67 protein-coding genes, 2 pseudogenes and 1 riboswitch are annotated in these 82,412 nt (G+C 39.7%); of the genes and pseudogenes, 48 read left to right on the plus strand and 21 right to left on the minus strand.

What is annotated here, in order from left to right; all coding sequences use genetic code 11:
- The 3 genes from EKM65_RS05850 to EKM65_RS05860 all read right to left on the minus strand — a co-directional run.
- A partial coding sequence (locus EKM65_RS05850; RefSeq protein WP_191987314.1) for a transposase occupies window positions 1-215 on the minus strand: 215 nt, incomplete at its 3' end.
- A gap of 56 nt (window positions 216-271) precedes the next feature.
- Complete coding sequence (tnpB, locus tag EKM65_RS05855) at window positions 272-622, minus strand: IS66 family insertion sequence element accessory protein TnpB (protein WP_125606710.1); 351 nt, start codon at window positions 620-622, stop codon at window positions 272-274.
- Window positions 612-794 (minus strand): hypothetical protein, encoded by a 183-nt coding sequence (locus EKM65_RS05860; protein WP_125606591.1) that lies wholly within the window; start codon window positions 792-794, stop codon window positions 612-614. Before EKM65_RS05860 ends, tnpB begins: the two co-directional genes overlap by 11 nt.
- Before the next feature lie 43 nt (window positions 795-837).
- Here EKM65_RS05860 and EKM65_RS11390 point away from each other — a divergent pair, with 43 nt between their 5' ends.
- The 17 genes from EKM65_RS11390 (at window position 838) to EKM65_RS05940 (ending at window position 26,609) form a co-directional block, all read left to right on the plus strand.
- Entirely contained in the window at window positions 838-1,551 is a 714-nt protein-coding gene (locus EKM65_RS11390) for a hypothetical protein (protein ID WP_191987315.1), read from the plus strand.
- 242 nt (window positions 1,552-1,793) lie between these two features.
- Window positions 1,794-2,687: a hypothetical protein gene (locus EKM65_RS11395; RefSeq protein WP_191987316.1), complete on the plus strand. Its 894-nt coding sequence runs from the start codon at window positions 1,794-1,796 to the stop codon at window positions 2,685-2,687.
- A 404-nt stretch (window positions 2,688-3,091) separates the two neighbouring features.
- Entirely contained in the window at window positions 3,092-6,496 is a 3,405-nt protein-coding gene (locus tag EKM65_RS05870) for a DEAD/DEAH box helicase (protein WP_225420418.1), read from the plus strand.
- Between the two features lie 1,037 nt (window positions 6,497-7,533).
- Complete coding sequence (abc-f, locus tag EKM65_RS05875) at window positions 7,534-9,042, plus strand: ribosomal protection-like ABC-F family protein (RefSeq protein ID WP_125606593.1); 1,509 nt, start codon at window positions 7,534-7,536, stop codon at window positions 9,040-9,042.
- Window positions 9,043-9,302: 260 nt separating this feature from the next.
- Window positions 9,303-11,327, plus strand: coding sequence for a penicillin-binding protein PBP4(5) (gene pbp4 / locus EKM65_RS05880; protein WP_125606595.1), 2,025 nt, complete (start codon window positions 9,303-9,305; stop codon window positions 11,325-11,327).
- A 237-nt stretch (window positions 11,328-11,564) separates the two neighbouring features.
- Window positions 11,565-12,794 (plus strand): glycosyl hydrolase family 28 protein, encoded by a 1,230-nt coding sequence (locus EKM65_RS05885; protein ID WP_125606597.1) that lies wholly within the window; start codon window positions 11,565-11,567, stop codon window positions 12,792-12,794.
- A gap of 184 nt (window positions 12,795-12,978) precedes the next feature.
- Window positions 12,979-14,250, plus strand: a complete 1,272-nt coding sequence (gene rpoN, locus EKM65_RS05890) for an RNA polymerase factor sigma-54 (RefSeq protein ID WP_125606599.1) — start codon at window positions 12,979-12,981, stop codon at window positions 14,248-14,250.
- 14 nt (window positions 14,251-14,264) lie between these two features.
- Window positions 14,265-16,883 (plus strand): sigma 54-interacting transcriptional regulator, encoded by a 2,619-nt coding sequence (locus EKM65_RS05895; RefSeq protein ID WP_125606601.1) that lies wholly within the window; start codon window positions 14,265-14,267, stop codon window positions 16,881-16,883.
- 203 nt (window positions 16,884-17,086) lie between these two features.
- Window positions 17,087-17,509, plus strand: a complete 423-nt coding sequence (locus tag EKM65_RS05900; RefSeq protein WP_125606603.1) for a PTS sugar transporter subunit IIA — start codon at window positions 17,087-17,089, stop codon at window positions 17,507-17,509.
- Between the two features lie 16 nt (window positions 17,510-17,525).
- Window positions 17,526-18,638 carry a glycoside hydrolase family 88 protein gene (locus tag EKM65_RS05905; protein ID WP_225420419.1) on the plus strand — a complete coding sequence of 371 codons (1,113 nt, stop codon included), beginning with the start codon at window positions 17,526-17,528 and terminating at the stop codon, window positions 18,636-18,638.
- 174 nt (window positions 18,639-18,812) lie between these two features.
- A complete protein-coding gene (locus EKM65_RS05910; protein ID WP_125606607.1) occupies window positions 18,813-19,307 on the plus strand; it encodes a PTS system mannose/fructose/N-acetylgalactosamine-transporter subunit IIB in 495 nt (164 codons plus the stop codon).
- On the plus strand, window positions 19,307-20,110 hold the full coding sequence (locus EKM65_RS05915; RefSeq protein ID WP_125606609.1) for a PTS mannose/fructose/sorbose/N-acetylgalactosamine transporter subunit IIC: 804 nt from the start codon (window positions 19,307-19,309) through the stop codon (window positions 20,108-20,110). The genes EKM65_RS05910 and EKM65_RS05915 overlap by 1 nt, the downstream gene beginning before the upstream one ends.
- Window positions 20,103-20,948: a PTS system mannose/fructose/sorbose family transporter subunit IID gene (locus tag EKM65_RS05920; RefSeq protein ID WP_164506842.1), complete on the plus strand. Its 846-nt coding sequence runs from the start codon at window positions 20,103-20,105 to the stop codon at window positions 20,946-20,948. Before EKM65_RS05915 ends, EKM65_RS05920 begins: the two co-directional genes overlap by 8 nt.
- Window positions 20,949-21,035: 87 nt before the next feature.
- Window positions 21,036-21,938, plus strand: a complete 903-nt coding sequence (locus EKM65_RS05925) for a glycoside hydrolase family 43 protein (RefSeq protein ID WP_125606613.1) — start codon at window positions 21,036-21,038, stop codon at window positions 21,936-21,938.
- Window positions 21,939-21,985: 47 nt separating this feature from the next.
- Complete coding sequence (locus tag EKM65_RS05930) at window positions 21,986-23,563, plus strand: glycoside hydrolase family 43 protein (protein WP_125606615.1); 1,578 nt, start codon at window positions 21,986-21,988, stop codon at window positions 23,561-23,563.
- A 44-nt stretch (window positions 23,564-23,607) separates the two neighbouring features.
- The gene (locus EKM65_RS05935) at window positions 23,608-25,686 is read left to right on the plus strand and encodes a glycoside hydrolase family 36 protein (protein WP_125606617.1); all 2,079 of its coding nucleotides are present in this window, start codon (window positions 23,608-23,610) and stop codon (window positions 25,684-25,686) included.
- Between the two features lie 41 nt (window positions 25,687-25,727).
- A complete protein-coding gene (locus tag EKM65_RS05940) occupies window positions 25,728-26,609 on the plus strand; it encodes a nucleoside hydrolase (protein WP_164506843.1) in 882 nt (293 codons plus the stop codon).
- 455 nt (window positions 26,610-27,064) lie between these two features.
- On the opposite strand, the gene EKM65_RS05945 is transcribed toward EKM65_RS05940, so the two are convergent.
- Window positions 27,065-28,225 (minus strand): helix-turn-helix transcriptional regulator, encoded by a 1,161-nt coding sequence (locus tag EKM65_RS05945; protein WP_125606621.1) that lies wholly within the window; start codon window positions 28,223-28,225, stop codon window positions 27,065-27,067.
- 106 nt (window positions 28,226-28,331) lie between these two features.
- Between EKM65_RS05945 and EKM65_RS05950 the strand changes: the two genes are divergently transcribed.
- The 11 genes from EKM65_RS05950 (at window position 28,332) to EKM65_RS06000 (ending at window position 40,576) form a co-directional block, all read left to right on the plus strand.
- Window positions 28,332-29,306: an NAD-dependent epimerase/dehydratase family protein gene (locus tag EKM65_RS05950; RefSeq protein WP_125606623.1), complete on the plus strand. Its 975-nt coding sequence runs from the start codon at window positions 28,332-28,334 to the stop codon at window positions 29,304-29,306.
- A 253-nt stretch (window positions 29,307-29,559) separates the two neighbouring features.
- Complete coding sequence (locus EKM65_RS05955) at window positions 29,560-30,777, plus strand: NAD(P)/FAD-dependent oxidoreductase (protein ID WP_164506844.1); 1,218 nt, start codon at window positions 29,560-29,562, stop codon at window positions 30,775-30,777.
- Between the two features lie 454 nt (window positions 30,778-31,231).
- Window positions 31,232-32,209 (plus strand): LacI family DNA-binding transcriptional regulator, encoded by a 978-nt coding sequence (locus EKM65_RS05960; RefSeq protein WP_125606627.1) that lies wholly within the window; start codon window positions 31,232-31,234, stop codon window positions 32,207-32,209.
- A 199-nt stretch (window positions 32,210-32,408) separates the two neighbouring features.
- Window positions 32,409-33,695: an ABC transporter substrate-binding protein gene (locus EKM65_RS05965; protein WP_125606629.1), complete on the plus strand. Its 1,287-nt coding sequence runs from the start codon at window positions 32,409-32,411 to the stop codon at window positions 33,693-33,695.
- 30 nt (window positions 33,696-33,725) lie between these two features.
- Window positions 33,726-34,610: a carbohydrate ABC transporter permease gene (locus tag EKM65_RS05970; protein WP_125606631.1), complete on the plus strand. Its 885-nt coding sequence runs from the start codon at window positions 33,726-33,728 to the stop codon at window positions 34,608-34,610.
- Window positions 34,610-35,461, plus strand: coding sequence for a carbohydrate ABC transporter permease (locus EKM65_RS05975; protein ID WP_125606633.1), 852 nt, complete (start codon window positions 34,610-34,612; stop codon window positions 35,459-35,461). Before EKM65_RS05970 ends, EKM65_RS05975 begins: the two co-directional genes overlap by 1 nt.
- Complete coding sequence (locus tag EKM65_RS05980; RefSeq protein ID WP_125606635.1) at window positions 35,461-36,873, plus strand: glycoside hydrolase family 32 protein; 1,413 nt, start codon at window positions 35,461-35,463, stop codon at window positions 36,871-36,873. Before EKM65_RS05975 ends, EKM65_RS05980 begins: the two co-directional genes overlap by 1 nt.
- A 26-nt stretch (window positions 36,874-36,899) precedes the next feature.
- On the plus strand, window positions 36,900-37,757 hold the full coding sequence (locus EKM65_RS05985) for an ROK family protein (RefSeq protein ID WP_125606637.1): 858 nt from the start codon (window positions 36,900-36,902) through the stop codon (window positions 37,755-37,757).
- Between the two features lie 414 nt (window positions 37,758-38,171).
- Window positions 38,172-39,287, plus strand: a complete 1,116-nt coding sequence (locus EKM65_RS05990) for a VanZ family protein (RefSeq protein WP_125606639.1) — start codon at window positions 38,172-38,174, stop codon at window positions 39,285-39,287.
- Window positions 39,288-39,897: 610 nt separating this feature from the next.
- Window positions 39,898-40,095, plus strand: a complete 198-nt coding sequence (locus EKM65_RS05995; protein WP_125606641.1) for a hypothetical protein — start codon at window positions 39,898-39,900, stop codon at window positions 40,093-40,095.
- Window positions 40,096-40,372: 277 nt separating this feature from the next.
- Window positions 40,373-40,576: a hypothetical protein gene (locus EKM65_RS06000; protein WP_125606643.1), complete on the plus strand. Its 204-nt coding sequence runs from the start codon at window positions 40,373-40,375 to the stop codon at window positions 40,574-40,576.
- 180 nt (window positions 40,577-40,756) lie between these two features.
- On the opposite strand, the gene EKM65_RS06005 is transcribed toward EKM65_RS06000, so the two are convergent.
- From EKM65_RS06005 to EKM65_RS06020, 4 genes are all read right to left on the minus strand, one after another.
- Window positions 40,757-42,043, minus strand: a complete 1,287-nt coding sequence (locus EKM65_RS06005) for an NADPH-dependent oxidoreductase (protein WP_125606645.1) — start codon at window positions 42,041-42,043, stop codon at window positions 40,757-40,759.
- Window positions 42,044-42,057: 14 nt separating this feature from the next.
- A complete protein-coding gene (locus EKM65_RS06010) occupies window positions 42,058-42,669 on the minus strand; it encodes an NADPH-dependent FMN reductase (RefSeq protein ID WP_125606647.1) in 612 nt (203 codons plus the stop codon).
- Between the two features lie 243 nt (window positions 42,670-42,912).
- Window positions 42,913-43,215 carry a hypothetical protein gene (locus tag EKM65_RS06015; RefSeq protein ID WP_125606649.1) on the minus strand — a complete coding sequence of 101 codons (303 nt, stop codon included), beginning with the start codon at window positions 43,213-43,215 and terminating at the stop codon, window positions 42,913-42,915.
- Window positions 43,216-43,234: 19 nt separating this feature from the next.
- Window positions 43,235-43,816, minus strand: a complete 582-nt coding sequence (locus tag EKM65_RS06020) for a hypothetical protein (RefSeq protein WP_125606651.1) — start codon at window positions 43,814-43,816, stop codon at window positions 43,235-43,237.
- 426 nt (window positions 43,817-44,242) lie between these two features.
- Here EKM65_RS06020 and EKM65_RS06025 point away from each other — a divergent pair, with 426 nt between their 5' ends.
- The 4 genes from EKM65_RS06025 (at window position 44,243) to EKM65_RS06040 (ending at window position 49,684) form a co-directional block, all read left to right on the plus strand.
- Window positions 44,243-44,695 carry a MarR family winged helix-turn-helix transcriptional regulator gene (locus EKM65_RS06025; protein ID WP_164506845.1) on the plus strand — a complete coding sequence of 151 codons (453 nt, stop codon included), beginning with the start codon at window positions 44,243-44,245 and terminating at the stop codon, window positions 44,693-44,695.
- 19 nt (window positions 44,696-44,714) lie between these two features.
- On the plus strand, window positions 44,715-46,430 hold the full coding sequence (locus tag EKM65_RS06030; RefSeq protein ID WP_125606655.1) for an ABC transporter ATP-binding protein: 1,716 nt from the start codon (window positions 44,715-44,717) through the stop codon (window positions 46,428-46,430).
- 2 nt (window positions 46,431-46,432) lie between these two features.
- Window positions 46,433-48,214 (plus strand): ABC transporter ATP-binding protein, encoded by a 1,782-nt coding sequence (locus EKM65_RS06035; protein ID WP_125606657.1) that lies wholly within the window; start codon window positions 46,433-46,435, stop codon window positions 48,212-48,214.
- 549 nt (window positions 48,215-48,763) lie between these two features.
- A complete protein-coding gene (locus EKM65_RS06040) occupies window positions 48,764-49,684 on the plus strand; it encodes an FAD:protein FMN transferase (RefSeq protein WP_125606659.1) in 921 nt (306 codons plus the stop codon).
- Window positions 49,685-49,727: 43 nt separating this feature from the next.
- On the opposite strand, the gene EKM65_RS06045 is transcribed toward EKM65_RS06040, so the two are convergent.
- A complete protein-coding gene (locus EKM65_RS06045) occupies window positions 49,728-50,612 on the minus strand; it encodes a LysR family transcriptional regulator (RefSeq protein WP_125606661.1) in 885 nt (294 codons plus the stop codon).
- A gap of 211 nt (window positions 50,613-50,823) precedes the next feature.
- On the opposite strand from EKM65_RS06045, the gene EKM65_RS06050 reads away from it, so the two are divergent.
- The 5 genes from EKM65_RS06050 to EKM65_RS06070 all read left to right on the plus strand — a co-directional run bounded on the left by EKM65_RS06050 (window position 50,824) and on the right by EKM65_RS06070 (window position 56,962).
- A complete protein-coding gene (locus EKM65_RS06050; protein WP_125606663.1) occupies window positions 50,824-51,447 on the plus strand; it encodes an NADPH-dependent FMN reductase in 624 nt (207 codons plus the stop codon).
- Complete coding sequence (locus EKM65_RS06055) at window positions 51,447-53,873, plus strand: flavocytochrome c (RefSeq protein WP_125606665.1); 2,427 nt, start codon at window positions 51,447-51,449, stop codon at window positions 53,871-53,873. The genes EKM65_RS06050 and EKM65_RS06055 overlap by 1 nt, the downstream gene beginning before the upstream one ends.
- An 84-nt stretch (window positions 53,874-53,957) precedes the next feature.
- Entirely contained in the window at window positions 53,958-55,184 is a 1,227-nt protein-coding gene (locus tag EKM65_RS06060) for an L-lactate MFS transporter (RefSeq protein WP_125606667.1), read from the plus strand.
- A 199-nt stretch (window positions 55,185-55,383) separates the two neighbouring features.
- Window positions 55,384-56,250: an NAD(P)H-dependent oxidoreductase gene (locus EKM65_RS06065; RefSeq protein ID WP_125606669.1), complete on the plus strand. Its 867-nt coding sequence runs from the start codon at window positions 55,384-55,386 to the stop codon at window positions 56,248-56,250.
- A 625-nt stretch (window positions 56,251-56,875) separates the two neighbouring features.
- The gene (locus EKM65_RS06070; RefSeq protein WP_125606714.1) at window positions 56,876-56,962 is read left to right on the plus strand and encodes a type I toxin-antitoxin system Fst family toxin; all 87 of its coding nucleotides are present in this window, start codon (window positions 56,876-56,878) and stop codon (window positions 56,960-56,962) included.
- 321 nt (window positions 56,963-57,283) lie between these two features.
- Here the strand turns inward: EKM65_RS06070 and EKM65_RS06075 are convergent, their stop codons facing one another.
- The 5 genes and pseudogenes from EKM65_RS06075 to EKM65_RS06090 form a co-directional block, all read right to left on the minus strand.
- The gene (locus EKM65_RS06075) at window positions 57,284-58,177 is read right to left on the minus strand and encodes an alpha/beta hydrolase (protein WP_125606671.1); all 894 of its coding nucleotides are present in this window, start codon (window positions 58,175-58,177) and stop codon (window positions 57,284-57,286) included.
- A 309-nt stretch (window positions 58,178-58,486) separates the two neighbouring features.
- Window positions 58,487-60,382, minus strand: coding sequence for a DUF2075 domain-containing protein (locus tag EKM65_RS06080; protein ID WP_125606674.1), 1,896 nt, complete (start codon window positions 60,380-60,382; stop codon window positions 58,487-58,489).
- Window positions 60,383-60,523: pseudogene (locus EKM65_RS11600) on the minus strand (MazG-like family protein); the annotation flags it as partial. It abuts the gene before it with no gap.
- 42 nt (window positions 60,524-60,565) lie between these two features.
- Entirely contained in the window at window positions 60,566-60,700 is a 135-nt protein-coding gene (locus tag EKM65_RS11550; protein WP_263853612.1) for a nucleoside triphosphate pyrophosphohydrolase family protein, read from the minus strand.
- Between the two features lie 118 nt (window positions 60,701-60,818).
- Window positions 60,819-61,268, minus strand: a complete 450-nt coding sequence (locus EKM65_RS06090; RefSeq protein ID WP_125606676.1) for a DUF1801 domain-containing protein — start codon at window positions 61,266-61,268, stop codon at window positions 60,819-60,821.
- 198 nt (window positions 61,269-61,466) lie between these two features.
- Here EKM65_RS06090 and EKM65_RS06095 point away from each other — a divergent pair, with 198 nt between their 5' ends.
- Entirely contained in the window at window positions 61,467-62,432 is a 966-nt protein-coding gene (locus EKM65_RS06095; RefSeq protein ID WP_164506846.1) for an ADP-ribosylglycohydrolase family protein, read from the plus strand.
- Window positions 62,433-62,586: 154 nt separating this feature from the next.
- Here the strand turns inward: EKM65_RS06095 and EKM65_RS06100 are convergent, their stop codons facing one another.
- Both EKM65_RS06100 and EKM65_RS06105 read right to left on the minus strand, forming a co-directional pair.
- Complete coding sequence (locus EKM65_RS06100; protein WP_225420420.1) at window positions 62,587-64,881, minus strand: HAD-IC family P-type ATPase; 2,295 nt, start codon at window positions 64,879-64,881, stop codon at window positions 62,587-62,589.
- Between the two features lie 50 nt (window positions 64,882-64,931).
- A riboswitch (Fluoride riboswitch) is annotated at window positions 64,932-64,996 on the minus strand.
- Between the two features lie 236 nt (window positions 64,997-65,232).
- A complete protein-coding gene (locus EKM65_RS06105) occupies window positions 65,233-66,633 on the minus strand; it encodes an aminotransferase-like domain-containing protein (RefSeq protein ID WP_125606680.1) in 1,401 nt (466 codons plus the stop codon).
- Between the two features lie 312 nt (window positions 66,634-66,945).
- Between EKM65_RS06105 and EKM65_RS06110 the strand changes: the two genes are divergently transcribed.
- The 3 genes and pseudogenes from EKM65_RS06110 (at window position 66,946) to EKM65_RS06120 (ending at window position 69,583) form a co-directional block, all read left to right on the plus strand.
- A complete protein-coding gene (locus EKM65_RS06110) occupies window positions 66,946-67,461 on the plus strand; it encodes a hypothetical protein (RefSeq protein ID WP_225420421.1) in 516 nt (171 codons plus the stop codon).
- Window positions 67,458-68,734: pseudogene (locus tag EKM65_RS06115) on the plus strand (glycosyltransferase). Before EKM65_RS06110 ends, EKM65_RS06115 begins: the two are co-directional and overlap by 4 nt.
- 195 nt (window positions 68,735-68,929) lie before the next feature.
- Window positions 68,930-69,583, plus strand: a complete 654-nt coding sequence (locus EKM65_RS06120; RefSeq protein WP_225420422.1) for a TerC family protein — start codon at window positions 68,930-68,932, stop codon at window positions 69,581-69,583.
- A gap of 294 nt (window positions 69,584-69,877) precedes the next feature.
- On the opposite strand, the gene EKM65_RS06125 is transcribed toward EKM65_RS06120, so the two are convergent.
- Together EKM65_RS06125 and EKM65_RS06130 are read right to left on the minus strand one after the other, a co-directional pair.
- Window positions 69,878-70,198, minus strand: a complete 321-nt coding sequence (locus tag EKM65_RS06125) for a DMT family transporter (protein WP_125606686.1) — start codon at window positions 70,196-70,198, stop codon at window positions 69,878-69,880.
- Window positions 70,199-70,394: 196 nt separating this feature from the next.
- Complete coding sequence (locus EKM65_RS06130; protein WP_191987317.1) at window positions 70,395-71,372, minus strand: aldo/keto reductase; 978 nt, start codon at window positions 71,370-71,372, stop codon at window positions 70,395-70,397.
- Between the two features lie 195 nt (window positions 71,373-71,567).
- Between EKM65_RS06130 and EKM65_RS06135 the strand changes: the two genes are divergently transcribed.
- Window positions 71,568-71,786 (plus strand): hypothetical protein, encoded by a 219-nt coding sequence (locus tag EKM65_RS06135; RefSeq protein WP_125606690.1) that lies wholly within the window; start codon window positions 71,568-71,570, stop codon window positions 71,784-71,786.
- 390 nt (window positions 71,787-72,176) lie between these two features.
- On the opposite strand, the gene EKM65_RS06140 is transcribed toward EKM65_RS06135, so the two are convergent.
- A complete protein-coding gene (locus tag EKM65_RS06140; RefSeq protein WP_125606692.1) occupies window positions 72,177-74,015 on the minus strand; it encodes a glucose PTS transporter subunit IIA in 1,839 nt (612 codons plus the stop codon).
- Between the two features lie 248 nt (window positions 74,016-74,263).
- Here EKM65_RS06140 and EKM65_RS06145 point away from each other — a divergent pair, with 248 nt between their 5' ends.
- From EKM65_RS06145 to EKM65_RS06165, 5 genes are all read left to right on the plus strand, one after another.
- On the plus strand, window positions 74,264-75,463 hold the full coding sequence (locus tag EKM65_RS06145; RefSeq protein WP_125606694.1) for an enolase C-terminal domain-like protein: 1,200 nt from the start codon (window positions 74,264-74,266) through the stop codon (window positions 75,461-75,463).
- Between the two features lie 35 nt (window positions 75,464-75,498).
- Window positions 75,499-76,233 carry a GntR family transcriptional regulator gene (locus EKM65_RS06150; protein ID WP_125606696.1) on the plus strand — a complete coding sequence of 245 codons (735 nt, stop codon included), beginning with the start codon at window positions 75,499-75,501 and terminating at the stop codon, window positions 76,231-76,233.
- A gap of 846 nt (window positions 76,234-77,079) precedes the next feature.
- Window positions 77,080-77,949, plus strand: coding sequence for a helix-turn-helix domain-containing protein (locus tag EKM65_RS06155; RefSeq protein WP_125606698.1), 870 nt, complete (start codon window positions 77,080-77,082; stop codon window positions 77,947-77,949).
- 121 nt (window positions 77,950-78,070) lie between these two features.
- Window positions 78,071-78,823 carry a Cof-type HAD-IIB family hydrolase gene (locus EKM65_RS06160; RefSeq protein ID WP_125606700.1) on the plus strand — a complete coding sequence of 251 codons (753 nt, stop codon included), beginning with the start codon at window positions 78,071-78,073 and terminating at the stop codon, window positions 78,821-78,823.
- Between the two features lie 160 nt (window positions 78,824-78,983).
- Window positions 78,984-79,181, plus strand: coding sequence for a hypothetical protein (locus EKM65_RS06165; RefSeq protein WP_125606702.1), 198 nt, complete (start codon window positions 78,984-78,986; stop codon window positions 79,179-79,181).
- A gap of 286 nt (window positions 79,182-79,467) precedes the next feature.
- Here EKM65_RS06165 and EKM65_RS06170 read toward each other — a convergent pair whose 3' ends face one another.
- Entirely contained in the window at window positions 79,468-80,130 is a 663-nt protein-coding gene (locus EKM65_RS06170) for an HAD family hydrolase (RefSeq protein ID WP_125606704.1), read from the minus strand.
- Window positions 80,131-80,312: 182 nt separating this feature from the next.
- Here EKM65_RS06170 and EKM65_RS06175 point away from each other — a divergent pair, with 182 nt between their 5' ends.
- Entirely contained in the window at window positions 80,313-81,119 is an 807-nt protein-coding gene (locus EKM65_RS06175; protein ID WP_125606706.1) for an HAD family hydrolase, read from the plus strand.
- 149 nt (window positions 81,120-81,268) lie between these two features.
- Here the strand turns inward: EKM65_RS06175 and EKM65_RS06180 are convergent, their stop codons facing one another.
- Window positions 81,269-82,288: a hypothetical protein gene (locus EKM65_RS06180; RefSeq protein ID WP_125606708.1), complete on the minus strand. Its 1,020-nt coding sequence runs from the start codon at window positions 82,286-82,288 to the stop codon at window positions 81,269-81,271.
- Between the last annotated feature and the right edge of the window lie 124 nt (window positions 82,289-82,412).

The raw sequence follows: 82,412 nt of genomic DNA on the forward strand, positions 1-82,412 counted from the left end.
TCTTCGCTTTGTTCCCCAGTTTGCTCTGGTTCCGTAAAAACGCTGTTGTCCTCCAAAAGAGATAGCTGATTAGGATCGACCATCTTTTCAGAATGAGAGCCATAGAGTTTTCGAGTTAGATAAGCGACCTGTTCACTAAGAATCTGAACTTGTTTGATTAGTTCAAGATTTTGAGCGAGAGCTTGTTTAAGCAGTTCATCGGTAGTTGCCATCAATATTGCCTTCATTCTGTTGTTATTGATATGAGTGTACCACTAATAAAACGCTTGCACTAGCCTTTTCTTGGAGGAATAGTTTGACGGACAGTAGATTCTAATCCCCAACCAGAAAGTAGGCGCTCAAGCTGTTTTACATGGAGCTTTTTAACCTCTTTTTGGTTAGTCGGCCATTGAAGACGACCGTCTTCAATCCGTTTATAAAGTAAGAGGAAACCATCTCCAGCCCAATATAAGGCTTTAAAACGATCCTTGCGTGTTCCACAGAATAGAAATAAGGAACGATTGTATGGATCAAGTTTGTACTCTTCTTTGATAACGGTGGCCAAACCATCGATGCCACGGCGTAAATCTGTTTTACCACAGATTAAGTAGATACCGCTGAGTTTGCGAACGTCAATGAGCATTGTCAAACACAGCTTTCATAAGTGCTTCAAGGACATAATTTTGAATTCGATTGTAGACAACAACTGTTTTATTGTCATCGATTCTCATTTGAAAAGCCTTTGTTGGTTGGTCTGAAAGCGAGTTGCGATCGCTGTCCAATTTAATTTGGACGATATCAGGTTTGTTTGCCATATAAAAAACACCTCACCATTTACTATGATGAGGTAATTTTACCTTGAATAAGTCGTGTTTCACAGCCGGTCGATTATTAACTGCTTACCTATTAAGTTTGAAAGAGTACGAACAAAGGCTAAAAATAATTATTACTGTTAGAGACTATGCGCTTTCAGGAATAGTTAATCAATTGAAGGCTTTTGAAACAAAAATAATAAAAACACCTTTAATGAACGATAAGCAGATTGAACTGTTGATCAAGAGCATAAATAAGATTTCTTCTAATAATCTTAGAGAAATAATAAAACTATCTCATAACAATCCACGAATAGCCGTAATTGCAGCTATTATGACGAAGGAACATGATTATGAATTTATTAATGATGGAAAAGAAGTATTAGGTAGTTACTATGATCAAATCATTAGGGAAAACACTCTTTCCGAAAATGAGAAGGTTAGTCTATTTATTTTAAGCTTTAAAAACAGATTGAATTTAACTGATCAGGAATCATTGAAAGAATTATTAAAATTTTTCAAAATTGATTTTGATAGTTTTTTACATTCGATAACCCAACTGCATGCTAAGGAATTATGTGATATTTTTCAGGATAAGGCAGCCAAAGTTAGCGATCAAAGCTTATCGGATTTTGTGATAATAGATTTTATTGTAAATAATAAAGTTTTTAAAGTAAGGGATTTTTTTATTGGCCTATTTCCTAAAAATGAAAAAGCAATTGTTGAAATGCTTGTGCGTATTAACGACTTTGAATCATAGATGCTTGGATAGATTACTTAACGAATGAGATAAAGTACGTTTATAATAAAATCATTGCTGACATTGATAAGGAACATTTTTTAATACAATATGGAACACTGATACCTATTGAAGCACTTGCCTATACGAATGAGAAGATACAATCTGCTAGTAATGTTGAGTATCAGATTTCACAGACAGAATTTGAAGAGAAAAAGAGAAACAGTCAAATCAATGATTCGATTATTAATATTCTTTGTTCATTGTCACACAGTGAAAAATTTAATAGTGCTGGTATCCTCCTTATTGAATACTTGAAAAAAAGACAGGATAAAATTTATGAAATTTTTTCAGCTATTAAATCTAACTTTGATATTGAAGATGGTTGGGGTTATTATTTAAAAAAAAGATTTAGTATTCTTGAAGTGTTTTCAAAACAAGAAAATATTAATAAGCTAATGGCTTTGCTAATTGTCAATATCCTTGATGAATTTCTAAAGTTTTCTGGAGAAAAAATTATTTCTAATGATCGGAATGTAGTAATTAACCATTATACATTAGCTGATGGTGATTATTTAATCGGACTTCACAGAAAAATATTTGACTTGCTTTTTAAGATTTACAATTTGAGATATGAAGAGGTTAATAATTGTATAGATAAACTATTATTTAATTATCCGGTTTATGAAGTAAAAAATGGTTTCACTAAAACTGTTAGTTCGGATCTGAAATGCATAGAAGAATTTTTTTTCAAGGACTCAAGTAAATTGAGTATTAGAGATGAAGTCATAATATTTGAATTGAGCTCAGAAGCAAAAAAACTAGAGTTACCGGCTTATTTATTTGCCAATTATAAGCTGTCAAAAAGTCAAGAAATTTATGTAACTTTTTCTTCTAACAGATTTTCTTATAACAAAAAAGAATTTAACTATGAAGAATATCAAAAACTAAGAATGAGAAAATTAATCGAAGTTTTTGATGAATACTCTGATGATTTATTGCAATTGTTCAATGTGTTTGCAAAATATCAAACAGATGCACTGTTAAATAAGCATAAAGTGGAGGAATCGTTATTATTTTTATATTCAAAATTATGTATTGACGATAAGGTAAAAATGTTGACGAGTTTGTTGAACAGTAAGTTTATGCTAAAATAAACAAAGTTAATCGTTGTCTAATAATATTGTAAAATATGAAAAGTATTTTTTTAATTTCAGAAATAAGTTTATTCGAATATTTATGGATTTATAGCATAATGATCCAGATAAGTTGCTCATCAAAAACGATGCGATTTGTCTGGGTTATTTTTATAAGGAAGGCTCTCACGAAATATTTAAATCTTTTTCATAAAGGAGTCGCGTTTGATTTGACAATTCAAAGTTAGGAAATATCATCTTATTATAATTGAATTTTATTTCAAAATAAAAACGACACACTTTGATTGATAATGCGTTAAGATTTACCGTCAACTAATTTAAGATTTAATAAACTAGTGTAAAATAAATACCAGTGAAACGCTGCTGGCCTAATGAAGAATATAAGGGATATGTGGAAGTAAACGATGGAAAAACGAGTAATGCCGATCAGAATCTGGAATCGGGGCGAGAAAATTGTCGATAACAATGCGGTTGAGATTCAGTATATTGACAATAATGAGCAGGAAGTTGACGCGATAGTTTATGGTACCGAAGCGTATGGCGTAACGGTTAACCAAAAAAACAGCCAACAGGATTTTTGTGAATGTCCGTATTTTCCTGATCGTGGTTATTGTAAACACATTGCTGCGGTGATCAAATTATTAAAGGCGCAAGGTCGACCAATTGATCGGCTGTTTGATCAGACAACTGATGATCTTGATTTTGCAACGGAATTTGGTAAAGATTATTTATTAATTTCGGAAAATTTTGAAGAAGCACTTCGTGAACATCCTAATCGCGCAAGAGAAGTTTATGCTAATAAAGAGCTGTATAATCAATTACGGACTGACCCCACTTCATGGGAGGCTTTTTTTGCTAAACAATCGGCTCAAGAAACAACATCTGAATTGCAGTCGCAGATGATGCAGGCTAGCCGTGAACGACAGCCACGAGCTAGCGGCGAATATTTTCTTAACCAGATTGATTTGCCTGAGCAGCATTATTTCAAATCATTAGCTGAGACAAATTCGGATACTGATGCGGCACTTTGTTTAGAAGTGACGCTGGTGATTAGTAAGGTTGTGGATACTTGGCACTATTTGACGGCCAAGCAGTTGTTTATTAAACTGCGAATTGCCGCTGCTGATGATCAAAAATTTTACGTTGTCAGTAATATTGATCAGTTCTTAGAAGCATATATTATCGGGGGCGTTTATCAGACCGGTGGGAAACGCACTTTTCGGCTGTCCGCTAATGCCTTTACACCAGCAGAACAGGCGTTACTTGATTTTTTAAAGGGGGCGGAACCGGATGTTCAAAACATCAAACATGGTGCTAATCCTCATAAATATTTTATGTTATCGCAATATGAGCTTGAGCACACGTTTGCTTTATTAACGGCCGTACCAAATTTTATTTTTCAACCAGATGAACAGTCGGAGGAGACTTACGCGACTGTCGAGCTAAAACCGTATACAGCTGAAGCTGGCCTGCTCACTGGTGAAATCGTTGCGAATAAGTTTGGTTATGATTTTACGCTTGAATCACATTATACAAATTTTATTGATACAAATTTATTATTTGTTCGCAACAACACCCTTTATCGGGCAACGGATAAACAATTTCAGCTAATTTCCCAAGTTATTAATAGTTATCATGATGTTGTGCGTGAATATTCAATTGATAACGTGCTGCATTTTCCGGTTGGTAGTGAGACGCAGCTCAGTACTTTTGCGAAGCTGTTTCAGCAAATCGGGCTACTTAAGTTTCCCGCACAACTAGCTAGTGTATCAATGATTCCGCATTTTGATCTTGATAAAAACAAGCAGACGTTAGAACTCAGCTTGGCTTTCGAGTATCATGGCGAGCTGGTCGATAGTAACGCAGTCGCTCAGATGTCGGCACAGACGCGTAATTTAGATATGGAAGAGCAAGCGTTCGACTACTTACGCAGCCTGGATTTTCATAGAGCTGGTCATTTATGGGTCAAAAAATTTGCACTGGCGGGGGATCTATACCGCTTCTTTATTCAAGAGTTGCCTAATTTACGGGACAACGGGGTCGTTACCATGTCACCGGAACTAGAAGGAATGTTGCGTGATTCAGCTGAATTAGCACCAGAGATTGCGGTCAGTGAAGCAGATGGTTTCTTGGCGATCAACTTCTCTTTTAACGGAATCGGCGAAAAAGAAGTCGATTATGTTTTGGCACAATTAGATGTAGAGCGACCATTTATTGAGCAACCCGATGGATCAATCGTCATTGTCGATGATGAGTTGAAAAAGGTTTCCGCTGCTTTGGCTAAAGTCAGGGCACAAGGTAAATTTAAAAATGGGCAAATGAAAGTCCATGCCTCACAAGCGCTAGCAATTCAGGCCGCTTTAGGTGACACGGCCAATTTTGATCAAAAATTTAAACAATTGACGACTGATTTAGCACACCCGGAAAAATTCAAAGTGGCGTTTAATCGACCAATCAATGCGCAACTACGTCCATATCAAAAAGTCGGAGTTAAGTGGCTGGAAATGCTGGATTCCTATAACTTCGGCGGTATTCTGGCAGATGAAATGGGCTTGGGTAAAACATTGCAGATGATTACGTTTTTAAATAATCATTTGGCCAGTGACAAGGTCAATCTGGTGGTTTCGCCGGCATCACTGATCTATAATTGGCGGGAAGAATTTGCTAAGTTTGCGCCGGAGATTGAAGTGGCCGTGGTTGATGGCAGCAAAGCCAATCGTTGTCAGCTGATTAAAACGAGTACGGCGGCGGTTCTAATCACGAGTTACAACAGCGCGCGGTTAGATGTCGATGATTATCAACAACGTGACTTGAACTATCTCGTGCTTGATGAAGCGCAGTACGTTAAGAACGGCAGCACTAAAACTAATCAGAATCTACGCAAATTAACGCCGAAAAATATTTTTGCATTATCGGGCACGCCGATTGAAAACCGTGCTGAAGAGCTATGGGCAATCTTTGCCTTAGTGATGCCGGGGTTGTTACCAAATAAGAAGGCGTTCAATAAGTTATCGGCTGATCAGATTGCGATCCGGGTCAAACCATTTATCTTACGACGTGAGAAAGCGACCGTGCTCAAGGATCTGCCGCCAAAGGTTGAATCTAATTTATCCAATGAAATGACGAAGGAACAAAAGACGGTTTATTTGGCACAACTGAAGCAAATGCAGATTAAGATCCAAGGGATGTCCAGCGAAAACTTTGTTAAAAATAAAATTGCTATTTTGGCTGGTTTGACGCGCTTGCGGCAAATTTGCGACACACCAGCCTTATATATGGAAGATTATCAAGATGGCTCCGGTAAGTTAGAGCAGTTGAACGAGATTTTGCGTCAGGCCCAAGATAATCAACATCGCGTGCTGATCTTTTCGCAGTTCACGAGCATGCTGAATATTATCGAGGCCGAGTTAGCCAAGCAAGACATCACCACATTTATGTTGCAAGGCAATACGAAGCCGAAAGAACGTCTGGCCATGGTTGATGCATTCAATGTCGGTGAAAAGTCTGTTTTCTTGATTTCGCTGAAGGCTGGCGGGACCGGTTTGAATTTAACCGGTGCCGACACGGTGATCTTAGTTGATCTCTGGTGGAATCCAGCGGTTGAAGATCAGGCTACAGCGCGGGCGCACCGAATCGGGCAAAAGAAAAAGGTAGAAGTCTATCGCCTGATTACTAAAGGTACGATTGAGGAGCAAATTTACAAGTTACAAGAAAAGAAACGTAACTTCGTCGATCAAGTGTTGAGTGGTACTGAGAATAAAGGCTCGTTGACCGAAGAAGAGGTTCGATTGATTTTGGGTATTGAATAAGTAAGAGTGGTGCTGGTCAAGCCGATCAGCACTATTTTTAACGTAATTTTGTTGGTAATAAATAATAATGGAAACCATCTCTCTATGTATAGCAAAATTTACGAAAGTGACCGAATTTTTAAAGTTCGGTTCTTTAAAATTTATGAGCTTATAAATACTTGCTAATTTAATCGTCTCATGATAATCTAATGGCATCATTTAAAATTATATTGAGAAAGAAGTGTTCCGGTTGCGCTTTTAATCTTGCAAATTAAGCATAGTTGAATAGATGTCTCTTTAAGGACGTGTTTTTGAGGCAAACTATGCACTTTTGACAAGATTAAATGTAGACTAGAACCCTTCTTTTTTGTATCTGAAATTATCTCCATAACAAAAGAAGGGCGTCTATACTTGGCGAAAGTGTGGACGCTATTTTTGTGTTTTGAAAAAAGTGCGAAACGCAACTGGGTGTCGTGTATTTAAGCGTGAATCTTGCTGCGTTGGCACGCAGTAATCTTTCCGTTTAAATACAAACACCCAACCCGTTGGCTTTCGCACTTGGATTTAAAATGTGCTACGAAGCAACTGGCGGAAGTGAATTTAAGCGTGAATCTCCTTGCGTTAACACGCAATGATCTTCCCGTTTAAATTCATACCGCCAATCCGTTGCTTCTTCGCACTCTGATTTGAAACGTGTTCAAGCCAACTGGGTGTCGTGTATTTAAGCGTGAATCTTGCTGCGTTGGCACGCATCAATCTTCCCGTTTAAATACAAACACCCAACCCGTTGGCTTTCGCACTCTGATTTGAAACGTGCTGCGAAAGTCTGACAACTCCGCTTAAGTCAGCAATAAATAAGTTCAAAATACGAACTTTTTCATTGCTTTCTTAATGCTCGTTGTCAACCCGACTTTCTTCGCACTCTGATTTTCGAAACGTGCTCAAGCCAACTGGGTGTCGTGTATTTAAGCGTGAATCTTGCTGCGTTGGCACGCATCAATCTTCCCGTTTAAATACAAACACCCAACCCGTTGGCTTTCGCACTTGGAGGTGATTTTATGGGTAGTATTAAAATTGTCAATCTTTCTTTTCGATATGATGACGCGGGTCTTAATATTTTTAATCACTTGAATTTAGATCTGGATTCTTCGTGGAAATTGGGATTGGTTGGTCGTAACGGTCGGGGCAAAACGACTTTTCTCAATTTACTAAGAAAAAGACTGCAAGGATTGGGTCAGATTCAAACACAGTTAAACTTTTCATATTTTCCTATTGAAATAAATAATTCGGAAAATATGACACTATATGAACTGCAAAGTCAGGTTAGTTTTGAGCAATGGGAGCTTGAACGGGAACTTAATTTACTGAACGTTGATGTGAATTTACTTTGGCAACCTTTCAAGACGTTAAGTGGTGGTGAACAAACCAAGGTTTTACTAGCTTTGTCTTTTATCGATCAGAATTCGTTTCCCTTGATCGATGAACCAACCAATCATTTGGATGTGAGTAGTCGTGATCAGATTGCCCAGTATTTAGCAAAGCACGATCGTGGTTATATTGTGGTTAGTCATGACCGCGACTTTCTAAATCAAGTGACCGATCATATCTTGGCGATTGAGAACACTGAAATTCATTTATACCAAGGGAATTATGCCGCCTATGAAGCAACGAAAAACAACCGTGACGCTTTTAATGCTGAAAAGAATCAAAAATTAAAAGGTCAGATTAAAAGTTTGCAACAAAAGAGCACTCAATTTCGTAATTGGTCCGACAATATTGAAGCGTCGAAATATGATGGCAAGAAAACACAAGCTATTATTAATCGACGCGCACAAATCAATAAGGCCGCGGTAGGTCATGCTGCGGAAAAAATGATGAGAAAAGCGCTAAACGTTGAACACCGTCTAGATCGACAGGTTGAAGCAAAAAAGGCGTTAATGACCAATATCGAAGCGATGCCCGATTTAACGATGAATTTTAAGCCTGACTACCATCATGTCTTACTTGAAACCAAACATTTTTCGCTGCAAATTCAGGATAAAAAATTATTTCATGATTTAAATTTGCAAATTAAAAATCACGCTATTGTGTCACTTGAAGGGAAAAATGGCTCGGGCAAGTCAACTTTTTTGAAAATGTTATTAGGTCAGTTTGATCACGTTAACTATCAGGGTAAATTTGAATTAGCCAATGGGGTACAAATTTCATATCTTCCTCAAAACTTTGTCGAATATACGGGTACGCTGAGTCAATTTGCAGAAAAGCAGCAAATTTCTTATGAGGCACTGCTTAATAATTTAAAGAAAATGGGTTTTCCCAGAGCTAGTTTCACGACCAAAATAGAGGAAATGAGTATGGGACAACAAAAACGTGTCGCGTTGGCAAAATCGTTAGTTGAACCTGCAGCCCTGTATTTGTGGGACGAACCGGCCAACTATCTCGATGTTTTTAACCAAGATCAATTGATTAAGTTGTTAAAAGAAATCCAACCGGCGATGTTGTTGATTGAACATGATCAATACTTTATTCAACAAGTTGCGAGTCAGAGAATTCAATTGCAGAGATAATATTAATGGTGTGGCGTTGATGCTATTTTTATGATATGAATTTGGTGTTTTTAAACCTGATTAAGCTCGTGAAGTAAGTGGGACAATAAATTAACTGCAGTGTGGGCGAGTGTTCATTAATCATAAATTTATCAATTAAACTTTTCAGATTGAAAGATAGGGTTCATAATGAAGCAAGCAATATTTGAGGGCGTTAGTTTGTTACCACGTCTTAGTACGGCGTTATGAACGATAAAAAAGAAGTTAGGAAGACTCTCATCATGGAAAGACATATCCGCACTAAAAAATCGCCGAAGAAACTACTCTTGATTATTATTGGCTTCATTATTTTATTAATCGCCGGATTTTTTGGCGTGCGTGCCTATCAGGCCAGTCAGCTTAAGCAGCTAGAACAAGCAACGGTCAAAAGTTTTGTCACCAGTTTACAAAAGGGGAAGTATCGCGAGGCTGCGCGCAATTTATCGGCTGGTTCGCTTAAGCAAAGTAACGTCTCCCAAAAACAAGTTGCGGAAAAATATCAAGCGATTTTTCCGTGGATTGGTGCTTCAGATATTAAAGTAACCGACTTAAAGGTTACAAAGAAAGATGGTAAAAATCATTTCTCGTATCAATTGTCTTTAACCACGGGGTTGGGTCGACTTAAGCCGCAGAAATATTCTGGGACGCTCTCTAACGATGGTCGAAAAATTAATTGGGCGCCTAATTTAATTTTTCCAGGCATGGTCAGCAAAGATAAAGTGACCTATTCTGTCACGTCAGCAACGCGTGGCGAAATCCTGGATCGTAATGGACAGGGTCTGGCAATTAATGGAACGGTTCATCAATTGGGAATCGTTCCGGGAAATTTGGGCACAGGCGCGGAACGCACGGCGAAGATTGCAGCAATTGCCAAAAGTTTGGCTCTAACTGTCAAAAGTGTTAAGAGCGCACTTGCCCAAACTTGGGTTCAAGATGACTTCTTCGTGCCATTAAAAACCACGGTCGACGCACCGACCACTGTACCAGATGGCTTGGTGGTGAAAGCAGTCACAGGAAGGACGTATCCGTTAAAAGAAGCCGCGGCACAATTAATTGGGTATGTTAGCAAAGTAACAGCCGATGATCTTAAGAAAAACACTGCGTTGACGAGCGATAGTATAATTGGTCGCAGCGGATTAGAAATGGCCTTAGATAAACGGTTGCGCGGTAAAGATGGCGGTTCGTTGATCATTGTTGATAATAAGGGGGCAGAGAAGAAGGTCCTGCAGAAAGTAGCTAAGAAAGACGGGGCGGATGTTAAATTAACCATCGATAGTCAAGCACAAAAAATTGCGTATGCAAGTCTAAAGAATTATCCCGGTGCTAGCGTGGTCATGGCTCCCAAGACTGGCGATTTGCTCGTCGCCGCAAGTTCGCCAAGTTTTGATCCGAATAAAATGACTAACGGCATCACTCAAGCCGACTATGATGCTTACAACAATGACAAGAATCAACCGTTCATTAGTCGTTTCGCCACTGGTTACGCACCCGGGTCAACTTTTAAAACTGTGACGGCAGCAATTGGGCTGGATGTCGGGACATTGAATTCTGACAAGGCACTCACCATCAATGGTCTGGAATGGCAGAAGAATAGTTCCTGGGGTTCTTACCATGTGACTAGACTAACTGATATTAGTTCGGTTAATCTAAAAACAGCTCTCGTTCATTCTGACAACATTTACATGGCTCAACAGACTTTAAAGATGGGTGAAAAAACCTTTAGGGCTGGCCTGAACAAATTTATTTTCGGGAAGAAACTTAATTTACCAATGACGATGAGTCGAGCACAAATTTCAAATAAAAGTAGTTTTAATTCAGAAATTTTGTTGGCTGATACTGGCTACGGACAGGGCGAGTTGCTGTTAAATCTGATTCAACAGATTACCACCTACTCAGTCTTTCCCAATAATGGCACGTTAGTCTATCCAAAATTATTGGCTGCTCAAAATTTGAAAACTAAAAAGGATGTTGTCAAAGCCGGTTCTGCTGAACAAATTACCAGTGACATGCAGTCAGTCGTTAGTGATGTAGGTGGAACGGCCCACAGTTTAGCCGCATTGAATATTCCGTTAGCCGCCAAAACAGGAACCGCTGAAATCAAACAAAAGCAAAACGAACAAGGCCAAGACAATAGCTTTTTGTACGCTTTTGACGCAGCAAAACGAAATTACTCACTCATTGAATTCCTCGAAAACAAACCTAAAAACACGTCTGCAACTAATCTCTCCCAAGACTTGTTGCGTTATTTACAACAGACCTATCAATAAAAAGCTGGCCGTTAGCTCGATAAAGGTGGGGTGTAAACTAGATTGGCATTGAACTCAATCTAGTTTGCACTCCACCTTTTTGTTTTAGTAAATTTGGCGCGACTTTTTTAAGCAGGTGTAAAGACCATAGATTAAAGTACTGGCATTGTTTTTGCTTCAATAAATGAGGGTGCGACCGGTGCGATAGAACGATGTGGGGCGCACTATTTTGAGGTGTATTTTGGAGGTTGCTAGAAAATGACGAATAGATTTAATGTTGGCGATTATGGCGCGGTTGCTAATTCTAATGCTATCCAAACAGAAGCGTTTCAGCACTGTATCAATGCTTGTCGCGATGCTGGTGGTGGCGAAGTTATCGTTCCAACTGGCGCTTATATTATTGGGAGTATTCAGTTGTTTTCCAATATTTCACTTATTCTCCAGAAAAGTGTCCATTTAATTGCAAGCTTAGATTTGAAAGATTACAGTGATTTTGGTCTTAAATCAACAATTGCCTATTATGACGATCCCGATTATGTCAAACTTTGGCATTTACCGCGACACTATTTTCAGGCGTTGATTGTCGCCCATCATGCTGAAAACATTCAGATCATTGGCGCTAACGATGCTTTAATTGATGGTCGTAATTTGCAGAATCCTGAAGGTGAGGAGGGATTTCGTGGACCAATGACAATTGTCATGTCACAAGTCAAGCGGCTAACTTTATCGGGGTATCGCGTCAAAAATGCCGCGAATTGGTCGCATTGTTTGGATGATTGTCAAGATCTTAATATTTCACGAATTGCAATTATTGCTGGCCATGATGGTTTTAATTTACATCACTCCCAAGCAATTAGAATTTCTGAATGCAAGTTTGCGACTGGTGATGATTGCTTGGCCGGTTATGATATTCATGATTTATTGGTGGACCATTGTTATTTCAATACGGCTTGCAATGTGACCCGCATTGGCGGAACCAATCTTAAAATTGAACATTCGCAAATTACTGGCCCCGGAGAATATCCGCACCTTTCTAAAGGGACGTTTACCACACACGCCTTGTTTAAATACTATGCCATCAACGCGGACGCTAGGCAAGATATCAGTGATCAAATTGAGTTTAATGATTGCGAAATTTCACAATTGAATCGTTTATTAGACTATCAATATCAAGCAACCATAATGCAATCCGGACCAGAATTAAAGTTACTGCGTTTTGTCGACAGTCGTATTCGCGACATTCAACAAACCTCTTTGTTCAAGAGCCAGGGTGTAAAAACAACCTTATATTTTGCCAGGACAACCTTCGATGTTGATTTACCAATTTTACTGGCCATTGATGCAGGCGTCACAGTTATCTTTGACCAGTGTCAATTTGTCAAAGCAACCCAGATTCAATTGGCCGACGGTACAAAGTATAAATTAGCAGGTCGAGTTACAAAAAAATTTAAAAATAATTTTGTCAGCAATGAGTCTTCACAATTCTAGTGTTTAAAAAATAGACTGTTATTTAATCAAGTCTAAAGCAGGACCTAAAAACAAAAGGGTGCATTAGTGTTTAATACCATAAACACTAATGCACCCTTTTTGACTAAACACTAGCTTGATATTTTTAAAAGTCATGCTAAATTAGTAGTGGTAGAGCGTTTTCATTAAAGCGGAGGTAAACAAAATGTTAGGTCAGGGACTTGTCCAGTCGCAAACACAACGACTAAATTTGACACAATCATTACAGCAATCAATTCAGCTACTGCAATTCGATGTGGAAGAGCTGGATAAATATTTGGATGAGGCGGCTTTAAATAATCCCTTTTTAGTTGTCCATCAAAAGACTCGACCATTGGCCACACAAGTCGATTTCTTTGAGCAATTACCCGCGCCGAAAAAGTATTCTTTAGTCGATTACGTTCAAGAACAACTCACGATGAATTGGCATGATACACGGTTGCGCAAAATGCTCTGGACGTTATCTGAATCGCTAACTGAGAAGGGTTATTTAATTGCACAACCAGCAGAATTGTTAAAAGAGTATCAGCCAACTCAATTAGAAATTGCTGATTGTTTGACTTTATTTAGTCAACTTGATCCGCCGGGATTAGGAGCAAGAAATTTGCAGGAGTCCTTAACTTTACAATTGGCGCGTTGCCCTGACAAAAAGATCGCCTTGCAATTAGTTCAACATTATTATGATAATTTTATTTGTCATCGCTGGTCCAAAATTGTGGCGCGCACACAATTATCAGAAAGTGATATTCAAACCGCTTTTGATCAACTTAAAACGTTATCGCCGTATCCTGCTTATGGATTCTCTGATAGCACAATTACTTATGTACGGCCGAGCTTGATTGTTTATGAAGAACAAGGGTGTTTGAAATTAACATTAGGTTCTGGTGAACAAGACGGTGTTGGCTTTGCCCAATCAGATTATGACCAATATCAATGTGCTGCAACGAAAGAAGTTGAGACTTATTTGCATATGCAACTAGCCGATTTTCATTTCTTGGCCAATAGTTTAGCTCACCGGCGCAGGACAATTTTACGAATTGGTCAGGTAATTTTGCAGCGGCAAACCAATTTTTTTGAAACGCAAGGGCGGGCCCAAATCAAGCCTTTGTTATTACAAGAGGTGGCGCAACAATTGAATGTTCATCCTTCAACGATTAGTCGGGCGATTCGGGGTAAATATTTACAAACGTCATTCGGTAATTATGCGCTCAAACAGTTTTTCGGTCGGTCGTTGCCGCAGCAACAAGAAATCTCAACCAATGATGTTAAAAAGGTGTTAGCTCGATTGATTCAAGAGGAAGATGCCAAGAATCCATATACGGATCGACAACTTGTTGAGTTATTGAAGGATAAGGGCTTTGTAATCGCCAGAAGAACCGTCGCCAAATATCGCGAACAATTAGGATTTCTAAAAGCAAAACAACGACAACGAATTTAATCCGGAGGTAAAAAATGTCAGATAAATTAAATTCTGTAGAAAAAGTTTACGTAGCCTTACAAGAATTAGCTAAGACACAATCGAGTATCTCGACGAGTGATCTAGCAGAAGTCTTGCAGTTAAGCCGTTCGGTTACCAGCCATTACCTCGCGCAGTTACTGAAAGAAAAAAAGGTCAGTAAAACAGATGGTCGTCCGGTGAAGTGGTATTTAAGTGCAGATTCAATTGTTCGTCAACAACCCCTGCGTTCTTTGCATGCGTTTACTAATTTAATTGGTGTGAATGGCAGTCAGCGTTCAGTGGTGGAGAAATGTATTGCTGCAGTCAAATATCCTGGTAATGGTTTAAATGTTGTTATTACCGGCAATAGTGGTGTTGGCAAGAGTTTTTTGGCCCAACTAATTGCCCAGTATGCTCGTGATACTAAAGTGATTGCTAGCGATGCGCCGTTTGAAGTTCTTAATTGTGCCGACTACGCCAACAATCCGGAATTACTGTCCTCAATTCTTTTTGGATACGTCAAAGGTGCTTTTACTGGTGCTAATAAAGATCATCTCGGTCTATTAACGCGTGCCGATGGTGGCTATTTATTTTTAGATGAAATTCATCGACTATCTGGAGAAAATCAGGAAAAGTTATTTACCTTTATGGATAGCGGGAAGTTTCGCGCGATTGGTGACAATCAACACGATCAAACGGCTAAAGTCCGGATGATCTTCGCGACAACTGAGGATCCCCAAGTATCGCTGTTAGATACGTTTAATCGCCGTGTTCCGATTACGATTCACTTACAAGATTATGCTAAGCGCCCATTGGATGAACGACTTGAGTTTATCAAGGTTTTGTTTATGCAAGAGGCCAAAAAATTAACCAGTGCTATCCAAGTTGATGCAGAAGCCGTCTCCTATTTAGTGCAGTTAGATCCGGTCGGCAACATTGGCAAAATTAAAAATCTGATTAAAGTTGCCTGTGCTAAAACATATGCCAATTCTAATAAAGAGCAGTTATTAAAAATTCATTGTGATAGTTTCGACTCATTTACGGCGACAAAGTCAAATCAGACTGAGAAATTGGCTGTTGGGGCAATGTTATTAGATCCTGCAGATAAAATTCAGACGGCGGTAATTTATAATAGTAAAGTTTTTGAACAGCAAGTGCGCGCAGTAATTGCTGAGTTACCAGAGAATAATAATGGCCTCCAAAACGTCTTGCAAACATCAGCATTTAATTATGTTACAGAGCAGATAACCCCGCTACATTATTTGCATCAACGCTTGTTTAACAAAGTTCTGGTCACAAAATTTGGTGTTCGCGGACTACAAAGTTATGAACCGATTTTCTTTAACTTGTATCAACATAAGGTCACTTTATCAAAGCAGACAATGATTGAATTGAGCGGCAAGATTAATCATGGTGCATCACGGGCTCAACATATTGCGCAAGCATTTTATACGCAGTTACCGATTTTAGAGCGCAGCAGTCAACAGTTGTTACAGATTTTATTGACGCTTTGCTTAACGGATGAGGTTGATGAAACAATTCCGACGCGAGTTTTGATGATTGCCCATGGGAGCTCAATGGCAACGAGTATTCAATCAGTTGTCAACCAGCTGTGTGGCACTTATTTGGTTGATGCGTTAGACATGCCGATTGACACGACAATTAACGAGATTGTCACGAAGAGTAAGCAGTTAATCGATTCTTTTGATACGACGAAAGGTTTAATTCTGATGATCGATATGGGTTCGTTAAGCCAATTATATCGACAGATCAAAAACAAAATTGATGGTGATTTATTAGTCATCAACAATTTGACGACGGCGACAGCCTTAGATATTGCACTCAAAGTTCAACAAAAGATGGCCTTTAACAAGATTGCCGAGCATGCCAGTACGGAATATTCAATCTCGACCCAATATTTTGAAGGCTTTGCTGAGAATCAAAACATCGTCATCTCTTGTATGTCTGGTTTGGGCATCTCTGAAAAGCTGAAAGATATTTTTGAAGAATATCTCGACAAAAACGTTAGTATCATTACGATGGATTTCGCTAAATTGCACGAAAATGTGACCGATAATGATATGGCCGAATTTCAATCAACTTTAATTGTGATTACGACCACGAATCTGCCGGGCTCATTTGAGATTCCCAATATCAATATTTATGACTTATTAGATGCTGCTGGTCAGGTCAAACTGGAATCGGTCCTTAAGAAATATGTTGATAAAAAGACCTTTGATGCGTTGTATAACCAGTTGGTCCGTTTCTTATCAATTGAAGGCGTGACTGAACGACTATCGTTTTTGAATCCCAAAGTTATTATTCAAGAAGTTGAAACTGTCATTTTTAAATTCGAGAACTATTATCACATTAAAATTGCTGGGAAATATAAATTAAATCTCTATATGCACATTTCGTTGATGGTGGAACGGTTGATGACCGGGATGGGGTCAAGTTCTAGTAGCTATCAGATTAAGAATAATAGTAAAGATATGGTAGACTTTTTCACCCTCGCGAAGGGTATCTTACGACCATTAGAAATTAAATATAATATTCAAATCGATGATTATGAACTATCATTGCTTTACGAATTGTTTAAAGTCGTCATCGCCGAAAGCAAACAGGCTGATTAATCAAGCACGTTTTGATGAAAATGCTGATATAAAGCCAATGGCACACGCTTTGCTTTTTATAATGTTGTGGAGCTTGAAAAACGTGGCCCTGTTTCAATTTCGTGAATTACGCCAAAGTTGAATGGACACCGCCACGAACATCAAAGTTTCTAGCGGCTTTTGCTAAGAAACAATCTTTAAAAGTGAGATAGGGGAAATATTAGATGCAGAAATTACTGATTGCCACACACGGTCATATGGCCAGTGGTATCAAAAGTTCAATCCAGATTTTGACTGGATTACAGGATCAGGTTGTCGCGCTAGACGCTTACGTTGACGATGTTGACTATCGCCAAGGAATCAAAGAATTTATCGATCAAGCACATGGCCAACCTTGTGTTATTTTGACAGATATTGTTGGTGGGAGTGTGGCGCAAGCAGCAATCGTTTTGAGTAAAGGAAAAAAGAATGTTTTTATTGTTTGTGGTGTGAATTTACCGATTGTTTTGTCACTGTTAATGAACACGCAGGTAATTACTGAATCGTTAATTACTCAATTAATTAATGATTCCCAAGTACAATTATTAGAATTGAACACAGAGAATAACGACAATACGTGTGCAAGCGAAGATTTTTTCAATGCCTAAATTAGGAGGATTAATTGTGGATACAACGGAGTGGGCAACATCAATATTTAAAAAGTTAGATCAAAAGCTAGACGTTGAGGCAACGCGTCTAGAAGATAAAATTCCATATATACCTGAGAATGGTCATTACATCGATATGGGTAAGCAAGATATCACCTGGTGGACGAATGGTTTTTGGTCCGGAATGATGTGGTTAATGTATCACGCGACTGGCAAGGAGATTTATCGAAAAACGGCCGAAGCCAATGAATCAAGATTGGACGCGGCGTTTAATCAATATACAGGTTTACATCACGATGTCGGTTTTATGTGGCGACTATCAGCGGTTGCTGACTATCAGCTAACTGGCAATGAGCGTTCAAAAGCACGTGGCATGCATGCTGCTGATTTATTAGCTGGCCGTTATAATCCTCGCGGCAAATACTTACGCTCTTGGAATCGTGATCGCGCCGGCTGGGTTATTGTTGACAGTATGTTGAATATTCCGTTACTTTACTGGGCTCGTGACACAATCAATGATCCCCGGTTTGGCTATATTGCTGAAGATCACGCCGATACCGTCATGAATAATATTGTTCGACCTGATGGTTCAGTTAATCATATTGCTATCTTTGATCCAACCAATGGCGAGTTGTTGGAGACACCCGGTGGCCAGGGTTATGAATCTGGTTCGTCTTGGTCGCGTGGACAGGCATGGGCTTTATATGGTTTTGCACTTAGCTATGCACATACACAGAAGCAGAAATATCTTGACACTGCTAAACGCGTGGCAAATTACTTCATTGCCAATGTCGCCCAAAATAATTATGACACATTGGTAGATTTCCGTGCTCCGGAAAAACCAATCTTAATCGATAGTTCTGCGGGTGCTTGTGCTGCATGTGGCTTATTAGAAATTGCCAAACAGGTTCCTGAATTTGAAAAATCATTATATTTAAATGCAGCGGTTGAAATATTAAAAAATATCGAAGCAAAATATACAAATTGGGACTTAGGTGTGGACGGTATTATTGGACATGGAACACCCGCTTATCATGATGCTAAGTTGGAAGTCCCACTGATTTATTCTGATTTCTATTTCACTGAAGCAATCTTACGTCTTTTAAAAAAGGACTTTTTAATCTGGTGATTGTTTAAACAATCCTTTCTTCCTGAGTTTTATAACCGATTTGATTGGGGTGGCACACTTATTGCTTTATATATTACTGTCTGAAAGAAATCATTTTGGAAAAAAGGAGGACAGTAATAGTAATACAAATCAATCAGCATTTATAACATTTATTATTTTTTTGGAGGTACAACTATGATTGAAATGATTCGTGTTGATGATCGCTTAATTCATGGTCAAGTTGCTTTACTATGGTCTAAGGAATTACAGTTGAATAGAATTATTGTAGCAAATGATAATGCTGCAAAAAGTGAGATTCAAAAAAATGCACTTTTGCTTGCTGCACCCACCGGAATCAAAGTTGCGGTTGTTCCCGTAACTAAAGCGATTCAATTGGCGAATGATCCACGTTCTAAGAGTTTGAAAATATTGTTAATCGTTAATAATATTAAAGACTTTCATCAACTTGTTGAAAACGTTGAAGAATCACCGAAACTCGATATCGCTAATTATGGGCGTATGGCTGGGGATCTTAAGACTAAAAAGAAGTTGACCGAAACGGTTTACCTAACTGATGAAGAAATTAAGTTGGTTAAGGATCTTAATCAAAGAAACAGTAATTTAGTGTATCAACCGTTACCTAACGATAATCCAACGAAGTTTGTCACATTAATGGAGGCTGAAAAATAATGCTATTATATCAAGCGTTCGCTGTCGGCTTAGTCATGGCATTTGCTAAGTTTATTAACGCATATGGATCATTCGCACAATTAATGCCATTTATATCATATATTTTACTCGCACTACTCTTGGGTGAAAGTCCAACAGAAGCATTGATTTTGGGAGCAGCTGTAGAATTGGCATTTTACGGCGTTATGCAAATTGGTGCTGTTTTGCCACAGGATACAGCAGTGGGTGGATTACTTGGTGTTGCATTTGCATTAATGCTACATCAGAAACCAGCTGTGGCCGTTACGTTAGCCGTTCCAATTTCAATGTTGGCCGTTGTTGTATGGAATCTTTTAAAATTTTGGTTTACTGCCAATGTCGAATTATTTGATAAATATATTGATCAACGAAATATTAAAAAATTTAATCGTTTGTGGTGGATTCAAGTAGGCGTTTATGAATTAGCCTATTTCTCGTTAGCATTCTTCGCTATTCTACTTGGTACCGCTGGCGTTAAAGCATTTGTTACAAGTATCCCACCTACATTCTTAACCGCCTTAACCGTAGCCGCCGGAATGTTGCCTGCTGTTGGTATGGGAATGCTTTTGAAATTCGTCTGGAATATTTCGTTCTTACCATTCTTTATTGCAGGTTTTGTTTTCGCCGCATATTTAAAGCTTCCAATTATGGGAGTTAGTATTTTAGGTGTTGCTTTTGGATTAGTGATGTTCTTTATTGATCGTGAAATCAATACTGTTAAGAAGAATAAGGCAACTACTATTCAAAGTTCTGGTAATGATGAGGAGGACTTTTTCAATGACTAAAACTACTGAAAAAAATAATGTAACGTTGACGAACCATGAAAAGAAACTAACCAAAAAATTGTTTTGGCGTAATATGTTTTTAGGCTTTAACATGAGCTATACACGTCAACAAGGTGTTGCGTGGGATTGGGTACATCAACCAGTTTATCGTGAAATATATAAAAATGATGAAGATAAGTATTGGGAAGCAATGAAGCGAAATTTGGAGTTCTTCAATACGACGCCTAATATGGTTGGTACAGTATCAGGCTTAGCCGTTTCAATGGAAGAGGAAAATGCTAAGGCTTCTGAAGGATCATTTGACACAGCCGGTATTAGTGGTATGAAAATTGGTTTAATGGGGCCATTAGCTGGCATTGGCGATACTTTCTTCTCAGGTGTTTGGGGATTAATTATTATGGGTATTGCAATTAGTTTTGCGAAGAAAGGCAATCTTGTGGTTGCCGCCTTACCATTAATCGCATTACTTCCTAACCTCTTAATCCGCTGGTACGGTCAAAAATATGGTTATAAATTAGGCAGTAAGTACATTCAAAAAGCCGTTCAAGATGGCATCATGACAATGTTTACAAAGGCTTCTTCTATTGTTGGTGTTACAGTAGTCGGCGGAATGATTGCAACGTTGGTTAAGTTCCCAATCGTTTATAAAACAAAAATTAATGGCACTGTTTTTGAACTACAAAAAGTTCTCGATCAAATATTACCAAATATGATGCCGCTAGCATTAGCAATTGTTTGCTTCGTGTTATTACGGAAAAACGTAAGTCCAGTGAAGGTATTACTCGGTGTGGTTGTTCTCGGCTTTGCATTAACTTTCTTGGGAATTACTGGTGCCTAATTAATTCTCTATGAATTAATAACTTACAAATAAGCAAATCAAAACTGGACAAGATTTTGTCCAGTTTTTTTAAAAGGAGTAACAGTTATGAATCAGAACGGTGCGAAGTGGCTCGACGACGTTGGAAATCCGATTCAAGCACATGGTGGAATGATTTTAAAGACTCAGCATAAATATTATTGGTATGGTGAAAATAAAAACGTTAAGAATTTGCCTGGGACATCGCGGGTTCCCTTTGTTGGTATCTCCTGTTATTCCTCAGTTAATTTAGTGGATTGGCATGACGAAGGATTAGTGTTAACCACCGAGTCTGATTCTACCGGTACTTTGGAAGAAATGAGTATTGTAGAGCGGCCAAAAGTTATTTTTAATACCAAAACTCAAAAGTTCGTTATGTGGACCCATTATGATAATAAGGAATATAGCTATGCGGGTTGTTGTGTTGCGGTTGCGAGTTCTGCAACCGGTCCATTTAATGTTGTCCGTATTTTTAAACCGAATTTACAGGATTGTCGTGACTTGACATTATTTGAAGAAAATCAGAAGGCATATTTAATTGCCAGTTCAGATGGTAATAAAACGCTGAGAGTAATAGAACTTACCGCTGACTATACAGACGTCACAACAAGTTCATACAAGCTTTTCATTGATCAAGAACGAGAAGCACCAACGGTTTTCCACGTTAGAGATTGGTATTTTACGATTACTTCTGGATGTACTGGTTGGAGACCGAATCCAGCACTCTTTTCTCGAAGTCATTCATTATTCACTGGACAGAAGTTAATTGATAATCCTTGTCGAGGAAGTCATTCTGAGACAACTTATTCTGGACAACCAACATATATTTTTGAGGTGAATAACAAATTCTATTTAATGCTAGATCACTGGAACCCAAAGTCCTTGCGTGATTCAGGATATAGTATTTTACCGATAGATATTAACAATCGGGACTTGAGAATTTCATGGCAACAGGAATTACCTAATTTTTGAGATGTGTAATTAGGCGGTAAAACACCAATCGATTAAGGAGCTTCAATATGAAAATCAAAAATCCAATCTTACGTGGTTTTAATCCGGATCCTAGTATTGTCAAGGTGGGGTCGGATTACTATTTAGCAACGTCCACTTTTGAATGGTGGCCTGGAATTGAAATTTACCATTCGACCGATTTGGTTAATTGGGATTTGATCAGTGAACCATTAGATAATCCGGCATTATGTGATTTGCGAGGTGTTTATAATTCGGGTTGTATTTGGGCACCACATTTGAGTTATGCCGATGGTAAATTCTGGTTAATTTATACGATTGTTAAATCAGGAACGGCCTTCAAGGATACTTTAAATTATGTCATGACTAGTGATGAAATTACTGGTCCTTGGTGTAAACCAGTTTTTGTGACTGCCAGTGGTTTCGATCCGGCCTTATTTCATGACGACGATGGCAAACATTATTTTATGAGTATGCTATTTGATCAGCGCTTGGATCATCCTGGTTTTAGCGGTGTGGTCATGCAGGAGTTTGATGCGAATAAAATGACGTTAATTGGTGAACGACAACACTTCTATGAGGGTACTAAACTAGGCGTTTGTGAGGGACCGCAGATTCTTAAAAAGGACGGTTGGTATTACTTGCTCTGTGCGGCCGGTGGCACTGGTTATAGTCATGCTTCGACAGTGGCGCGCAGTCGAAATGTTTGGGGGCCTTACGAGAACTCACCTTTTCAACCACTCATCTCGACTAAGTTTGATCCCCTTAATGACTTACAAAAAAGTGGTCATGCTTGCTTTGTTAAAGTGACCAATCAAGAATGGTACATTGTCCATTTATGTTCGCGTCCATTAACTGAACGTGGTTATTGTGTGCTCGGGCGCGAAACAGCATTACAACTACTAATTTGGACGAAAGACGGTTGGCCAAGATTAGCTAACGAAACGACGTCGCCAAAGACTGAAATCGAAGCACCAAGTCTCTTTACTGATAAACAAAGGCTCAATAATTCAACTTACTGTGATTTTAACGCGCCTCAATTACCAAACTATTTTAAAACTTTGCGAACACCTCTTGGCCAGCGCGGTTCATTAACGAAGCATCCGGGTTATTTGCGTTTATATGGTAACGAAAGCCTCTCTAGTTTGCATGAACAAACCTTAATTGCGCGTCGTTGGCAGACGTTCGCTTTCCGTAGTGAAACAGAAATGATTTTTGCACCGACAAACTTCCAACAAGTCGCTGGCTTGATTCTTTTCTATGATTCAGATAATTGGTGTTACCTGTTTTGTTCATACGATCAGGAACAAAAATCAAGTTACTTGCAAGTCGAACAGGCAGAAGTTGGTAAATTTAGTTATCTATCAGAACCGATCTATTTACCAAATACCACGATCAAATTAGCCGTTAATGTTGATCATGCAAAGGGCCAGTTTACTTATGCAACTGCCGATTCTGATTGGCAAACCATTGGGACCAAATTTCATGCAGATCATTTGAGCGATGATTTTATTAAAGCAAATGGTAAGCTCGCGTTTACTGGGGCGATGGTTGGGCTTTGTGCACAGGATTTTGATGCACATCGGTCATATGCGGATTTTGATTATTTCTCTTATCAAGAGAAATGACTCAGCAAGACAATCATATAGAGCAAAATAATTGGAGATAAAAAATGGAACTTTTAAATCAATATCAATTCGGTGATATGCTGGTCTGTTATTATTTGACGCCAACTCAAAATGTTGAGTGGGTGATCATTCCTGCGGACATGGCCGCAAAATTAACATTGCCTCACAAACAAAAATATGATGCGCTCATTCAAGTGAAGTTGGTCGGTGACGATTACCCTAAAGGTTTCGTCACCGGAACCAGTATGCGTAATAGCCAGTCAACACGCAGTTTAAAGTTTAGTGAACAAAATAGTAAAACCTTCGGCAATGTGACACAAGTGTTGACGACGCTAACGGATCAACACCAACATTTGTTTAAACACTATGTGGCATATGATGCAGCTTATCAAACTCTCAAAACGTATACGGAAGTTGACAATCAATCAGATCAACCTATCAAGTTGGAACTATTAAGTAGTTTTTCAATGAGTAATTTAAGTCCCTTCAATTCAAAAAACAGTCCCGGCAATTTATTGATCACTAGATTTCGAAGTAAATGGGCGCAAGAGGGGCGGCTTGCGCAAAATCTAATTGAAGACTTTCAGTTGGAACCTTCTTGGAAACCGTCAGGAGCTGGTGTTGAAAAATATGGTCAGCGTGGTTCAATGCCAGTACGAGGTTATTTCCCTAATGCGTTTGTAACCGATCAAAAACAAGCAGTCACTTGGGGATTCCAATTAGCACAACCTAATTCTTGGCAGATTGAACTCTATCGAATTGACGAGGATTTATGTTTAGCAGGTGGTTTGGCAGATCGTGATTTTGGTCATTGGCTAAAAACAGTGCCGCAAAACGACTCATTTCAAACGCCTGCTGCCTATTTAACGGTTGCACATGGTGATTATCATCAGGCTGCTCATCGCTTAGTTAGTTATCAGCAGCGAGCCTTAAGCGCGCGTCATCACGTTGAAGAAACAGAATTCCCAGTAAGTTTTAACGAGTTTTGTACAACTTGGGGTAATCCTTCAGAACAAAGTATTTTAGAACAGTTGGCGGTTCTCAAGAACAAAGGCATTCACTATTATATTATTGATGCCGGTTGGTATGCAGATCCTAAATTAGGTTGGGAAAAGAAAATGGGGGATTGGCAATTAAGTACAGCATTATTCCCACATGGTTTGAAAACTGTTGCAGAAACGATTCGTGCTGCCGGTATGATTCCCGGTATTTGGTTTGAGTTTGAAACGGTTGGGCGTGATGCCACAGTCTTCAAGGCAACTGATCATCTACTGAAACGTGATGGCTTGCCCCTTACCGTTGGCGATCGTCGCTTTTGGGATATGAATGATCCTTGGACAATCGACTATTTGCAAAAAGAAGTGATTGACTTTTTACGTGAGAATGAGATTGGCTATTTAAAAATCGATTATAATGAAAACTTTGGAATCGGTTGTGACAATGGGGATTCGTTGGGTGAAGGCGCACGTCAAGCACTTGCTGGCAGTCAAAATTTTATTCGCCGTATTCATGAACAATTACCGGATTTGATTATTGAGAACTGTTCGTCTGGTGGTCATCGAATGGAGCCATCATCAATGGCCTTAGCAGATATCAATTCAATTTCTGATGATCATGAGTCATTGTGTAATCCCATTGTTTCAGCCAATTTTCTAGATTTTTCTTTACCGCAGACCAATTCAATTTGGGCGGTTATTCGGCACGAAGATGATCTTGATCGCTTGTTTTATTCGTTATGTAGTACGTTTTTGGGACGTTTATGTTTGTCAGGTGATATCACGAATCTTCGCGAAGACCAAGCTCAAGTCATTGAAGCGGCGTTGGTGTTCTATCAACAAGTCATCCCGTTCCTTAAAACTAATAATTTCGAACGTTTCGGTAAGCCTGTGTTGTCGTATACGCACCCAACTGGTGAGCAGGCACTTGTTTTTAAGGACGGACAACGTTGTTTAATTGTGGCTCATGGCTTTGCCAGCAGTAAGTCGCTTACAATTCAATTACCTGCAGCGATGACGATTCAGAGCCAGTTTGGCTGTACTGATGCGGTCAAGGTAATGAATCAGACTGTCCATGTTAATTTTGCCCACGATTATCAAGCAGTTGCCCTTATTTTGAATGTTTGATTTGTTAAATTGAAAATGAACTAGAAGAGATGAAGAAAAGTATGATAATGCCAATAAACAAGATCAGGGTGCTCATTTGTAGTGATGCTAAAAACGAAGCAGATGATCAATATGCCATTGTTCAGGCATTATTGACACCGAAGTTTGACATCGTTGGCATGGTCGCTCAATTCTATCATGAGATCGATGCAACAGAAAAATCGTATCAGGAAATGATACGTTTAACAAAACTCGTTGGTCAAAGTCATTTGTTTCCGATCGTTCGAGGTGCAACGACTGCCTTAAATTCTGCGCAAACTAATATTTTATCAGCCGGTTCAGAACTAATCTTGCAAGAAATGACACGTTCAGACCCGCGTTCACTGGCAATTGTTTGCTTAGGAACGTTGACAGACGTTGCGTTGGCTTTGCGGAAGTTTCGGGGTACAGCGCAGAATATTACGATTATTTGGGTTGGTGGTGGTCGTTATCCTGAAGGAAGTGCAGAAGCAAATCTACAGCGAGATTTACTAGCGGCTAACCTAGTGATGGCCGCGCCGGTGGCAGTCTGGCAAATTCCAAGCAATGTTTATAAAACGATGTTGGTGTCAGTGGCTGAGTTAAAAATAAAAATTGCTCCTTATGGTGAATTAGGACGCTTTTTATACCAACAACTTGTCGATTTTGCCAATGAAAATAATCAAAAGAAAAGTTGGCTTAACTCAGAAGCTTGGGTATTGGGTGATTCCACAGCGATTGGTGTATTGTTAGCTGAACAAAAAGGAAGTTACCACGAACAGATCGCACCGTATTTCACTGTCAACAATAAATATGATTTAATTGTTAATCGTCAGCAGCGACCGATCAGAGTTTATGACCGAATTGATTCACGCTTCATTCTTGAAGATTTATTCGCAAAAGTTCAACTTTTTGCTAGGCGTTGAGGTCCTCTTGAACGGTATGGTTATTGTTCAAATTGAAGAATGAAATGCAAAGACAGCTTAATGACTTGTTCGCTATTTGTTATGTTTTTATCATGATATACTGATGGTGGCAGCCGGCCCAAGTTTGGGGGTGTTGCTACTTATGAATGAGTTATTATCTCTAGTTATCGCGCCGCTCTTTGTTGGGGGTGGTACTAAAGTTAGTCACTGATTGGTTAGATCAGCGGCGGTAACCATTTCGGTTGCTACTAACTCACACGTCTGTCAATTATTACAGATGAAAAAAATAGCCATTCCTTGTCGGAGGAATGGCTATTGTGCTACTTATGAGTTATTATCTCTGGTACCATTAGTATAACTTGGATTTATAGAAATAGCAACGATAGCCTTTTGTTACTTTGAAGTGTGAAATATCAAAAATTTATTGTCTTTTTGTTCGGTATTAAGTAGCAAACTTAATCTGGTTTTTCCGCGTTCAGATAGCTTTGATAGTTTCTCAGAAATGTTTGTTCACTCGGGTAACCAAGTTTGTTGGCAATTTCTTGTTTGGTTAAATTGGTTGCCGCAATTAAGTTATGGGCAATTTGACATTTCATCTGTTGTTTGAGTGCGTGAAATGATTGACCAAAGGTTTGCTGAAGGCGAGCGTTAATGCTGTCTGTTGATAATTTGGCATGCGCGGCAATGTCGTCGATCGTTAAATTTTGCTGGCTGTTTTCTAGCATGTACAACACGATATCCCAAGCATCAGTTGATAGGAATTGGGAACTAAAGTCCATTCGCATTTGTTCTGGTGTTTGCTGATGGATTAATTCGAATTGCTTGTAGAAGTTTGCTTCGGATTGATAACCACAAATCTTGCCAATTTGGTTAATTGATAACTCATTGAATTGGAGCAGCGCTGTTGCATTGCGAATGCGGATCTGATTCAGTAGAGCCCGGAACGAATAACCGGTCATCTTTTTGATTTTCTTTTGTAGAACTTCAACTGATAATCCGAAATGAGTCGCAACTTTTCTCGTGGTGAGCTGCTCTTGATGATAGAAATGAATATATTGCAACAATCGCCAATCGAAGGTAAAGAAACGGTTACTCTTATCCTGTCGTTGTAGGAATTTTTGAAAATAGAAAGACAGTAGTGCCGTTAGAGATAGATTTAGACCTTCACTACCAGGTGTGTTATTGCGTTGTTCCTCTAGCACCAATTGAATCATGGCCATCAAATGTTCATTCGCCGATTGATCGAGACGAACAATTGGCACTGTTAAGTCTAAGTTGTTGATCGTGTTCAAGTAAGTCTGCCGATTAGTTGAGGCGAGGATTAATAAGCCTAATGAGAGGCGGACATGATAACCCGTTAAGTTATTTGAGTCGGTTAAAATGAAACGATGAACGTGAAAGGGTGCCAGTTCAATCAATTGGTCGGCGTGAACGGGGAAAAGCTGACCATTGATCTCAATGGCACCCTGACCAGATTGAATCAGTAAGAAGTCAAATTCATCAAAATATTGCAATGAAGTTGACTGATTAAGTGTGAAGAAATTTGCTTTTAATTCGTTCGGCTGAAAACTTGCAGATAAATATTCTACGCTAGTGTAGGGTAAATTCTTGTTCATTAACTTGCTCCTCAAAAAAGTGAGTACTTGGCTCTTAAATGATGTTTATTATCCTATTGTAAACGTTATACTACATGTGAAATAAAAAATAAAGGAGCAAGATCAAATGACAAAAGTTTTTGTACTCGGAGGAACTGGATTTTTAGGGTTCTACACAACCAAAGAATTATTACGTCGCGGGTATCAAGTTAAGACAATGGCTTTGCCACCAATGCCCGCTGATAATTTGTTACCCGCCGAAGTTGAGTGTTCATTAGGAAATATCAATGAATTATCGGATCAAGAGATTGTTAAGTTATTGAGTGATTGCAATGGCTTCATTTATGCAGCTGGCGCAGATGAGCGAGTTGTACCGCAGAAACCGGCAATGAAATTCTTTTATGAAGCCAATGTTTTACCAACCCAACGTATAGCCAGACTAGCAAAAGAAGCTGGTGTTGAACATTTTGTCGTGTTTGGTTCTTACTTTGCAGAATTTGCCGAGCGGTTGCCTGAACTTCATTTACGCGATGAGGCTTATCCCAATATGCGTTTGTTACAGGAACAAGTTGCTTTTGCTGAGGGTGAAGGCAAGATGACGGTCTCATCATTGCGTTTACCTTATATTTTCGGTACGATGCCTGGTCGGATGCCGTTATGGACGATGTTTGTTGATCAAGCGAAGAATCAACCTGTTTTCCCTGCATTGGCTGGTGGTACCGCGATGGTAACAGTTGAGCAAGTTGCTGAAGCGGCGGTTGGTACACTTGAGCATGGAGAACATCGTCATAGTTATGCGATTGGCGCTAAGAATATGAAGTATCAAGAATTTTATCAAATGATTGTCGATGCTTTAGGCCAGCACGAGACAACGCAAGTGCCAGTAGTCCCTTATGAACAGATGAAACCAATTTATGTTGGTTTAGATCAGCAAGCAGCCGCTGAGGGTAAGGAACATGGTGTGCATATGGTGGTTAGTTCCTTAGTTCAAACGAAGGATTTGTATCTAAATCCAGAAGATACGATGCCTATCTTAGGGATTAAAGATCATGATGTGGTTGCTTCAATTAAAGAAACACTCGCTAAGTGCGTTCAAGGATAAATTAGTTAAGGCATTTTTAACTGTTTGCCATTTTTTAAAGACAATCCAGGGTTTATGGTCAACCAGCTAAGGGATTGTCTTTTTGTGATCTGAAAATTTCTTCTATCGTTAAAAAATGATGTCAGGTTAATGTTGCTAAACTGTTACTTCAAACTTTTAGCAATAATTCGTTAGATAAGCTAATATTTTGTTGTGTCCTTTCTTTTGCGCTAAACTGAAATTATCATGGTTTTGTCATATGGGAGGTTGTCAGATGAAATTCGATGTCGTTGTGGTTGGTGGTTCGATTGGCGGCTATTTTTTAGTTAAGGAATTACGCGACAAGGGGTTTGCGGGCAGTATTTGTTTAGTTGATCAAGGTGATCAATTGCCTTATAACCGTTATAAATTATCTAAGGACTGGTTGCGCGGTGATCGTGAGGATCCACCGCTATTTAAGAAGCAACAATTCTATGATGAACAAGAAATTGTGGTGAAATTAAAGACCAAGGTAGTGGCCGTTAACGCGGCCGAACATCAGGTGGTTACCGAAAATGGTGATGTTATTTCTTATGGCCGGTTAGTGTTGGCGTTGGGCTCTAGTGCCCGTCATTTAACTGTTCCTAATCAAGATGCGGCTGGTATTTTTTACTTACGAAGTTTTGACGACGCTTTACGAATTAAAAAGTGGAGTCTGCAGCCGGAAGTTAAAGAATTAGTGTTAGTTGGTGCAGGATTTATTGGCCTTGAATTAGCAAGCACGTTTACGGCGCGCGGGTTGCAGGTAACTGTGGTGGAATATGCTAAGGCACCGTTGGCAAATATTGCTGGGCCTGACGCAGCACAATATTTATTAGAATTGCATCGAGCGCACGGCGTTAAGTTAATCACTGGCGATGGTGTTGCCGCTTTCGAAAAAAATCGGCAAGGTCAAATTGAAACGATGGTTACAACTTCTGGTAAGAAAATTCCAGCACAGATGGTTATTGTTGGCGTAGGTGCACAGCCAAACGTGGCGATTTCAGCACCAGGTTTAAAAGTTGATCAGCAAATTGTTGTCAATGAATATGGAGAAACTTCCTTGCCTGATGTTTTTGCCGTCGGCGACTGCACAACGTGGCCTTATCAAGGTCAACTGATTCACGTTGAGCATTGGGAAAATGCGCGTAATCAGGGTAAAAATGTGGCTCGCAACATCATTAACACACACAGTGAACCTTATGCAATCCGCCCATATTTTTGGACCGATCAATACGATCAGACGATTGAATATTTAGGGCAAGCCAAGCAATGGGATCATATTTTAACGCGCGGTGAAGTCAACACTGGCAAATTTACTTTAGCCTATGTGGACGCGCAAAATCGACCGCTTGCTGTATTATTCGCTAACGATAATGACAAACGTAGCGATGTGGCGAAGTTTATGGATGAGTTTAAACCAATTGCTGTGGAAAAGTTTGTCAATCTCGATCTGAGTTTAAGCGAGTTGTAAGTTAGAGTATTAGCTCAGAATAACTTTTCATGGTAGGTACTAGTTTAATGACTAGTGCCTACTTTTTATATTCAGAAAGTGGATCTTAGATTTAGTAAGACCGATATTTTTTAGTGTTTTTAATCCGAAACGGTTAATTAATCTCAATTAAATTTGACGTTGAACATCAGGTTATTGTTATGATTAGGCTAACCTTGATATATTGAACCTTACTAAGCATGATGGGGTCGATTCTAGAAACAAGCGAATCACCGAGAATATCATAAGATTAATGTCATTTTTTAGCCGAGCATATTTTGTGATGAGCGAATATATGGGTATAGGAAATAAGATGAATCAGTATGTAACTATATATTTGTTGAAAACAAATTGCCGATAGAAGTTGATTTAGTTATACTTAATATTAGATTAAAGCGTTTAATGTTAAATGCAATTTCATGAAAGAGGAATTTAAATGGCCGCAACAATGAAAGATGTTGCTAAACTAGCAGGTGTCAGTTTGGGAACAGTGTCGCGTGTTGTTAATAACAACACACAAGTAAAAGAAAAAACAAAGCAGAAAGTTAAAGCTGCGATTAATGAACTGGGCTATATTCCCGATGATTATGCCAGAGGATTAAAAACACAACGTTCAATGTTTGTGGCTTTGATTTTGCCGACGATTTGGCATCCTTTCTTTTCTGAGTTTGCTTATTATGTTGAGTCGGAACTAACTAAACGTGGTTATAAATTATTAATCTGTAACTCTGACGGTGATGCTGAGAAGGAACGTAAATATATTCAAATGGTTAAGAAAAATAAGATTGATGGTATTATTGGTATCACTTATAGTGCGATTGACCGATATGTCTCAGCAAATTTACCATTGGTCAGCATCGACCGTTCCTTTACTGAGCCAGTTTCGTATGTTAGTTCTGACAACTTTAATGGTGGAGAAATTGCTTTAGATGAATTGCTAAGACACGGGGCGACCAATCTCGCCTATATTTCTGGTTATTCGCGATATAAAAACGAAACGACTAAACGCCACGATGGTTTTTTATCACAAGCGGCTAAGTGTGGTGTTCAAGTGACGGACTTATTTGTTCCTGAGCCAATTACTAATTTAGATGAATTGCTCCGGCGCTTGTTTATTCGGAATCCTAATATCGATGGCATTTTTTGCGTCAACGATACAATGCTCATGGATGTGCGTAATTACTTAGCAAGACATGGTAAGCATGTACCAAGCGATATTCAAATGATCGGTTTTGACGGAATTGCCTTAGGACCATCCAATGATTTAGGTTTATCAACGATTGTTCAGCCTGTCCCTGAAATGGCTCAAGCAGCGGTTAAGGCCTTATTTGACAGAATAGAGCGTCCAAATCAACCAACTCAAATTAAAATTCTACCAGTTTCGTTTAAAGAAGGTGGTACAACACGTAATTAATAGTAGACCAGTCTAAAAGAGAGAAAATCTTTTGGACTGGTCTTTTTTATATCTTGGAATTGGGAAAGAAACTATTTGCAAAAGTTTCTTTGGAAACGTTTCAAAAAAGCGTTGACAAAACACTAATACAGGACTATTATTTTTCTTGTAAATGAAACGTTTCATAAATACTAAATTTACTTGAATGGGGAGTTTTAGAATGAACAAACGAAAAGTTCTGGGAGTTTTGGGTATAACAGTTTTAACCAGTTTAGTACTTGCTGGTTGCTCAAGCAAGAGTAAAGCCGACGGCAAAGATGTCACAATGTGGGTTCAATATTCGAAGACAGATCCAGAAGGAAAAGCGATGGCCAAGAATATTACCGCCTTTAACAAGGAGAACAAAAAAGGTTATCATGCGACCGTTCAATATATTCCACGTAACTCTTCAGGTGGCGGTTATGAAGATAAGGTCAATGCAGCTTTGAATGCTGGTAACTTACCAGATGTTTTAACATTGGACGGCCCTAATACAGCTGCATATGCCAAGAATAAGATTATTCAACCTTTAGACAAGTATATTACAAATAAAAGTGATATTTTACCAAGTATCATTAGCCAAGGAACTTATAAAGGTAAGTTATATTCAATCGGTTACTCAGAATCTGGCGTTGGTATTTATTACAACAAGAGAATGTTTAAGGATGCTGGGATCCAAGAATCAAGTATTCCTACTCTAAAGAATCCTTGGGACTGGAATCAATTCATGGCAATTTGCGCCAAGTTAAAGGCTAAGTATAATGCGCCAGCAATTGATATGCAAATTCAAGACCATTCTGAAATGTCCCTTTATGCATTTGCGCCATTTGTTTGGTCTGCAGGTGGCAATATTACCAATAAGAATGGCACTAAATCGATTGGTTACTTTAACTCTAAAGAATCACAGACTGCTTTCCAATTCATTCAAGATATGGTCAAGAAGGATTACACAACAACGACTCCAGTTAATAAAGCATTCCAAACTGGCAAGTATCCAATGATGCTATCAGGCTCATGGACAATCACTGAATTGAATACATCATACAAGCATCTCGACTATGGTATGCTGCCTTATCCAGTTTCTCCTATGACACATAAGTTAGTTTCACCAACTGGTTCATGGCAATATGCAATGACTACTTCAACTACCAAAAAGAAAGCAGCAGGCGCATTAGTCAACTTTTTATCATCAACTAAGCAAGAATACCGGACCAGCATGACCATGTCTACATTACCAGCGCGTAAATCCGTTTCCAAGTTAATGGAAGATAAAGTTGATCCAAGCTTACGTTTCTTAATGGAACAAAATATTCTAAGTGGCCACGCACGTCCAGTATTGGTTAACTATCCACAAGTAACTAGAACTTTTGCAGATACCGTCACTAAGACAACTTATTATAAGCAAAATCCAAATATTGCTAAATTATTAAAGAAACAGGCAACAACAATTCAAAGTTACTTAAAGTAATCTTGGGTTATAGAAAGAGGTGCACTTGAGATGTCCAGACTAGGTAAACGACAAAATCAAGCTTGGTTTTTCTTAGCTCCAGCAATAATTGTGCTTGGATTATTCTTGTTTATTCCATCAATTATTTCATTTTGTTATTCTTTTACTGATTTCAATATGTTGGCACCAAAATTAGCAGCATTCGTTGGAATCGCCAATTATCTCAAATTGTTCAAAGATCCAATTTTTATGAAGAGTTTAAAGAATATCGTTCAATTCGTAGCTTTTGTCCTACCTATTCAAGTAGGAACAGCTTTGGGCCTAGCATTGATCGTTAACAAAAAACGGCCATTCAATATGTTTTATAAAGTCGCTTTCTTTGCTCCCGTTGTTGTTTCATTAGCTGTTACATCAATTTTATGGATGTACATTTTGAATCCGAGTCAAGGCATCTTAAATAGTTTACTAGCTAAAGTAGGAATCTCTGCGCAACCTTTCTTAAATAGTTCTAAACAAGCGATGTTTGCTATTATCTTTCTTTCGGCTTGGCAAGCATGTGGTAATCAAATGATTATTTTCCTGGCAGGTTTACAAAATATTCCAAAATCTTTATATGAAGCCGCTGATTTAGATGGTGCTGGTAAGTGGGCAACCTTTAGAAATATTACATTGCCATTATTAAAGCCAACTACAGTTTTGATCTTAACGACAACATTTATCGATGCGTTCAAGATGATGACACAAGCCATGATTATGACTCAAGGTGGACCATTGAACTCAACTATGACACCACTATATTATATCTATCGAACCGGTTTTACCGATCGTCAGTTAGGTTATGCTAGCGCAATGAGTGTAGTTTACGGGTTCGGTATTATCTTATTTACGATTGTTCAGAGGAAAGTAACTCGTGCTGATGAAGGGAGTGGTCAATAATGACTAAATCGAGAAAAACATTCATTATAATTTTATCGACAATTTTGATTATGTTATTAGCATTGTTGTTCCTTTTTCCATTAATTTGGATGATTGCTTCCTCAATGAAATCTGAATCATCAATCTACAACGACTTGGGTGGGATTAAGGCCTTTTTGCCCGGATTAAACCCAGCACAGTGGGGTAGTGCCTATCAAAAGTTATTAGGACGGTTCAATATTCTCCGCTTCATTCTTAACTCAGTACTTTACGCACTAGCCGTTACTTTGGGTTCTGTTTTAGTTAACTCTGCCGCCGGTTACGCGTTTTCAAAGTTTGATTTTCGTGGCAAAAAAATCTTGTTTGGGTTATTAATCGCGTCAATGGTCGTTCCTGGCGATACCATCATGATTCAAAAATTTCAAATCGTCAAAATATTACACTTGATCAATTCGCCGTGGGCAGTTATTTTCCCTGCAGTTGCTGGTGCGTTCAACATTTATATGTTCAAGAATTTCTTCGACCAAGTTTCAGATTCAATCGTTGAATCAGCTGAGCTCGACGGTGCAAGTGCCTTTACAATTTATTGGCGGGTTCTTTTGCCAATGGCTAAGCCAGTAATCGCAACAGTTGGGACATTATCATTTATCGGGAGCTGGAACGATTATATTTGGCCATTAATGGTCTTAACCGATGCCGATAAATTTCCATTACAAATTGCGATCACTAATATTAATAATACGCAACCGGTCTATATGAATCAGGTGATGGCCATCTTAACAATTTCAACTGTACCATTAGTTCTGATCTATATGTTCTTCCAGAAATACTTGGTTCAAGGTTTGGCTGTTGCTGGAAATGGGGATAAATAGTGACTCAAACGAATAGTGAAATGTTAGCTTTAGCAAATACTTTTGTTGAAAAAAATAAAAATAAGAGTGAAATAAAATATAAACCAATTGCACATTTCTCTGCACCCTATGGATGGCTGAATGATCCTAATGGTTTGGTGTATTACCACGGTTATTATCATATGTTCTATCAATATAATCCTTATGATGAAACTTGGGGGGCACCTTATTGGGGTCACGCCCGTTCGAAGAACTTGATTGATTGGGAAGATCTGCCAATCGCATTAGCACCAGATCAACCATATGATATCAGTGGGGTTTTCTCAGGATCAGCGATTGTTAAAAATGACCGATTGTACATTATGTATACTGGTCATGTCGAAAATGAAGGTGTTTGGGTTGAAACTCAGAATATTGCCTTCTCAGATGATGGTGTAAACTTTACGAAATTTGAAAATAATCCAGTCATTGATTGGAAAATGTTGCCAGATCATGCGTCAATTGCAGACTTCCGCGATCCAAAATTAGTCTTACATGGCGATACCTACTACTCTATTTTGGCCTCAACCAATCCTATGCTTTGTAAAGGTCAAATTCTTGTCTATGAATCAAGAGATTTATTAAACTGGTCCTTCAAATCTGTACTATTAGATCAAAAACCAGAATTAGGACGAATTGCTGAATGCCCAGATCTATTCGTTTTAGGTGATAAAGATGCATTGATTTTCAGTGTGATTAATGAAGAATCCGATGAAACGATTCCTAATAATCTTTCTTTTATCGCATTAGGACGAATGAATTGGCAACAAGGACGTTTTATTCCAGAATCGATTGAAAAAATCGACCAGAGTTTAGATTTTTACGCGCCGCAAACAATTGATTTTGCCGGTCAACGTGTCTTGATTCCTTGGTTACGTAGCAATACTCAATTAAAATTTTTACATGATATTCATGCAGGGTGGAACGGTCAAATGGGTCATCCACGGGTCTTAGAATTAAATGATAATTGGTTGAATCAACGACCACTACTCGCAGAACATCAGGTTGTTAATACTGAGCAGCTAGCAAGGGACGATTCCAAGGTATTTGCTGGTGTGGCACTGATTAATCTTGAAGTTACGTTACAAGCCGGCGCCGTTATCAGTTTAAGTAGCGCCACAGATCGTGTTGAATTGAAGGTTGTCGAAGATCAATTAACCGTTACCTTTAATTTCGAAAAGACAAACACAACTCAATATTTACCAATTGGTAATTTTATTAATCAAGCGTGTCACTTAACCTTGTTGATCGATAATTCTAGCTTTGAAGTCTACGTGAATCAGCAAGTGGTGGGAAGTTATATTATTTTTCCAAGTGAACAAATAACAAAAATAACCAATATTAGTCAGAAAGAAATGTCTATTCAATTAACCTCTGCTAGTTCTGGGGAATAGATATTGCACAGAAAGAGGAGAAGTTTATGTACGCAGCAATTGAAGCCGGAGGTACCAAATTCGTCGTCGCCGTCGCCGATCATGATCTAAGTATTGTTTCGCGATTCAAAACCGCCACTGAATACCCAGAAGTTGTAATGCCAAGAATCATCTCATTTTTACAACAGTTTAAGATTGAGTCGATTGCTGTTGGTTCGTTTGGTCCGATCGGTGTTAATCCGGATTTAACAAGTTACGGCAAAATCAAACATACACCCAAAAAAGGTTGGCAGGATTTTGATTTTCTTGGAAATCTCAGACGATTTTTCGATGTGCCAATCTATTGGACGACAGATGTTAACATTGCAGCGTATGGAGAATTAAAAATGGGTGCTGCTCAGGGTAAGAAGAACATTGTTTATTTAACCGTTGGAACAGGTATTGGTGGTGGTGTCATCGTTGATGGACAAATTATGACTGGATACTCTCATCCAGAAATCGGCCATATCTTAATGCAACCAATGGCTAGTGATGATTTCAAGGGCGTCTGTCCTTATCATTCCTATTGCCTTGAAGGTGTTGCTGCAGGTCCAGCATTGGGGGCTCGTGCTGGAAAAACGGCCGAATTATTAGATGCTGATGATCCAATTTGGGATACCGAAGCTTTCTATCTTGCACAAGGTGTGTGTGATTTGACTGTTTCTTTTGCACCAGAAATGGTCGTCTTCGGTGGTGGTGTTTCTAATCAAACACAAATCTTTAATAAGATTAGAAGTTCATTTGAAAAGCAGTTAAATAATTATGTCGATGTACCTGAATTAGATCAATATATTGTACATGCCGGTTTGGGTAATGATGCTGGTATTGTGGGCGGATTACTATTGGCTCAAAAGATCGCCCAATAATATATTCAATGATTAAACAGAATTTGTTCCTTCAACCAAATTATAAGGGGGCGTTCAGCTCTCTTTTTTAGTGGATAGATTTACTGGCAAGCACACTGAATGGCTAGATCGGCTTGTGTTCTGGGAATCAAGATTGAACCGTAATTGTTTACAAGTTTCTTTAGTGCGATAAGTGATGAGCATTGAAAGAATTGTTTTAAAAGACTGATACAAGAGTTATTTATTGAAGTGGTTTGGATATTGGAGTAAGTGCCAATATTTAAAGATGTTTACGATGTTGGTTCAAATAATTTAACAAGTGATGTGACGATTTAAGAATTTTAGAACCTTACAATTTTGATCGTTGCGTCGACTGTTAGTTAGGGCGTATACTTTTTCTAAGTCAATTCTGTTGATTTAAGAGAAGGAGCAATCATGAGTGCTTATTTAGGTCCGATTAGAACTGCGGCAATTCTATTTCCAATTCTAGCGGCGTTGGCAGTATTGCCTTATGCCATACAACAATATCGTAAGTATGGTTCCATTTCCAAGTTGAAATTGGCCCTTATTTTTAGCTTCTGTTTCTATTTGTTGTGCGCTTATTTCTTGGTAATTTTGCCACTGCCTGATCGTAGTTACGTGGCGACTTTAACGACACCGCGTTATAATTTAATCCCATTGACAGCGGTACGCTATTTCTTCAAGACCACTGTTTTACAACTGACGCAACCCAGTACTTATTTAGTTGCGATGCGACAGAGTGCTTTTTTACAACCGTTTTTTAATTTGATGTTGACGGTACCGTTTGGCTTGTTCCTCCGTTACATTTGGGGAGTTTCGTTTAAAAAAGCCGTACTCGCTAGTTTTTGTTTATCATTATTTTTTGAACTGACACAATTGAGTGGTTTATATTTCATTTATCCACGTTCTTATCGGTTGTTTGATGTGGACGACTTAATTTTAAACACGTCCGGCGGTGCGTTAGGATATTTAATCGAACCACTATTTGTTAAAATTTTCCCGACCATCGAGCAATTAAATCAAGATGCAGCTAGTACCCGGACCGCGGCCAATTTTTGGCGGCGCACCTTAGCTTTCTTGATTGATATGATGATCGTTAATCTTGGGTTGAGTTTGATCACTAGTTTACTACCGAAATTAGCGGCCCATAATTTGTTAGTAAATTTAGTCGGTAGTTTGGGTTATTTCATTTTATTACCGTATTTGAATCACGGTGCAACCTTGGGTAAAAAGTTGGTCAAGATTAGGATCGTCAGTTTAAATGAGCAGCGAGTTGGTTTTGGTGCGTTGTTTTTGCGTCAGGTGTCATTATTTGCTGTCATGTTAGGTAATCTGAATTATTTAATTCCAGAAATTTTGAAACAATTGGCCGTTTCTGAAGGACACCAGCTCGCTTTTTATTTCACAGGTTTAGCTTTAGCAGGAGCTTTCTTACTGCTATCTCTTTTAAACGTCCTGGTGCTGTTATTGAAGAAGAATAGTCGGATGTTTTATGAACGGTTGACGCGGACTAAAGAGATTGGTTATTAGTGTTAGAAGGTATTTTTGGAGTTTGCAGCACTGACTTGAATCAATTTCACAATCAATTGTCACTACCCGGAATAACTAACTCATGCTAAAAGTAAAAGTGTGCTGATACTTTAAACATCAGTGATTGTCGATCGTAAAATTGATGAAGCCTATCTCCTGCTTGTTTGAGAGGACAACTTAAAAAGTAACAACAAACAAAAAAACAACTCGCCATTAATAGGCCGGGTTGTTTTTATTTGTTATAGCAAGTTCATTCATTAACATAATGATTAAAGTCTCTAGTCATTCAGTTCTTATTAAGATATATTGAGGATATTTAAAAGTTCTTTACAATATCATTTATGACGAACTTTGATTGGCAGTGTCGGTTCATAGACAGGCGCCTTAATAATTGTCATTTACAAGTATGCGGCAGCATATCGAAGTTATTTGTGTTGACAGGGTGCGTTATGAACGACGTTATGATTTGAAGAGCATCTTGGCACTGACCGTTCGATTTGGCGCTGTGTGTACATTGCAAGTGCTTGCGCAAGTAATACTTGCTTTTAATTGCGGTTGCAATCGCCAACAATAGAGGTCAAGGTGTCGAAAACTAAAGCTGGGGTGCGAGTTGAAGTTAAAACAAAAGAGCAAATATCAAGTGATCATGTATGGCGGGTTGATTGTTGATTTGGCTTTATTAGTCGCCGTCGTCATCCTCATTCAGCGGGCCGCTTGGATTCAAGCAATTGGCGCATTAGTCGTCAGCATTAGCGGACTTATTAATTTTATGTTTTTAAGAAAAGCACTTAAGCTATTTGACAATTGAAAGTTAGACTGATCATTGAATGAACGGTGAAACGCAAAAAAATATTTCAAGGAAAGCGCGGTGAAATTAGTGGGCGATATTGTATTTAATATTAGCACAATTATTTTATTCATAATATTGGTTGGTGGCCTGATTGCACTAGGTAAATTAATTTGGCGGATTATGAAACATTAAGCCTCACCAGCAACTGAACTTTACAGGGGTTAAACTAATCAGTTGAACAGATCGGGTCAAGTTATGAATTAATTTGTGTATTTATCGAGGGAGCGCGATTAACATGAATCCTAAAATAAAGGCAAGGATGAACGATCTCTTGACAGTTATCGGTCCAGTTATTTATACAACCGTCACTTATCATTTTTTTGTTGAACGTGGTCATGTTAAAACTGCCATTTGGTTCGTGGTGACCTTAGTAAGTTGGGTTGCTATTCTATTTGCTGTGCGTAAAATAGTTTACTATTTGCATCATCGTAAAAATTGAAGTCCGCGTTATGACATTGCAGGGATAATGACCGTAGTGAAGTCGCTGAAAATATCTCGGCAACCTTTAAATCGATGACAACAACAACCACGATTTGAATCGTGCAACCAGTTTATTAATCCTAAAAAACAGGCCTGAATCAGATTAGATTCAGGCCTGTTTTGACGTTACAAATAAGTTTTAGTCTTTTTTAGAAGCACCAGAAACAGCATCAACGTCTGGTTTTACCGGTGCTGCCTTTTCGGAAGCACCAGAAATTGCGTCGGGTTGTTGGCGGCTAACTTTTTTAGAAGCGCCGGGGACCGCATCGGTTTTTTCGGTGTTATCTTTTTTAGAGGCGCCAGAAACAGCATCAACATTACCACCGGTCAATTCTTTACCAGTCTTCTTCAAATACCAGTCAATAATTGGTTGGAAGTCGAGAATGTATTCGTTAATGCCAGCGTAATTACCCTCAGTGTCATGCAAAGCTTGGTAGTTATGAACGACATATTTGCCTGGGCCGTGAGGAACGGGCATCCGGAAGACATCCAGTTTGCCAGCACGCAACATGCTGATCACTTGCTTAACATGATTGTACGCGCGAGCAGGGTGGCAATCACCAATTGGGTTACCAACTTGTTCAGGCTTGCGGTGAGCAAACATACTGGCAGATTCACTGGTGTGGTTGAAGTATAAGAATTGATTATTGCCATCGACTAAAGTAATTTCAAACGGCATTGATTTCAGTAACTCGTCAATTTGGTTAACCGTTAAAATACCGTGATCTAATTGAACATAAGTGTCACCTTTAACAGGGTGGACCTTGGCAGCAGCTTCTTCAACCCAATGATCGGATGACATGTTAACGTCAGGAATTGTCGTGGCCACAGAACCTTTAGCCTGTAGGTCTTCATCGGGTAATTGTTCAGGGGCGTCATCAAGTTTAGAAACAACACTAATAAATTTCAAGAATTTTTGTAAATTACTTTGTAAGAAGGCGCGCGTTTTTTCGTCTTTCAAATTACCAAATTCATCAAAGGCTTTTTTAACGTTGCCTAATAAGAATTCGTTACCAGGCATGACGATTGCATTAACACCTGGTGAGTCCAAAATCTGGCGTAAGTGCAGTTGTGCCCGTGATGTGCCTTGATCGTAGAATGAAGCCCCGACAATCATCACTGGTTTGGTCGCGAGCGGATGAATCTTGAACGATAACCATTCGATCAAACTCTTTAAAGCAGGCGTAACCGTGTGGTTGTGTTCAGGCGTAGCAATAATAACGCCGTCAGCCTTCAAAATTTTACGGTTCAAGTTTTGAATGGCCACACTTTGGGTTTGATCATTACTTTCATCAAACATTGGTAAGTCCTTGACTTCGATTAATTCAAAGTCGAATTGATTCGCGAATTCTTTTTCAATGTATTGCAATAATTGGCGGTTGTATGATTCCTCGGCAGCTGAGCCGACGATTCCTAATAATTTCATGTTTGGTTACTCCTTTATCTTATTTTGTCCCAGTCAAAATCAGCGGCGGCTTTTTTATTAGCGTCGTGGGCATTCTTTAATTGTTGGGCGATGTCAACAAAGACTAAGAAGTCCGCAAAAATACCATCTAGTTTTTCAATGATGTCGGTGTCTTTGAGTGCGCCATCTTCAGTGAAGGCACTCAAGGAATTACCTAAGAGAAATTCTGAGCTGGGCATAATCATCGCATGTAATTCAGGTGCGTCCAAAACTTGACGTAGTTGTGCTTGTGCCCGCGAAGAGCCTAGCGCGCCATAAGAAGCACCGGTGACCATCACAGGCTTGTCAACGAACGGATAAATACCATAAGAGAGCCAATCCAGAGCATTGATCAAAGCAGCTGGTGCAGAATGATCGTACTCAGCGGTGCTAATAATGACGCCATCAGCTGCTTCGATTTTTGCAGCCATTTCGGTGATTATATCAGGTAACTTGTCTGCCGTTGGTTTGTTGAACATTGGCAGATTCTGAATTTCCATCAGTTCGATTGTGGCATCTTTTTGAAAGTGATGTTGCATACATTGTAACAATTGGCGATTAGTTGAAGTGGCAGAGTTAGTACCAACTATTCCGATTAATTTTTTCATTAGAAAACCCTTTCTAGCTTTGTTAACTTTATTTTAACAGTATTGTGCGTGAAATAACAGATTGTTTTATCGCGAAAATAAAAAGCAGTTGGCTAAAAATTGTGTCAGTAAGTCAGAGCACTGTCATGACGTGTAATGCGGTTAAAACGTTCAAACTCAGATTCTTAACTCAGGACAACGTAAAAACAGGTCAGGATTTTTTCCCGACCTGTTTAGCACATCAATGATTGTTCGCAAGCAGAACTAGTTATTTCTTTGCTGTTTAGTCCACCGCTTGTAGGTTTGATAGTCGCCTTTAGTCATGGCGAAGATCGTATCGTCAGTTTGATTATGAATGCGGTAGGTTTTACTAAATAAAAACCAGCCTAAATCTAACACCAAGATAATTAAGCCCACACCACGCATCACCATTAAAGGAATTGCTAGCAGGGCAAATACCGCTTGGGTGCTGGTCATGGTTCGCTTTAAGTGGGGGTAGTTACCTGCTGAGTCTTGTAAATCAGTTAGTTTCTTGGTCGCTAAAAGTTGCGTGCCGTTTTCATTCATGGCATTACCTCAAAATAAATTACGAATTTTCTGATAAGGGATGTGGCTGTGAGGATGGTGGTAGACCTGGTAATAGTTTAGAGGCAAATCGATTATCTTTTTCGATTGCGCGTTGCAGTTTGGTCGTGTTCGTTTCAGCAAAAATCGCTTGATAATAATCAGGAATGGTGTAATTGATTTGTTGGTTTGTCAAATAATCAAGAAGTTTTGGCAAGGCCGGGAAATCTGACGAAAGAATTTGGTAAGTCTGGTCTTGGTTCTTGATTGTTAATAGAACGTAAACTTCCACTGTCAGAAATCGACTCGTAACGTTAGGATGCTTGATCACGGAAATCGTTAGCGGATAATTTGGCGGCAGCGGAATCGTTTTAGTTTGCGTTGGATCTTGATTTGCGGTGAAGATCAACTGATCCGGTAAAATTTCTAAACGCAGATAATTTTCTTGACCGCCATATCTTAGTTCAGAAATCTCGCCATTAAATTTTAACTGGACAGGTACTTCATTGCCGGTTGCTAATGCTTGCTCAACCGTATTAACGTCGAGGGCATAGATAAAACCGTGGCCACGGTTAACGGCTTCGTTTTGTTTATTTTTGAACATTTTAATTTCCTCCAATCATGTCTATAAACCCCAATATAACTGAATTCTATTTAATTATACCACTTACAAAAAAAATAAAGTGATTTTTGTCACTTTATTATCCGACTTCTGACTAGAAATTAATTGCGTGTAAAATAACGTAAAATTTCAAAAAGTAAGTCGAATGAATGGCTAAAATTAGTTGGTGGTGAAATAGCTCGGACCACTCATTATTTCACGATTTAGTCTTATGTTTCTGACACGATTAACGTCGTCTTTGTACTATTTTGCTAGTGCCACTTTTGTAGCTAAGTTAAAGTTCACGTCCCAATAGAATAATCCTTACGACAATATTTTTTAGCACTTGCAATCGAATTTTCAGCTTGTTATACTCTTATAGTCCAATAATGGACGAAATGAATACAGACTAATTGTAGGGAGATGTTAATGATTACGGCAAATGACGCAGTGATGCAGGATTTACGGATATTCTTTAATCACTGGCATGAATATGGTGCCATTTACGAAGAGTATGCGAAGAAGATTGGCATCTCCAGTTCTAGTCTGGACGTGCTGATCGTCTTGAATGAAGAGCCAACTGAGTGTACGCAAAAAGTTCTTAGCCATGCAACCTTTTTACCTAAACAGACGATTAATTCAATTGTGACGAGCTTTTTACATCAGGGTTTAGTGAGCTTGACCGAGTCACAAACTGATCGACGTTTTAAAAACATTTGCTTAACTGCTGCGGGAAAGACGTATGCAACTAAAACTGTTCAACCAATTTTAGCAGCTGAGCACGCAACAATGGCTGGTTTACCAGCGGAACAACGACAAAAAATGTTGGGAATTATGGCCCGATATTTGGTCGAATTTAAGAATAAGGTGCGCCAGATTTAGCGTGAATTAGGGGGAGCAGATGACATCATTAGTTACTTATTTAAAGAAATATAAAAGCGATGCGTTGATTGCCACGATTGCAGTCATGATTATCGCCTTTGCGACATTATGGCAGCCAAGAATTCTGCAAGAAATGATTACAGCTATTCTTCAAAAGGATCAGACGACGGTTCTACATTTGGGAATACAATTAATTGCCTTAGCTGTCTTGGGCATTATTGCAGGCATTGTTAATACGATCTTCTCAGCGAAAGCAGCCCAAGAGATTTCAGCAGACATGCGTGAGCAAGGCTATCGTAAGATTCAAACTTTTTCTTTTGGCAATATTGAGAAATTCTCAGCCTCAAACTTGGTGATTCGTTTGACCAACGATATTAATCAAGTGCAGTTAGTGATCATGAGTGTTTTTCAGCAATTAACGCGTATTCCCATTTTATTTGTGGGTGCCTTTGTTTTGGCAATTATTACGATGCCGAAGTTCTGGTGGATCATTGTCCTGATGTTGGTGTTAATTGTCTTGGTTAGTGCTTTTGCCTTCACCAGAATGGGTAAGTATTTCGAAAAAGTTCAGACGCAATTAGAGGATAATAACACTTTAGCGCGCGAGAATTTAATGGGGATGCGAGTGGTTAAATCTTTCGTTCAAGAGAAAAATCAAATTGCCCGCTTCTCCAAATCATCGGACGATATGACCGAAACAACCATTCGAATTGGTAATTTGTTTTCAATTTTGATGCCAGCCTTTTTCTTAGTTGGTGATTTAGCTGTCGCGGGTTCAATCATGTTGGTTGGGACGATGGTCACGAAAGATCCGAGTATGATTGCTGCCGTGCAAGCATTTGTGAGTTACCTCATGCAAATTCTCTTCTCCGTGGTCATGGGTGGTTTCATGATGACCGGAGCTTCACGGGCGTTTGTTTCATTGCGGCGGTTACAAGAAATTTATGATACGAAGCCTGATTTGACTTTCCCGGATATTCCGGAAGAGAAGTTGCGCGGTGATGTTCAATTTGAACACGTCACCTTTGCCTATCCTGGTGATGATGAACCGGTGTTGCAAGATATTAGTTTTAATGTCAGTGCCGGCGAAATGATCGGGATTGTTGGTGCGACAGGTTCAGGCAAAACCACGCTGGCACAGTTGATTCCGCGGCTGTACGATCCTAACACAGGTGTGGTGAAAGTTGGCGGTCATAATATTAAAGAAGTAAATGAGCAATCATTGCGGGAGGCCGTTTCCTTTATTTTGCAACGCTCGACTTTGTTTTCTGGGACAATTTCGCATAACTTGAAGCAAGGGAAGCACGATGCAACTTTAGACGATATGAAATGGGCCGCGAATGTGGCTCAAGCTTCAGAATTCATTGAGAAGTTAGATCAGCAGTATGATGCTAAAGTTGAGGAGCGTTCTGCAAACTTTTCTGGTGGGCAAAAACAACGACTCTCGATTACACGTGGTGTGATCAAGCATCCCGAAATTCTGATTATGGATGATTCAACCAGTGCCTTAGATGCCCAGTCGGAAAAATTGGTTCAGCAAGCTTTGGAGAATGAATTAGCTGGGACAACGACGATTATTATTGCCGAAAAGATCTCGTCTATTATTAAGGCCGATCGAATTTTAGTTTTGGATAATGGCCGGCTAGTCGGCGAAGGTACGCATAAAGAATTGGTGCATAACAATCAAATTTATCAAGAAATTTATCAAACGCAAAAGGCATTAGAGGAGGTGTAAGCGTGGAAAATTTAAAAGGTGCAGGTCAATTTTTCAGCCATTATTTAAGTAAATATTGGCGTAAATTAACTTTAGTTTTCGGCTTGACGATTTTAAGCACTTACTTCCAGGTTCAGGCGCCAGTTTTCATGGGGGAAGCGTTTGAAGACTTGGCACGCTATTTGCAGCAATTTATGAATCCGGCTACTCGCGCTGCTGCTTCGAAAGCCAATTTTAATTCGGCAATTCTTAACTTGGTGATTTTTTACGTTTTAATTTCGATTTCAATGTTAATTAGTTCGCTAATTATTTCGCAAGTGGCTGGGCGTTCGACTGGCACAATGCGGATCGGTTTATTTCGTAAGATGCAACGTATGCAGATTAGTTACTTCGACACACATTCTGATGGCGATATTTTAGCTCGTTACACATCTGATTTAGATAACATTTTTAATGCGATGAATCAGGCCTTGTTTGAAGTCATTAACGCGGTTGTTTTATTCGTTGGGATGTTAATCATGATGTTTCGCCAGAATACGACGTTAGCGTGGATCACGATTGCTACCACACCGTTGGCAGTGATTGTCGCCGCCGTTGTGATTGTTAAGGCGGAGAAGTACGTTAATCAGCAACAAGATGATGTCGGCAAGTTAAATGGCTACATCAACGAACAGGTTACGGGACAAAAAATCATTATTACGAATGGGCTGCAAAAAGATTCGATTAAAGGTTTTTTGAAGCATAATAATCAGGTTAAGCAAACGACATTTAAGGGGCAAGCGTGGTCAGGAATTTTATATCCGTTAATGCAAGGCATGGCCTTATTAAATACCGCGATTGTCATCTTCTTTGGTTCTTGGTACGTTTTAAATAGTCATCTCAGTCAAGCAGTTGGCTTGGGTTTAGTAGTTATTTTTGTCCAATACGCACAACAATATTATCAGCCAATTATCTCGCTGACCTCGTTATACAGCATGATTCAGTTGGCAATTACTGGCGCGCGACGGATTAATGAAGTGCGCTCGCAACCTGACGAAGTTGTGCCCGCTCATGGCCAGAAAATTGATGGCATTCATGATAAAATTCAGATTAACGATGTCCATTTCGGTTATGTTCCTGATAAAGAAATTTTGCACGGGATCAATATCGAAGTTGATAAAGGTCAAATGGTGGCTTTAGTTGGTCCAACTGGTTCCGGCAAAACTACCGTCATGAACTTGCTGAATCGTTTCTATGACGTCGATGCTGGTGCTATTACTTTTGATGGCATTGACATTCGTGAACTTGATTTAGACAATCTTCGCGAAAATGTCGGTATTGTGCTGCAAGATCCACAATTATTTAGTGGTACAATTGCCGATAACATTAAATTTGGTCGACCTGATGCTAGTACGGAAGAACTTTACGATGCAGCGCGCCAAGCTAATATTCACGACTTCATTATGAGTTTGCCCGATAAATACGAGACGAAAATTGACGACGACAATTCAATTTTCTCTGCCGGACAGAAGCAATTAATTTCAATTGCACGGACGATTATCACGAATCCGCGCTTGCTGATTCTCGATGAAGCAACGTCGAATGTCGACACGGTAACTGAAGCACAGATTCAAGCAGCGATGGATAACGTCATCGCCGGCCGAACCAGCTTCGTGATCGCACATCGCTTGAAGACAATCCTCAACGCCGACAAAATTGTCGTCCTCCACGACGGCCAAGTAATTGAAGAAGGCAATCATCACCAACTACTAGCAGAAAACGGCTTCTACTCCGAACTCTACCATAATCAAATGGTCTTTGAATAAGAGTGCGGAGAAAGTCGGTTTGACAATGAGCATTAAAAAAGCAATGAAAAAGTTCGCTCTTTGAACTTATTCATTGCTAGCTTAAGCGGAGTTGTCAGACTTTCGCAGCACGTTTCAGATCAGAGTGCGAAAAGCAACGGGTTGATGGCGTAGCTCTAACTAGGAAGCACAGCTGGGTGTCAGCCCAGATGGGATTTCTAGTTAGACATAGCCATCAGTTGCTTGTAGCACGTTTCAAATAAGAGTGCGAAAAGCGCGGGTAGTTAGTGAGGATTAAGATCAAGACAGTTAAAATCTTGGTTTTAAGATTTAAACTGACTTAGCTTAACCGGAACTAACTGCGCTTCGTAGCACATTTCACTTAAATCATCTAAGAAACCAAAAGGACGTGCGACAAATTTGTCGCACGCCTTTTTAGATCATTTAACCAACATAGCTCAAGAATCTAGCGAGATAAAGATTATCTTTTTAGAGTGCACTGATCCATTTTTAGTTACGATCAAGTTGATGCTATAATAAATACCAGCAGAATAAAAGGAGCATTAGCACATGTTAATCGGAACACGAACACTGCATTTAATGGGCACTGTCATTCAATTACAAGTTGAGACCACGCAACCAGAACCGCTATTAGAAGTGGCTGCGGCTAAATTAGCCGACTACGAGAAACGTTTCAGTGCTAATGACGACAATTCGGAACTGATGCAAGTTAATCATCAGGCTGGTCAAAAAGGTGTCGTGGTTGATCCTGAGTTATACGAACTTATCAAAATTGGTAAAGCCCAAAGTATTGTGCCTGCTAGTTTTCTAAACATTGCTATTGGCCCTCTAATTCAAGAATGGCGGATTGGTTTTTCTGACGCGAAAATGCCAACAGATGGACGAATTCACACGTTGTTGAAATTAATTGATCCGACTAAAATTGAACTTGATGATCAGCAGCATCGTGTCTTTTTGCAAGAGAAAGGTATGGCAATTGATCTCGGAGGGCTGGCTAAAGGTTATTTTGCCGATAAAATTATTGCTTATTTCAAACAAAACGGCGCTCAATCCGGCTTAATCGATCTTGGCGGCAATGTTTTAACTTTTGGTCCCGCGCCAACACATGAAGATGGTCAGTGGCGGATTGGTATTCAGAATCCATTTTTACCGCGGGGTAATTTTGTCACCGTTTTACCCACCCAGAATCAGTCGGTGGTTACATCCGGAATTTATGAGCGTAAATTCCAGTGGCAAGGTAAAACTTATCATCATATTTTCGATAGTCAAACCGGTTATCCTTCACAGACCGACTTGGCCAGCTTAACAATTGTTTCAGACAGGTCGTTGACTGGGGAGATTTGGACGACACGCTTATTTGGTCAGAATGCCCGTGAGGCGATCGCCTTGATCAATCAAACACCAGGAATTGAAGGCATCGCCATTACCGATGATGGGCAGATTGCGTTTAGTAATCATTTGAAAGCCTAAATAGAATCATAAAAAAACACCGTTGTAATTTTGACCAAGTTGGTCACTTTACAACGGTGTTTAAGATTTTGTCGTTGGTATGAGCGATGAAATAATTCAGCGAAACAATTGCCAGGGGTAGCGGATAAATATTATAAGCTGCTGAGCTTGGCGCTAATTGAACACTTTCGGGCAGAAAAGTGACGCCTAAGTTGGCCTGAGCCAATTTGCCAATCGTAAAAATATTATGACTCTCTAAAACAATGTCTGGTTGAATGGCAAATTTCTGCAACAAGTAATTAATTTGGCGGCGGATGGCGGAACCGGAGCTTGTTAAAATTAAACGTTGCTGTAAGAGTGTTTTGATATCGAGACTGTTAGCCGTCAAGGTACGCTTATTCGGTTGGTAAAGCGGCGACGATTCAGGAATGACGGCATAATAACCGTGAGGACCACGATCATAGCTAGTTAATTGCGCTGGCAAAGATTCGGGATTTTGCCCTAGTAGAAAATCTAATTCACCATTAGTAATCCGTTTTTCATTTTCAGCAGGGACGTCTTCAGTAAGTATGAGTTTGACTTGCGGATGTTCCGCCAAGAATTTGGGCACAAACAAGGGCAATAAATAAGTGCCTAAGCTGGACAACACACCAATTCGTAAAATTGTTTTATCAGGTAAGGTATATTTCTCTAAATTTCTCTTCAAACGATCTTGTTCATTGACTGATGTCATTAAGTATTGGTAATAAACGCGACCAGCCTCCGTCAATTGTAAAGGATGCGCCTCGCGATTAATGATTTCGATACCTAATTCGGCTTCTTTTTTCTTAATAACTTGAGTTAAGTAGGGTTGAGAAACATACATGTTTTTAGCAGCCTTGGTGAAGCTGCCATGTTTAAGCAGTGTTTCTAAGAATTGCAGCATATTTAATGAATTAACTTGCGCCATTTCGTCCTCCACAAAATCTAATTAAGTCCATTATAACAAATGTGTTATTAGGTAATAGCTAAATAAGTATTTTACAGTTTTAAAATTATCGTTTATCCTAATGTTAAGGGATTCACTTAAGGATAACGAGTTGTTGAAAACTATGCCATAAGTAAATCGAAATATTTTTTTAATTAGTTATGCTCAAAATATTACAATTGGAGAGTTGAAAATGAAATTAATTGGAATTGTCGGCAGTAATGCTACGAACTCAACTAATCGCCAATTATTGCAGTTTATGCAACAACATTTTAGTGATCAGGCTGAGATTGACCTTTGCGAAATTAAAGATTTACCTGCTTTTAATGAGCCGGCGGATAAAACGGCACCAACTGGTGTGCAGCTTTTATCAGATAAAATCATGGCGGCTGACGGTGTGATTGTCAGCACACCTGAATACGACCACTCGATTCCTGCAGCTTTAAAGAGTGCGATTGAATGGCTGTCTTACACAACGCGGCCATTAATTGATAAGCCGGTAATGATTGTCGGCGCCTCCCATGGTTCATTAGGTTCATCACGGGCCCAGGCACATTTACGCCAGATTTTAGACGCACCAGAGTTAAAAGCACGGATTATGCCGAGTGATGAATTCTTATTAGGTCATTCATTAACTGCTTTTGCCGAGGACGGCCAGTTAATTTATCCCGAAAAAGTTCAAGAGTTAGAAGAATGTTTTGCAGAATTCGTTGATTTCGTTACGTTAACCAATGAATTGCTAAAGAATCGTCATGTTAATGCAGAACATCAGCGCCAATTTAGTTGGGAGCTTGATGCTAATGGAGGTCAAAACTAATGAAACTAATTGGAATTGTCGGCACTAACGCGAACTTTTCGTATAACCGTTTGTTGCTGAAATACATGCAGCAGCATTTCGCTAAGGATGCTGAGATTGAAATTATCGAACTGACAGATGTACCGATGTTTAACGAAAGTGATGATCAAACCAATAGCCCGATCATTCAAGCATTTAACGATAAAATCACAGCAGCTGATGGCGTCATCATTGCGACACCTGAACATAACCATTCCATTTCTTCAGCGTTAAAGAGTCTTTTGGAATGGTTGTCGTTTAATGTACATCCACTTGATGGAAAACCAGTCATGATCGTCGGTGCTAGTTTAAGCAGTCAGGGGTCATCACGCGCGCAATTGCACTTGCGCCAGATTTTAGATGCACCTGGCGTTAATGCGGCCGTGATGCCTGGCAATGAATTTTTATTGGGTAGCGTGCAATTAGCTTTTGATGACGAAGGCAACTTACGTGAACAAGGCACGATTGAATTCTTAGAAACTTGTTTCTCACGTTTCCAACGCTTTGCAAAAATCAGTAACTTACTGAACATTCCTGAAGAAGTGACCTTCACCCCCGGAACTTTCGCTGTGACAACGCCTGGACATAATGGTGACTTACCAATGTCCGTGACGCTTTCCAAGAAGCGGATTGAGAAGATTGAAATTGACACATCAAAAGAAACTGAAGGGATTGCTGATGTTGTTTTTGCACGCATTCCCCAAGAAATTATTGATGGTCAAACTTTGAATGTCGATGTGATTTCTGGCGCTTCTGTAACTAGTCATGGCGTGATCGATGGTGTGGCTCAAGCCGTTAAAATGGCTGGTGCTAATCCTGATTACTTGCGGCAACGTCCTAAAGCCGGAACCCCACAAGCTAATCAAGATGAAGACTATACGACAGACGTGGTCATTGTCGGTGCTGGTGGTGCCGGGCTGACTGCCGCCGCTAAAACTTTACAAGAGGGTAAAAAGCCGATTGTCGTTGAGAAATTCCCCGCAATCGGTGGCAATACCGTTCGTGCTGGAGGACCAATGAATGCGGCTGATCCAGAATGGCAAAAACAATTCCCTGCGATTGCTGGTGAGGCGCACACGTTACAAGAAATTGCTGCTATGGATCCGGAAACAATTGATACAGAATACCGTCCAGATTTCCTGAAGTTGCGTGAACAACTTGAGGCTTACTTAACCGAAAATGATGACCAAGGTAGTTATTTGTTCGATTCAACGCTGTTGTATCGAATTCAAACTTACCTTGGTGGCAAACGGACCGATTTACAAGGTAACGAAATCCATGGTCAATATGACTTAGTGAAGATCTTAACTGACCACGCTTTGGAATCAGTTAAATGGTTGGCAGACATTGGCGTTGAATTCGATCAAAGTGAAGTAACGATGCCCGTTGGTGCAATTTGGCGGCGCGGTCACAAGCCAGCTAAGAGTGTTGGCTATGCTTATATTGAAGCGCTCAGCGATTATGTTAAAGCTAACGGTGGTCAAATTATGACCGATACTGATGTGACCAGCTTAATTGATGAAGACGGTCAAGTTCGCGGCATTATTGCCACAGGTGCTAACGGACAAAAGGTGACGATTCACGCAGCCGCCGTTGTGTTGGCCTCTGGTGGCTTCGGTGCCAATACTAAGATGCTCAAGCAATATAACACTTATTGGACTGAAATTGCCGACGACATTAAGACATCTAATTCACCAGCTATTACTGGTGATGGCATTCGCTTAGGACAAAGTGTCGGTGCTGATTTAGTGGGCATGGGCTTCTCACAAATGATGCCTGTCTCTGATCCAGATACTGGTGATCTTTTTACTGGCTTGCAAGTACCACCACAGAACTTTGTCATGGTTAATCAACAAGGTCGACGTTTTGTTAACGAATATGGTAGCCGTGATCAATTAACGCAGGCTGCAATCGACAACGGTGGGTTATTCTACTTGATTGCTGACGATCGGATTAAAGCCACAGCCTATAATACCAGTCAAGAAAAAATTGACCAACAAGTTGCGGCTGGTACTTTATATCGTGACGACACAATTGCCGGTTTAGCGCAACAATTGAAGATGGATCCAGCTGTTCTGGAAGATACAGTTACGAAATATAACCGCTATGCTGATGCAGGCTTAGATCCAGAATTCGGTAAAGATGTTTTCGACTTAAAAGTTGAACAAGCACCATTTTATGCGACACCACGCAAACCGGCCGTTCATCACACGATGGGTGGCTTGAAGATTGATACTAAAGCTCATGTCCTTAACGAACAAGGTCAAGTTATTAACGTCCTCTATGCAGCCGGTGAAGTCGCTGGCGGCATTCACGCTGGTAATCGGCTAGGCGGCAATTCATTGACGGATATCTTCACCTTTGGTCGAATTGCGGCGGATTCAGCAATTCATGAATGTCTCAAGTAAATGGTGTAACGATTAAGTGTGCTGTGAAATCAAAACCGCGAGTTTGATTAATCTATTAGAATAAATTATCAATGGAGGCGTATCATGAATAAATCTATTCATCGTTGGTCAATCTTGATTGCATCAACTGCTGTTTTACTTTGTACGGGTGCTATTTATGCTTTTAGTGTTTTCGCTGGGCCGTTAAGTGCTAGCAAAGGTTGGAGCATGTCCGAAATTATGCTGGCTTTTACAATCAACTCGGCAATCGGGCCGATTCCGATGATTGTTGGTGGTTTCTTCACAGATCGTGGCTGGGCTAAGTGGTCAATTACGATGGGTGGTTTAATGTTTGCACTGGGATTTTTCCTATCCGGTTATGCGACGAGTACGGGCATGCTCTATGTCACTTACGGGGTGCTGTCTGGTTTAGGTCAAGGCTTAGCTTACTCAGGGTGTTTAAGCAATACGATTAAGTTGTTCCCTGACAAAAAGGGATTGGCCTCTGGGATCATTACAGCCGGGATGGGTGGTGCCGCAATCATTGCCGCACCGATTGCCAATTTATTGATTAGACAACAAGATGCGCTCCATGCTTTTCGAATTCTAGGTTTAGCTTATGTAATTATTGTTGTGATCGCCAGTTTCTTCATTCAATCGGCACCGGCCAATTATCAGCCTGCAGGTTGGACTCCGCCAGTTCAGAAAGGCGGTCACTTTGCTAATCAGAATTGGTTGGCGATGATGAAGACATCACAATTTTATTTAATCTTCTTCATGTTGTTTACTGGTGCCTTTTCCGGCCTAATGATTGCTGCCAATGCGTCATTAATCGGTCAACAAATGTTTAAGTTGTCCGCAATGACTGCTGCTTTTTATGTCAGCCTCTATTCATTAAGTAACTGTTTAGGTCGCATCATCTGGGGCACTGTTTCTGACAAAATTGGCCGTAATCAAACGTTGAATATTATCTTCGGCGTGATCGTGGTCGCCTTTATCCTGTTGATTACTTTGTCGTCGCAAGTTGGTTTTGCCTTAGGTATTATTATTCTCGGCCTTTGCTTCGGTGGTGTGATGGGTGTCTTCCCGCCAATCGTCATGGAAAATTACGGACCAAAAAATCAAGGCGTTAATTATGGCATTATCTTCTGTGGCTATTCAATCGCCGCTTTCTTCGGACCAAAAGTGGCGGCTAATATGGCCACAGCTAATCACGGCGACTTCACGAAAGCCTTCTATGTAGCAATTGTGATTGCAATTGTTGGCTTAGCTTTGAACTTGCTTTACAGTCAATTGAAGAAACGCCAAGTAACTGCTAAATCATTAAACTGATTATTATTAACTAAGAGTAGGGGACGATACAAAAAGCCAACAACGCGGGATAAACGTTGTTGGCTTTTTGTATCGACAATCTTGATTTGAGTTCGGCAGTCGAGCACAACTATTTTACAGCGGTCGCTTTTTCGTCTAAGCTTATGAGAAGACTGATGATAAATTGTGTTCGAGTTGAGTTAAGGTGGGAGAGTTAACAATGAATTTAGTGGGTATTGTTGGGACAAATACAATCAAATCTGATAATCGATTGTTGCTAATGTACATGCAGCAGCACTTCGGCGATGAGGCCGACCTGGAAACAATAGAAACGCTGAATGCGCCACTGTTTGATTCCGAGCATGATCAAACTGAAGGTCCAATTATTAGCGACTTTACCGAGGCCATCATGGCAGCAGATGGTGTGATCGTTGCCGCACCAGATGCCAATTTAGCCGTACCCGCACAACTAAAAAGTCTTTTAGAATGGCTATCATTTAAGGTTCATCCGCTGGATCGTAAACCAGTTATGATTGCTAGTGTTTGTGAAACAGCAGCAGGTTCATTGTGCGTTCAGGAAGAATTACGAGATATTTTGAGCGCGCCCGGGGTTAATGCCGCGTTAATGGCCAATGATGATTTTTTGCTGACCAATTCAGAAGCAGTCTTTGATGAACAAGGTAACTTGTTTGATGCAGAAACAATTTCACGATTAGAAACGAACTTTATGCACTTCAAGCGCTTTGCAGAAGTCAACAACGCTTTGAATGTGCCCAAAGAAGTGACGTTTACGCCGGGAACTTTTACCGTGACCACACCGGGGCATAGCGGTGATTTGCCGATGACCGTGACGCTATCTGAACATCGGATTGAAAAAATTGAAATTGACACGACACAGGAAATGGACGATCCGAATGATATTGTTTTTCAAGAAATTCCGATGAAGATTGTAACCGGGCAAACGTTGAACGTCGATGCGATTTCTGGCGCAACGGAAACTAGCAACGGGGTAGTTGAAGGTGTTGCTGAAGTGGTTAAAAGGGCCGGCGCTAATCCGGATTATTTGCGGATGCGTCAACGAAAATAAATGAGTGCTTATTTTTAAATGCGCAAAATTACCGTGATAATTTGTCAATCGCGGTATTTTTTTAATATTTTTTGAATGATGGAATAAGCTATTTGTTAGTGACTTAACATGATGGAATGTGGGTGTTGCCTTACTAATTCGTTGGTGAAATATTACAGCGGATTGGAGGTGAGCATTTGTTATATTCTTTTTTGGCATCGCTAATGGTTGCGATCATTAGCACTTTGTTCGATTATTGGTTGCATAATCGTCATAAATAATACAGGGCAACAAGTAACCTCACCCATTTAGTTAAATAAACGAAAAAAATCCCCTGACTATAACAGGTAGTCAGGGGATTGGTGAGTCTTGTTATATTCTTTTTGCACTCTCAGTATAACCGATAAGTTCAGAAGTAGCAAGCAATGAAGCTAGTCGTAGAAATAGCTGATTTCAAAATCATAATGGCAGTAGACCAATATTCGAGTACGTAAAATCTCTCCAAAGTAACGTCAAGTTATCAAAGCTTATTGAATACTTTTAAAAGTAGCGAATTGAATATTATTTACATAATTAACATGATAGAATGTGGGTGTTGCCTTACTAATTCGTTGGTGGAATACTACAGCGGATTGGAGGTGAATTTATGTTTCAAGCTATCATTGCGCCACTTCTTGTGGGGCTGCTCATTGCGTTGTATAATTATTGGTTGAATAATCGACACAAGAAGTAAAACAATCAAGGCAACATCAATCTACCCGTTTAAGCAATTTAAATAAACGTAAAAAAATCCCTCGACTACTGACATTAGTCGGGGGATTGGTGATTTATGCTTCAAGCTATATCGCAACTTCATTATAACGTTGAAATGAAAAAGTAGCAAGTCAGCATATTCGCAAAAAAATTTCCGACTAATAATCTGTAGTTGAGGGCAGGTGACTATGTTTCGAGCATCCATCACACTTTTTTTGTAATATTAGTAGAGCTGCCAGTTCAAAAGTAGCAAGAAGTAAACTTAGTTTTAAAATACATAGTTAATTTGTAATTCAAGTTATTATTTAACCAGATAGCGACTGAAGAAATCCAGTTCATCCTGGTTGCATTGTCGCGCTAATTTATCTTTGATGTTGCAATGGAAAACATGTTGGCGTGGTTGGGCTTCTGTTCCGTAAGAGTGGAATTCATGGTCGATGTGCTTGGCGATTAAGAAGCCATCTAGGCGAACGGTGCAGTCGCGAATGAAGTCTTGATTAGCCGTCATCAAAAATAACGGCGGTAAATCGCGAGTCAAATATCGTTCAGTGTGCATTAAGTCGTCGTGTTCCTGCAACGCTGAATCTGTGAAATAAGAGCGTTCTGTTGGACCAAGTAAATCTGCCTGATCGATAAAAGTGGCACTACAATTCAACGCCGCCGCGCGAACCGTTAACTTGGGTAGTTGATAACCGAACAACTGACGATAAGTTGCATTAGTTAAAATCGTCAAATATTGCAGGGCCATTTGCCCGCCCGCACTATCGCCGACAATAAAGACATTCTGAGTGTCCAAGTGATAGTCGGTGGCGTGATCGGCAACCCAGTGAAAGGCCCGATCAACATCGGCCAACTCGTCAGGGAATTCTGCTTCCGGTGGGAGGCGGTAATTAAAGTTGACGACACCAAAACCTTGTTTAGCTAAACTCATGCCATAGAATTGATAAGTTTCTTTCGTACCATAAAACCAACCGCCACCATGAATATTTATGATGATTGGCACCAAGCCAGTGCGTTGTTTCGGCAAATAAATATCCAATAAGTGACCAGGATTAGCTGGGCCATAAGCAATATTGTCGAATCGTTTTACTTCAGGAATTGTCAAAGGCAAGCCAGCATCGCGCCGATCATCGCTAGTCTTGATGTCAATTCGTGCTTGTTCTGCTAGCACTAAAGATTCTTTAGTCGCTGTCATTTTTGGTTGACCTCCAAACGTGTTGTTAATTTTATTATAGCTCAGTTTCGCAGTAGTACGTATTTCAACACATGTTTTAAGCGACGATAGTTTGGAACGAAAAATAAAAAAGTAATCTTTAAATATCTGAAACTGCAAACCGGTCGAAATTGAGATACGAACAATATTTAAATTTGCGCAATAGAATTAGAAAAAGGATAATAAATATCAAAAATTAACCAATGTTGCGCCTATTTTTAGATTTGTCGTATCGGGATTCTGACGAAATGAAGAAATCGAGAATAAAAAAACAATAAATAATTTTTAAGGTTATTTATCGCTTTTGTACTCGATATCATCATCTTCAGCAACAAAGTCTAAATTTTGAGAAGATTTATTTTGTGCATCCATCAATACTTGTTGTAATTGGTCATCAACGGCATAGATGTATAGACCATGGACACCACGAGTGAGTAAAATATTTAATTCATTTCTGAGTAGTTCTTCAGAAACATTAACTTTTGATCCATCAGAAATTGTCCGATTATGTGTCGCATTTTTATTAAAGCTACATTTTGAATCGAAGATAATTTTTCCGTTTCGATATTTTACAGAAGGTCCAATAATAACGCCGGCATAATTTAAATCGAACCCTTGAATAGTAAAGGTAGATCCAACTTCGCGGATAGTTTGTGGCTGTTCTGCCCATGCTAAAGATTTATTTTTTTTAGTTTGGATACGATTTTCTTTGTTACTTCTCAGGCTAGGCTTAATTTGCAAATTCCAAGGTAATTTCCAATCGCCAATTTTTACATACCAAGGATCATCACCGTCTTTTTTTCCATCAACATATTTCCAATCAAATGTTGCAAGTATGCGTGACAGTCCATGATTAGTATCCTTTGCATTTTCGTTGATTTTATTTTGTAATTCCTGTGGAGAAGACAATATTTCTAGGTCATATTGATTATCTTTAGGAATTGGCACAACTCGCTGTTGATGAATTAATGTTTCTAACCAGTCAAGTGTTTCAGAGCTTGCTTGAATTCGCATTTGGTTTTTCAACTCAATCAAATTATCTTTTGTAGTTGCTTTATCGAGCATTTCTTGATATTGATCATTTTCCCAATAGCCGTTTGTTGCGACTACTTGGTTCAAATCAAAAACGGCAATAACGACTCGAGCTTGCTTCAATAGATCTTTTAATTGATTATCTCCACGATATGACTGTTTACCTTGTGTCCATAATAAATGTGCTTCGTCAACAAGCACGACATCAACTGGATCATCACTTGAATGAGTATTAATAAAGTGAGTTGGCTTATTGACATGCTCATTTCTAGTATCATCGATACCTAATTTGATGGCAATTTGTTGATAGACAACTAATTGTTGATCATGATTAACCAGAAGATAAGCATTGGCTGTTTTAACGTCTGTATTCGCGACATTACCATCTTCAGAGTTCAGTAACTGTCCGTTTGTAGATAATTGCTTTGAAATCTCATAAAATAATTTGCTCAATAAAACGGTTTTGCCTGAGCCGGCTTCACCTTGGACAATGATTAATTGACCAACTTCATCGTTCTGTAGTGATTTTTGAACTTTGTCGAGGATTTGTTGCTTAGCTTTCAGTTGTTCATCCGTCAATTTATGGAAGGGGGAAGCCTTAAATAGTGCAGAGTCGCGAATAATACTTTCAAGTGGGAAAATTTCAGCATACTTTCGGTTTAATTTAGACCATATTTTCGAAAAAATTTCACTACGTTCATTTGCTGGATAATAATTATATTGTTCGTTTTTTCGACGATTATCAAGATGATCGATTGTCTCAACGCTTGAAAGATATAACATAAACTGGTTTTCAATGTCTAAAGTCATTGACTTATTAAAATGTTCATGGCCGATAACAATCATTTTACTATTTTCGTTGCTAACCATTTCCGCCCAATCAGAGCGATTTTTTGGATCAATCGTTAGATGTTGAACAGTTCGTTGACGAATATTGTTTGTTTCACCAACATAGACTGTGTAATGGTTTTTGGTTACCTTTTCGTTGTTATCATCGCGATGAATTAAATAAACAGTCGGATAGGTGAGAATATATTGATCTTGAGTACTTTTTTGTTGTGTTTTTGTGAAGTTCGCTGACAGTTCAATAAGTCCATCTGAGGTAAAGGGAACCTCTTCAATTATTGGCTCGCTAATTTTTGAATTTTCGGACATTTATTTATCCTCGTTATCAAATTCCCAGTGTCGATTTTGATTGATTGCAAGTTTTTCTTCGACAATTTCATTTGGGTCCAAATTCATTTTTTCACACATAAAATAGGCATAAGTCAAAACATCAGCCAGTTCGAATTTGAGATCATTTAAATCCTTTCCATTAAGTTGATCATCTGAATTTTTTCATAGAAAGACTTTTTCAACTTCGGAAGCTTCAATACTTAGAGCACGTGATAAAGACTCTAATGTATGATATTCCTGCCATTGACGTTCGTTACGAAATTTGATTAAATCAGCGATGACATCTTTAGTTTCCATAATTTCACCCTCAAAGTTAAATAATTGCCATGATTAAATAATACATCAGAAAGTCGCTTAAAAATATATCAATAGGACAGAATATATACGATTATTTTTTAATCGTTGTAATAAGAAACTAAGTCTTCTTCGCATATCCCTCATACAACTCAATCCATCGTGTCACCGACATTCTCTGCATCAGCTCGCTTATGAGTTGGTTCGGGATGTTTTTTGAGTTGGTGAAGCGAATGCAGCTTTTTCCCATGTTGAGTTTTGTAGGAACGCTTTTTGCATAGCTGGTTTCAAACCAGTTCAATAATTCGTGGTCGGCGATGATGCCCATGTGATAGACAGCCAGATGGTTCTTCTGGGCGGCCAGAGAAACGAACGGCAAGGGCTCAGATTGACGTTTTAAATAACCTTGAGGGTAAACGCTCAAAGGTACAACAAAAGTCGGCATACCATATTGTAAGACCAATTCGAAGCCATCAGGTAAATTCGTTGCAATTGTGTTTTTCATTAAGAAATAACTTTCGCGCCACTTTTCCGGGATGGCTGCTTCGTAGTCGGCTATGTTTTTGATCATGGGCAGTAGCCTCACTTTCTGGTACGATAAAAGCTGAAGAAATCAATCTTGAAGTTTTGGTCAACTAAAGCTAAGTTGACGTATTTAATAGTAGCGTCACTTGTCAGAGTGTTTATAATGGCAGTATAACGAATTAATGTGGTTATTTCACTTCTGGTAGTTTTTATAAGTCGGTTTGCAAGCGAAGGGTGATTTATCGTGACTAATAATCAGCAACAATTAATAACCGCAGCTCAAATCCAGTCAACCCTCCTAGGTGGTTTCGTCGGCGATGCGCTGGGTGTGCCAGTGGAATTTCTCAGTCGTGCAGAAGTTCAGGCGAATCCAGTGACCGGGATGCGCGATTTTGGCACGTACAATCAGCCGACAGGAACTTGGTCGGATGATACGACAATGAGCTTGTGTTTGATGGCGAATTTGACCGAGCAGGGTGATCTGACCGATTTAATGATGCGTTTTGTCGATTGGGCGCGCCATGGTGCATACACGCCTTTTGGAACCTGTTTTGATATTGGTTTAGGCACTACTGAGGCCATTCAGCGTTTTGAGTCTGGAATTGCACCTGAAGCTTGTGGCGGCCGTGGTAAAATGGACAATGGTAATGGCGCCATCATGCGTCTAGCTCCGTTAGTTTTCGACTTGTTAGCCATTGCTGAGCCACAAGTGCGCTTTGCCAAAATTGCCGCTTACACCAAATTAACGCATGGCCATCCACGAGCAATTGTTGGTTCAATTATTTATTTGGAAATACTACGAGAAATTTTATTGGGTCATGACTTTCCAACTAGTTTGCAAATCGCCCAAGCAACGGTTACCGCAGAATTAAGCAAAGTATATCTTGGCGAATTATCCGTCTACGAGCGAATTTTTAACGCTGATTTTGCGACACAGCCTGAATCGACGATCAAAAGTTCAGGCTATGTGGTGGATACTTTGGAGGCAGCAGTTTGGTGTCTCTCGACCACATCTGATTATTCGTCGTCTGTGCTTAAAGCCGCCAATCTTGGTTCTGATACGGATACCATTGCCTTAGTCACTGGGACTTTAGCCGGCGCAGCTTATGGTTTAAATGCAATCCCGTTAAAATGGCGGACAACTTTGCAGAATCCAGAATTATTGAATCGCATTTTAGAATCATTTTGTACTTATTGTTTGAAAGAATAGTCGTAGAAAACAAACGCAATTGTATTAACTTTAAGAAATAATTACCACACTAATTTGTTAATAAAGTTAGTTTAAAATTAATTAGACCACAAAAAAACGACCAAAATCGGACAATCTGTCCCCAATTTTGATCGTTTTTTTTCATCTTAACAAATTAATTTCCACGCCGTTGCCAGCTTTGCCAACCAGTGATCATCACGGCGACAAACAAAGTCAAGATGATAATCAGGCTGACTAATTGCCAACTAATTGCGGCGATTCCCCAGCCAGCTATGGCCAAGATTATTGTGAGCAGGCAATTTAGTCCGATGGCGATTAAGACCGCTCGGCTAGGACGACTGCGCCAGAAAGGATGTTGGGTTCGCGTCATCAAGATTGTCAGCATCGCACTGAAAATCAAATAACAATAGAGGGCTGTGCTAATTTCACCAACACTTAAACCTAATTGATTCAATTCGGCTAAGAATAAAAAACCGACCAAGGTCCAGCTGCCTGCGTAGATAATCGCTGTTCGACTGAGTTTTGCTAAGTTCCAGTTCTCTGGATGATCAGAAATCGTAGTGTTATCAGTTCCTAAAACTAAAGTGACGCAATCATTGAGAATCGCGACCAAAATCATTGCGTTCAAACTTAAGGGGATAAAGTGCCATGCTAAATAGCCGATTGTTAATAACAACGTCAGTTCAGCGGTCCGCGATAATTTAGTGATCGTCCAAGTCATCATGCGTTGATAAACACGATGACCACTATCGAGAATTTTCGTAATTGAACTTAAGCCAGGCGTTAAAAGAATCATGCGCGCCGATCTTTTGGCTAGGTCGACGGCATTAGCCATGGCGATGCCGACGTCGGCCTGTTTCAAGGCCGGTGCGTCATTAACGCCATCGCCTGTCACACCCACAATATAACCGGCGTCTTGCAGTCGTTTAGTGATTGTTAACTTATTTTCTGGTACGACGTTGGCAATGCCAGCTAAATGCGTTAAATCGGTTTGGGTGGTTAATTGATCGTAAGCAACTACTTCACCTGTTAAACCAATTTGCTGGGCAATGGCGGTGGCAGTTTTGTGATTATCGCCAGTCAGCATGATCACTTTAACGCCACGTTGTTGAATGGCAGCCAGTGATGCAGCGCTGTCAGCTCGTGGTTGATCGGCGAGGAAGAAGACACCAACTAATGCTTGATTAACCATTAAAGCGACAGAATGACCGCTGCTAAAATTCAAGCCTGGTGTGATTGTGTCTTTGTTCGTTGCGACTGCTAACAAATGACTATAAGAACCGAGTTTGATCTTGAGTTCGGCGTTGTTAAACTGAACTACGGCACTAGAATAGCCGTTGCTGGGATTGAAGGGTGTGAATTGTTGTGTTGCCAATGGACTTGAATTTGATTGTGCAGCGTAAGCTAGGATGGCCTGATCAACCACGCTAAGATTATGTTGGTCAGTGGCACTAGTGGCTAATTGAGTGAGTGCTGCCGTCGTGAAATGGTCAGTTAGCGTTTGGAAATTAACCACGGTCGGTTGATCGGCGGTAATCGTACCGGTTTTGTCGACTAACAGAATATTCAAATTGGCTGCTTCTTGAATGCCGGTTAAATCGCTAACGAGGACTTGTTGATGACTTAAAACTTTTGCTTCGACAGAATTGGCGACTGCAAAACTTGAAGGCATGGCAATTGGAATCGTGGCAATGAATAACATCGCCAAAAACGGCAACATACCGATGATATTTTCTTGGCGAATTAAAGAAGCAATGATTAAGATTACCGCTAGAATTGTGTCTAACATGGCCAAATAGCGAATGACCTGACCAAGTAATTTTTGCAAATGACCAGGTGCACCGGATTGATTAATTAAGTTAACAGTTTTGCCTGATCGGCTGGCGGCGCCGGTTTTGGTGACGCGGACTAAAGCAGTACCATTTAAAACTTCTGTACCAGCGTAAATTGTTTGACCAACGTCAGCGGTGACGGGCGCGGATTCGCCTGTGATTGAGCTCTCGTTTAAAGAAAGTTGGGCGTTTAAAATTTCACCGTCAGCAGGAACGATGTCACCTCGTTTAAGACTAATCAGATCACCAACAACGAGCGTTTTGGCGGCGAACTGTCGCCACTTGTCTGAACGTTTAACCGCCACTATCGGTGAAAGTTTTTGTGACAAGGATTGTAAAACGTGATTCGCTCGACCGGCTTGAATGGCACCATCAATTGCCGCGAACAGTAGCATTAATAAAATAAAACCAGCTTGAATTTCTTTACCCAGAATAATTTCTAAAATTAATGCCGCTTCCAGAATCCAAGCTGACGGTTCCCACAAGCGTTTGGCCACCGCCTGCCAGAAATTGAACTTGGCCAGCGGCACTTCGTTAGGTCCGTCTTGCAGTAATTGTTGTGCCGCTTGTTGGTCAGTTAGACCAGTTTGATTGCTAAGTTCTGGTACTTTCATCATCAAACACCTCGTATTTCCTCAATAAAAAAACGTCTACTGCCCACGAAATGTGAACAGTAGACGTTATCAAATTGAAAATCAATTAGTTATGGCGAACGTCATCACCTTATCAATTATCTTTAGTTTACACCAATTTCCGCGTAACAACCATTGTAAAAACTTAAAAAGGCGGGACAAAAAAATGTTGGGTCAACGGTTAATTTAATGGTTTAGTTCTGATCAAATTTTCAGTCAGATTGCATGAGTTTGTCAAGTCGTACCAGTTCAACATGCAATTTTTTCTGCTAACTTCAAACAAAGAATGCTAGTATCTTTTACAAGTCACAGCGCATATTTTTGTCAAGGTGTCATCTAATCTTCTCGTAAATAGCAGGCAATATTATCTTTGATGATTTGTAACCCCTTGTCCAGTACGCCGAGGTTGGTTGAAGATAGGGCGATGCGAATGAACGGGTCAGCTTGTTGCTGGGTGGTGAAGCGAGCAGAGTGAAAAACACGCACACCTTTATTTAAGAAGTCTTGTTCGATTTGTTGTTGGCTAAACGTCGTGCGCACGGGAATATTGCGGTAATAAGGATAGGGATTGCTTGGTCGGGGAAGTTGAAAAAAGTCGTCGAATAATTTATTAGCGTCACGCGTCATGGTGAATTTTTCAGTAAGAATTTTGGCGGCGGTTGGTGAATTAATGACTTGGGTCAGGACTTCGGCGTCAAAGCTTGAGGTCTTAACGTTAATGTTAAAGACGCTATGTTCGAGTTGCGGTCGAATTGCCTCAGGCATGACCAAATAAGCAATCCGCAAACCGGAACAGAGAAATTTCGTCATCCCGGCGAAGTAAATCGTTTGTTCAGGCAAGATTGCTTGAAAGGGTGGCAGAATTTCCGGTTGAAAATAATTCGTTAAGAAAGCGTGAATGTCATCTTCCAGCACCCATAGTTTTTCATGGCGAATTATTGCGGCCAATTCGTAGCGCCGTTGTTCACTGATTTGTTGCCCGGTGGGATTATTACAGGACGGCATTAAGAAGATACCGTTGATTTTTTTCTTTTTGCATTCCATTGCTAAGAGGTCAGGACGCATTCCTTCTTCATCGGCATCAATTGGAACGATTTCTAAATGGAAGAGATTGGCCAGCTCAATAAAATTGGCATAGGTGTAACGGTCCGTTGCGATTCGATCGCCAGGAGCAAAAATAGCAGCCAAAGTAATGGCGATCCCATTTTGCACACCAGCAACTAAAGCAATATTTTTAATTGGCGTTGTAATTCTTTGCTGCCTCAACCAGTGTTGGGCTGTTTTTAGTTGCTCAGGACTGCCAAGAGGTTCGCGATAATTCAATAGGTTAAGTACATACTTACTACGGCTAACCGCCTGTAAATGGGGCACGATATATTGATTGCAGGCTTCAAAAGAACTAACCAGTCCGAAGTCAATCACATAATCGGCGACATTATTGGTAGAGATTGTAATATGATGCAAGGCATTCTGCGAAACGTAGGTCCCACTACCAATGTTCGTGTAAAGGATGCCTTTTTCGATCCCATAATGATAGGCTTGACCGACCGTTGTAAAATTAATATCTAAAAAGTCAGCTAACTCGCGCTGTGACGGTAGGCGAGTATTCTTGGAAATGCGACCAGCTAAAATGTCCTTCTCTAATTGTTTGATTAGTGAACGATAAATCGGTCGTTTTAATTGTTCCTTATTCGGCCGCCAAGTTAGCGAACCCTCGTCGTATTGACTAATTGGCATTTACCGCCACCTCCTAAATTGCTTGTGTCTCAAAGATGAAATTCAGTTTAACTGAGCTGGTTGGCGAAGTCAATTCGTTGCGCCGCATATTTTAAATGAGTTGCTCGCTGCTGACTGCTATGCTTGAGTTGACGTCGAGTAAATTTATGCCAAATTAGTCATTAATTGTGTTTAGTCTACGAAGACAACCCGTCACTGCTCACACTGTCGTCGCTCACACTGTTTATTGTATTCCATACAATTATATTATTGAATGTATACATTAATCCCACTATGATAATTTTATTAACTTTGTAAAGGAAGATGTGGCATTTGAAAAAGAAACATCAAGTTACGCGGCAGGAAGTTAGTCGGCGTTTAGTTAGCGATCAGTATTTCGAATCCGGTCATTGGATTTTAACGATTTGGCAAAGTATTTTGGCGGTGTTAGCCTGGTTAGTTGTTATTTTACCGTTTGTGTGGTTGGCGCTGCCATTCGTTATGCCGGAGTGGGCAGTTCATTTAAATTTCCGTACTTATTTTGAGGAGCTGTTTACTTTTAAATTCTTGCATTGGTTTTTATTAATTGCCGTTGGATTGGTGACTATTTTCTCAGTTAGCTTAACGATTCGTAACAACCATCGTTTTAAACATTTAATTTCTAAAGAAGTTTTACACGACGAGACGCGACTAGTTGTTCGTCGGCGCGTGTTAGGAGATTTTTATGATGAGCGTTTTGGTGTTCAAGAATTTCGAGAGTCGGTGCGGTTCTACTCTATCAAGGCAGTGCAGAATTTAGAAGTTAGTACGGTTAAAGACCTCTATCAGAAATATGAGGTGGCACTATGATTAAGATGTTTCATACTGGCTTGCCTGCGCTAGATATCTTTTTGACGATTGTCTTGCTAATCTTGATTACTTATCCCATTCTTGGTGGCTTTACTTGGTTTGTCGGTGTTATTTGCTACAAGCTGGTCTTCAAGCATCGTCAACCGGATTGGATTGAAATTCCTGAAGAAATTGAACCGTTGATCACGATTATGATTCCTGTGCATAATGAAGAAGTCGTCATTGCTAAGACCATCAATTATTTAATGACACAGCTCAATTACCACAATTATGAAGTGCTCGTGCTGGATGATGGCTCAACTGATACGACGCCAGAAATTCTCAGTGCGTTAATGACCACTTATCCGAATCTTCGCGTGGTGCACATTGAGAAGAACAAAGGTAAAGCTCATGCATTTGATATCGGTGTTGGTTTTGCCAAGGGTAAATTAATTCTGAGTAATGACGCAGATACAGTTCCTGAACCGGATGCGTTGTGGAAGTGACGGCCAATATGGATGTGCAAAATCGCAGCCGCTTAATTGGTAAGTCACAAACGGTTGAGTTCTCTAGCATTGTCGGGATTATCAAGCGAACGCAACAAGGTGTGCTGGGTGTGATTTATGCATACAGTGGCGCCAACACAATGTATCGCAAAGAGGCATTAATGGATGTTGGCCTATTCCGACAAGATCGTGCTACTGAAGATATTAGCATTGCTTGGGATCATCAAGCACAAGGTTGGTTGTCATTGTTTGCGCCGGAGATAATGTTCTTTATGGAAGTACCTCAATCTTTGAAAATGTTATATCGACAACGTAAACGCTGGGCCAAAGGTGGAACCGAAGTTTGGTTAACTAATTTTAAAACGGTTCTGCGTCGACCGTTTAAAGATATCGGTCGGACGATTATGTTCATCGATCAAAGCTTGAGCATCATCTGGGCGTTCTTCTTTTGGATTTCCTCCTTCGTTTTTATCGTCAATTTATTGCGCTATGGCCTAGCTGGCAATTATGAACGAATTTACCATATGTTCACCATGGCCTTCGTCTTTGTATGTTTCGAAATGATTGCCGGTGTCTTCCAACTAGCGGCCAGTTTAATCGCTGACGATTCCGGACGTAAGTTGAAATACTTCATGTTTGCGCCACTCTATATGTTGTTCTATTGGATAATTAATGCCGTTACAATTGCCACCACTTTTCCAGTAGCTGTTAAAACGATTCTCGGACATGGTAGCGGTGTTTGGGTCAGTCCCGAACGCCAGACGCATTTTCAATCATCTGATGATTAGCTTTAAAAGGTTATTCACGACAATTGATTAACAAAAAATAGTTTGTCTGTGCATAAGCAAGTGGCTGATTATTTGTGATTCAATATGTTGCTGTTAATTTTTAGTGGCAATCGTGGTAAGCTAGAGACTATAGTTAATTTAACGAGATAGGGCAGATGATTTCCAATCGATTTTATTGGTAAAGTAGTTTCAATTATATTTTTGGATTTGGTATTAAGTGGTGACAACGCGGTGGTGATTGCGCTGGCCACTCGTAAGTTGTTCGGCCATGAACGGTTTAAAGCAATTATTATTGGCACAGGTGGTGCAATAACTTTTCGAATTTTATTGATGTTAATTGCGATGCAGTTGCTAGCGTTACCGTTTGTTAAAATTATTGGTGGTGTGTTGTTATTTTTCATCGCCTTTAATTTGGTTAAAAAAGGTGGCACGACCGATGATACGGAGAACGTCAAAAGTGGGACAACTTTATTAAGTGCCGTGGGGACGATTATTGCCGCTGATTTCGTCATGAGTTTAGATAACATTTTGGCAATCGCTGGTGCAGCTGATGGTCGTCCGATTTTGGCTATATTCGGATTAGCGATTAGTATTCCCATCGTTGTGTTCGCCAGTCAAATAATTGCAGCTGTCATGAATCGGTTCCCATTGATAGTTTGGGTTGGCGGTCTCTTGATTGTTTATACGGCTGGTACCATGATTGCCAGCGATGCGCTGGCCAAACACTGGCTAAATAATATCAGCGTGGTCATGACGACGACACCTATTGTTCCGATTAGTTGTTGCATTCTATTAGTCGTGCTGACTCTCGTTTATAATCACTTCCAAACAGTACGCGATCACGATTAAAATATTTTAAATATCCCAATTAGACTATTTGAATCCGAATAAAAGTTATTGAATCCGGATAAAGATTGACTTGAAATTTGCTATTAAATCATGAAAATTGGGCAAAAAACTGCATTGAGTTTGCTAATTAATCTGGCTATTTTGTTTAACCAGAGTTTTAGTCGACTAAAACGACATCGTTAAAGCAGTGACATTCAGGTTTTCGTTCCGCGACAACACCAAAGCAAGAGGCCGGGATTTTTATCCCGACCTCTTGCTTTTTAGTGGTACTGTTTAATCGTGGTTGGACTTTGATTAGTGACCACTAGTGACTTTAATGCCCACAATGCCAATCACGAGCAGCGCAACAAACAGCCAAGTGATTGTTGGTAATTGATCTTTAAATAAAACAACACCAACGATAATTGAACCAACCGCACCAATCCCTGTCCAAATCGGATAGGCGAGGCTGAGTGGTAAATGTTTGATTGCCAGCTCTAAAAATAAAAAGCTTAGAATCAACCCCACTATTGTTGCTAGGCTATACGATAAGTTAGTCAAACCATGGCTTAATTTCATGGTAGTTGCCCAAGTCACCTCGAAAATACCAGCAATAATTAAATAAAACCAAGTCATTAAACTTCCTCCTAAAAAATAAAACAGTGTTTGTCGTACTCTTCAAGGACCTATTGAGTACGACAAACACTGCTTTCACCCGGTGGTGAATCATATTTAATTGTTTAATCGCTAGCCTAGCAAATTTTTGATCATTGGTCAATTGCAACCAGAATTTCTATTTGCAACTAGAATTTTCATCTTTTAGTGAGGAAGCTTACCACAAATAGTCAACTGGATTCTTAATATATTGGTCATAAACGTCCTGAACGATGGCTAGTTGTTGATCAGTAAAGGCCGGCAATTCAGCGGCTTGAGCATTGGCAATAATCTGCTCAGGTTTGCTAGCACCAGGAATAACGGTGGAGACAGCATCGTACATTAAAATATATCGCAACGCCAAATCGGCCAAGTTGTCAGTTCCTAGGCGTTGTTTTAACTCGTCGGCTGCTTTAACACCAGTGGCAAAGTCAACACCGGAGAAAGTTTCGCCTTTATCGAAGGCTGCACCATTGCGATTGTAAGAACGGTGATCAGCTTTGCCAAAAGTTGTCGCTGTTGTGTACTTACCACTCAATAAACCACTAGCTAAAGGAACACGCGCTAAAATCCCCACGTTAGCTGCTTGAGCTTCAGCAAAGAAATGTTCAGCCGGACGCAGCCGGAACATATTGAAAATAATCTCTACCGCCGAGATATTAAACTGCAGTGCTTTTTCGGCTTCTTCGACACGTTCAACACTCACACCATAATTTTGAATTTTTCCAGCCTTTTTCAACTCATCTAGGGTCCAAAAAACGGTTGGATCATAATAAACACTGGTAGGTGGGCAGTGTAGCAAAACTAAATCTAATGATTCAACGTTCATGTTTTGTAACGAACTATCAACAAAAGCCGTCAAGTTTTCTTTGCTGTAACTGGCAGGTGTATGTGGTTCTAGCTTGCGGCCCATTTTAGTTGAGTAGTGTACATCAGGATGCTTTTTCAGAAATTCACCCACGGCGTGTTCACTTTGACCGTCTTGATAAATATCCGCCGTGTCAAAATAATTAACACCAGACTCGTAGGCCGCTTCCAAGGTGGCAGCGGCATCTTTTTCATCAAAAGGATCGCCCCATTTGCCGCCTAATTGCCAAGTACCTAATGAAACTTCACTGATTTTGAAACCGGTTTTACCTAAAGTTCTAAATTTCATTATGCTCTCTTTAAAATCTTTTTCTCACTGACTATCATAGTTGATTCATGTCTAAAGAACAAGAATCCTAATTGCGAACTCATGTGTGTGGTGTTGTGGTGGTGACGAAAGAATATCTAGTGCTCGTCGTTAGCTGAAATAGTGGCAACGAGAACTGTTATTTTGCGGTTCATCGCGCTTGCGCAAAGGTTGCATATGAAACGTGCGAGGTACCGTGGCGGTGAAGAAATACTTTCGCTGGAACGTAGTGGGCGTCGATTTGAGCCGATTGAAGTGCAAATCGTCTCAAATGCGAGCATTAATGTAGGCAATAAATTGCCAACATTAATGTCACTACTGAGCGGTATTTCTTCGCCGCCACTAAACAAGCAAGAGGGCAACCTTTACGCAAGCGCCGAATTGACGAGTGGTTAGACAGCTTACAATTTTTAGAAGCACAAATTTGCGATTAAATCACACCATATCTCGTTTGTCAGTGCCGAAGGGAAATCGCGCAATGCTCGCAGCGTTCCACCAGCGTATTTACCGCAGGCACGGAGAAGCACAAGATAACAGTTTTGGAGGACTTGTCACTCACAACAAATATCACATTTAAGACAAGTTGTATTTTATTCGGCTCAAACCAGGCCCACAGCGTTCCACCAGCGCATTTCCCGCAGGCACAAATCAGTGCAACATAACAATTCTAGGGTTTGCCTTTTCAACAAAATACGATACTAAAAAACCAGTTATCTTTAAGAAGATTTCATTCTTAAAACAGCTGGTTTTACGATGATGAGTTATTGGGTAAGAAGGTTAATGGCTTTAGGCTAAACGTACTTCTTCGAGAATATCACCATGTCTTAGTGCACCTTCAATATTTTTAGCCGGTTGCAGTGATTCAATTTGCTCTTTGTTGGTAATGACAACGATGATGGTTGTCTCTTTACCAGCGGCTTTAATGGCAGTTAAGTCGACTTGAGCTAACTGAGTATTGGTCGTAACTTTGTCGCCGGGGTTAACCAGAATCGTGAATGGTTTACCGTTAAGTTCAACGGTGTCTAAGCCCATATGCACGAGTACTTCTGCACCGTTATCGGCTTTAATGCCAATCGCATGTTTTGTATTGGCAATTGTAATAATCGTACCGGTAACTGGTGAATAAATATTACCATCTTTTGGTTCGAGGGCATAACCAGCACCAACCATTTTTGTAGAGAAAACATCATCGCTAACGTCTTCAAGTGGCAAGTATTCACCGTCAGCAACTGCTGATAAGGTATCAGGTTTAACATCGACTGGTTCTGCGTCTTGAGCAGGAACTAAGACATAAGCAATAATGAATGAAGAAACGAGGGCGATGACAATTCCTAACATTGCCCAAACGAAGTATTTACCAATATAGGCAGGAATACTGAAGACACTTGAAAGAATATAACCGTATAAACGAACGCCGAAGAAACTGATGAAGGCTGAAGAAATTGCAGCACCGCAGCAAGAAGCAACGAATGCTTTTTTGTATTTAGATAGGATACCAAACAAGGCTGGTTCAGTAATACCAAGTAATCCTGAAAGGACTGAAGAAACGATGATTGATTTTTCTTTTTTTGAATTAACTTTGAAGTAAACGGCGGCTGTTGCACCAGCAATTGACATGTTTGCCATGAACATCGTTGGCATTAAACGGTCATAACCTAAGTTAGCAAAGTTTTGCAAAGCAACAGGCGTCATGGCGTGATGTAGACCAGTGAAAATCAATAATGGTCGCGTCCCACCAGCAATGATACCGGCGAGGACTGGTGAAACTTTGAATAACCAAGCAACACCATCACCTAACCAATCACCAAGATAAATTCCAATCGGGCCAATAACAGTTAAAGTTAATAAACCAGCAATGAATAGCGATAGGGTTGGCGTAAAGACTGTGCGTAGGACTTCTGGTAGGATTTTGTCAACCCAACGATAAACGTAGCTGAGTAAGAGAACGGCGAAGATAATGGGAATAATTGTCCCAGCGTAATTAAAGACCGGTACGGGAATAATACCGAATAACATGAACTGACTGATTTTACCAGCAGCGGCGGCAGCGGTCATGGTTGGATATTGTAAAGTTGCTGCAATAGCGATTGCTAAATATTGATTCGTTTTGAAAATTTTAGCGGCAGAAGCGGCGACGAAAAATGGCAAGAATGTGAAAACACCGCTGGCTAACATATCAATGACTTGATAACTTGGTGTTGTTGCAGAAATGACGTTTAATGCGGCCAGGCCTGACATTAAACCTTTGATCATCCCAGCACCGGCAATGGCGGGCACCAACGGACCAAAGACGCCAGAAACAGTATCCATGAATAGGGAAACGATACCCTTTTTCTCTGCTGGTTCGGCGCTTTGTTGATCATCCTGTTTACTTGCATCTAACCCCAATTGTTGAGCAAGCGGTTCAAAATAGTCGGCAACGTCAGTACCAATCACGATTTGCAATTGTTTATTAGTATATTTGACACCGACAACTTTCGGAATATCTTCCAAGGCTTGATAATTAACTTTGCTTTCATCCTTGAGATTAAAGCGTAGGCGGGTCATACAATGCCAAGCATTATTAATGTTTTCACGACCACCAACATTCTTGATGATCGCTGTTGCAATTTCATCATGTTTCATAAATGACTTCTCCTTTGGTGAATTGACTGCAAACGTTTACTGCAAAGCCATCATAGCATGACAATAATTTCTTGTAAAACAAGCCTACAACTGTTATTTGATTTACAAATACTGTTAAATAGGCGTTTTTAAATGATTAATTTTTAATTGGACTGGTTTTGAGTCATTTTTTTACCAATGTACCAGTCCAAATTGACTTTTTGAAAACGGTTATGTTTAGATATGATTGTACAAAAAGGAGACTCGTCATGAAACCTACGATTATTACGGATATTAAATGTTTTACGCTAAAGCCTGATCGTCACAATTTGACTGTGGTCAAGGTTGAAACGGACAAAGATGTCAGCGGCGTTGGTTGCGCAACGTTTCAATTCCGACCACTCGCTGTTAAAACGATGGTCGATCATTATTTGAAGCCATTATTAATGGGCCGAGATGCAAATCAAATTGAAGATCTTTGGCAATTAATGTCAGTCAATTCTTATTGGCGCAATGGACCAGTGCTTAACAATGCGATTGCCGGCGTTGACATGGCCTTGTGGGATATTAAAGGGAAACTGGCCAATATGCCGCTATATGAGTTGTTAGGTGGCCAATCGCGCACAGCTATTCCGGCATATACACACGCAGTTGCCGAAACCTTACCGGAATTATATCAACAAATTGATCAACGTCTGGCTGAAGGCTACCAATATTTACGCTGTCAGCTGGGATTTTATGGTGGTAGTCCGACCCATTTGCAAACACCAGAGACACCTTTACCCGGGACTTATTTTGATCAAAATGAATATATGAGTACGACTTTAAAAATGTTTCAAGCGATTCAAGATAAATATCAGGGTGAGTTTCAAATGCTGCACGACGTTCATGAGCGACTCTTTCCTAATCAAGCGATTCAATTTGCTAAGGATGCTGAACCTTATCATTTATTCTTCTTAGAAGATTTATTCGCACCTGATCAGAATGAATGGTTAAGTCAATTGCGAGCGCAAACAGCCACACCAATTGCTACCGGTGAATTGTTTAATAATCCGATGGAATGGAAAGTCTTAATTGCCAATCGCCAAATCGATTATTTACGAATTCATATTTCGCAAGTTGGCGGAATTACCCCAGCCTTGAAAATTGCTCATTTTGCTGATGCCATGGGTGTACGAATTGCTTGGCATACGCCATCGGATATGACACCAATCGGAATCGCCGTTAACACACACTTGAATATTCACTTGCACAATGCAGCCATTCAAGAAAACTTACCAGTTCCTGAAAATACTAAAAAGGTTTTCACACACACACCAGAAGCCAAGGGTGGGTTCTTCTACCCAATTGATCGTCCTGGTATTGGCGTTGACTTTGATGAAATTGCCGCTGCTGAATATCCGATTGTTTATCGGCCCCATGAATGGACTCAAAGTCGAATTCCTGATGGGACTATCGTGACGCCATAATAGATATGGTAAGATATTGATCAGGTGATCATATTATGAAAAAACGTGATTTTATCGTGCAAGATCTCATTAGTAAAATTTATCAACGTCAATTTGCGTCCGGTAAGTTACCTGATCAACGCAAGCTAGCCAAGGTTTATCATGTCTCCCGTTATACCATTCAAGCAGCAGTTAAATTGTTGCAAGAGATGGGTGTGGTGAAAACCGTTCAAGGTTCAGGAATCTTTGTCGCCAATGATATTGAAAAAAATCAGTTAATTTTTAATTCTTTAACACGAACGCCTTATGAACGAATCACGTCGAAGATGTTAAGCCTCGATTTAGCACCGTCGACGCCAGAAGAGGCGCGGATTTTTCAAATTCCTAAGCAGGAATTAATTTGGACGTTTCAACGTATTCGCATCGTTAATTATAAAATTGAACAAATTGAAACATCGAAAATGCCGTACAATTTATTTCCGCAATTAAGTCAAGCAGAAGTTGAAGGTTCCATTCAAGCATTTGTTGAAGAGACAGGCTTACGAATTTCCCACAGCATCACCAGTTATTCGCCGACTGTCCTAACGCGCCAAGAAGAAAAGATTTTCCAGTGTAAACACGGCCAACCAGCGATGAATATTACCACACGCTCATTTGCCGAAACTGGTGAGGTTTATGAATACACACAAATTAGCGCAATTGACTACACCGTAACTTATATTACGCCCTTTGATCGGGAACAATATTTATTACGGAAGAAATCCCAACGTCAAGAAGCTGATCGTGACTGAATTAAGGTGTGGTCCTTAAATTTAGGCAACACGTTAATATGGTAACGAAAGATATTATGTATGGAAGTAGTGCCGACTAAAACTATTATTTTGTACTTCTTCGCGCTTGCGCAAATGTTGCTTATGGAGTGTAGTGAGTATCGTGAGGGAAAATAATTACTTTCGCTGGAACGTGGTGGACACTGCTTGAAGCCAATTTTTGCAAAATTGTCTCCAAGTCAGGTCTTGTAAGTAATAAATTACTAACAACAATTTCACCACTGAGCGGTATTTATTTTCCCTCACTAAACAAGCAAGATAGCAACCTTTGCGCAAGCGCTGAATTGATGAGTGGTTGAACTGCCTTTTAATTTTAAGAAGTATAAATTTGCAGTTAAGACGGCACTAACGCTTTTTTGTCAGTGCCGGAGGGAAATCGCGGTCAGCCGCGGTATTCTTGTCAATGGTTTACCATTTACAAGAAAGCTTGCGTTTGAGACAAATTGTTTTTGATTTGGCTCAAACCAAGCTCGCAGCGTTCCACCAGCGTATTTTCCGTAGGCACGAAGAAGCACAATCATAACAGTTCTAGGGCTTGCCGCTTTCAATAGAGCTCACATTCAAGATAAATTGATTTTAATTTAGCTCAAACCAAACTCGTAGCGTTCCACCAGCGTATTTCCCGCAGGCACGAAGAACCACAATCATAATAATTCTAGACAGTTCTAGGATTCGGCATTCATAATATTTAAGTCAATTTATGGAATCCCAATTTGTAAAATATCAGTTGATTTTTGCGATGTTATTTATTAGGCAATCATGCTATGCTAAGGTTAATAATTCCCAGTAGGGTGGTGATTGTGCGCAATGATTGAACACGAAAATATTCAAGTCGTTCCGCGTCTACCTTTTAAATATTACGTTAATGACCCGCTGCGACCAATTGATGTGGCGCCTCATTGGCATCAAGAGATTGAGTTAAATTGTTTGGTGAGTGGTGCTGTTTTGAAATTTGTGGCGGATGGTCGGACGACAGAATATTATCCTGGCGATATTTGGGCCGTTGATCACCGCGTTATTCATAGTGCAACCGGTGCGCCGCGAACAGATTGGCACGAGTTCGGGTTGATTATTGACGATGATTTCTTGTTAAACGAGATTTCTGAGAGTGCGAATTGGCATTTAACGTTAGCTGGTCAAGCCTCTGAAAAATTAGCGCCAACTGCTTATCAGGCAATTCAACAACACTTACTAGCAATCCATGACTTATTAATTAATCCGTTGACTGATGCGAATCGTTTGGCCATTCTGGGACATTTATACGGTCTTTTGTTTGACTTACAGCAGCATTTTACAACGCCGTTAACAACCAATTCAGTCAATCGTAATCAACCATTAATTGATCAAGTGATGATGTTTATTAATCAATCTTCTCGTGAGCCATTAACTGGTCAGGGGCTCGCGACCAAATTTCATGTCTCGTTAACCACACTTAATCAACAGTTTCAGGCAAATTTGCAAATGCCGGTGAACCGTTATATTCGATTAGTGCGGTTAATGAATGCCCACAAGTTGTTGTTGGCGACTAATCACGGTGTCAATTACATTGCTGACCAATGTGGTTTTTCCAGCGGCAAAACTTTCAATCGTAATTTTAAAGATTGGAAGGGTAAGACGCCGTCAGATTATCGCAAGACTTTTGCTAAATATCACAGAATTGCGACCACCAGCCTTTAAAAATGTCCCTTGTTAGCTTCTTAAATACGTTAAAATACCTCTTGTAGTAATCGTCATTAATCACGGTTAGTTTTTACGACTAACTTTTTGATCACGATGTCGAAACAGGAGGTATTTTTTAATGATTAAATTATTTGCGACTGATATGGATGGTACCTTTTTACGCGATGATAAAAGTTATGATCAGGAGAAATTTGCCCAGTTACACGAGCAAATGCTGGCCAAAAATATTCGTTGGGTTGTGGCTAGTGGTAATCAATATTATCAATTAAAGTCATTTTTTGCGGACTATCCGAACACAATTTACGTTGCGGAAAACGGCGCCTACATTCGCGATCTTGACCAAATTTATGCACTACATGCTTATACATCCGAGCAAGTCACGGCAATCTTAGCAAAGCTGGCGTTGATTCCACAGTTAAAAATTTTAGTTTGCGGGCAAAAAAGTGCCTATGCTTTGAACACAACGGATCCAGATTTTATCACTTTATCGCGCCAATATTATTATCGTTTGACGCTTGTTGATTGTTTTGCTGAAATTGATGATCAAATTATTAAGTTTGCGCTTTCTTGTCCTGATGATCAGACAGAGACAATCGTTGCCCGGTTGCGCGAAGATTTGCAGGGATTAGCAGAGCCGACTAGTAGCGGCCGTGGTGATATTGATGTTATTCAGGTGGGCGTTCATAAGGCGGCTGGTTTGAGTGAATTAGGTACGCACTTAGGCATTGACTTGTCAGAAATGTGTGCCTTTGGCGATGGTGGTAATGATTTGGAAATGGTTCGCGAAGTCGGTACCGGCGTCGCCATGGCCAATGCGCAGGCAGACGTGAAAGCTGTTGCTGATGTGTTAACTGGCGATAATAACAGCTAAGGTGTGCTCCAGTATCTTGAAAAGACTTTAGGTGCAAACTGAAAAATAGAACTGTTATATTGTGGTTAATCGCGCTTGAATGTAGTGGAAACTAGAACTGTTGCATTGCACTTCTTCGCGCTTATGCAAAGGTTGCTTATGGAACATGCGAGGTGCCGTGGTGGAAAATAAATACTTGTCGCTGGAACGTAGTGGGCGTCAATTTGAGCCGATTGAAATACAAATCGTCTCAAATGCGAGCCTTAATGTAAGCAATAAATTGCTAACATTAATGTCACTACTGAGCGGTATTTATTTTCCACCACTAAACAAGCGAGCGGGCAACCTTTGCGCTAGCGCTGAGTTGACGAGTGGTTAAATACGTTCCAATTTTGAGGAGTACAAATTTGCAGATAAGTTGCACTAACACACTTTCGTCAGTGCCGGAGGGAAATCGCGGTCAGCTGTGAAATTCTCGTTAGCGATTTATCGCTTACGAGAAGGCCGAGCTTTAAGACAAATTTATTTGGCTTAAAGTCGAGCCCACAGCGTTCCACCAGCGCATTTCCCGTAGGCACGAAGAACTGCGACAAAGTAGTTTTAGGATTTAGTACTTCTAAGAAAGCTGGTATTCGGCTCGAATCAACACTTGCAGCATCCCAAATTTATTGTTGTTTCGCTAGTAATTCAACGACGGGGGTCAGATCTGTGAACTCAGAATAAGGTTGTTCACGTTGGCGACCGTTTTTATGATCACGATTAATCCAAATCTTACGCCAATTCAATTGAGTGGCCGGTACAATGTCCCACCAATAACCTTTGGCAATGTGAATGTGATTTTCATTGGTTAACTGCCACTTTTTCGTTGCCATTTCAAAAAACGGCAAGTCTGGCTTGTAACAACCAGTTTCGTTAGGCAATAAGACACCGTCTGGTAAATCATCAAGGGCGGCTAAGTGATTGCGCATAAATTCTGGTGCGGAGTTGGACATCAAATAAAGTTGGTGGCCCTGAGCCTTTAATTGCATAAAGGCTGGCAACACGTCAGGATGTGGTTGCAGTTGTTGATAGGCGGTTAGAACATCATCAAGATGATTAACGAACCAATGGTCTGCGGTTAATTCTAAATCCAGATAACTTAAATTTTCAGCGATTAATTTATCATAAGGTGTTAATTTAGCTTGATACATGAGGCGGTCTTCGTAACTATTATAGGTTGCCACTGCTATTTGGGAATCAAGCTGCTGATCACGAGCAAGGCGGGCAATAACCTCATCAATTGGTTGCATATTTAAAAGTGTGCCATAACAGTCAAATGTTAATTTCATCAATGTTCACCTATTTCATCATTTATTATGTTCACCTTAATTTTACCACGAATCAAGTTAGTCAGGGATCGACTAACTAGTTACCTAGGAAATCTGTTTGAGAAAACTGGTAATCAAGTACTATTTTCGTTACAATTTTAATAAAGCTACTTTTATAAATACTGATAAATGAGGCCACGTAGATGAAAGATGTTAAATTAGTTGCCAGTGATATGGATCACACCTTATTAACTGAAAAAAATGAATTACCACCAACACTTTTTGATGATATCGATAAATTACAAAAACTAGGCGTTGAGTTTGCTATCGCCAGTGGTCGACCAGTTTATACGTTAGAAGCTATTTTTGGCGATTTAAAGTCCAAGATGACCTTTGTCAGTGATAACGGAGGCGTGATTGTTTATCACGGTGAGGTGATTCATATGAGCTTGTTAACAACAACAGCTTATCAGAAGATGACCCGCTTCACGCTTGAAGAAACTGATGGAGTCCCAGTGATTTGTGGGTTGGAAGCAGCCTATGTGCCAAGCTCAGCACGGCAATATGAAGCGGCTTTGAAAACCTTCTATACTCAGATTAAATTTGTTGATGATATTTATGCAGTTGATGTGAAAGCGGACAAGTATACTGTCTACTTCCCAAATGGTAATGCTCAAGAATGCAACGAGCGTGTTTTTACGCCAGAATTTGGTACTGATTACTCGGTTGTGATTAGTGGGCCAGAGTGGATTGACGTGATGAATAAGGGCATTCATAAAGGCCAAGCAATGGCAATCTTGGGTGAGAAGCTAAATATTACCCCTGCACAAATGATGGCCTTTGGTGATATGTATAACGATGTTGAAATGTTAACGTATGTTGATTATAGCTACTTAGTTGCCAACGCCGCTGCTGACATGGACCAATATGCTAATTATCGCACCGATTCCAATGACGAATACGGTGTAACCAATGTGTTAGAACAGTTGATTGCTGCTAAAGAAGCTTAACATTTAGATGATTTATTAGCTCATGAACAAAACTTGTTTAGAGAATGAGCATTAAACTGAAAAAAGTCTAAATCCAAATTTGGATTTAGACTTTTTTGTATTTAAGCGAAGTTATCTGATTTTGAGAATGCGTTTTTCAGGCTAAGTTATTATTTATGATTAGTCTTTAAATTGTTTTTGTGAAAAGAATTAAAGTTATTTTCGCGAAGAATTTGTCGAAGATTGGTTAAATCCGTTTCCGATAATGTGTCGTTCAAAATATAACTCTTCTTGAACCCGAATTTATCAAGGAAATAAATTGAATCAGTGATCAATAAATCATAATCTTGATCAGGTGTCGCCGCTTCAACTTGATAATTCATCGGTAGAGCCATCTGTTGATTGAACTGATTGATTAGTGCATAAGTATAGCTATAGCCATGTTTAACATAGAAGCCAATTAAAACTTTATGGCCAGCATAGTTTTGAACATAAGTTACGAAGGAATTAAAGAAGCTACTGTAGGTTATACGCGAATAATCTTTAACTGGCGTTTTGTCAATGACCTGTAATGAATGATCAATTAATTGTTCCACAATCGGATCAAATACTGTTGTTTGCGAGTCTTCCTTGTGCGTTTGATAATCGATAAAACTAAAAACAACTTTACCTCTAAATAAGTAATGTTGATTAAATAATTGCAAGGAAATTGGTTGCCAAGTTTGCCGCAATTTATTTTGAATCATGGTATCAGTGATACATTCTTGTTCAAAGGTGTAGTTAAACATCCATTCGGATTGTTGATTAACCGTATTAAAGGGATTTTGCCAATCAGCGTATTGATTCAAGATTAAATTATTATGACTATCCTCAATGTATAGTGAAATAATCAACAAATAAAGATATAAAGAATTTCGTAGATTCTTGTTACTGGATCCTTGAATGAGTGCATTGGCATAAACATCTAAAACTTGTCGATATAGAGGATCTTGAAAAGCTTCCTGTATTAATAAGCCATATTCTTCGTTCTTAACATTGTAGTTTAATTTAACTCGAGTGCGGCTAACTTTTAACCACAGGCCAATATGTAGCGCGGTTGATTCACTAAAAGTTGTCTTAAGCTTATTCTGCAGTCTGTGAATAATCTGACTGATTTCGGTTTCTTTACTAAACTCTCTAATCTGCGGCAAAGTCAGGGCATTCCAAAAGAATTCATAATAAAAGAAGATAGTTTGTATGCACTATGCCCTGTCAAGTTGACAGATGAAATAATATAAAATTGAATTTGTCTCTAAGCGGCTTCACTCCAGTATT

It is taken from the genome of Lapidilactobacillus bayanensis, from assembly GCF_003946695.1.
In the GTDB taxonomy this organism is placed as follows: domain Bacteria; phylum Bacillota; class Bacilli; order Lactobacillales; family Lactobacillaceae; genus Lapidilactobacillus; species Lapidilactobacillus bayanensis.

Bases quoted from the DNA above. Each gene is read 5' to 3' on its own strand.
- tnpB (WP_125606710.1), bottom strand. From the start codon at position 622: ATGCTCATTGACGTTCGCAAACTCAGCGGTATCTACTTAATCTGTGGT.
- EKM65_RS05860 (WP_125606591.1), bottom strand. From the start codon at position 794: ATGGCAAACAAACCTGATATCGTCCAAATTAAATTGGACAGCGATCGC.
- EKM65_RS05870 (WP_225420418.1), top strand. From the start codon at position 3,092: ATGGAAAAACGAGTAATGCCGATCAGAATCTGGAATCGGGGCGAGAAA.
- abc-f (WP_125606593.1), top strand. From the start codon at position 7,534: ATGGGTAGTATTAAAATTGTCAATCTTTCTTTTCGATATGATGACGCG.
- pbp4 (WP_125606595.1), top strand. From the start codon at position 9,303: ATGGAAAGACATATCCGCACTAAAAAATCGCCGAAGAAACTACTCTTG.
- EKM65_RS05885 (WP_125606597.1), top strand. From the start codon at position 11,565: ATGACGAATAGATTTAATGTTGGCGATTATGGCGCGGTTGCTAATTCT.
- rpoN (WP_125606599.1), top strand. From the start codon at position 12,979: ATGTTAGGTCAGGGACTTGTCCAGTCGCAAACACAACGACTAAATTTG.
- EKM65_RS05895 (WP_125606601.1), top strand. From the start codon at position 14,265: ATGTCAGATAAATTAAATTCTGTAGAAAAAGTTTACGTAGCCTTACAA.
- EKM65_RS05900 (WP_125606603.1), top strand. From the start codon at position 17,087: ATGCAGAAATTACTGATTGCCACACACGGTCATATGGCCAGTGGTATC.
- EKM65_RS05910 (WP_125606607.1), top strand. From the start codon at position 18,813: ATGATTGAAATGATTCGTGTTGATGATCGCTTAATTCATGGTCAAGTT.
- EKM65_RS05915 (WP_125606609.1), top strand. From the start codon at position 19,307: ATGCTATTATATCAAGCGTTCGCTGTCGGCTTAGTCATGGCATTTGCT.
- EKM65_RS05920 (WP_164506842.1), top strand. From the start codon at position 20,103: ATGACTAAAACTACTGAAAAAAATAATGTAACGTTGACGAACCATGAA.
- EKM65_RS05925 (WP_125606613.1), top strand. From the start codon at position 21,036: ATGAATCAGAACGGTGCGAAGTGGCTCGACGACGTTGGAAATCCGATT.
- EKM65_RS05930 (WP_125606615.1), top strand. From the start codon at position 21,986: ATGAAAATCAAAAATCCAATCTTACGTGGTTTTAATCCGGATCCTAGT.
- EKM65_RS05935 (WP_125606617.1), top strand. From the start codon at position 23,608: ATGGAACTTTTAAATCAATATCAATTCGGTGATATGCTGGTCTGTTAT.
- EKM65_RS05940 (WP_164506843.1), top strand. From the start codon at position 25,728: ATGATAATGCCAATAAACAAGATCAGGGTGCTCATTTGTAGTGATGCT.
- EKM65_RS05945 (WP_125606621.1), bottom strand. From the start codon at position 28,225: ATGAACAAGAATTTACCCTACACTAGCGTAGAATATTTATCTGCAAGT.
- EKM65_RS05950 (WP_125606623.1), top strand. From the start codon at position 28,332: ATGACAAAAGTTTTTGTACTCGGAGGAACTGGATTTTTAGGGTTCTAC.
- EKM65_RS05955 (WP_164506844.1), top strand. From the start codon at position 29,560: ATGAAATTCGATGTCGTTGTGGTTGGTGGTTCGATTGGCGGCTATTTT.
- EKM65_RS05960 (WP_125606627.1), top strand. From the start codon at position 31,232: ATGGCCGCAACAATGAAAGATGTTGCTAAACTAGCAGGTGTCAGTTTG.
- EKM65_RS05965 (WP_125606629.1), top strand. From the start codon at position 32,409: ATGAACAAACGAAAAGTTCTGGGAGTTTTGGGTATAACAGTTTTAACC.
- EKM65_RS05970 (WP_125606631.1), top strand. From the start codon at position 33,726: ATGTCCAGACTAGGTAAACGACAAAATCAAGCTTGGTTTTTCTTAGCT.
- EKM65_RS05975 (WP_125606633.1), top strand. From the start codon at position 34,610: ATGACTAAATCGAGAAAAACATTCATTATAATTTTATCGACAATTTTG.
- EKM65_RS05985 (WP_125606637.1), top strand. From the start codon at position 36,900: ATGTACGCAGCAATTGAAGCCGGAGGTACCAAATTCGTCGTCGCCGTC.
- EKM65_RS05990 (WP_125606639.1), top strand. From the start codon at position 38,172: ATGAGTGCTTATTTAGGTCCGATTAGAACTGCGGCAATTCTATTTCCA.
- EKM65_RS06000 (WP_125606643.1), top strand. From the start codon at position 40,373: ATGAATCCTAAAATAAAGGCAAGGATGAACGATCTCTTGACAGTTATC.
- EKM65_RS06005 (WP_125606645.1), bottom strand. From the start codon at position 42,043: ATGAAATTATTAGGAATCGTCGGCTCAGCTGCCGAGGAATCATACAAC.
- EKM65_RS06010 (WP_125606647.1), bottom strand. From the start codon at position 42,669: ATGAAAAAATTAATCGGAATAGTTGGTACTAACTCTGCCACTTCAACT.
- EKM65_RS06015 (WP_125606649.1), bottom strand. From the start codon at position 43,215: ATGAATGAAAACGGCACGCAACTTTTAGCGACCAAGAAACTAACTGAT.
- EKM65_RS06020 (WP_125606651.1), bottom strand. From the start codon at position 43,816: ATGTTCAAAAATAAACAAAACGAAGCCGTTAACCGTGGCCACGGTTTT.
- EKM65_RS06025 (WP_164506845.1), top strand. From the start codon at position 44,243: ATGATTACGGCAAATGACGCAGTGATGCAGGATTTACGGATATTCTTT.
- EKM65_RS06030 (WP_125606655.1), top strand. From the start codon at position 44,715: ATGACATCATTAGTTACTTATTTAAAGAAATATAAAAGCGATGCGTTG.
- EKM65_RS06040 (WP_125606659.1), top strand. From the start codon at position 48,764: ATGTTAATCGGAACACGAACACTGCATTTAATGGGCACTGTCATTCAA.
- EKM65_RS06045 (WP_125606661.1), bottom strand. From the start codon at position 50,612: ATGGCGCAAGTTAATTCATTAAATATGCTGCAATTCTTAGAAACACTG.
- EKM65_RS06050 (WP_125606663.1), top strand. From the start codon at position 50,824: ATGAAATTAATTGGAATTGTCGGCAGTAATGCTACGAACTCAACTAAT.
- EKM65_RS06055 (WP_125606665.1), top strand. From the start codon at position 51,447: ATGAAACTAATTGGAATTGTCGGCACTAACGCGAACTTTTCGTATAAC.
- EKM65_RS06060 (WP_125606667.1), top strand. From the start codon at position 53,958: ATGAATAAATCTATTCATCGTTGGTCAATCTTGATTGCATCAACTGCT.
- EKM65_RS06065 (WP_125606669.1), top strand. From the start codon at position 55,384: ATGAATTTAGTGGGTATTGTTGGGACAAATACAATCAAATCTGATAAT.
- EKM65_RS06070 (WP_125606714.1), top strand. From the start codon at position 56,876: ATGTTTCAAGCTATCATTGCGCCACTTCTTGTGGGGCTGCTCATTGCG.
- EKM65_RS06075 (WP_125606671.1), bottom strand. From the start codon at position 58,177: ATGACAGCGACTAAAGAATCTTTAGTGCTAGCAGAACAAGCACGAATT.
- EKM65_RS06080 (WP_125606674.1), bottom strand. From the start codon at position 60,382: ATGTCCGAAAATTCAAAAATTAGCGAGCCAATAATTGAAGAGGTTCCC.
- EKM65_RS11550 (WP_263853612.1), bottom strand. From the start codon at position 60,700: ATGGAAACTAAAGATGTCATCGCTGATTTAATCAAATTTCGTAACGAA.
- EKM65_RS06090 (WP_125606676.1), bottom strand. From the start codon at position 61,268: ATGATCAAAAACATAGCCGACTACGAAGCAGCCATCCCGGAAAAGTGG.
- EKM65_RS06100 (WP_225420420.1), bottom strand. From the start codon at position 64,881: ATGATGAAAGTACCAGAACTTAGCAATCAAACTGGTCTAACTGACCAA.
- EKM65_RS06105 (WP_125606680.1), bottom strand. From the start codon at position 66,633: ATGCCAATTAGTCAATACGACGAGGGTTCGCTAACTTGGCGGCCGAAT.
- EKM65_RS06125 (WP_125606686.1), bottom strand. From the start codon at position 70,198: ATGACTTGGTTTTATTTAATTATTGCTGGTATTTTCGAGGTGACTTGG.
- EKM65_RS06130 (WP_191987317.1), bottom strand. From the start codon at position 71,372: ATGAAATTTAGAACTTTAGGTAAAACCGGTTTCAAAATCAGTGAAGTT.
- EKM65_RS06135 (WP_125606690.1), top strand. From the start codon at position 71,568: ATGAAACGTGCGAGGTACCGTGGCGGTGAAGAAATACTTTCGCTGGAA.
- EKM65_RS06140 (WP_125606692.1), bottom strand. From the start codon at position 74,015: ATGAAACATGATGAAATTGCAACAGCGATCATCAAGAATGTTGGTGGT.
- EKM65_RS06145 (WP_125606694.1), top strand. From the start codon at position 74,264: ATGAAACCTACGATTATTACGGATATTAAATGTTTTACGCTAAAGCCT.
- EKM65_RS06150 (WP_125606696.1), top strand. From the start codon at position 75,499: ATGAAAAAACGTGATTTTATCGTGCAAGATCTCATTAGTAAAATTTAT.
- EKM65_RS06155 (WP_125606698.1), top strand. From the start codon at position 77,080: ATGATTGAACACGAAAATATTCAAGTCGTTCCGCGTCTACCTTTTAAA.
- EKM65_RS06160 (WP_125606700.1), top strand. From the start codon at position 78,071: ATGATTAAATTATTTGCGACTGATATGGATGGTACCTTTTTACGCGAT.
- EKM65_RS06170 (WP_125606704.1), bottom strand. From the start codon at position 80,130: ATGAAATTAACATTTGACTGTTATGGCACACTTTTAAATATGCAACCA.
- EKM65_RS06175 (WP_125606706.1), top strand. From the start codon at position 80,313: ATGAAAGATGTTAAATTAGTTGCCAGTGATATGGATCACACCTTATTA.